This window comes from Novosphingobium sp. KA1 (assembly GCF_017309955.1).
Classification (GTDB): Bacteria; Pseudomonadota; Alphaproteobacteria; order Sphingomonadales; family Sphingomonadaceae; genus Novosphingobium.
Genome location: NZ_CP021249.1, coordinates 168,785 through 254,797, shown reverse-complemented (window position 1 = coordinate 254,797; position 86,013 = coordinate 168,785). Strand labels below are relative to the sequence as shown.

The 86,013-nt window shown below is 61.7% G+C and carries 84 protein-coding genes and 5 pseudogenes; 48 read left to right on the top strand and 41 right to left on the bottom strand.

Annotated features, from left to right (window positions below; genetic code table 11):
- The first annotated feature begins 49 nt into the window (after nt 1-49).
- Nucleotides 50-307 (top strand): GntR family transcriptional regulator, encoded by a 258-nt coding sequence (locus CA833_RS27375; RefSeq protein ID WP_011608157.1) that lies wholly within the window; start codon nt 50-52, stop codon nt 305-307.
- A 43-nt stretch (nt 308-350) separates the two neighbouring features.
- Here CA833_RS27375 and istB (CA833_RS26810) read toward each other — a convergent pair whose 3' ends face one another.
- Together istB (CA833_RS26810) and istA (CA833_RS26805) are read right to left on the bottom strand one after the other, a co-directional pair.
- Complete coding sequence (gene istB / locus CA833_RS26810; RefSeq protein ID WP_007011060.1) at nt 351-1,118, bottom strand: IS21-like element ISSsp5 family helper ATPase IstB; 768 nt, start codon at nt 1,116-1,118, stop codon at nt 351-353.
- Nucleotides 1,115-2,566 (bottom strand): IS21-like element ISSsp5 family transposase, encoded by a 1,452-nt coding sequence (gene istA, locus CA833_RS26805; RefSeq protein WP_219852818.1) that lies wholly within the window; start codon nt 2,564-2,566, stop codon nt 1,115-1,117. The genes istB (CA833_RS26810) and istA (CA833_RS26805) overlap by 4 nt, the downstream gene beginning before the upstream one ends.
- A gap of 158 nt (nt 2,567-2,724) precedes the next feature.
- On the opposite strand from istA (CA833_RS26805), the pseudogene CA833_RS26800 reads away from it, so the two are divergent.
- The 4 genes and pseudogenes from CA833_RS26800 to CA833_RS26785 all read left to right on the top strand — a co-directional run.
- Nucleotides 2,725-3,539 (top strand): annotated as a pseudogene (locus CA833_RS26800) (IS3 family transposase); the annotation flags it as partial.
- A gap of 106 nt (nt 3,540-3,645) precedes the next feature.
- The gene (gene istA / locus CA833_RS26795; protein ID WP_011608154.1) at nt 3,646-5,160 is read left to right on the top strand and encodes an IS21-like element ISSsp4 family transposase; all 1,515 of its coding nucleotides are present in this window, start codon (nt 3,646-3,648) and stop codon (nt 5,158-5,160) included.
- Nucleotides 5,147-5,875, top strand: a complete 729-nt coding sequence (gene istB / locus CA833_RS26790) for an IS21-like element ISSsp4 family helper ATPase IstB (protein ID WP_021234579.1) — start codon at nt 5,147-5,149, stop codon at nt 5,873-5,875. The genes istA (CA833_RS26795) and istB (CA833_RS26790) overlap by 14 nt, the downstream gene beginning before the upstream one ends.
- Nucleotides 5,876-6,089: 214 nt before the next feature.
- Nucleotides 6,090-6,227, top strand: a pseudogene (locus CA833_RS26785) (IS3 family transposase); the annotation flags it as partial.
- Here the strand turns inward: CA833_RS26785 and CA833_RS26780 are convergent.
- Genes CA833_RS26780 through CA833_RS26770 form a run of 3 tightly spaced genes read right to left on the bottom strand, consistent with a single transcriptional unit; the run spans nt 6,224 to nt 7,760 of the window.
- The gene (locus CA833_RS26780) at nt 6,224-6,883 is read right to left on the bottom strand and encodes a DarT ssDNA thymidine ADP-ribosyltransferase family protein (protein WP_011608152.1); all 660 of its coding nucleotides are present in this window, start codon (nt 6,881-6,883) and stop codon (nt 6,224-6,226) included. The pseudogene CA833_RS26785 and the gene CA833_RS26780 sit on opposite strands and share 4 nt — an antisense overlap.
- Before the next feature lie 2 nt (nt 6,884-6,885).
- Nucleotides 6,886-7,170: a hypothetical protein gene (locus tag CA833_RS26775; RefSeq protein ID WP_176705069.1), complete on the bottom strand. Its 285-nt coding sequence runs from the start codon at nt 7,168-7,170 to the stop codon at nt 6,886-6,888.
- Nucleotides 7,171-7,190: 20 nt separating this feature from the next.
- The gene (locus CA833_RS26770; protein WP_207081339.1) at nt 7,191-7,760 is read right to left on the bottom strand and encodes a sel1 repeat family protein; all 570 of its coding nucleotides are present in this window, start codon (nt 7,758-7,760) and stop codon (nt 7,191-7,193) included.
- A 131-nt stretch (nt 7,761-7,891) separates the two neighbouring features.
- Between CA833_RS26770 and CA833_RS27140 the strand changes: the two genes are divergently transcribed.
- From CA833_RS27140 to CA833_RS26755, 4 genes and pseudogenes are all read left to right on the top strand, one after another.
- Nucleotides 7,892-8,311 carry a transposase gene (locus CA833_RS27140; RefSeq protein ID WP_238828884.1) on the top strand — a complete coding sequence of 140 codons (420 nt, stop codon included), beginning with the start codon at nt 7,892-7,894 and terminating at the stop codon, nt 8,309-8,311.
- Nucleotides 8,308-8,661, top strand: a complete 354-nt coding sequence (gene tnpB, locus CA833_RS27135; RefSeq protein ID WP_011608149.1) for an IS66 family insertion sequence element accessory protein TnpB — start codon at nt 8,308-8,310, stop codon at nt 8,659-8,661. Before CA833_RS27140 ends, tnpB begins: the two co-directional genes overlap by 4 nt.
- A gap of 154 nt (nt 8,662-8,815) precedes the next feature.
- Nucleotides 8,816-10,342: an IS66 family transposase gene (locus CA833_RS26760; protein WP_176705075.1), complete on the top strand. Its 1,527-nt coding sequence runs from the start codon at nt 8,816-8,818 to the stop codon at nt 10,340-10,342.
- Nucleotides 10,343-10,404: 62 nt separating this feature from the next.
- Nucleotides 10,405-10,757 (top strand): annotated as a pseudogene (locus CA833_RS26755) (IS5/IS1182 family transposase); the annotation flags it as partial.
- 321 nt (nt 10,758-11,078) lie between these two features.
- Here the strand turns inward: CA833_RS26755 and CA833_RS26750 are convergent.
- Together CA833_RS26750 and CA833_RS26745 are read right to left on the bottom strand one after the other, a co-directional pair.
- A complete protein-coding gene (locus CA833_RS26750; protein ID WP_011608146.1) occupies nt 11,079-12,842 on the bottom strand; it encodes a thiamine pyrophosphate-binding protein in 1,764 nt (587 codons plus the stop codon).
- Nucleotides 12,843-12,897: 55 nt separating this feature from the next.
- The gene (locus CA833_RS26745) at nt 12,898-14,385 is read right to left on the bottom strand and encodes an aldehyde dehydrogenase family protein (RefSeq protein WP_011608145.1); all 1,488 of its coding nucleotides are present in this window, start codon (nt 14,383-14,385) and stop codon (nt 12,898-12,900) included.
- Between the two features lie 108 nt (nt 14,386-14,493).
- Here CA833_RS26745 and CA833_RS26740 point away from each other — a divergent pair, with 108 nt between their 5' ends.
- Nucleotides 14,494-15,369, top strand: a complete 876-nt coding sequence (locus CA833_RS26740; protein ID WP_011608144.1) for a LysR family transcriptional regulator — start codon at nt 14,494-14,496, stop codon at nt 15,367-15,369.
- Between the two features lie 135 nt (nt 15,370-15,504).
- On the opposite strand, the gene CA833_RS26735 is transcribed toward CA833_RS26740, so the two are convergent.
- The 8 genes from CA833_RS26735 to CA833_RS26700 form a co-directional block, all read right to left on the bottom strand.
- Complete coding sequence (locus tag CA833_RS26735; RefSeq protein WP_176705066.1) at nt 15,505-17,757, bottom strand: TonB-dependent receptor; 2,253 nt, start codon at nt 17,755-17,757, stop codon at nt 15,505-15,507.
- A 76-nt stretch (nt 17,758-17,833) separates the two neighbouring features.
- Entirely contained in the window at nt 17,834-18,232 is a 399-nt protein-coding gene (locus CA833_RS26730) for an antibiotic biosynthesis monooxygenase (RefSeq protein ID WP_242526635.1), read from the bottom strand.
- Between the two features lie 102 nt (nt 18,233-18,334).
- Complete coding sequence (locus CA833_RS26725; protein WP_011608141.1) at nt 18,335-19,393, bottom strand: SDR family NAD(P)-dependent oxidoreductase; 1,059 nt, start codon at nt 19,391-19,393, stop codon at nt 18,335-18,337.
- A 24-nt stretch (nt 19,394-19,417) separates the two neighbouring features.
- Nucleotides 19,418-20,356 (bottom strand): hypothetical protein, encoded by a 939-nt coding sequence (locus tag CA833_RS26720; protein WP_176705065.1) that lies wholly within the window; start codon nt 20,354-20,356, stop codon nt 19,418-19,420.
- 21 nt (nt 20,357-20,377) lie between these two features.
- A complete protein-coding gene (locus CA833_RS26715) occupies nt 20,378-20,707 on the bottom strand; it encodes a non-heme iron oxygenase ferredoxin subunit (RefSeq protein ID WP_011608139.1) in 330 nt (109 codons plus the stop codon).
- The gene (locus CA833_RS26710; RefSeq protein WP_242526633.1) at nt 20,708-21,568 is read right to left on the bottom strand and encodes an alpha/beta fold hydrolase; all 861 of its coding nucleotides are present in this window, start codon (nt 21,566-21,568) and stop codon (nt 20,708-20,710) included.
- A gap of 34 nt (nt 21,569-21,602) precedes the next feature.
- Nucleotides 21,603-22,088: an aromatic-ring-hydroxylating dioxygenase subunit beta gene (locus tag CA833_RS26705; RefSeq protein WP_011608137.1), complete on the bottom strand. Its 486-nt coding sequence runs from the start codon at nt 22,086-22,088 to the stop codon at nt 21,603-21,605.
- A gap of 4 nt (nt 22,089-22,092) precedes the next feature.
- The gene (locus CA833_RS26700) at nt 22,093-23,454 is read right to left on the bottom strand and encodes an aromatic ring-hydroxylating dioxygenase subunit alpha (RefSeq protein ID WP_011608136.1); all 1,362 of its coding nucleotides are present in this window, start codon (nt 23,452-23,454) and stop codon (nt 22,093-22,095) included.
- Between the two features lie 328 nt (nt 23,455-23,782).
- Here CA833_RS26700 and CA833_RS27370 point away from each other — a divergent pair, with 328 nt between their 5' ends.
- From CA833_RS27370 to CA833_RS26690, 3 genes are read left to right on the top strand one after another with little or no spacing between them, the layout of a single operon-like run.
- Nucleotides 23,783-24,208 (top strand): SDR family NAD(P)-dependent oxidoreductase, encoded by a 426-nt coding sequence (locus CA833_RS27370; protein WP_370584628.1) that lies wholly within the window; start codon nt 23,783-23,785, stop codon nt 24,206-24,208.
- Entirely contained in the window at nt 24,201-24,515 is a 315-nt protein-coding gene (locus tag CA833_RS27365; RefSeq protein WP_370584627.1) for an SDR family NAD(P)-dependent oxidoreductase, read from the top strand. The genes CA833_RS27370 and CA833_RS27365 overlap by 8 nt, the downstream gene beginning before the upstream one ends.
- Before the next feature lie 57 nt (nt 24,516-24,572).
- On the top strand, nt 24,573-26,003 hold the full coding sequence (locus tag CA833_RS26690) for an MFS transporter (RefSeq protein ID WP_207081338.1): 1,431 nt from the start codon (nt 24,573-24,575) through the stop codon (nt 26,001-26,003).
- Between the two features lie 30 nt (nt 26,004-26,033).
- Here the strand turns inward: CA833_RS26690 and CA833_RS27230 are convergent, their stop codons facing one another.
- The 3 genes and pseudogenes from CA833_RS27230 to CA833_RS26675 all read right to left on the bottom strand — a co-directional run bounded on the left by CA833_RS27230 (nt 26,034) and on the right by CA833_RS26675 (nt 29,508).
- Entirely contained in the window at nt 26,034-26,693 is a 660-nt protein-coding gene (locus tag CA833_RS27230; protein ID WP_011608132.1) for an MFS transporter, read from the bottom strand.
- A 29-nt stretch (nt 26,694-26,722) separates the two neighbouring features.
- A pseudogene (locus tag CA833_RS26680) lies at nt 26,723-27,364 on the bottom strand (MFS transporter); the annotation flags it as partial.
- 77 nt (nt 27,365-27,441) lie between these two features.
- Nucleotides 27,442-29,508, bottom strand: a complete 2,067-nt coding sequence (locus tag CA833_RS26675; protein WP_255535900.1) for a TonB-dependent receptor — start codon at nt 29,506-29,508, stop codon at nt 27,442-27,444.
- 323 nt (nt 29,509-29,831) lie between these two features.
- On the opposite strand from CA833_RS26675, the gene CA833_RS26670 reads away from it, so the two are divergent.
- Nucleotides 29,832-30,326: a MarR family winged helix-turn-helix transcriptional regulator gene (locus tag CA833_RS26670; protein ID WP_147161227.1), complete on the top strand. Its 495-nt coding sequence runs from the start codon at nt 29,832-29,834 to the stop codon at nt 30,324-30,326.
- A 194-nt stretch (nt 30,327-30,520) separates the two neighbouring features.
- On the opposite strand, the gene CA833_RS26665 is transcribed toward CA833_RS26670, so the two are convergent.
- Together CA833_RS26665 and CA833_RS26660 are read right to left on the bottom strand one after the other, a co-directional pair.
- Nucleotides 30,521-31,210: a TetR/AcrR family transcriptional regulator gene (locus CA833_RS26665; RefSeq protein ID WP_092959634.1), complete on the bottom strand. Its 690-nt coding sequence runs from the start codon at nt 31,208-31,210 to the stop codon at nt 30,521-30,523.
- A gap of 107 nt (nt 31,211-31,317) precedes the next feature.
- Nucleotides 31,318-33,228, bottom strand: a complete 1,911-nt coding sequence (locus tag CA833_RS26660; RefSeq protein WP_011608127.1) for an FAD-binding monooxygenase — start codon at nt 33,226-33,228, stop codon at nt 31,318-31,320.
- A gap of 132 nt (nt 33,229-33,360) precedes the next feature.
- Between CA833_RS26660 and CA833_RS26655 the strand changes: the two genes are divergently transcribed.
- Nucleotides 33,361-33,828 (top strand): MarR family winged helix-turn-helix transcriptional regulator, encoded by a 468-nt coding sequence (locus tag CA833_RS26655; RefSeq protein ID WP_011608126.1) that lies wholly within the window; start codon nt 33,361-33,363, stop codon nt 33,826-33,828.
- A 10-nt stretch (nt 33,829-33,838) separates the two neighbouring features.
- On the opposite strand, the gene CA833_RS26650 is transcribed toward CA833_RS26655, so the two are convergent.
- On the bottom strand, nt 33,839-34,600 hold the full coding sequence (locus tag CA833_RS26650) for an IclR family transcriptional regulator (protein ID WP_011608125.1): 762 nt from the start codon (nt 34,598-34,600) through the stop codon (nt 33,839-33,841).
- 254 nt (nt 34,601-34,854) lie between these two features.
- On the opposite strand from CA833_RS26650, the gene CA833_RS26645 reads away from it, so the two are divergent.
- Nucleotides 34,855-36,090: an MFS transporter gene (locus CA833_RS26645; protein ID WP_011608124.1), complete on the top strand. Its 1,236-nt coding sequence runs from the start codon at nt 34,855-34,857 to the stop codon at nt 36,088-36,090.
- A 105-nt stretch (nt 36,091-36,195) separates the two neighbouring features.
- Here CA833_RS26645 and CA833_RS26640 read toward each other — a convergent pair whose 3' ends face one another.
- Together CA833_RS26640 and CA833_RS26635 are read right to left on the bottom strand one after the other, a co-directional pair.
- On the bottom strand, nt 36,196-37,188 hold the full coding sequence (locus CA833_RS26640; RefSeq protein ID WP_011608123.1) for a 4,5-dihydroxyphthalate decarboxylase: 993 nt from the start codon (nt 37,186-37,188) through the stop codon (nt 36,196-36,198).
- Nucleotides 37,185-38,375, bottom strand: coding sequence for a Gfo/Idh/MocA family protein (locus tag CA833_RS26635; RefSeq protein WP_255535896.1), 1,191 nt, complete (start codon nt 38,373-38,375; stop codon nt 37,185-37,187). Before CA833_RS26635 ends, CA833_RS26640 begins: the two co-directional genes overlap by 4 nt.
- Before the next feature lie 221 nt (nt 38,376-38,596).
- Between CA833_RS26635 and nadC the strand changes: the two genes are divergently transcribed.
- The 4 genes from nadC (at nt 38,597) to CA833_RS27360 (ending at nt 41,821) form a co-directional block, all read left to right on the top strand.
- Nucleotides 38,597-39,454: a carboxylating nicotinate-nucleotide diphosphorylase gene (gene nadC, locus CA833_RS26630; RefSeq protein ID WP_011608121.1), complete on the top strand. Its 858-nt coding sequence runs from the start codon at nt 38,597-38,599 to the stop codon at nt 39,452-39,454.
- Nucleotides 39,455-39,509: 55 nt separating this feature from the next.
- The gene (locus CA833_RS26625; protein ID WP_011608120.1) at nt 39,510-40,838 is read left to right on the top strand and encodes a Rieske 2Fe-2S domain-containing protein; all 1,329 of its coding nucleotides are present in this window, start codon (nt 39,510-39,512) and stop codon (nt 40,836-40,838) included.
- Nucleotides 40,839-41,054: 216 nt separating this feature from the next.
- Entirely contained in the window at nt 41,055-41,456 is a 402-nt protein-coding gene (locus CA833_RS26620) for a MarR family winged helix-turn-helix transcriptional regulator (RefSeq protein WP_230461519.1), read from the top strand.
- Between the two features lie 98 nt (nt 41,457-41,554).
- Entirely contained in the window at nt 41,555-41,821 is a 267-nt protein-coding gene (locus tag CA833_RS27360) for a flavin reductase (protein WP_011608118.1), read from the top strand.
- Here the strand turns inward: CA833_RS27360 and CA833_RS26610 are convergent.
- The 5 genes and pseudogenes from CA833_RS26610 to CA833_RS26585 all read right to left on the bottom strand — a co-directional run.
- Nucleotides 41,793-42,574 (bottom strand): annotated as a pseudogene (locus CA833_RS26610) (IS630 family transposase); the annotation flags it as partial. The gene CA833_RS27360 and the pseudogene CA833_RS26610 overlap by 29 nt on opposite strands.
- Nucleotides 42,575-42,679: 105 nt before the next feature.
- On the bottom strand, nt 42,680-43,966 hold the full coding sequence (locus CA833_RS26600) for a hypothetical protein (RefSeq protein WP_062345282.1): 1,287 nt from the start codon (nt 43,964-43,966) through the stop codon (nt 42,680-42,682).
- 1,155 nt (nt 43,967-45,121) lie between these two features.
- Complete coding sequence (locus CA833_RS26595) at nt 45,122-46,501, bottom strand: TniQ family protein (protein ID WP_011608114.1); 1,380 nt, start codon at nt 46,499-46,501, stop codon at nt 45,122-45,124.
- 8 nt (nt 46,502-46,509) lie between these two features.
- Complete coding sequence (locus tag CA833_RS26590; protein WP_011608113.1) at nt 46,510-47,352, bottom strand: TniB family NTP-binding protein; 843 nt, start codon at nt 47,350-47,352, stop codon at nt 46,510-46,512.
- Nucleotides 47,349-48,914 (bottom strand): Mu transposase C-terminal domain-containing protein, encoded by a 1,566-nt coding sequence (locus CA833_RS26585; RefSeq protein WP_242526632.1) that lies wholly within the window; start codon nt 48,912-48,914, stop codon nt 47,349-47,351. Before CA833_RS26585 ends, CA833_RS26590 begins: the two co-directional genes overlap by 4 nt.
- A 458-nt stretch (nt 48,915-49,372) precedes the next feature.
- On the opposite strand from CA833_RS26585, the gene CA833_RS26580 reads away from it, so the two are divergent.
- Complete coding sequence (locus tag CA833_RS26580; protein ID WP_242526631.1) at nt 49,373-49,834, top strand: helix-turn-helix domain-containing protein; 462 nt, start codon at nt 49,373-49,375, stop codon at nt 49,832-49,834.
- A gap of 13 nt (nt 49,835-49,847) precedes the next feature.
- Here the strand turns inward: CA833_RS26580 and CA833_RS26575 are convergent, their stop codons facing one another.
- From CA833_RS26575 to CA833_RS26565, 3 genes are all read right to left on the bottom strand, one after another.
- Complete coding sequence (locus tag CA833_RS26575) at nt 49,848-50,036, bottom strand: WGR domain-containing protein (protein WP_011608110.1); 189 nt, start codon at nt 50,034-50,036, stop codon at nt 49,848-49,850.
- A 4-nt stretch (nt 50,037-50,040) separates the two neighbouring features.
- Nucleotides 50,041-51,021 carry a ParB/RepB/Spo0J family partition protein gene (locus tag CA833_RS26570; protein ID WP_011608109.1) on the bottom strand — a complete coding sequence of 327 codons (981 nt, stop codon included), beginning with the start codon at nt 51,019-51,021 and terminating at the stop codon, nt 50,041-50,043.
- A gap of 118 nt (nt 51,022-51,139) precedes the next feature.
- Entirely contained in the window at nt 51,140-52,345 is a 1,206-nt protein-coding gene (locus CA833_RS26565) for an AAA family ATPase (protein ID WP_147161232.1), read from the bottom strand.
- A 554-nt stretch (nt 52,346-52,899) separates the two neighbouring features.
- Here CA833_RS26565 and CA833_RS26560 point away from each other — a divergent pair.
- From CA833_RS26560 to CA833_RS26520, 9 genes are all read left to right on the top strand, one after another.
- Nucleotides 52,900-54,204 (top strand): replication protein RepA, encoded by a 1,305-nt coding sequence (locus tag CA833_RS26560; protein ID WP_011608107.1) that lies wholly within the window; start codon nt 52,900-52,902, stop codon nt 54,202-54,204.
- Between the two features lie 394 nt (nt 54,205-54,598).
- Entirely contained in the window at nt 54,599-55,123 is a 525-nt protein-coding gene (locus CA833_RS27130; protein ID WP_242526630.1) for a toprim domain-containing protein, read from the top strand.
- Between the two features lie 58 nt (nt 55,124-55,181).
- Nucleotides 55,182-57,650, top strand: coding sequence for a strawberry notch-like NTP hydrolase domain-containing protein (locus CA833_RS26550; protein WP_011608105.1), 2,469 nt, complete (start codon nt 55,182-55,184; stop codon nt 57,648-57,650).
- A 145-nt stretch (nt 57,651-57,795) separates the two neighbouring features.
- Nucleotides 57,796-59,343, top strand: coding sequence for a tyrosine-type recombinase/integrase (locus CA833_RS26545; protein ID WP_011608104.1), 1,548 nt, complete (start codon nt 57,796-57,798; stop codon nt 59,341-59,343).
- Complete coding sequence (locus CA833_RS26540; RefSeq protein WP_011608103.1) at nt 59,337-60,251, top strand: tyrosine-type recombinase/integrase; 915 nt, start codon at nt 59,337-59,339, stop codon at nt 60,249-60,251. Before CA833_RS26545 ends, CA833_RS26540 begins: the two co-directional genes overlap by 7 nt.
- On the top strand, nt 60,248-61,252 hold the full coding sequence (locus CA833_RS26535; protein ID WP_011608102.1) for a tyrosine-type recombinase/integrase: 1,005 nt from the start codon (nt 60,248-60,250) through the stop codon (nt 61,250-61,252). The genes CA833_RS26540 and CA833_RS26535 overlap by 4 nt, the downstream gene beginning before the upstream one ends.
- Nucleotides 61,253-61,300: 48 nt before the next feature.
- Nucleotides 61,301-63,187, top strand: coding sequence for a strawberry notch C-terminal domain-containing protein (locus CA833_RS26530; protein WP_011608101.1), 1,887 nt, complete (start codon nt 61,301-61,303; stop codon nt 63,185-63,187).
- A 22-nt stretch (nt 63,188-63,209) separates the two neighbouring features.
- The gene (locus CA833_RS26525) at nt 63,210-63,449 is read left to right on the top strand and encodes a type II toxin-antitoxin system Phd/YefM family antitoxin (RefSeq protein ID WP_011608100.1); all 240 of its coding nucleotides are present in this window, start codon (nt 63,210-63,212) and stop codon (nt 63,447-63,449) included.
- 3 nt (nt 63,450-63,452) lie between these two features.
- Complete coding sequence (locus CA833_RS26520) at nt 63,453-63,839, top strand: type II toxin-antitoxin system VapC family toxin (RefSeq protein ID WP_011608099.1); 387 nt, start codon at nt 63,453-63,455, stop codon at nt 63,837-63,839.
- Nucleotides 63,840-63,858: 19 nt separating this feature from the next.
- On the opposite strand, the gene CA833_RS26515 is transcribed toward CA833_RS26520, so the two are convergent.
- On the bottom strand, nt 63,859-64,317 hold the full coding sequence (locus tag CA833_RS26515) for a helix-turn-helix domain-containing protein (RefSeq protein WP_011608098.1): 459 nt from the start codon (nt 64,315-64,317) through the stop codon (nt 63,859-63,861).
- A 256-nt stretch (nt 64,318-64,573) separates the two neighbouring features.
- On the opposite strand from CA833_RS26515, the gene CA833_RS26510 reads away from it, so the two are divergent.
- The 9 genes from CA833_RS26510 (at nt 64,574) to arsH (ending at nt 72,756) form a co-directional block, all read left to right on the top strand.
- Nucleotides 64,574-66,628 (top strand): ParB/RepB/Spo0J family partition protein, encoded by a 2,055-nt coding sequence (locus tag CA833_RS26510; RefSeq protein ID WP_011608097.1) that lies wholly within the window; start codon nt 64,574-64,576, stop codon nt 66,626-66,628.
- A gap of 77 nt (nt 66,629-66,705) precedes the next feature.
- Nucleotides 66,706-68,370 carry an ATP-binding protein gene (locus CA833_RS26505; RefSeq protein WP_092960232.1) on the top strand — a complete coding sequence of 555 codons (1,665 nt, stop codon included), beginning with the start codon at nt 66,706-66,708 and terminating at the stop codon, nt 68,368-68,370.
- Entirely contained in the window at nt 68,367-69,077 is a 711-nt protein-coding gene (locus tag CA833_RS26500) for an ArdC family protein (RefSeq protein ID WP_011608095.1), read from the top strand. The genes CA833_RS26505 and CA833_RS26500 overlap by 4 nt, the downstream gene beginning before the upstream one ends.
- 2 nt (nt 69,078-69,079) lie before the next feature.
- On the top strand, nt 69,080-69,982 hold the full coding sequence (locus tag CA833_RS26495; RefSeq protein WP_011608094.1) for an ArdC family protein: 903 nt from the start codon (nt 69,080-69,082) through the stop codon (nt 69,980-69,982).
- Between the two features lie 68 nt (nt 69,983-70,050).
- On the top strand, nt 70,051-70,395 hold the full coding sequence (locus CA833_RS26490; protein ID WP_011608093.1) for a helix-turn-helix transcriptional regulator: 345 nt from the start codon (nt 70,051-70,053) through the stop codon (nt 70,393-70,395).
- Between the two features lie 25 nt (nt 70,396-70,420).
- Nucleotides 70,421-70,912 carry an arsenate reductase ArsC gene (locus CA833_RS26485; protein WP_176705061.1) on the top strand — a complete coding sequence of 164 codons (492 nt, stop codon included), beginning with the start codon at nt 70,421-70,423 and terminating at the stop codon, nt 70,910-70,912.
- The gene (locus tag CA833_RS26480; protein WP_011608091.1) at nt 70,909-71,589 is read left to right on the top strand and encodes an MIP/aquaporin family protein; all 681 of its coding nucleotides are present in this window, start codon (nt 70,909-70,911) and stop codon (nt 71,587-71,589) included. Before CA833_RS26485 ends, CA833_RS26480 begins: the two co-directional genes overlap by 4 nt.
- Nucleotides 71,579-72,007, top strand: coding sequence for an arsenate reductase (glutaredoxin) (arsC, locus tag CA833_RS26475; RefSeq protein ID WP_011608090.1), 429 nt, complete (start codon nt 71,579-71,581; stop codon nt 72,005-72,007). The genes CA833_RS26480 and arsC overlap by 11 nt, the downstream gene beginning before the upstream one ends.
- The gene (gene arsH, locus CA833_RS26470) at nt 72,004-72,756 is read left to right on the top strand and encodes an arsenical resistance protein ArsH (protein ID WP_011608089.1); all 753 of its coding nucleotides are present in this window, start codon (nt 72,004-72,006) and stop codon (nt 72,754-72,756) included. The genes arsC and arsH overlap by 4 nt, the downstream gene beginning before the upstream one ends.
- A gap of 5 nt (nt 72,757-72,761) precedes the next feature.
- On the opposite strand, the gene CA833_RS26465 is transcribed toward arsH, so the two are convergent.
- Genes CA833_RS26465 through CA833_RS26450 form a run of 4 tightly spaced genes read right to left on the bottom strand, consistent with a single transcriptional unit; the run spans nt 72,762 to nt 77,920 of the window.
- Nucleotides 72,762-73,202 carry a hypothetical protein gene (locus CA833_RS26465; protein WP_011608088.1) on the bottom strand — a complete coding sequence of 147 codons (441 nt, stop codon included), beginning with the start codon at nt 73,200-73,202 and terminating at the stop codon, nt 72,762-72,764.
- Nucleotides 73,189-75,015 (bottom strand): hypothetical protein, encoded by a 1,827-nt coding sequence (locus tag CA833_RS27125; RefSeq protein ID WP_238828876.1) that lies wholly within the window; start codon nt 75,013-75,015, stop codon nt 73,189-73,191. The genes CA833_RS26465 and CA833_RS27125 overlap by 14 nt, the downstream gene beginning before the upstream one ends.
- Nucleotides 75,012-76,787: a site-specific integrase gene (locus CA833_RS26455; protein ID WP_011608086.1), complete on the bottom strand. Its 1,776-nt coding sequence runs from the start codon at nt 76,785-76,787 to the stop codon at nt 75,012-75,014. Before CA833_RS26455 ends, CA833_RS27125 begins: the two co-directional genes overlap by 4 nt.
- Complete coding sequence (locus CA833_RS26450) at nt 76,787-77,920, bottom strand: tyrosine-type recombinase/integrase (protein WP_011608085.1); 1,134 nt, start codon at nt 77,918-77,920, stop codon at nt 76,787-76,789. The genes CA833_RS26455 and CA833_RS26450 overlap by 1 nt, the downstream gene beginning before the upstream one ends.
- A gap of 121 nt (nt 77,921-78,041) precedes the next feature.
- On the opposite strand from CA833_RS26450, the gene CA833_RS26445 reads away from it, so the two are divergent.
- From CA833_RS26445 to CA833_RS26430, 4 genes are all read left to right on the top strand, one after another.
- Nucleotides 78,042-78,374, top strand: a complete 333-nt coding sequence (locus CA833_RS26445) for a zincin-like metallopeptidase domain-containing protein (protein ID WP_011608084.1) — start codon at nt 78,042-78,044, stop codon at nt 78,372-78,374.
- Nucleotides 78,375-78,477: 103 nt separating this feature from the next.
- Complete coding sequence (locus CA833_RS26440) at nt 78,478-79,134, top strand: hypothetical protein (RefSeq protein WP_011608083.1); 657 nt, start codon at nt 78,478-78,480, stop codon at nt 79,132-79,134.
- 10 nt (nt 79,135-79,144) lie between these two features.
- The gene (locus tag CA833_RS26435; RefSeq protein ID WP_011608082.1) at nt 79,145-79,750 is read left to right on the top strand and encodes a hypothetical protein; all 606 of its coding nucleotides are present in this window, start codon (nt 79,145-79,147) and stop codon (nt 79,748-79,750) included.
- Nucleotides 79,751-79,774: 24 nt separating this feature from the next.
- Nucleotides 79,775-80,008, top strand: coding sequence for a hypothetical protein (locus CA833_RS26430; protein ID WP_011608081.1), 234 nt, complete (start codon nt 79,775-79,777; stop codon nt 80,006-80,008).
- On the opposite strand, the gene CA833_RS26425 is transcribed toward CA833_RS26430, so the two are convergent.
- Complete coding sequence (locus CA833_RS26425; RefSeq protein ID WP_011608080.1) at nt 80,002-80,490, bottom strand: hypothetical protein; 489 nt, start codon at nt 80,488-80,490, stop codon at nt 80,002-80,004. The genes CA833_RS26430 and CA833_RS26425 overlap by 7 nt on opposite strands.
- Nucleotides 80,491-80,598: 108 nt before the next feature.
- On the opposite strand from CA833_RS26425, the gene CA833_RS26420 reads away from it, so the two are divergent.
- The gene (locus tag CA833_RS26420; RefSeq protein WP_011608078.1) at nt 80,599-81,015 is read left to right on the top strand and encodes a DUF3768 domain-containing protein; all 417 of its coding nucleotides are present in this window, start codon (nt 80,599-80,601) and stop codon (nt 81,013-81,015) included.
- Between the two features lie 370 nt (nt 81,016-81,385).
- Here CA833_RS26420 and CA833_RS26415 read toward each other — a convergent pair whose 3' ends face one another.
- The 4 genes from CA833_RS26415 to CA833_RS26400 are packed head-to-tail and all read right to left on the bottom strand — an operon-like array spanning nt 81,386 to nt 83,660.
- On the bottom strand, nt 81,386-82,318 hold the full coding sequence (locus CA833_RS26415) for an ImmA/IrrE family metallo-endopeptidase (protein WP_011608076.1): 933 nt from the start codon (nt 82,316-82,318) through the stop codon (nt 81,386-81,388).
- Nucleotides 82,319-82,336: 18 nt separating this feature from the next.
- Complete coding sequence (locus CA833_RS26410; RefSeq protein ID WP_011608075.1) at nt 82,337-82,819, bottom strand: helix-turn-helix transcriptional regulator; 483 nt, start codon at nt 82,817-82,819, stop codon at nt 82,337-82,339.
- Between the two features lie 2 nt (nt 82,820-82,821).
- Nucleotides 82,822-83,451, bottom strand: a complete 630-nt coding sequence (locus tag CA833_RS26405) for a hypothetical protein (RefSeq protein ID WP_011608074.1) — start codon at nt 83,449-83,451, stop codon at nt 82,822-82,824.
- The gene (locus CA833_RS26400; protein WP_020818060.1) at nt 83,448-83,660 is read right to left on the bottom strand and encodes a transcriptional regulator; all 213 of its coding nucleotides are present in this window, start codon (nt 83,658-83,660) and stop codon (nt 83,448-83,450) included. The genes CA833_RS26405 and CA833_RS26400 overlap by 4 nt, the downstream gene beginning before the upstream one ends.
- A gap of 159 nt (nt 83,661-83,819) precedes the next feature.
- On the opposite strand from CA833_RS26400, the gene CA833_RS26395 reads away from it, so the two are divergent.
- The 4 genes from CA833_RS26395 to CA833_RS26380 all read left to right on the top strand — a co-directional run bounded on the left by CA833_RS26395 (nt 83,820) and on the right by CA833_RS26380 (nt 85,919).
- Nucleotides 83,820-84,008, top strand: coding sequence for a hypothetical protein (locus CA833_RS26395; RefSeq protein WP_092959994.1), 189 nt, complete (start codon nt 83,820-83,822; stop codon nt 84,006-84,008).
- 96 nt (nt 84,009-84,104) lie between these two features.
- Entirely contained in the window at nt 84,105-84,356 is a 252-nt protein-coding gene (locus tag CA833_RS26390; protein WP_092959996.1) for a multiubiquitin domain-containing protein, read from the top strand.
- The gene (locus tag CA833_RS26385; RefSeq protein WP_092959998.1) at nt 84,316-85,515 is read left to right on the top strand and encodes a ThiF family adenylyltransferase; all 1,200 of its coding nucleotides are present in this window, start codon (nt 84,316-84,318) and stop codon (nt 85,513-85,515) included. Before CA833_RS26390 ends, CA833_RS26385 begins: the two co-directional genes overlap by 41 nt.
- Nucleotides 85,512-85,919, top strand: a complete 408-nt coding sequence (locus CA833_RS26380; protein WP_011608070.1) for a DUF6527 family protein — start codon at nt 85,512-85,514, stop codon at nt 85,917-85,919. The genes CA833_RS26385 and CA833_RS26380 overlap by 4 nt, the downstream gene beginning before the upstream one ends.
- Nucleotides 85,920-86,013 lie beyond the last annotated feature (94 nt).

Below are 86,013 nucleotides of genomic sequence, written 5' to 3'. Positions count from 1 at the left end.
AAGCAATGTCAACCGGATCATTTCGGCCCGGAGCGAGAACATACCCGATATGGAGAGCAAGGAGCAGCCGCCCGAGGGGCGCGCGGCCGCCGAGAGGGCAGCCAGCGCGATCAGCGCGGCGATCCGCGACTCGCGGTTCGGGCCTGGCCAGAGGCTCGTCGAGCCGGAGCTGGCGCGGCTGCTGGGGCTCGGGCGCGGACCGGTCCGCGAGGCGCTGCGCCTGCTCTTGTCAACGGCGGAGCAAAAGTCGGCCATGCGGCGGCGTAAAACCAGGCCACGGTGTTACATGCCGGGGGGAGTGGCGTGAGGGCGTAGCCCGAAGGCCACTCCCCCCGGCATTGGCTTGATTTTCAGGGTCTGGTTTTGGCCTTTCGGGCCCGGCTGTGAGCGAGGCGATAGCTTTCGCCGTTCATCTCGAGGATGCTGACGTGATGGGTCAGACGATCGAGGAGCGCGCCTGTGAGGCGCTCGGATCCGAAGGTTTCGGTCCATTCGTCGAAGGGCAGGTTGCTGGTGATCAAGGTGGAGCCGCGCTCATAGCGCTGGGAGATCAGCTCGAACAACAGTTCGGCACCGGTCTTGGAGAGCGGTACGAAGCCCAGTTCGTCAATGATGAGCAGCTTGTATCCGGCCATCTGCTTCTGGAAGCGCAGGAGACGCCGCTCGTCGCGCGCCTCCATCATCTCGCTGACCAGCGCCGCCGCAGTGGTGAAGCCCACCGACAGTCCTTTCTGGCATGCTGCCAGTCCGAGCCCCAAAGCTACGTGCGTCTTCCCGGTGCCCGATGGCCCCAGAGCGATGGCGTTCTCACGCCGCTCGATCCACTCGCAGCGCGCCATCTCGAGCACCTGCATCTTGTTGAGCCTGGGGATGACGGCGAAGTCGAAGCTATCGAGGCTTTTGACGGCGGGGAAGCGCGCGGCCTTGATGCGCCGCTCGACCATACGACGCTCCCTGTCGATCATCTCCATCTCGACGAGACGGGCGAGGAAGCGGATATGATCGACGCCTTCAGCGGCACATTGCCGGGCGAGCTTGTGATGCTCTCGCAGGCACGTAGGCAGCTTGAGGGCCTTGAGATGGTGAGCGAGAAGAATCTCCGGTGCCTGATCGCTCATGCGGCCTCCTGCCTGTCGCAGAGCAGGCTCAGATAGGCTCTGGCAACGGTCTTCTCGACCGTGGTGCGAGGCAGGAAGGGATAGATGTCCAGGTCCAGTCTGGGCGGTACGCGTTCGACCCGGCACAGGACGAGGTGCTTGACGGCATCGAAGCCGATGGCGCCAAGGGCGATGGCCTGTTCCACCGCCGCCTGGAGATCGGCGAGGGTGAACGTTTCCAGCAGGCGCAGCACCTGCACATATTCGCGCCTGCCATGTTTGTGCATGCGCCCTTCCATCAACCGCTGCAGCGTCCCGAACGCTTCGGGCAAATCCCAGCCCTGCAAAGGGGCGGCCTGGTCGAATGCGTTGATCTTCTGCTCGACCAGCGGGAGATAGTGGAGCGGGGCGAAGATAACCTCCTCGCGGGCATAGCAACGAGGATGACGGGCGATAACTTCGCTGCGGCATCCGATCACCACTTCATCGACATAGGCCCTGATCCAGACCTCCTGATGGCCCCAGACTACCGGAACCGAATAATCGTTGGTCTTGTAGCGCACCAGAGATTGCGAGGAGACCCGCCCGCTCGTCTGATCGCAGGCCTCGAAGGGTGTAGCGGGCAGAGGCTGCATGGCCGCCAGATCGCGCTGCAAGCGCTCACCGATCGTCTCGCTCTCCCCGCGCACCTTGTCCTGCTGGCGCTTGCGGCATTGCTCCTCCAGCCACAGGTTGAAGGCCTCCCAGGTCGGGAACTTCGGGATCGGCACCATGAAATTGCGGCGGCAGTAACCTACCAGCCCTTCCACATTGCCTTTCTCGTTCCCCTTGCCCGGGCGGGCATAGCGGTCGCGGATCACGTAATGCGACAGGAAAGCGCTGAACAGCGTGGCACGCTTGCGCGTGCCGTCTGGCAGGATTTTCGCCACAAGGCAGCGATCGTTGTCATAGACGATCGAGCGCGGCACCGCGCCGAAGAACGCGAAGGCATGGACATGTCCGTCCACCCAGGCCTCCGCCACCGCCGCCGGATAGGCTCGCACATAGCAGGCATCACTGTGCGGCAGATCGAGCGCGAAGAAGTAGGCTTTTTGCTCCACCCCGCCGATCTCCACCAGAGCTTCCCCGAAATCGGCCTGTGCATCTCCCGCCGGGTGCGCCAGCGGCACGAACATCTCCCGGCTGCGCTGCTCGCGCTCCCGGATGTAATCCTTGATGATCGTATAGCCGCCGGTGAAACCATGCTCGGTGCGCAAACGGTCGAATACCCGCTTCGCCGTATGGCGCTGCTTGCGCGGGACACCGCGATCCCCCTCAAGCCATCCATCGATGATCCCCACAAACCCGTCCAGCTTCGGGCGCTGCGGTGCAGACTGACGCCGGTAACCCGGCGGCGATGAAAACGACAGCATCTTGCGCACCGTATCGCGCGACACATTGAAACGCTTCGCCGCCGCCCGCTGGCTCATGCCATCCGCGCAAGCCAAACGGACCTGAAGATAAAGTTCCACGCTGTAGATCCCCACACCTCCCTGACTTGGCAGAAAGGCTTCAAGGTGGACGACTTTTACGCCGCCCGCAGCAGGACTATCCCGCCGCTAGCGTGGCCGAATATTGCTCCGCCGTTCTCAACAAGCTCATCCTTCAGGAGGCGGCAAAGGGAAACTTCTGAGCCCCGCACGACGCCGGCGCTGCATCGATCAGGTCCGAGACGTGCTGGACGTATCCGAGCGGCGGGTATGCCGTGTGCTCGGCCAGCACCGGTCGACGCAGCGCAAGGTCCCGTGCGGGGCAGATGACGAAGAGGCGCTCACCGAGGATATCGTCGCTTTGGCCAAACAATATGGACGTTATGGGTACCGCCGTATGACGGCGCTGCTGCACACCGCCGGCTGGTCGGTGAACCATAAACGCGTCGAGCGGATCTGGCGGCGCGAAGGGTTGAAGGTGCCCCAGCGGCAGCCGAAGCGGGGCCGGCTCTGGCTCAACGACGGCTCGTGCATCCGGCTGCGGCCGGAGTATCCGGGGCACGTCTGGGCTTATGACTTTGTCGAGGAACGCACCCATGACGGGCGCAAGTTCCGGATCCTCACCGTTATCGACGAAGCCAGCCGGGAGTGCCTGGCACTGGTCGTCGCGCGTCAGCTTAAACACGAGCACGTGCTTGCCGCGCTCGCCGAGCTGTTCGTCGAGCGAGGTCCGCCAGCGCATATCAGGTCTGACAATGGCAGCGAGTTCATCGCGACCGCGGTTCAGGAATGGCTCGGCCAGATCGGCGTGAAGACGCTCTACATCGCGCCGGGCTCGCCATGGGAGAACGTTTACAACGAGAGCTTCAACGGCTCGCTGCGCGACGAGCTCCTCAACGGCGAGATCTTCTACAGCCTCGCCGAGGCCAAGGTGCTGATCGAGGCCTGGCGGCGCCACTACAATGTGGAGCGGCGTGCAAAATTGACCCCCTTAGCGGGGTGATCGGCGTCTAAAATTGACCCCCTTCATCTCATCATGAGAAGCGCCGCCGTTTGGGTTCCGGACGGCGGGTACAGGGATGTTGGTTGTGGAGACGATTGCGAGGATCCGTCGGGAGCACCGGGACGGGAAGCCTATCAAGGCGATAGCGCGGGATTTGCGGCTATCGCGCAACACGGTGCGCAAGGCGGTCCGGGCACCGGACGCGGACGCCAGTTACGAGCGTAAGGAACAGCACCGGCCGCGGACCGGACCTTTCAGTGCTCGTCTTGAAGAATTGCTCGAGCAGAATGAAGGGCTGCCCCGGCGTGACCGGCTTCGTATGACGAGGATCCATGATCTGCTTCAGCGCGAAGGGTTCGGCGGCTCCTATGACGCTGTGCGGCGCTATGCCGCGCGCTGGAAGCGTGAGCGTCGCGCCGACGCCGGCGATATGGGGAAGGTGTTCATCCCATTGATGTACAGGCCAGGCGAGGCTTACCAGTTCGACTGGAGCCACGAGGATGTCGAGATCGCGGGCAAGCCGATGCGGGTGAAGGTCGCTCATATGCGATTATGCTGGTCACGGGCACCATTCGTCCGTGCATATCCTCGCGAGACGCAGGAGATGGTGTTCGACGCACATTCCCGCGCCTTTGCGTTCTTCGGCGGGGTTCCGACGCGCGGCATCTACGACAATATGAAGACGGCTGTGACGACGGTGTTCACCGGCAAGGAACGCCTGTTCAACCGGCGGTTCCTGATCATGACGGACCACTATCGCGTCGAGCCGGTGGCCTGCAGTCCTGCCGCAGGGTGGGAGAAGGGGCAGGTCGAGAACCAGGTTCAGACTAGCAGGGAGCGCCTGTTCAAGCCGCGCCTGCGCTTTGCCAGCCTCGAGGAGCTGAACATCTGGCTGGAGGCCGAGTGCCGTCGCTGGGCGGAACGCAACCAGCATCCTGACCAGGCAGATATGACGATCGCGCAGGCGCTGGAGGCGGAGCTTCCCATGCTGCAACCGCTACCGGTCCCCTTCGACGGGTTCTTCGAGAGCGAACACGTAGCCAGTTCGACGTGCCTCGTGAGCTTCGATCGCAATCGGTATTCGGTGATGGCAAAGGCGGCCCATCAAGCTGTGCAGGTGCGCGCCTACGCAACGCGCATCGTGATCCGCTGCGACGGCGCTGTCGTTGCCGAACACGAACGGGTCTTCGGTCGGAACCAGACGATCTTCGATCCGTGGCATTACCTGCCCATCCTCGCCCGCAAGCCCGGTGCGTTGCGCAATGGCGCCCCCTTCCAGGACTGGGCTCTCCCACCTGCACTGGCCCAACTGCGGCGCAAGCTGGGCAAGGGCGATGATGCGGATCGCCGCTTCGTCCGCGTCCTGGCCGCCATTCCCGACGACGGCCTCGAGGTTGTTGAAGCCGCAGTCGCCGAGGCCCTCAGCGCAGGAACGGTCAGCGACGAGGTCATCCTCAACATCCTGTCCCGCCGGCGTGAGCCTCGCGATGCCCAGACCATGGACGTCGTCGTCAACCTGAAGCTCAAGCATCCGCCGATTGCAGACTGCGCCCGCTACGACACGGTGCGAGGCCTCAATGCAGCGGCATGAGATTGTGGCAGCCCTCAAGGGGCTGGGGCTCAAGGGCATGGTCACTGCCTTCGATGATGCCGTCACCAATGGCATCCGCCGCGACAGAACGATCATGGAGATGCTGGCCGACCTGCTGCGTGCCGAGACTGCACATCGGGAGGCAGCGTCGATCCGCTACCGGATGACCGCGGCGAAGCTTCCGGCAATCAAGGACCTGGATGGGTTCATGTTCGACGGAACGCCGATCAACGAAGGGCTGATCCGCTCCCTGCACGCCGGCTCCTTCCTGCCGGAACGGCGCAATATCGTGCTGGTAGGTGGAACGGGCACGGGCAAGACCCACCTGGCGCTCGCCATCACTGCCGCAGTGGTACGCGCCGGCACCAGAGGCCGATACTTCAATACGGTTGATCTGGTGAACCGGCTTGAGGAAGAAGCACGACTGGGCAAAGCCGGAAGCCTTGCCGCTCAACTCTCACGGCTTGATCTCGTTGTGCTCGATGAACTGGGCTATCTCCCGTTCGCCCGTTCCGGCGGCCAGATGCTCTTCCACCTGATCAGCAAGCTCTACGAAAAGACCTCGGTGATCATCACGACCAATCTCGCCTTTGGCGAATGGCCGAGCGTCTTCCACGACGCCAAGATGACCACCGCGCTCCTTGATCGCATCACCCACCATTGCGACATCATCGAGACAGGCAACGACAGCTGGCGGTTCAAAAACCGAAACTGAGCCCAAAACCCCTTCCCCCGGACCCCCATCCCCGGCGGTTAACCCGGTGGGTCAACAGGGACCTCCCACGGACGCCGCCGCCAGCACACCTGACGGTGCGCGTCGTCGTCCGTGGGCCCCTCCTATCGACTACCGGGATAACCGCCGCGCTGCCGAAAGGTGGGGTCAATATTGGGCGCCGATAGGGGGTCAGTTTTGCGCGCCGGTTGACACCTACAACACCGTCCGGCCGCACAGCAGCCTCGGCTACCGCCCGCCGGCGCCGGAAGCGGCGACACCGCCATTGCCGGTCTCCGGTTCCGCTCCGCTCCACCTCCGACCGGCAATGGCGGCCGAGACAACAATGCACTAACTATCAGCCCGGACCACCCGGTGGGGGCTGCTCACCTGAACGTCACGCTCAGAGCCACTTAGTCGGTTTAGACAGCTCTGCGCAATTTCGGCGAGGGGCATATTATTGGCCCATGCTCCTATCACATATTCGGGAGAAATCGGCTCGAGCACCTGAATTTCCGCATCGGAGTAAGTCGTAAGAGCATCGGCAATGCCGGTATCCACGCGATAAGAATATCCGGTGAACCCGTTTGGATGAGATGACTCCGAGAACATCCTATTGAATGCCCAGGGACCGCCCAGAAAGCCCCGGTGATCGAGCATTTCACGCCGTGCAGCATTGCGAGCGTAGAAACGGCATTCATGCGTCCAAAGGATGCTGGGGCAGAGAAACAGGACGATCCAGTCAGTTCGACCCGACGCTGCTCGCTTAGCTTCAAACATTCTATGGTTGATTGCGGAGATCGAAACAGAGATGGCTTGGTCTTCACCATCTAGGCGATGGTCAATGCTGGTGTATGCGGGCATTCCGGCCGTTGATAGGTGAGCTCGACATAGCAAACCATGCGCTATGATGTTGGGCAAATTGGGCGCTGGCGTGAAATGGCAAAGGTACTCGATGCCACGATAGGCGACGATCTCTCGAATTTTATCTCGATAGCCGATCTTTGCCAATTTCAGCGCTCCGAACGGTTTGCCTTCGCTTCCCTACGATTCCGCCAGATAGTTCTAATAATAGGCAAGACGATACCTGCGATTGCATAGTCGATGAACATTGCAGGATTAAAGGCGTAGACCTTATTCCGTTGTGAAAACCATAGAGCAAAGATTATTGCAAAAGCAGCTATGGAGCTCACCCATACCATTAATCTGTAACTCTCAAAAATTCGCTTCCATGCCGCCCATTCCGTAATTTTACCAATTACGTATATAACAATTAGCCCTCCCGCTACAGCACCCATTAAATCACCCCTTTAAGTTTTCAAAAGTCAAATACTTCTAGGTTTTTCAGAGATCTGATAGCCTCAGGCAGGCCTTGCCTTGAAGCCATTCCGTACCAATACTTCGCTTGTTTTATATTATCTATATCGTCTTGATCGAGATATTCAGCGCTGGCATCAATCTTGTCCATATACAGTTTACCCAGGTTAAACTGAGACCCCGCGTCACCGGACTTGGCCGCCATTTCGGTAAACATCACCAAGTCATGCTGGAGTTTGTCATTTCTCCGTTCCTTCGGAATAGAAAGCCCGGCTTGGGACAAGAATATCTGGCAGAACACATTTCCAGCCAGCGCCCCGGCTCTGATGATTTCGCCACCACGAGATTGGCCGAGACGTTCTATAAGCTTCTTGGCCTCACCAACGCTGTTGGGAGGTCCGTCCTTCGGTTTTTGGCCAAAAATTCCAAACATCTCACCGCCTTCTAGAGGTTCATTATTGAAGAACGTATCTACGCCGCGCAGCGGCTGCGATCGATCCCCATACGGCGACTTTGCTATGATGTGCCCCACGATAGAGCAACGGGCCATGACGGCGAGTTTATCGCTCACTCCCGATCGCCGCATCGCGACGTGCAGTTTATTTAGTCCATCGGTAATCTGATCGTAAGCGGTAAACCTCCCCCACATTTTCAGATTGTCCGAGTTTGGTAGTTTCGCCGCGATGGACGGCGAGGTGACCGGTGAGTGATGAAACTGATTTCGAAACGAGTGTCGAAACGAGCGTGCCGGGCCGTGCGGAACGGCTTGATGTGATCGAAACCGCCGGTGGCAAGCGCCGGTGGACACCGGAGGCCCGGGCGCGGATTATTGCGGAGAGCCTGGAGCCTGGAGCGAATGTGTCGGCGGTGGCGCGCCGACACGGGCTGTTTCCGCAGCAGCTGTACACATGGCGTCGAGGATTGCGGGAACGGGCGGAGGCCATGAGTTTCGTTCCGGCGATGGTCGAGAGGGAGAATGCTGGCGCATTGCCCGGCCCGCCGCCGCAATCGGTGAGCGGACAGATCGTCATCGAGACCGGCGGCTTGGTGATCCGCGTGCCCGACGACGTGAGCGCCGATCATATCGAGCGGGTGCTGCTGGCCGTGCAGGTGAGCGCGTGATCATCCCGCCTGGCCCCTTAAAGGTGCTGGTTGCGACGCAGCCCGTAGACTTCAGGAAAGGAATGGTGGGCCTCGCCTCGCTGGTCGAGCGCGAGCTCAGACTCGATCCTTTCTCTGGCATGCTGTTTATCTTCCGGGCGCGCAGGGCGGACCGGATAAAGCTCCTGGTCTGGGACGGAACCGGGCTGGTGCTGGTGACGAAGCGCCTGCACGATGGAAAGTTCCGTTGGCCACGCCCGGGAGACGGGGTGATGAAGCTGTCGGCGGCGCAAGCCTCGGCGCTGATCGAAGGGTTGGACTGGTCGCGCGTGCATGTTCCGCGAGTGCCCAAACCGTTACATGCGCAGTAGGTCGCATGCCTGAATCCGCTTGGCGCAAGGCCGTTTCTGGCGGCGCAAAATCCGTTAGGATACGGGCGTGGCGGCGCATCCTGAACCCCCTGTCGGACCTGGCGCAGAGGCCGGATACGACGAGCTTCCCGACGACGTCGAGCAGCTCAAGGCGATGCTGCTGGCCGAGCGCGCCCGCACGGCGCGGCTCGAGCATATCCTCAAGCTGATCAACCGCACGACCTTCGGCAAGCGCTCTGAAAAGCTGTCCGCCGATCAGCTCGCCCTGGCGCTGGAAGACCAGGCAGTCGCCCTTGGCGAAGCCCAGGGCCTGCAGGACAAGACGGATGAGGAAACCGAGCGTTATGGCCTCAGGCCTCGCAAGCGGCGGCCTGCCGGCGCGGAGCGGGCATCGCTGCCGGCGCATCTGCCGCGCTTCGAGGTGGTGATCGAGCCCGACAACCTGGAATGCGCCTGCGGCGGCGCGCTGCACAGAATCGGGGAGGACCGCTGCGAGCGGCTCGACATCATCCCGGCGCAACACCGCGTCATGGTGACGATCCGGCCGCGCTATGCCTGCCGCTGCTGCACCGACGGCGTACACCAGGCGTCGGCACCGGCACATGTGGTGCCCGGCGGCTTGCCCACCGAGGCACTGATCGCGAATGTGCTCATCAACAAATACTGCGATCACCTTCCGCTTTACCGTCAGTCGAAGATCTTCGCGCGGCAGGGCATCGAGATCAGCCGCGCCACGCTGGCCAACTGGGTCGGCCGGGGCATCGCGGCGCTGATGCCGATCGTCAACCGGATGCGCGTGGATGCGCTTGTCCGATCACGGCTGTTCGTCGACGAAACCACCGTCAAGGTGCTGGCGCCGGGAACCGGCAAGACCAAAACCGGCTACATGTGGGTCATCGTCTGTGACGACCGGGCCCATGGCGGTGCCGATCCGCCGCTGGCGCTCTACACCTACCTGCCGGGTCGCGGAAAGATGTGGGCCAAACAGTTGCTCGGAACCTACCAGGGCATCCTGCAGGTCGATGCCTGGCAAGCCTACGACCAGTTCGGCAAGGACGTCAGCGCCAATGCTGGCGTCGAGAAATCCTACTGCTGGGCCCATCTGCGCCGCAAGTTTATGGATGCGGGCAGCGATGCTCCGATAGCGCAGGATGCATTGCAGCGCATCGCCAGAATCTACTCCATCGAGAAGGAAGTCCGAGGGTATCCGGCCGAGGAGCGCCTCGCTGTCCGACAGGAGCGAAGCCGTCCGCTGGTCGACAAGCTCCACGCCTGGTTCGTCGCCACCAGTCCCCGCATCATGGCCGGCTCGGCGACGAGCGATGCAATGAAATATGCACTGAAGCGCTGGGGTGGCTTCACCCGCTTCCTCTACGACGGCCGGATCGAACTCGACAACAACTCCGCCGAACGGGCCATCAGGCCGGTGACTCTCCAGAGAAAAAATGCGTTGTTCGCCGGTCACCAGCTCGGCGCCGAAAACTGGGCGGCGATCGCCTCACTGGTCGAAACCTGCAAGATGCTGGACATCGAGCCCTACGCTTATCTCTCCGATGCGCTCTCCCGGATCATCACCCGATCCGACACCGATCCAATCGACGACCTGCTCCCATACAACTGGATCGATACACACGCCGGACAAACCATGTTCGAAATGAGCAACATCGCCACCGCCGCTTGATCGCCGAAATTACAGGGTCAAACCCGCCACGGCCGCTCCACCACTACGTGGGGGATTTTTACCGCTTACGCGTCAAGTACACCAAGGCCAAGTGAAGGAGGGCGCCGCTTCCAAGGCGGCGAAGCCGGTCGACCTCGCCATCCCGATGTTCGGCTACAAGAACCATATAGGCATCGACCGCACCCATGGCCATGCCAGTGCCGCCAATGCCCATGACGGTGCCCGGCTGCCTGACGTGGTCAGCAAGGACAACACCGGCTCGGGGATCTGGGCCGATACGGCCTACCGGTCGAAGAAGAACGAAGCATTCCTCGCCAAGGGCATCGCGCGAGCCCGCATCAAGATCGGAATGGCGAACCTGGCCTATAACTTCCAGCGTCTTGCCTGGCTTGAGGGGCGTCCTGCGCCCGCATGACGCAAAAGCCAGCCCCTGCAGTCGGTTCCGACACGGAAATCAGCGGATCAGCCCCCGAAACCGGGGCTCACCATCCACTCGCGCGCCTTCACGTCGCCATCATGCCGAAATCAGACGGTTCTTCGAGGTGTCCAGCTGCTTCGTCTGCCCTGAGTAGGTGTTGAAGTTGAAGGCTGAAACACCGTGTCGAAGGGCCTCGCGCCACGCCCGGGGCTTCGAGACAGGCCCTCGACCTCCACTCTCGGCCTTCCTCAGCACGAACGAGCAGAGTATGCGTGGCGTGATTTGGGCGGGTGCGCCGGGGCTTCGGAAAAGCAGGCGCTATTTCCCGTCCCGCGTGAGGGCCGATGCCATGTTCGGATTGTATCCGGGGCGCACCCGCACATCGACGACCGCCACGCGGCCGGACCTGACCTCGGCGATGGCCCTGCGGAAGACATCGTTAAGCTCCGCTCCGTCGTGAACCGGGCCGAATGCCACTGCACCTTGAGCGCTCGCCAGTTCGCCGATGTTGATTTCCGGATCGATCATTCGCTGGCCGATCCACTTGTTCTCCACCGGGCGCCCGCGGATGCGTGCGACTCTCTCCTGGTGCAGTTCATCGTTATAGAACGACTGGTTGTTGGCGACCACGACCAGCAGCGGCACGCGATAGTGCACGGCAGTCCAGATCGCGGTGGCCCCCATGATGAAATCGCCGTCGCCGCAAATGGCGATCGGCAGCATCTCGGGCAGGCAATCGCGCAGGGCCAGAGCCGAACCGACCGCAATGCCCGGCCCGCCCCCGATACCACCGCCCCCATCGGAACCGAGGAAATCGTATGGACCGCGCAGCGGCCAGATCGCCGCATTCCAGGAAAGTGGGACATGGAGAAGCGATACGGGATGTCCCTGGGATGCGTGCCGCAGGGCGATACCCAGCCCGTCCACCGAAATCGGTCCGGACAATTCCACGTCGGGGATCGGCGCGGCTTCCATAGCATGGGAGGCCGAACTCGTCTTCTTGAGCTTTTTGAGGATGGAGGCGACAGCGGAATCCGGGCTACAGGCGAACGCCACATCGACCAGTGGCAGTGCCTGATGATCCATGCTCCAACCGTTGTGCAGGACATGATCGAGCGAAGCATGGATCACGGTCGGATATTCCGCGTCGCCGATACTCATCTTCATCGTGCCGGCGAGATCCACCCAGTCCAGGCTCAGGATAACGTCCGCGTCCCTCAATGCAGCCATCGTTTCGGCATCGGCGAAGTAGGCGGGCGTGCCGACGTGCAATGGGTGCTCGGTCGGAAAGGCTGCGGCGACCTTCAGATCCGTGACGACTTTAGCGCCCAGCGCCTCGGCAAGAGCGATGCGATCTTTCCAGGCGGACGCATCGCGCGAGACCCGGCCGATCATCACCACAGGGCGCTCAGCTCCTTCGAGGGCCGCAACGGCCTTGCTGACAGCCTCCATACAAGGGCCGTTCGCAACCGAAGGCATCATTCGCGCGAGGTTCAGGGAAGGTAGAGCCTCTCCAAGCCGCGTTTCCTGTACCTCGGAATCGAAATTCACATAGACCGGCCCCTGCGGATAAGTCTGCGCCACCTGGATTGCTCGAACGACCGACTCCCGCGCAGCCGCAACGGATGCAGGCTGATCGTCCCATTTAACGTATGGGCGCACGATCGCGCCCTGGTCCCGGGCGGTGTGAATCCAGTCTATCCACGGACGCCGTTTGGCCGCGTCGACCGGACCGGTCGCACCGACGACCACCACGGGCATGCGATCGCACCAGGCGTTGAACATTGCCATCGTCGCATGAAACAGGCCTACGTTCGAATGCACGGCTGCCGCCATCGTGCGGCCCGTAACCTTTGCATAGCCATGGGCAATGGCAACCGCGTGCTCCTCATGGAGGCAAAGCAGCATGCTCGGCCGCTCGTTGCCAAGGTAATTTACCAGACTGTCATGCAGCCCGCGAAAACTGGCTCCCGGATTGAGAGCGATATAGGGGATGCCTGCATCACGCAGCGTTTCCGCAATGACGTCGGAGCCGAATTGCGCTTCACTCGAATGGAAGGGAGTGGGTTTTTCTACCGACATGAAATTATTTTCCCGAAAATGATCTATTCACAAATACGTTTGTTGCCGCGCCTGATTACGATGCAGGCGAAATGCGTATGTGAATGTTCTTTTCCTGCGTGAAGCTGATGAGTTCGTCGAGGCATTCTTCCCTGCCGATACCCGATTGTTTCACCCCGCCATACGGCGCACCGAGGTAATGCTTCGAAACCTCGTTGATCCAGACGAAGCCGGCTTCCACCGCCAAGGCGGTTCGGCAAGCGGCATCGATATCGCGACTCCAGATCGAACAGGTCAGACCGAAGTCCAGCGCGTTGACCTGCGCCAGCATTTCTTGCTCATCGGTCCATTTGAGTACCGAGAGGACCGGGCCGAATATTTCCTCCCGTGCGATCCGCATCGAGGAGGTGACGTCGCAGAAGACCGTCGGTTCGAGGTAGTAGCCGCCGGACAGGACCGGGTCCGATGGACGCCCGCCGCCGGTCAGCAGACGGGCTCCTTCCGCCTTCGCGGAAGCGATGTAGTCGAGAACGCGGTCCAGGTGATTCTCGCTGATCAGTGCCCCCATGGTCGTGCCGGGATCGGTAGGCACACCTGGCTTGTAGCGCCCGATCCGGTCTGGCAGCAGCCCCAATACGGTCTCGTAGATCGCTTCCTGGACGTAGGCTCGGCTGGTCGATCCGCACGATTGCCCGCACCAGCCAAAATTCATCCCCTGGACCATCGCATCGGCGACCGCTTCCGGATCGGCGTCCGGGAACGCGATCAACGCGTTCTTTCCACCCAGTTCCAACAGGACTGGCTTTATCGTCTCGCTTGCCGCCCGCATGACATTGCGTCCTGCGGCTACGCTGCCAATCACCGACACTTTTGCGACATGCGGGTGTTCGGCAAGAGCCGACCCCGCTTCGCTCCCCCCTGGGAGAACATTGAAAACGCCCGGTGGCAAAACGTCCTCGAGAAGTTCGGCCAGACGCAGCGCGGACAGCGGGGCCTGTTCCGGCGGCTTCACAATCACCGTGTTCCCGGCTGCCAGCGGCGCGGCAATTTTCGCCGCGCAGAACATGAAGGGATGATTGAAGGCCAGAATCCGTGCGACTACGCCCATGGGTTGACGCAGGCTAAAATTAACCGCGTTTGGACCAGACGGAATCGATTGTCCCTTCATCTCGGTAACGAGACCGGCAAAGAACTCGAGCATGGCAATCGCCGTCGCGGCATCCCCCATTAATTCGGATACCGGGTTGCCACAATTTTCCGCGTCGATTTCGACCAGTTCTCGCGAATGCCGCCGAATGACGTCCGCTATTGACCGCAGTATTCTTGCCCGTTCGAGCGGCAAAACCGCCTGCCACGCCGGAAAAGCGGATCGTGCCGCGGCAACTGCAGCGTCCACATCAGGCGCCGTCGCTTGAGCGACGTCACAGATACTCCGGCCGGAACCGGGAGACAGCGTCGGCGCATATCCGACCGCCACAGGTTTGTGCCAACCTCCACCGTAGAACAGGCCACGCAATCCCAACTGATTGAAATTTAGATCTAAACTCTTACTCATGTCGACCATCCACGCTCGTTGACCGCTTGTGAACGGTCAAACGAGATTCTGTCTATGCGGCGCCAGATAATTCGTCCATAGCATTGATTGAATGAAAACAATGCTCTCGGAATATAAATGGATCTGCAGCAACTCCGCTACTTCGTTGCCGTCGCGCAATTCGGCTCGTTCACCCGGGCGGCGTCCGAGCTTGACGTTGCCCAACCTTCGCTCTGGCGGCAAACGAAAGCGCTCGAGGAAAATCTCGGCGTTGCACTGTTCGAACGGTTCGGGCGGCGAGTGCGGCTTACCAGTTCCGGCTCCTTACTGCTCCCGCAGGCCGAGCAGCTGCTTTCGCGGGCCGAGAAATTTCTCGTGATGGGCCGCGAACTTTCGGTCGGCCGGGCTGGATTGGTCACGATCGCATGTGCCTATCCCCATATACCCAAGTTTCTGATGCCGCTGATAGGCGGATTTCGCCGCGAACACCCCCAAGTCCACGTCGCGCTCCACGAACTTTCCGAGTTGCCGCGCACGGAAGCGCTGGTGCTTGGCGAGGTCGATTTTCTCACGTCGCTCGTTCAGGCTGATCCCAACCTTGTCGGCAAGCAACTTGGCGAAGCACGAATCATCGTGGTTACTTCAGACGATCACCCCTGGCGTCACCGGAAGAAAATATTGGTGTCCGATCTCGCCAATGTTCCCGTCGTCACCGGTGGTCCGCTTAGTCTTTCGCGGCGGCTTCTGGAGCCGACGCTGCGTGAACTCGGGCTCGGATTGGATATCGTCCACGAATCCGTCAACATCTCGACAACTGTGTCGATGGCACGCGCCGGCTTGGGAGTGGGCATTGTGGGAGACGACATCATCCAGAGCAACGCCGATTCGACCTGGCCAGTACTATGCGACGAACGCGGCCCCATCATGACACCCATCTGGATGTATTGGTCGGCGCGCCGGGCACTCGCACCGCCAGCCGAGCTATTTGTACGCCATATCAGAAACGCAAGATAGGTCGCATATAGCCAATTGGCGTTGCGGAACCGAGCGGGCCACTTTGGTTTGCTCGCGTCCAAATGGCAGTGACCAGTTGACCTCTTTCACCTGGCCACTGCATTTACAATCGATGCCAGCCTGATTTTTCCTTGCTCAGAACCTGACGGTAGCGGTTACGCCATAGGTCCGGGGTGCTGCGGGGGCGAGCAAGTCGTTGAGCTGGGTGGGGCTGGAATAGACCGCGTAGTACTTGTCGGTCAGGTTCTTGCCCCACAGGCGGATCTCGAAGGAATCGCTCGGCGATTTCCAGGAGAGCGAGCCGTTGATGACATCGTAGGCCGCCTGCGAGGTGCGGTTGCTCACCTCCCAGAAGAAGCCCGAGTTGTGGTAGTAGTTGGCCCCGATCGTGAACGAACCTATCCCCGTCTCGAACGTGTAGCTGGGAGCCAGCGTCAGGGTGAACTTAGGTGTCCTGATCGTCGTCTTGCCGCTCAGATTGCCCGAGCAGACCAGGTTGCCGCCCGCGACTTGCTGCGGCGGTGGCGCAAAGCAATTGGCGGGCGTCGGCGTGGTGAGCGGAAGCAGGATCGGGCCATTGGGGAAGTCGGTGTATTCCCCATCGAGGATGCCGATGCCGCCACTGATCCGCAGCCCCTTGACCGGGTTCGCGATGAAGTCGATGTCCAGGCCCTTGATCCGGGCGGCGGCCGCGTTCTCGATGAGGTTGCCGCCGGGCTGGACGAAGCTGATCGCCATGTTCTTGTAGTCATAATAGAATGCCGCGCCATTGAGCGTAAGCGCCCCATTGAAGAACTGGGTCTTGAGGCCGACTTCGAAGGCATCCAGCACTTCGGGCTTGACCACCGCAGCCGGCGCCACCGAGGTACCGGGGAAGGCGAGCTGATAGCCGCCGCTGCGGAAACCCCGGCTGTAGGAGGCGTAGGCCATGATGTCGGGGGTGAACTTGTGATCCAGAATCGCCCGATAGGTCAGCTTCGGGAACACGTCGTGCTTTGCGAACGGCGCGCCGCGCGCGTCCGGGATCGTGAACGTGTCGTCACCGACGCGGCCATCAACCTGCAGATCGTAGACGTCGCGGGTGTAGCGCAGGCCAACCGTCAGGTTGGTATCCGAAAGGACCGGCACGGTCGCCTCGCCGAACGCCGAGTAGGAGTTCAGCTTCTGCGTGTCGAAAAGCGAGACGGAATTGGTAACGCCCACGCCGGCATAGGGACCGACGATGAACACACCGGAGGAACGGCTCGGATCGTAACCCGTCTTGGTGTGCAGGTAGTAGAGGCCGACAATCCACTTGATCGGGCTGTCGGGCTTCGAGACGATCTGCAGTTCCTGGGTGAAGGTCTTAGTCGGCGTGACCACGGTACCCACCTGGACCAGCGGCGCCATACCGAGATCCTGGTCGAGATCGAACGCAACCTTGGTGTAGCGGTACGCCGTGATGCTCACCAGATCGGCGAAGGACGCTTCGTGGTCGATCTTGAGGCTGACACCGCCTTGCTTCACGTCGGCGAAATCGAGTCCCGCCGTCTGCGTGTTGCGGCCCTGGAAAGTAGGACCGGACAAAGCAACCGAGCCAGGATAAACGGTGGCGTTCGAACCGATGTCCGAACTCTGCTTGCCGTAGTCACCGCTGAGCGTCAGCTCAGTGTTCTCGCCGGCCTGGAACAGCAGCTTGCCGCGAACGTTCCAGTCCCAGCCCTTATGGATCTCGCGGCCCGTTATCAGCGAACGGCCCCAACCATCATTCTGCTTGCTGCCCGAGGCTGCGATGTTGAACGCGACATTTTCGCCGAGGCCCGCCGTCGCATAGACAGCGCCCGAATAGGTGTCGTAATTGCCGTAGCCGGCCCTGATCTCCATGGCCGGATCGAACGAAGGCGCCTTGGTTTGCACCTGGATCACGCCGCCTGTGGCATTGCGCCCGAACAGCGTGCCCTGCGGCCCCTTGAGCACCTGGACCGAGGCAATATTGTTGAACTCAAACATGTTGCCGTTGGGCGAACCGATATAGACATCGTCGATATAGACCGCCACCGGCGACTCGCCGCCGGCCGAGGCCTGGGGAGAACCCACCCCGCGCAGGAACGGGGTCGCGCCCTGCGAAATCTCGCGGTTGAACTGCAGGTTCGGCGTCGAAAACGTCACCGCCTCGATCCCCGTCACGCCGCTGCGTGCCGCCGTCTCCTCGGTGATCGCCGATACCGCAATCGGAACATTCTGAAGCAGTTCGCTGCGCTTGCGTGCCGTGACGACGATGTCGCCGCCATCCTCGTCACCCGAAGCCTCCGCCCCCCGCTGGCCCGCAGCATCCTGCGCAAACGCCGAAGCCGAACCACAAAGCCCAGCCAGCGCGACTCCCACCATCAATGCCGAAATTCGCTTCATACTATCCTCCTCCCCATTCTCAACTTGCCGCCGCAACAAGGTATAGAACCCAATTACCGGCCCTTTCTGACAATTCCTAAACGACGCAAACCCCTTCAACCGCCAGCTTTTGCAGCAACACAGGGCTCATTACAGCGCCTTCCGGGCTCTTGGCGATTGTGGCCTGGAATTCGGGGTTCCTGAACGCCGCGCGGTAGGCATCCATGGACTCAAACACGGCATAGTTGACAATAACATTGGGAGCACCGACGCCACAATGAAGCTGCGCCGAAATAAACCCCGGCTGCCGCTTCATGATCAGGGCATCCTCGCGCCAATTTTCGAGCATTGCATCAACTTGTTCGAGTGGGACCGTGAATGTATTCAGCAGGACCACAGGACCATTCGCGTCGATCTCTTGCTGCTCCAGAAAAGACATCGAAGGTACGACATTTTCGAATTTAGCTATCGGCATGAGCTTCTTCCTTTCATCCAAGCGCCCCCGTGGCGCCGACCATGACAGAGCCGGCAATCGAAGGGTCCGGGCGCTGCGCAGCGAAGCGAAGTTCCCGGGTATGGCCCCAGTCTATTGACCGGCCTAACCATCGTGCTTTTTCAAGCCCCCCAGCCCTGCCACGAACAGCGCGCTCTGGGCATCGAAGGAAAGCTGCGATACACCCGATCTGCCGAAGGGCGGCGTCGCGGCCTCGAGGCCGCCGTACATCGCTTCCATGTCGCCGGGCAATTCCTGGTCCTGCCATGCGGCGTAATCTCCGTAACCGTAATCGTAGTTCCATTCCGGCGCGAAATAGAGTCGCCCTGTCGCGCCTTCGGCGCTTTGCGTCGAAAGAAACAGGGTGAGCGGAAGCAGGTGCTCGGACACAACGGGACGATTGAAATAGACTATCCCGCCTTCGTTGAAGGCTCTTGCCGTGGTATCAAACCATGAAGTGCGTGTATGACCAGGCATGATGGAATTCACCGCAATGCCTTCCTTCTGCAGTTCCTCTCCAAGATAGAACCCGAATACGGTGACCGCGGCCTTCGTGGCCTGGTAGGGCATTTCGGCGGTCCAAGGCCGGGCTCCGAAGTAGGCCCCGCCGTTGGCGACCGCCAAGACACCGCTGCTTACGACGTTGATGATACTGCCCTGTCGCTTTTCGCGCATCGGCACGACGAAGCGGCGGGTCACTTTGACCGTTCCGAAGACGTTCACGCGGAACATCGCCTCCCAGTCCTCATCCGTCGTATCGAGAGTGTCGCGATGCCCCGTCGGCGGAAACAGCGTCTCCGAGACCAAGGCGGCGTTGTTGATCAGGATGTCGACGGTGCCGTACTTTTCCATGACCTGCCCATAGGCCGCGTCCAGGCTTGCATCGCTTGTGATGTCAGCCTGGACGGCGAGCCCGCCGCCCGCCTCCAACGACTGACGCAACGCGTCTGCCCCGGCCCAGCTCTTGTCGATGGCGACCACCTTTGCCCCCACCCGCGACAAGGCACGGCCCATGACCTCTCCAAGACCGCGAGCGCCCCCTGTGACGACGGCCACCTTCCCATCGACCTGCCCGCCCCATTCGCGCAAGGCGCGTTCCACCATGCGGTCCTGTCGCGCCCTTGCCTGCGAGCCGGCCGGCTTCGATGCTTGATTCGTTGACATAGTGCACTCCAGAATTTGAAAGTTTCAATTGTAGGAAGGTTCATGTGGCGCCCACACAGCAAACCCGAGTCCCGTCACCGCGTGATGCAGCGGGACGTAATCAATGACTTCGGCGGGCAACGCGCCGACGGCTCCTGCCATGGCAATCCATGACCGGATTTCGCCGGTGCCTCCAACGAGGGTATCGGATTCGAATGTGTACAACGAGGTCAACGCATGACCATCGCCGCTGGCGACCCGATCGAGCACCCACCGGTCCAGACGCTGATCTATCCAGCCCGCCCGCTGACCTAGCGGATCGTGCGACAACCCGCCGGATGCGACTACCGCGATCCGCTGCGACTGGTCGTCGATGATTTCGCGCAAGGCAGCACCCATATCGTAGCAGCGCTGGCCGCTGGGAAGCGGGTCGTAATACATGTTCAGAAACAGGGGCACGACTGGGACACCCAATTCGGCCAGTCCGAGAAAATGGGCTGGGCGCGCGAATGCGTGCCCGATTTCGTATTCCTCGCCCGACAGCCCAAATTTGGCTAGGGCCAAGGGATCGAACCCGCGCTCGATCAGGCCCGAAACGATGTCCCGGCCCAACTTGGGGGAGCCGGCCAGGTTGATCTTCTGGTTGATGCCCGGTCTATTCCGGTAATTATGGAGCGTGTGTCCGCTTATTTCCTCGCCACAGAATACCGCCAATGCCGGATTCAGCCATGATGGGAACACCTCGCGCTGATCGTCACCGATAATGACTATTGCATCCGGTCTCGACCGAGTCAGCATCTGCTTCATTTTCTCGATCCCTGAATCGAGGCGCAGCCTGGTATCCTCCAAGGTCCGCTTGTCTTCGGAGCTTGCAGCGTTCGGCTGCGGAACATCACCCGCCATCGCCCGATATGTCTCCTCCCACATGTCGGTGGGAAGCAGCAGCGTTGGGGCATGTGAGCAGGCGATCCCAAGAACAAACATGGTGCATCCTAGGTGTGATGGTTAGACGTTCGGCGAGGGATCGACGAATATCTCTCCCCCCTCCACTCTGATCGGATAAGTCCTCAACGGGACATAGGCAGGGAATGTACAAGCGCCCGTGCGAAGGTCGAAACGTGCGAAATGCATGGGACACTCCACCTGGCAGTCCTCGATTTCGCCTCCGACAAGCGAGAAATCGCCATGAGTGCACATTTCAGCAACAGCGAAATATTCCCCCTGATGCTTGAAAATCGCAATCGACTCCGGAAGCCCTTCAAGATCGAATCCGATCCCACCGTCCTCGGGAACATCATTCACGGAGCAGACACGCACCTCCAGGCTACAGGACATTCAATCGCTCCCAAGAAAGTCCAGCGCAACGCGGTTGAATTCGTCCCGATGTTCTATTTGGGCCCAATGTCCACAATACTTGAAAATGTACATTCTGGATTCGGGTATCTCGCGGAACAGGAACAGACCTATTTCAAGGGGGTTTACACGGTCTTCCCTCCCCCACGTAATGAGCGTCTTGGCCTTTATCCTCGCAAACTCCTGCGACTGGTCGCGCCAGGGCGCGGTCGACCGCGCCGCGGCATCCCTGTGTGCCGCGTTCCTTGCCGCGGCGACCCGATCCTCGATCATTTCCTTCGAAACGATGCTGGGATCGTAAAGCATAACATTGATCAGGGCCTGCATGGTTTCGACGGTGGGATCGTTCACCGCCTCGGTGATTCTGCGATGTCCCTCGGTCGGTTGAGGCGCGAGCAACGTGCGCGACATCCCAGAAGCGCCGATCAACACCAGTTTGTCGACGCGATCAGGGTAATCCACGGCAAACGCCGAAGCGACCGTTCCTCCCATCGAATTTCCGACAAAGCTGGTCCGCTCAATGCCGAGTACGTCCATCAGATCGCGCAAGGCGCGCGCTCGCACGGTCGTGGCGGCCTCTTTATCGTAGACAGCCGATGCCGACTTGCCGAAACCGAGCATGTCGACCAGGAGAGTCCTGTGCGATTTCGCGAAGGCCGGGAGGTTCCCTGCGAAATTCGACCATCCGGTCGCCCCCGGCCCACCACCATGGAGCATTATGACCGGCGGCCCTTCGCCAGCTTCGTGATAGTGCACGTTATAGTCGCCGGCCTTGACGATCTTTCCGGTCGCCGCCGGATCAACACTGGTCATTGCGCGTTCTCCCAAGGAATTGTCGTTCATCGGCACAAGGATGGCTTCCCGGCTGCCGGAATATTCAGAAAAAGATATGGATACCGCGAGGCAGGATCGTGGCATCGAGCAGTACCTCGCGCCTGAAGATCTTCCATCCCCCACTTTCGAGACGCAGCGCGTCATGTCTACGACCTGTCCACCAGGCTTCGTCATGCTGCTTTCTGACCTGCCGGATCATGAAAGCGCTGCGTACCGCCGCTTCGCCTTGCGAAACCTCATCCACCACGACGTTCGCCACCATGTGGCATGTCATCGACGGCGGTGTTTCGGCATTTGTATGTCCGCTATGGAGCGCATGGACCCGCGCTCTCAGCATGTCCTTGTCGTCCTTGATGACCGGATGCCCGGCGGGCGGAACATCGCCCTGCAGATTCTCGCGTAATGGCAAGATGTAGATTGCGTCATCGGCAAAGAGATCGAGCCACTCGTGGAACCGTCGCTCATCGAGCAGGTGGGCCTCCCGGAAGAGCAGGTCCTCGATCTCTCTATATGTATTCCAATCCGTCATAAGACTACGCTGCCTCCATCATCTGAAGCCAGCAGCGGTAGAACTGCCGCTGATTCATCTCGTTGGGGTTCGGCCCCAGGCGGCCGGGAAGTCCGCTTTCACCTTCCACCTCCCGATCGAGCTGCAACCCGTAGTTCATCGGACGGCTCCAGCTCCGTTCAGGGCGGCCGGCATCCACGATGCGTTCGAAGTTCTCGATGTCGTCGGGCGCCAGAAGGCCAGCCATGTATTGCCCTTGGTACACACGCTGCACCGCAATATCCTTGACCGACTGCGGAGCATCCTTCTCCACCATCGTCCATTGCCAGGACTCATGTTCCAGAACGCCCCTGGGATGAAACAGGTGGAAGTGCCGGCCAAGCATGGGCGAATAATTGCCCATGAGGCCAAGGTTTGGGAACAGCAGGCCGTTCATAAAACCGAATGGCTTCCGCGGCCTGCCGGCGAGGACTTCGGACAACCGCCGGTGCCGGTATTCAACCCATTCGACAGCTTCCCTGCCCAGCCTTTTGGCATCGGCGAGATCCTGCTCATGCAGTACATCGTCTTCGATCGACACCAGGCCCAGCCCGAGCAAGGTCGCCCTGCCGTTTCCGCCGCAACTGAGTTCGCGAAGCGTGACACCCGCCCTCGCCACGTCGGGATAGGTTACGATGGGAATGAGTTCGCCCGCATTCTGGAATGCATTGACGGCCGAGAAATACGAATGGTGCGTTGCGGCAAAGAAATGATAGTTGTCGCCGATGAAATTCTCGGCAACAATCTTCCAGTTACCCTTGGCACTGTTGCGGTGGAATCCGTGAAGAACTTCAAGCCCCCCCAATGGCAGGGCAAGTACGAAGTTCTCGAGCCACCATCGCGTATCCTCGTCAAGCCACTGCTCGAGCGGAGGGGCATCCGGATCGAATGATGCGAAAATGAGACCATGAAAACTCGCCACGTTCTTCACGCGCTCCACGCTCCACTGCGCCTTATCGAGCTCTCTGCCGTAAAGCGCCTTTTCCATGGGCGCGCCGACCAGAGTGCCGTCTAGCGAAAAGCTCCACCCATGATACGAGCAAGTGAAGCCTTTAGTCTTTCCGCGATCGTGTACGCAAATCTGGTTGCCGCGGTGAGGGCATCGGTTGACAAGTACACGAACTTGGCTGCCGCTGTCGCGCACGACGATGACCGGCACTTCACCCATATAGCTCGACACGTAATCCCCTGGGCGGGGAATCATCTGTTCGTGGCCGACGACCAGCCACGCGCGGTCGAAGACCTTGCGGCGCTCTGTGCGGTACAACTGTTCATCAAAATTGACGCCTGCGGCGATCCGCCCGTTCCGCCAATCGACAGCCTCGTGCAAGGCTTGGTTTAAACTCATGGCGCCTCTCCTCCAGCATTCCGTGCTGCATCTCTGGATTGGACTAAACCCGCATGAATTATCTGTCTATTGAATTGTTTGGATGAATATAATGCCAAATTTGCATGGATGGCCGTTGCGACGGATGTCGGTGCGGCGGGGCTCGTCCAGGATCGCCCTCAGATTCCGCAGCCGTTCGGAGCTTGACCGCACCCGTCGCGGGCCGTACTCCACCGGCACCCAGGCACTTCGGGACCGGACAGACTGACGTCCGGCTTCGATCAGGCATTGTTGCATTGCAGTCGAAGGGAGCCCCTTGATGTCTGGACGATTAGCAGGGAAAGTCTGCGTGATTACAGGCACCGGCGGGAGTATCGGACAGGCCACGGCGTGGCTCTTCGCAAAGGAGGGCGCGCATGTGGTGGGCTGCGATATCGATCCGAGTGCTGCCGAAGCAACGCTTGCCGAAGTTCGGTCCAAAGGCGGAAGCATGGTCTCCATGCACCCTTGCGATCTGACAAATCCAGAGAGCTGCCGGGAACTCGTCGATCTGGCCATCAGGTCGCATGGGCGGATCGACGTTCTCTACAACAATGCCGCCATGGCCTATTTCGCCCCTTTTTCATCTATGCCCGATTCCGTCTGGCACAGCACGATCAATGAGGAACTGCATCTCGTCTTCAATTTGACCCGCGCTGCCTGGGAGTATCTGAGCAGGCAGGGTGGATCCGTGATCTCCACAGCGTCCACCGCCGGGTGGATTGGGCATGCGTGAATTGGATTCGACCGCCCACGCAGCCGCAAAAGGTGCAATAATCGCCATGACTCGCCAACTCGCGGCAGAAGGAGCGCCGCTAGGCATCCGGGTCAATTCCATTTCTCCCGGCGTGATTGAAACGAAACAGACGCTAGAGTTGCTCAAAGATGCGGATTGGGTCACTACCGTACTGGGCCGCCACATGCTCAAACGTGCCGGCAAGCCACACGAAATTGCTTACGCAGCTCTCTTTCTTGCTTCGGATGAAAGTTCGTTCATTACCGGCTCTGATATCAAGGCTGATGGCGGTCTAGTCGCAGGTTGATTCATGGCAGCACCTGGAGAGAAACCGCCAGGTCATAGAAAAGAATCATGAATTAGATTGGAAGACAAAATTTCATTCCCACAGCACACCCGATCAGGGTATCAGAATACCGCAAGCAGCCGATTGAAACCAGAGTCAGAACAGACGGACGGGTTACCGGCTCCCAAGCGATGGTTCGCGGCCAGCGCCATGTGGCTGATCATCGCAATCTCTACTATCGACGGCACCATCGCCAATATCGCCCTTCCAGTGATCGCGCGAGATCTCGGCGCAGAGCCTGTCTATTCGATTTGGGTCATCAATTCCTATCAGATTGCGGTCCTGTCCACGCTGCTTCCGTTGTCCGCGCTGGGTGAACGTTTCGGCTATTACCGAGTCTATCTGTCGGGGCTTGCGCTGTTTGTCGCCGCCTCGACCGCCTGCGCATTGTCCCGCGACTTGACGGTTCTCGTGGTTTCGCGGTTCTTCCTGGGTCTTGGGGCGGCAGGAATGATAGCGGTCAACGGGGCACTCGTCCGATTCATATATCCGAAAGAACTGTTAGGGCGTGGAATCGGATACAACGCCCTGGTGATCGCCATCGGGTCGGCGGCTGGGCCGGGCATCGCCGCAGTGATCCTTAGATTTCTGGATTGGCCGTGGTTATTCGCGCTCAACGTTCCGCTCGGCGTCGCCGCATTCGCGGTCGGAGCGTTCACTTTCCCAAGGCAGCGAGGCAATTCGCCAAGCTTCGACATGCGTTCTACGGCCTTGTACATTCTTGCTCTGGGACTGTCTTCACTCGGCCTTGTCCAGTTCGCGCATGGTGAGTTCGGTTGGCCCGTAGTCTTGCAAACAGGAATGGGAATCATCGCGTTGAGCGGACTTGTCGCGATCTCAAGACACCAAAGCACCCCCATCCTCCCGGTCGATCTGTTGCGTATCCGTCCGTTGAAAATCGCCTATTCTTCCTCTTTCTTCGTCTATGCCGCGCAGATGATGGCAATGGTGTCCTTGCCCTTCATCCTGCACACCCACTTCAGACTCGACACGTTCAAGATTGGTATTGTGCTCACGCCTTGGGCTATCGCGACAGCAATAGGTGCAATCGTCGCCGGCCACCGAACCGAGCATAATCCTGGTCAACTCGAGGCCTTGGGAGCAGCCGTGCTTGCCCTTGGCCTGATCGGATTCACCCTGGCCCTAGGCTCGACATCTTTGGCCGTGCTATCCATCTGTTCGCTGACGTGCGGTATCGGCTTTGGATTGTTCCAGACACCCAACAACCGTACCTCCTTGACATCCGGTCCGCCTGAAAGGAGCGGCGGAGCGGCAGGCATGCAGGCGCTTGCCCGCCTTTCCGGTCTGATCTCCGGAACGGCACTTGTCGCCATGCTTTTTCAGTTGGCGGGGGAAGAATCGCACCGGGTAATCGCTGTGGCTGCGGTACTTGCCGCGATTGCCGCAGGGATCGGGCTCTTGAGGAATTTACAATTGCGAAAGGCGTGACCCTGCATAGTACGCGCGGCACTGCCCCGCTCAATCAACATCAGGCGGTCGAAAATGCCATTTTTGGGACCGAGCCCGGCGGCGCTCGAGATAGAGCGCGCACAGGCAAGCGACGGTCATCAGCACCATCAGCGCCCCCAGCCCCGCGCCGAAGCCGTCGCTGACATCGCGCAGGACGCCGAACACCCAGTTGCCGCAGAACATGCCGATCGCGGCCGAGATCATCACGATGCCAAGGCCCTTGGCGGCAATTCTTCCGGTCATGTCTTCCGAGATCGCCGCCATGAACACGCCGCCCATGCACCGTGCCACCAGCGAAGCGATCACCAGGAGGACGAAGGCCGTCACGGTCGTGCCGAGGCTCGTCGATACCGCGATGATCGCTGCCGTCCCCACGGAGCAGCCCGCGACGATCGGGTACCGACTCTGACGTCGATCGCTGACATGGCTCACGATATAGGCCAGGCCTATGCCGACGAAGTAGAGCGGCGCGAGCAGCCGTCCAATGTCGCCGAGCGAGAAGCCGAGCGATTGCTGACCGATCTGAGGCAACCAGAACCCAAGCGTCGCGATTGCGCCGGCCGCCGAGAAATTGAGAAGGGCCGCGACCAGCAGCAGATCGAGCTGCGACGAAAGCGGCAGGGGCGCATCGTCGCCGGACTCTGACCGTCGAGCCGCGTCGCCTTGCATCTGCCTGGCCAGCCAGTGCTTTTGGCTCTGGCTGAGCCATCGCGCGGACTGGGGGCCGGCCGAAACACCAACAGCGCAACCAACCCGACCGCAATCACCGGCAGCCCCTCCAACAGGAACAGCCAGCGCCAGCCGGCCAGGTCCAGCGCCCCCTCGATCTCAATGAGCACGGCGGCCAATGGCGCGCCGACGACCATCGCGACGCCGGTGCCCGAGGTAATCCCGGTGATGACCCGCGCCCGATGCGATTCCGGCCACCACAGCGCGGCGGCGAGGATCATGGACGGCATCACGCCGGATTCTGTGACCCCGAGCAGGAATCTCAGCACATAGAATGCGACAGGGCCGGTGACGAAAGCCATCGCACTGGCGCAAGTCCCCCAACCCACCATCAACAGCGGAATCCACTTGTGCACTCCCGCCCGGCGGGCGGCCATCGTGCTGGGAACCGAGAAGAGCGCCTCGCCCAGGAAGAATATGCCCGCGCCGAAGCCGAACATGCTCGCCGTCAGGCCAAGGTGCGAGGACATCGGCAGGGCGGCGTAGCTTACGTTCGTCCGGTCGACGAAGGCGGCAAAAATCACGAAGAACAGAAACGGCAGGATACGAAGATTGATCTTGCCGATTGCCGAACTGCCATCGGAAGCATCGCTCTTGCCATTCTGCGGCATATGAGGCCATCCTCGCATTTGCAGGCAGCCGGCGGACAAGCCGCGCGAACCGCCCGCGCGCCTGTCCGACGCCCAAACTAGAAGCGGAATCCGACCTCGATGCCTGTCAGGCGCGGCGGCGCATAGGTCTCGGTGGTGCCGAACGGCGGCTGTCGCGACATGATGCTGGTGACCAGCGTATTGCCCGCGTTGCGCACGTAGGCGGCAATATAGATGTTGTCACCCGGCAGGTGATAGGTCAGCCTGGCATTGATCGTGTCGTAGGCCGGCGCGGACACCGTCGGGTCCTCGAAGGCCGTGAAGTACCGCCGCGACTGACGGAAATAGTCGGCATAGAATTGCAGCCTTCCCACCGATCCGAGCGGCACCTCGATCTCGACAAAGGCGGTTCCGGTGAAGCGCGTCGACTGGATCATCCGGTTGCCGCCGACATCGAGATACTGGACGATCGCCGGTGTCGCCGGCGGACGGCCGGGAATGGCGTTGGCAAGATCAGCGAGGACGGTGCCTTGCGAATAGCGCCCATTGAGGAAAGATAGCGTTCCGCCGATCCGCACGCCTTCGACCGCAAGGAACGAACCTTCCAGTTCCAGTCCGTCCACCTTGGCGCGACCGGCGTTCTGCAGGAAGGTCAGGACCTGGGTTCCCTGCAGGAGGCCATTGAATATCTGGAGATCGCGATAGTCGTAATGGAAGGCCGTGGCGTTCAACGTCAACCGCCGGTCGAAGAACTGGGTGCGCAGGCCAAGCTCATAGTTCCAGATCGATTCGGGATTGGCCGCACTCGCCACGTTCTGCGGATCGAATGCCCCGCTCTTGAACCCCCGCGTCGCGCTCGCATAAACAAGAATGTCATCGGCGGGTCGAAACTCGAGCGACGCCCTGGGCGACCAGTCGGTCCATTTCTTCCGATTGGTTCCGGTCGCCGTGGCGCCCGCGATCGTCCGGGCCGAAGTGCCGAAGCGCTCCTCGGAACTGTAGCGCAGCCCGCCGACGATCCTCAGCTGCCGGGAAATCCTGAAACCGAGTTCGGCATACCCGGCGTAGGATTTGACCTTCGTGCCCGAGATCGTGGAACTGAGGCCGCCGGGGGTCAGCACCGGCAGCAGTCCGCCGGTATCCTCATCCGCATAGGTAAAACCAAGCAGCCAGTCGAAACGGGAATCCCCGGGCTTCGATGTCAGGGTGATGTCCTGATAGAAGAAATCGGTCGTGCTGAGCTGGCCGCGATATTCCAGCAGCGGCACGATGGAATCGTCCAGATCGAGGACCGTCGGACCAAGCCTGTAGCGGTTGTAGGCGGTGTTCGTCTGCAGAACGCCGATGCTCGTGTCCAGGACAATGCGAAGGTTGCCGCCGTAGCTCTTCATCGGATTGCTGTCGACGACGCTGTGATACGATGCACGGGGATCAGCCGAGAAGGGGGCCCCGGGGCCTGCCGGGGTGGTCACGAATGGAAAGGCATTGGGATCGATCGCCTTGATCGTCCCCGGCGCCCCGTTCTCCTTGCTATAGTTGCCGGAGAGGGTGATGGTGAGATTGGGCGCCGGCGTGGCCCGCAGCGCGCCCCGGACAGCCCAGAAATCCTTGTCGTCGTAGCGTTGGCCGGTCCCCAGGTCCTTGGAATAGCCGGCGTGCTTGCTGCGAACCGCGCTGAAGCGGGCCGACAGCAGACCGTCGACCAGCGGCCCCGAGATCATGCCCCGGGCGCGCAGGCTGTCATGGTTTCCGACCTGGAAATCGGCGGATGCCTTCACGGTATCGGTAGGCGCCGCGGTGGAGATGAGGATGACGCCACCGGTCGCGTTCCGCCCGTAGAGCGTCGCTTGCGGACCGCGCAGCACTTCCACGCGGTCGACGTCGAACAGTTCCTGGATCGCGTAAGTGTTGCGCGGGATGTAGACCCCGTCCACGTAGGTTGCAACACTGTTATCCGTGAACGATCCGAACACGTTGCTGCCGACACCGCGCACGTAGACGAAGCTCGATCCGGCACTGGTGGCGATGTTGAGCGAAGGCACGGTGGTCTGCAACCCCGCGGTGTCGGTCACGTTGGCCGCATCGAGGCGATCCGCGCTGACCGCGTTCACGGTGAGGGCGGTATCCTGAAGGCGCTGTTCGCGCCGCGACGCGGTGACAACGATCTCGTCGCCCGACGCGCCGGGCCGCCCGGTGGCGCGGATGGCTTCCTCGTCGGCGCCGGCCAGGGCCGGTGTTCAGGGCGCTCCGCATTTGCCTGCGCCCAGGCCGGCGCGCAATATCCTGCCGCGGCAATGAGCAAGGCCACCCGGTAGTCGGCCATCGCGGTACGACGCATTTCTCCCTCCCCTATTGCCACGGCTTGTTGGCTTGTGACGAACCATACAAAGTCGATTCACACTGTCAATAGGAAGAGTATCTATTTATTTTCGTTCGTCCCTGCCAGGGGTGTTGACGATGCCGCTCTTTCGCCTAAGGATTGAAGATCATGGACGAGATCAGCCTCCCATCCGATGAAGGGCAGGAATTGCCAAGCCAGCTCGCTTTCAACCCCGTCAAGACCGATATTGGATTGTTGGCGCGCGATCTGTATCGCTTGTTCAATCAGGCGATCGACGAGCGGGTTCGTCGCTTCGGTCTGTCGACCAATGCCTGCCGCTACCTCGCAGTCATCGGCATGCATGCGGGGATTACACCCAAGGAAATGAGCGAATACTTCAGCGTTCGCTCGCCGACTACCGTATCGGCACTCAGGATACTCGAAGAAAAGCGGCTGGTTGAACGGTACAAGGATCGCGTGGATGCCCGCAAGACCCGCTACAAGCTGACGGCGCGCGGGGTCGAGGTCGAGGCGCTGGCGAGAGCGAGCGCCGTGGATGTCGAGGCGCTCGCAGTCGGGTGCCTGAGCGATCAGGAGAAAGAGGAATTCGGCCGCATGGTGGCGCGCATTCGCAGTTCGCTGGAGTCGGTACTCGCCCCTTGACGCTTGTTCGACCGGGGGGAAGCACCGGCGCCGGCGTCATGCCGCCCTGCCCGGGCCACTGGTGTCGCCAAGCTCGCCACCGGCGGGTCCGGCCTTGATCATGCACCTGCGCGCCTATTGATCGATAGAAGAGCGACATTGTTTGCTCGGGAGCCAACCCGAAGTCTGCATGCCACGCGCCCCCGCGGGCGGAATCACCCGTTCAACTCCGCCTTCAGAGCCTCGATGACGAGAGACATGACGGTTTCGTTGGCGGCCCGGTGCTCCTCAGACGATGAAATCGCCTGGCCGCGAGCAAGCGCCCAAATGGCGCGAATAATGGCCAATGCCCGGTCGCCATCCACTCCCCTCTTGACGAGATGGGGTTTCCAGACCTGTTCGACTGCAGTTCGTTCGCGTGATATCAGAGACTTGGCCGCGTCGCCAAACAGGCTATGCCGACGAACCGACAGGAATATGTCGAGGAATATCAGAAATTCCTCGGTTGCATAAAAACGGCGGGCACTTTCGGCGATTAGCCCGAACACGTCCGGATTCCCGTCGGCTTGCGATGCATCGGTCCGAGCCAGCTCAATGATCTGAATGGACAACCGCTCCAGCACGGCAAGGACCAGGTCGTCCTTGGTGGGAAAGTGGTGAAGTTGTCCGCCGAGCGACACGCCTGCTTCCTTCGCAACGGCGGCCACACGTAGCGAAGCATAACCGCTGTCTGCCAGCAAGCGGGTCGCGGCCTCGAGTATCCGCTCACGGGTAAGGTCCTTTTGCTCCTTTCTCAGGGCTCTGGCCGGAACAGACACTCTCACTTTCCCGAAGATTGGAGAAATCCCGCCCAGTTTGCCGGACGCGCCGTGCCTCATACGATGGGCTCGATCGATACTATTCATTCCAGCGGTGCTGGCAAAGGCATTATTTCTGGGGAACTGCAGCCAGCGCAGTGGAAAGGGTGCCCTGTTCCATCTGGACCACCGGAAGGAGCAGGGCGCCAAGCTTTTCACACTGGCAGGAGGAATCCGGCAAAGAACTGTGCAAGTGTGCTGTAGGCGTCGATCGGCAAGACCTGCGCCACGTACTGGTCAGGGCGTACAACGACGACGCATCCCTTCCGCCGGTCGACGCCTCGCATGTCGAAGATGTCGTCGCCACTCTTCAGGTCAGCACAGAAGACCTTTTCGTAGTCGCACAGACCATAGATGCCTTTGACAGGCCGCAACAGGGCCGGCATCGCCGAATGCTCCAGATCGCGGAATCCCTGCTGGAAAACAGCCCGGACATCGATCACCGCATCGATATCCTCTCCGGAGCGGGTATGCTTGCGTACCGGGGAGTCCGGCGCGCTTTCAAGGAAGGCGCAGAGCGAATCGATCGCGCCTCCGGCCTGGCCGCTGTCGTCTTGTGGCGCGAACGTGAATATCCGCCAGCGGTTATCCGCATCGATCGCATGGCCCAGGTGCATGGGCTTGGCGTCGGCAAGGCGGATGACCGGCGCGGAATGGAAACGCATGCCAATCGGAAAGCCTGTGGCAAGTTCCTGCCAGCTGTCGGTTCCGGTCAGGACCGATGGTTCGTAGCGAACTGTAAGGCCTGCCGTGAATTCGCCATTGTTGATGAATTCACGCTGGAATCGCGGCATCGCGTCGTTGGCATCGACTTCGGATCGCGTGCCGACGACCCGCGCCCATCGGTGGTCGAAATCAACCAAGCCCTTTGCGGCGGCCCAGCGCTCGGCCGAGTAGGTCTGCAGAAGTTCGGGGCCGGATCGTCCAGTGAGAACAGAAATCAGCTTCCAGCCCAGGTTGAAAGTATCGCCCATTGAGACGTTCATGCCCTGACCTGCTTTGGGACTGTGCGTATGACAGGCGTCCCCCGCGAGCATAACCCGGGGCGTGCGTTTGCCAACCAGCGCCTTGGGCACGTCGTCGAAAGTGTCGGTCAGTCGATGGCCGATTTCGTAAATCGACCACCACACCACTTCCTTCACATCGATTGTGTAAGGATGGAGAATGCGCTTGCACTTGGCGATTACGTCATCGATGCCCAACCCGCGGTCGGCGACCCGCTCGTCCTCATTCAGCTTGTCCAGTTCAACGTAGAGCCGGACGAGATAGCCGCCTTCGCGCGGAAGAACGAGGATCGAACCCATGCTTTCCGACTGGATGATTGCCTTCATGCGGTAGTCAGGGAAGTCGGTCGTCGCCAGTACGTCCATGACTCCCCAGGCCTGGTGCGCTGCGTCACCATGGAGTGCCCCGCCGATGGCATTGCGCACGTTCGAGCGGGCACCATCGCAACCGACGACGTAGCGGGCCCGGACCGTTTCGGTCTGTCCCAGACGTTCGGGTGAAGTGTGTTCGAGAGTTACGGTCACCGGATAGTCGGCGGCATCGTGATCGACCGAAAGGGTTGCCACCTTGAGATCGTACTCCGGCTCAAGCCGAGTCGGAGAGTTGCGCATGATGTCGAGATACATATCATGCACACGCGCCTGGTTGATCAGGATGTGCGGCATCTCGCTGAGCCCGTCTGCGACATCCTGCACCCGGCCTACGCGGCGAATCCTTGCAGGATCGGCAGGATCCGGATTCCAGAAGGTGGTTTCATTGATCCAGACCGACTCGCGCTTGATCTTCTCGGCAAACCCGAAAGCTTGAAACATCTCCATGGAACGCACATTGATACCATCGGCCTGTCCGCGCTCCATGGGCCCCGCCTTGGGCTCGACAATCAAAGTCGAAATCTCGGCGATGCGCGATAGCTGCGCGGCAAGGCAAAGCCCAGCAGGGCCACATCCGGCAATGACAACATCCACCTCCCGAGGAAGCCGGGCTCGTTCAATTGTGGTGTTTGCTGCGGCTGGGGAAATGTCGGGATCTCCGGGATGAAATCCGTTCAGATGATATTGCATTTGCCGTCCTCCGGTTCCGATGCGCTGAGTCCTCCGCCCTGTTGGCCAAATTGGCTGTTGGACATCGGGAGCAACTCAGTATACTGATCCTCAGTGTACTGACAATACCATTTGTGTTATCCGAGGGGTCCCATGGGCACGACCGACCGCGATTACCAAAACAAACCGGGCCATCTTGCCCGCCGCTTCCAGCAGATCGCCGTTGCAGTGTTCCAATCCGAGATGGATGCGATCGGATGCGACATAACGCCCGTTCAATACGCCGCGCTTGCCGCGATAAATACCTGTCCAGGTCTCGACCAGGCAAGCCTGGCAAAGGAGATCGCCCTTGATCGCACTACGATCACAGGCGTCGTCGACAGATTGCAAAGCAAAGGCCTCATTGAGCGGAGCATCAGCAAGAACGACAGGCGCGCGCGCGCCTTGGCTGTTACTGCGGAAGGACGATCGACTCTTGAGCTGGTCCGCCCGGGCGTGGAAGCAGCCCAACGGCTCATGACCCGAGGGCTGAGCGCACAAGAGGCGAACGAGCTCCTGCGCCTCCTGCGCAAAGCGGTTGACGGAGCCAATGACCTCAGCCGTGCGCCGCAACGGATCTGAGATCGACCCTTCAGTTGTCTGACATCAGGCCAAGCGAAGCGGTCACTGCCAAAGCTTCCTTGCGTACCAGAGCCACGAGCTTCTCGATGCTGCCCTCCGGCGTGGTCTCTTCCGCCACGACCAGTGACAGGCACGCGAACACGTCGCCATTGGGCGACAGGATCGGCGCGGCAATACCGATCACTCCCTTGTCGACCTCACCGTGGGTGACGCTGTAGCCGGCGCGCCGTATCAGCCGCAGATTCCGGCGGAACGACTTGAGGTCCGATCCGAGGCCAGCCTCCTCAATATCAATCCGATCGTCATGAAAGCAGCGAACAATCAGTCGTGGAGACAAGTGGGCCAGGATAATCTTGGACACCGAACCGCGGTAAAGCGGCATCGGCCGCCCCCGTTCATAGCTGATCGTTAGCGGATGGTAGCCTTTGCGTCGTTGATCGACACACATGACACGGCGGTCGAAAATTCTTGCAAGAATGACCACACTCCTGTCCGGCCCACGATTGATCAGATTGTCCATCGCATCCTGGGCTGCCAGCACAAGCGGGTCGGTCCCCCGTGCGACCCTGTCCAGATGAATGACCGCTGGACCAATCACATAACGACCGGCGGAGAAATCCGTGATCAGACCAGCTTCGTTCAAGCTGCGAAAATACCGATAGGCCGTGCTCGTCGGGATTCCAGTGCGGCTAGCCGCTGCTTCGACGGTCCATTGCGGCTCCTCTATCGAGAACAGTCCCGCTAACCCCAATGCCTTATCAACTGTACCCACACCTGCTCCTCACGATGGACAGCCCATTCTATCGAGCCGGCTGGCGATCGCAACATGAGGTCAGCCCCCTGATACGGCACCAAACGACTTCAACCCTAACCGCATGCCTGCGGGAGCAAAATTCATTCCCGCTTCTTGCCATGTGATAATTGGAATTGCAAACTGCTCGCAATCTGGCCACCGTGCCGAATACGGAATTGCAGGGCTAGGACAATCCTGCCCATATTGAAATATGCGATACCAAGGGATTAGAAATGGCCACTGAAATGACCTACATTTCAAGAGAAAAGGATTCCCGCGCAGGTTGGGTTGTTGTGTTTTCTGCGTTTATTGGAATGATGCTTAGCGTAGGCGTCCTAGTCATTTATACGTATGGCGTATTGGCTACGGCAATGGCGTCCGATTTGGGATGGGATGTCGTCGATAGAAACATGATATTTGTTTCGTATAGTCTTGGGTCTGCTCTGTTCGGCCCATTGTGGGGGGTCGCAGCCGATCGCATCGGGGCTCGGCGAATTATCATTTTTTCGACTGTCATGCTGAGCATCTGCTTCGTCGCGATTGCAGCGGTTCCGCGTGACCCGGTGGTTGCGGGCCTGGCATTTCTTGCGGTCGGCATTCTGGCCGGCGGGACCTTGCCGCCCGCCTTCGCCAGCATCGTGGTGGGCTGGTTTGACCGGTTCCGCGGCCTCGCCCTTGGCGCGACCATGCTGGGCGTCGGGGTCGGCGCGGCCGTTTTCCCCATCCTGGCAGCACAGATAACCGAACATTTCGGCTGGCGGATTACCGCACTGTCCTTTGCCGGCATGGTCTTTGCCGTCGCCCTGCCAATTGCGATAGTCTTCCTGCGACCGTTTTCAGAGCCCATGGCCGCCCCAGCGAATGGCCGGGCCGCGGGATCGAGGTTCGATTGGTCCGCCTTTCGTACCCCCCGGACTTGGCTCATGCTGGCCTTTGCGTTCTTCACCGGCGCCGTGCTGGTTTCCTGCGTCGCCAACTTCGTACCCCTTCTGATGGCCCGCAACCTGAGCCTGACCGACGCCGCCACCTATCAGTCCCTCCTTGGCGCGGCCATCCTGGTCGGCCGCTTGGCCGGCGGCGCGGCATTCGACCGGATTTTCGCGCCCAGGGTTATGGCCACCATTCTCCTGATAACCGCCGGCGGGCTCTTGACGCTCCAGTTCGGCAGTTCTTCGTTCGCGTTTGCCGTGGCCGCGCTCGGCATCGGCCTGAGCATCGGGGCCGAGGTCGATTTCCTCGGGTTCATGATCAGCAAGTACTTCGACCGGTCGGTGTTTACGACGATGTTCTCGCTGATGTTTGCATCCTATTCGCTCGGAGCCACCGGAGGGCCAATCGTCTTTGCCGCACTAGCGAGCAGGACCGGCAACTACGATCTGGCCCTAACCATGTGCTGGTCGTCGATCGCGGTGCTGATGATCGCCATCCTCTTTCTGCCTCGCTACAACTCCGCGCAACGGGCAGTGTGAGCCTACCGCGCCGGCAGGACGGATCGGCAAGGGCGCGCGCGCACCCCACATTCGCGGGGACAGGAGCCCTGCCCCCGCGAAGCGCGCAACACCCCACGGCAGTCGTCAGATTCGGAATTCGGAGAACGTTTCCGGTGCGAACATGTCCTCGACCGTCAACTGCCGGGGCGAAAGACCCTGCTCATGGTGGTAGCGCGTGAACGTCTCTATGACGTGCCGATTGCGATCGATGCCGTAGGGCCACCATTCCTTGCCCATGGTTGCGATCGTGTCCTCGACCGCAGCGATCTGCCAGGGCAGCATTGTCTTGAGTGACGCCGAGACCATCAGTTGTTCGTAGACAAGCTTCTGAGCCTCGACAAACGCCTTGTACAGGGCCTGGGCGACCCAACGGTTCTTCTCGTAGACATCGCGACGAATCGCGACGACATGCATGATCGGGAATATGCCCGTCTTCGCGAAATAGGCCTTCTCGACCGCGACGAAGTCCGGAAACAGGCGCCGGACCTTATCGGGTTCGGAATAGAAGGTCGAAGGCGCGCGGGGCGCATAGACCGCGTCAAGCTCGCCATCGGCGATCATTCGCGAAATGGTCTGCTCGGGTCCGATCGGAATGACCTTGAACTTCTCGGGGAGATTGATCTTGAGCTTTTCTTCCCGGCCCGGCTCCTCTTCCCCGCCGAAGAAATAGGTCACCGAGGACGGATCGACGCCGTATTCATCCTGCAGGATACCGCGGATCCACACCGGCGCGGTGAGCTGGTACTCCGGAACGCCGATCCGCTTGCCGACAAGATCCGCGGGCTTTTCGATCCCGCTCTTCGCCGAGACGAAGATGCCCGCATGCCGGAAGAAGCGCGAAGGAAAGACCGGGATGGCGATGAAACCCGGATCCTCGCGCCCCAGCGTGACGCAATAGGACGACATCGACATTTCGGCCACGTCAAACTCGCGGTTGCGGATCATGCGGAAGAACGTCTCCTCCACATCGAGAACCTGAAAGTTCAGATCGATCCCGTCGGGCCGGACCTGGCCGGTCTGGAGTGCTTCGGTCCGGTCATATCCCCAGCAGGCGAAAGATAGATTGAGACGGCTCATTGAATGGTGTTTCCTTTTGATTCCTGAATGATGGTCTGGGGCTTGACGTCGGTCGCGATGCGGCTGGATTCCAGCAGTGCGGCGCAGCAGGCCATGGTTTCGAGACCCCACCAGCCGTCGTGGACCGGCGGCCTCGCGCCGAGAATCGAGGCGGCGAAGTCGTCGATCACATTTGCGCGGGGAAGCGTCGGCGGGGCGACCGGAATGGTCTCGCGCCGTTCATCGCCAAAGACCTCGATCGAGGCCGGCAGCAGCTTGAGGTCGGCCCGCTCACAGCTCACGAGGACGAATCCAAAATGTTCGTGGTGAGGCGCGCCGGCAGGATCGCCCGCAGAGGCCGATCCGAACGTCCGGGCCAGCTTGGCATCGATTTCGTCCTGCTGCGAAAGCTGCTTCAGTGCTTTCCGGGCTTCCCCATAGCGCGCAGGATCCTTCGGCCGGCCCAGCTCCGAAATCCAGCCGAGCAACTCGTCGCTGTCATAGTGGGCATAGCCGCTGTAAGTGAGCGTGGCCGCGGCGCCGGATGCAAACGTCATCAGCGCCGAGTATGCCCCTTCGCTCGGCCGCGATGCATCCCAGTTGGCCGCGACCGCGCGAACCGATTCCACCGGCTGGTGCACGAGCCGCCGGACCACGTCGATCTGGTGCGCCGCCTGGCTGTAGACCACGCCGCCGCCCCGCCGGCTGTCCAGTTCCTCGGGCCGTCGCGGACGATACATGAAATCGGTGTAGTTGAAGGCGTTGACCAAGCGCACATTGCCAAAGCGCCCCGTCGCCACGAGTTCCGCCGCTACGCGGACCGGCTCGTCGAAGGCGTGGCTCGGTCCGACCATGAGCACCTTGCCCGCCTTCTCTGCCGCCCTCGCCATCGCCGCGCAATCACCAACCGAAGTCGCCATCGGCTTCTCGACCAGCACGTGTTTTCCCGCCTCGAGCGCGGCAATGGCCTGAGCGGCGTGCAGCTCGTGCGGTGTGGCGATGTAGACCGCATCCACGCCCGAATCCGCCAGCAACGCCTCATATGTGCGGTGCACCGTCGCACCAAACTGCGACTCGAACCGGACGAGGGCCTCATCGCGCAGGTCGTGGGCCGCGCTCAGCTGCACCGCAGGATGGGCACGAAGGGCAGGCAAGGTCAACATGAAACCTCGTCCGAGACCCACGATTCCGAGGCGTATGTGTTTCAACGCTAACCTTTCGCACAATTGGGGAACTGAATTGGGCGGCCCCGCTTGAATTCCCGATAGTTCTATATAGAAGCATATGCAAGCTACTCAGAGTGCGGACATGCACCGCCGGCAAGCCAAATTTGACCGTCGGCGGCGAAGCCAATCTCCATGCATGCAATGAAACAAGGGAAACACGATGCGCAGAGTATTCGAAACGAAGCAACCGGAGGATCGGGCCAATGTCCAAGCCTGAAACGGTTGCCGGACTTGGTCGCCAGGAACTCGCGAGCTTCGTGACTGCCGTGCTTGCCGAGGATCTGGGCACCGGCGGCGACGTTACCACCAATCTGACGATTGGAGATGGCCTTCGCCTCAGCGCAGTCATCGCTACCCGACAGGATATCGTGGTGGCGGGCCTGGAGCTGGGAGTCGCATTTTTCCGCCAGCTGGATCCTGGCATCAAGATCGAACTTCTGAAGAGCGACGGCGAACGCGCCGCACGGGGAGACGTGTTGATGCGCCTGGAGGGCAATGGTCGCGCCATGCTTTCGGCCGAACGATCGGCGCTCAACAGCCTGCAGCACCTGTCAGGCATAGCCACGCTCACCCGCGAATATGCGGACAAGATCGCCGGAACCGGATGCACCTTGCTCGACACCCGCAAGACGATTCCCGGCCTCAGGGTCATCGAGAAATATGCAGCCCGCATGGGCGGTGCCACCAATCACCGCATGCGGCTCGATGATGGAGTCCTGATCAAGGACAATCATATCGCGCTGTGCGGTGGTGTCGAACGGGCAGTTGGCCTCGCCAAGGCATCTGAACTCGAAATCCAGGTCGAGGTCGACCTGCTGGAGCAGATCGAACTCGCGCTGGCGGCGGGGGCGGAGCGGCTGCTGTGCGACAACATGTCTGCCGCGATGCTGCGCGAAGCCGTGAAGATCGTCGGCGGCAGGGTTCCGATCGAAGCTTCCGGCGGCGTCAGGCTCGACACCATCCGGGAGATCGCGGAGACCGGCGTGGACTTCGTCTCGGTCGGGCGGATCACGCAGAGCGCCCCCGCTGCCGACATCGGGCTGGACTACAGCCCGGCCTGATCAATCCCGGAGAGGACCGACCCACCCCATAGAAAAGTCGCTAGGGAGAAACACAATGACACCTGAACAGAATGACCTGCTTTGCCGCGTTGAAGGCAATGCCCCGATGGGCCGCCTGATGCGCCAGCATTGGCTTCCGGCCTGCATGATCGAGGAAGTCGCCGAACCCGACGGCACTCCACTGCGCGTTCGCTTGCTCGGCGAAAACATGGTGGTGTTCCGGGACAGCGAAGGCAGGATCGGCGCACTCGACGAACTTTGCCCGCATCGCCGCGCCTCGCTGGCCTTTGGCCGCAACGAAGAATGCGGATTGCGCTGTCTCTACCATGGCTGGAAGTTCGACGTGAACGGCAACGCCCTCGACATGTCCTCCGAGCCCGCCGACGCCAAGCTGCGCGAGACGATGAAGACCAAGGCCTATCCGGTTCGTGAAGCGGGGGGATTTGTCTGGGTCTGGATGGGTGATACCGACAATGTGCTGCCTTTCGATCCGCCCAACTGGACTGCCGCTCCGGCAGACAAGATCAGCATCGTGAAGATGCATGGAGCCTGCAACTGGGCTCAGATACTTGAAGGATCGATCGATTCTGCGCACAGTTCGAGCCTGCATTCCACCAACATGCCCACGGCAACCGAAGTGAGCGGATCGACCGCGACCGACAGCGCCTGGCTGCGCCCATCGGCCGACAAGGCGCCACGTATCGAGGTTCAGAAGACCCCGTTCGGCTTCCGTTATGTTGCAATCCGCAAGCCGATCGTCGAACCCGACAAGCAGGACTATGTGCGGATGACGCTGTTTGTCGCCCCTTACACGGTCCACATTCCGTCGAACGACCAATACCACCTTAGCCAGATGCTGGTGCCGGTCGATGACGAGAACACCATGTTCTACTGGATTGCCTGGCACCCCGAGAAAGGGATTTCGCAGGATGCCTGGCGGAAGTTCTGCGGTGCCGAACTCGGCCAGGATGTCGAGCCGGTCACGTTCAAGAAGATCCGTAACGCCGAAAACAACTATCTGCAGGATCGCGCCGCGATGAAGGCCGGGGACTTCACCGGCATCTACGGCATTCCGGCACAGGACATGGCCATGTGGGAATCGATGGGTCCGATCGCGGACCGCAGCGAGGATCGCCTAGGATCGAGCGACAAGGCTATCTTCACGTTCCGGACGCTGATGTATCGTGCGGCCCAAGCCGTGGAACGCGGCGAGCCCGCGATCGGGACAGGGGAGTCGCGCATTCCCCATGCCAAGCTGATGTCCTTTGAGGGCATGGTGCCCAAGGGCGACGACTGGCGCCTTCTCAATGTCTCCGATGAGGAACGCCGACTTTCGAGCGCGGCGGAGGACAAGGGAGATCTTGTCGAAGATCTGGCCGGCTGAGGCGCGGCAAAGTGGTCACGCCCCACTTCGCTTGCGCGTAGAAAATTGATAGTGCGGCCGTGTTCGACATTTTTTTCGTACACGGTCACGCACCCGGCGCGGCCGTCATCTTGAGATCTGGGAGAATCCGCGTTGCCGAACCCGAGACCGCAAACGCTCCAGCCCGAAGAGAGTCTTGGCTACCAGGTCCGGCGCTGTCACCGCAGGTTTGACAGGTTGCTCAATTCGGTCTTGGCGCGCGAGGGGCTGAAGGCAGGGTATTGGTATTATCTGCGAGCCTTGTGGTTAGAGGACGGTCTGACTCAAAAACAACTCAGCGATCGGACAAATGTCGCTGAAAACACAACCGTTGTAATGATCAACGGCATGGTTGCGGATGGTCTGGTCGAGCGCAGGCAACAGCTTGGCGACCGGCGCAAACAGAACATCGTGCTGACAGAGCCCGGTCGCGAGCTGGAAACCAGGCTGATGCATCATGCCACCAGCATCAATGGCTTGGCGTCAGCCGATATTCCGGCAGATGAAGTGGCAATCTGCCTATCGGTACTCGCAAGAGTTTCGAGAAACCTGGCTGCCGAACTCCGATTGCGGACCGAAGCAGTCGCTTGCGACGATTGATGAGATGAGCAGTCTGATGCGGTGGACAGCCAAATAGTCGGTGGAAGGCTCAGTATTCTTTGGTCGTTCGGAGTCAAGCCAGACCTTACCATGTAGGAATGACAACGAGCGCGAACCAAGCCGAATTTCGTCTGGCAATGCGGCGGCTAGCCGCAACTGTGACCGTCCTGACGCTGGAGCTTGAAGGTCAACCATTCGGAATGGTTGCAACCGCGGTTTGCTCGCTGGCGCTTGAACCGCCAAGCATTCTGGCGTGCATCAACAAGTCCGCTTTCCTGCATGATGAGTTTGCCGGATGCACAAGGTTCGGGCTGAACATATTAGAGCGGTTTCCACTCATTCCGGTTCATACCCGCACGAGCTGAAGTAGTTTGCGCATTCGGCGGGTTGGAAGATGTCGACGAGCCTGCCGATCAGCCCCCACAGCCCGCTGACGGTTCGTTCGCCCGCCTTGCGCAGCATGGCTTTCAGGCGAGAGAATGCTTTTTCTATAGGATTGAAGTCGGGGCTGTAGGGCGGGAGGAAGCGCAGGGTTGCTCCCGCCGCTTCGATCCGTTCTTTCACGGCGGCCCGCTTGTGGCTTGAAAGGTTGTCCATGATGACGACGTCGCCGGGCCGCAAATCTGGCACCAAAACCTGCGCCACATAGGCTTCGAACCAGTCGCCGTTGATCGGACCATCGAGCACCATCGGCGCGACCATGCCGGTCATTCGCAGGCCGGCCACCAGCGTGGTGGTCTTGCGATGACCATGCGGGTAGCCCATCCGCAGCCGCTCACCCTTGGCGCAACGGCCGTGGCTGCGGGTCATGTTGGTGGCGGTCCAGGTCTCGTCGATGAAAACGAGGCGTTCGGGTTCGAGGTCGATCTGTCCGTCGAACCAGCGCTGGCGTTGCCTCAGGACGTCGGGACGATCTTGCTCGATCGCGTGCCCGGTCTTTTTTTGCGCGTGATCCCGTGACGGACGAAAAAGCGATGCACGGTGCCGATCCCAACCAAGGTGCCGCGCTCGATCAGCCGCGCCTGAACCTCGACCAGGGTCATGTCGCCCTGCTCGGCGATCAGTTCCCGAATGAAGTCACCGTGCGCTTCGATCCTGCCCGAATGACGGTCGCCACCTGTGAGCGGACGGAATTGACTGCAACGAGCCGATTTTGAAGCGCCCCAAGGACCGACAAAATTACCTGCAGTGGCCACGGCTACATTTCCGTTCGGCTTCACTTGTCACCTTCTCACCTTCCCCAGCATAGCCGCTGCGGCATTCGAGGCAGGGGCGAGCTTGCGTCCATAGCGCAGCGCGGTCGATGTCGATGTCCAGCGCAGCGCCTGGGCAACAGGGCCTGCATCGGCCCCGCTGGCAAATAGATCCTGTGTCAGCCCGACCCTCAACGAATGCGTACTGAGCGCAGCTATAGCGCGATCGAGCTTCTTGCCCATCAGCGTCACCAGACCCGCATCGGCTGCGGCGCGGGCGCGGCGCTTGATAATATGCCGCACAGCAGTGGGCGTGAGCGCTGCCGACCCGATCGCATAGGTGACTCCGGGATCGCGTGCTTGCACGGCGGCCATTCGCTCCCGGTCCACCTTCGCATTAGGCGCAAGATCGGCCATGGTCAGCGCCCGGCGCGCGAGAACTACTTTGCGTCGCCGCACGGCGATCCGGCAAAACAGCGGGCCTGCGCTAATTGCGCTCACATCGCGCCATAACGCAATCCGCCGCATGGTGTCTGGCGAGACCCAGACATAGCTCCCCTCCCCCAGCTGGTCGGTTTTGGATCGCTCGATATGAAGCAGGCCCGAGCCATCGTCCTGAAGCTGGACACTTTCGCAAGTAGCCGCGACCAGCTCGGACACCCTGAGCCCGGCATCATAGCCAAGCGACAGCAACGCCGCATCGCGCAAGCCCGGCGGATCGCCGCCACAGGCATCGAGCAGCGCGGTGAGAGTCAAGCCTTTGGCTGGCTCGCGGCCGATCTCGGCGCCGAACCGCAAGGGGCCCGCCTGGCGCTGCGCCACGCCCTGTCGCTTGCGCATGCCGCGCAAGGCATCGCGCACCAGCGGTGCCGCAGTCGCCGATGGCAGATCGAGGATACGGTGCACCGCGCCCAGCGAGGCAACTTTGCGCGAAATCGTTGCAGGACTTTGCCGCCTGGCCTCGAGATGGCCGATGTACCCGGTCAAGCGCTCGGGCGAAGCCGGGAGTCCTGGCCGAGGATGATCGAGGCAAAACCCGCTGTAGCATTCAAGATCGGCAGCCAAAGCGCGCAGTGTCGCGCTGCTGCGTGCGGCGAGCGCGGTGGTGAAGTTAAGCTCGGCGACCTGGGTCCCCTCCCCCAGCAAGGATCCGAGGACCGCGACAAGGCGTTCTTTGTGCGTCGGCTTCGTTGACCGGCGGCGTTGCGGCAGAATGCCTTCGCCCGAGGCGAGCACCGTGACAATTTCGGCGCTCGCCGCTGGAACAATAGCGGTGGGGAGTGTTTTGACTTTCCTTGGCGACGCTGCGCGGCTCATTTCCCGGGAATAGCCGCGCAAATTGGCAATGTCACTACCGATAAGATACCATTATCATTAGTGCGTAAAAAGACCATGCCAAGGATGGTGCAGTTAAGTCCTGTTTGCTAGACTTCCTGAAATGGCGAATTTCGAAGCCCATTTTACCGGATTCCATCCGCTCCAGTCGGACGAAGACGCCTCGCCCGAAGCGCTCATGCTGGCCCGTTCGCGCGCCGCGCTTTCATGGGGCCGACTGCAGGGGCTGGTAGCACATCTCGAGCCCGGCGTCGCCCATCTGCTCGCCGCCAGCGTCATTCATGCACAGCTGTGTGAAGCCCTGCTCCAGGCGGGTCATGCCGGTGCCGCCGCGCAGTTCGATCTCTGGTTTTGCTGCCTAGCCGCAGCGCCAACAGAAGGCCCGCACGTGTTCGCGAGGCCGTGGGGAATCGCCGATGCGATCCTCGCCGAACTGTCGCTGGCCCGCTGGGAGCCGGTCGCGCGGGTCGCGCAGCAACTGCGGGCGGCAGCCGGCTCAGATCACGGGATCGTCGGCCCCGCTGACGCGCTCTCGCCGCGCGAGGCGATCGCGCTCGCCGGCCAGCTGGCGAGCGTTGCGGAACAGCACGGCGAAAGCACCTGGCCGCTTGCGGCCATCGACGACCTCCATACGCAGGCTGCGGCATCGGCCCACTTCGCCCCCGCCGAACCCGAGCACCGGCTGCTCGAGTTTCCGGGCGGGCCGATGGCCTTCGCGCAGCCGCGCGCCAGACCGCCGCTCTGGGCAATCGATCTTGCGGCAGGCCAGGCCCTATCCGCCGCCACCCCCGGGATGGTCCCCCTCCCCTGCCCCGGCGCGCTGCGCGCCGAGGCACTGGCGCCCTGGCTCTGGCCGCGCGAGCGCGACATTCTGGTGGCCGACGCGCTCACGGCCTGCGCCGACCGGCTCGCCAAGCTGGTCGAACAGGCCTGGACGCGCCATTCCCACATGACCCGCGCGCTCGCCGCCCTGCGCTCGAATTCGCGCGCGCCCCTGCTCTACACCCTGCTCGCCGGGTTCGGGCCCTTGCGTCCGGGCCAGATCGAACGCGCGCTGCACCTGTCCAAGAACGGCGTGCGCGAACTGGTCAAATCGCTGAAATCCGCTAGTCTTGCCGATATCGAGCGGCATCGTGGTCAGATTCTGATCCGTGCGAGCTTGGCTGACGGCAAGGCGAGCGAGTCCGGTCCTGGACCGGGCCCGTCTCCCGTGCTCTCGGCCGAAAGCCTCGCCGAATTTGATGCAGCGATGGCCGCCATCGACCGGCTGCTCGCGCGCTCGAATGCGTCGCCATCGAACGAGTGACCCGGCAGGTCGAGAACAGTGCGAAACGCGGGATGGGCGAAGCGCCGGCTCAACCGCTCGTGCAACAGTCTCGGATTTCCCAGGCAATCCTCCCAAGGATCGGGGCGCCCGGTCGCCGGGGGAACGGCATCATCCGCCATTCCGCACTGTTTCAGGAAAAACAGCGCATCCTGGAACCCGCGTAAGCAGGTCAGCGGGGATTTCGCAGCACCGACAATCTCGGCCGCATAGCGGCGGCGCACCTCGCTCGCCAGCACCGCGCGCCGTCGGCGTAGCATTTGCGCCGCATGCACCGCAGGGTAGTTCCGCCAGGCCTGCTCAAGCTTCTGTCCGGCTACTTCCAGCACGTGGCGCTTGCGGCCAAGCTGACGCAGGCCCACCCCTGTGATCGCAGCCGCGAGATCCGCTAGCCCGGGCACGGAGCCGCTGGAGCCACGCCTCGCCGGACTATACACCGGCTGCGCATCGAAGCGGAATAGTCGCTCCACCCGTTCGGCTTGTTCCACATTGCTGCTGTGCAGCGCCGCCAGCAAGAGGTGGCGCGACGGCGCAAAATGAAACCGGTTGCCGACCAACGCCGCCATGTATCGCCTTGAAAACGCGTAGGAGTTGGGCTCACTGCCGCGCAGGTGGGCACGGGAAATGACGCGATTCCAGGCGAGGCGCGTGGCGACCAGGGTAAACCGCGCCATCTGCTCGCCTGTCCGGTCCACCGTCTCCTCCAGCAGCCGCTTCGCCGCCATCGTGCGCCCCAGCACCACGATGCTGCGAAGGTCGGTCAGCAGCAGATCGTGGTGCTCGCAGCGCAGGGCAACCCGCAGGATCCAGTTGCGTTCGATCCGCCACGGCGCGCCGCTTTCCAGCCAGTCGAGCCAACATTGCGGGCACCCGATCGAGCGCAGCGCCGGCGGCAGCAGGTCACCGCGTGTGCAGCCCACCAAAGTCCTCGAAATCGCCTTCTCGGGCAGGGCCGTCGCCCAGGCCAACCGCTCGACCATGACCCGGTGCCGCTGCGCGGTGCCATAGGCTGACGAGGCCAGATCGCAGGCGGCCAGCACTGTCTCGATGCCGAGATGCGCGAACAGCGCCTTGCGCGTCGTTTCGTGCCGCGCGGCGAGGCGCTGCAGCCAGGATTCGAAGCATTCCCCGGCCATCGGCCTGACCCGGTAGGCCAGCGGCTCTATCTCGCTCCTTCCCGCTCCAGCGCTCATCCCGGCACTCAATCCGGGCTATAGGGGGTAAAGAGCTGCAAGGCCTGGCTGATATCGTCATGCGTCACCAGCGCCCGATCGTGCCGTTTCGCAACCTTGGCCGACCAGTGCAGGATCCGCTTGAAATTGCCGGTTACCCCGCCGCTTTCGCGCCAAATCCGCTCGGCAAATGCGGGCGCGGCGAGATGCTCGGGCACCGCCATCCCCATTCCGCGCGCCAGTGCCCTGATCAGCCGCTGCGAGGGCTCGCCCGGCTCCCACAGGGGCAATTTGAGCATGATCGAACGATAGGCCAGCTCGACATCGTCGGCGAATATCTGACGGGCGACATCCAGCCCGGCCACGACCAGCGGCACATTGCCTGCGCTCATCAGGAAGCGCAAGGCATCGAGCGTGTCGCGCCGCGCGACCCCGCTCGCGGTCAGGATCACATGGACATTGTCGATCGCGACCAGCCTCGTCCCCTGCGCGGCCAACAGATCGACAACCTTGAAATCGGCGGTTTTGTGCGTGTTGGCCCGGATCGGCCAGCCCTGCTGCCAGAGCAGGGCCAGGTTGATCTTGAGCGAGGTCGGGCTCGAGGGAATGACCGTGCGCAGGACCGGTTGGTAGCGGGCTTCGCCCCAATCGGCAGGTTCGGGGAAAGCCTCGGTCAGACGCCGCTGCGCTTCGCGCAGGATCGAGGTCTTGCCCATGCCGGACTGGCCTGTGAGCACGATGCAGGTCGGTCGCTCTTCCGGATCGTCATGCGCGACCTCGACGATGGTTTCGACGGCGTTGCGCGCTTCCTTGAAATCGATCCAGAATGAGGCTGCCTGGACCGGTAATCGCGTCAGCGCCGCGGTGCTCACGATTGCACCTTCAACCAGGAATCCTCGCCAAGTTCCGCGACCGGTCTCCACTGAACGGGCGGCTTTTCAGGCCTTTCGGGTGACCGCAGATCCGCGAGCGTCGTCCCCTCCCCTTCCCGCCGTTTCGCCCGGCGCCGGGCCTCCTTGGTGCGCAGGCGAGCCTGATGGATTTCCTGGTTGGCGGCAGCAATCGCGCGGGCCGTCGCCGTCCGCCCGCCATCGGCCTGGTAAGCCCGGCCCATGGCCCTCACCCTGGCTCTGGCAGCTTCCCAGTCCGCCTCCCAGACATCGGGATATTGACCGATAACCGCCAGTTGCACGAAACTGCCATCGAGCTCGGCATAGACATGCTGGATCGTCCGCTCGTCCCAGCTGACCTCGATCTTCTGGCCGATTCGCTGGCCAAGCGCCGGGTGCCAGTAATGGCGGTGTTTGATCTGGATCCCCCGGGAATGGACCGTCAGCGATTTCGACGGCAGAAATTGGCGGAAAAGCTCATCAGTATTGCACGAAACCGGAAGCAAGGGGCCATGTCGCGCCGCCTCGCGTTCCCACACCTGCACCGGGCACAGGCCGCCAAGCGCGGAATGCGGCGCGTGATGATAAACCGCGATCTGGCACAGCAGCCAGCGCTCGAATTCTGCCAGGGTCATCGCCGCGTCGGCTTCGGCATCGTAGCCATCGCGTGCCGACACGTTCGATCCCGTCGCACCCGGTAAAAGCCGCAGTTTTCCGACCATTGTTCCGATCAGCCGCTCGATATGGCCGCCCAGATGGGCCGGGCCGGGTTTGCGGACATCCGGGTCGATGCCATTGCGCACGCAGGCCCGCCGGAACGACTCCGAGCGATGCGGCTTGGCCTGATCGGCATGCAGGCGCCGGAACAGGCCGAACATCGGGTAGCTGACATCGACGCCCAGATGCGCGAGAACAGGCTGCTTGGGCAGCAGCGCGCTCGCAACGGCCCTGCCACACCGGAAAATCGAGGGATCGCCGAAGCTGACATAGTAGCCGAGAATCGAACGGGTCCAGATTTCAATCAGGAACGTGATCCACAGCCGTCCGAGCTCTTCCCGCCTCAGGCTATCGACCAGGATGACGTCACCCCTGGTATGGTCCATCTGGACAAGATCGAGGAAACCATCGCTGTGGTATTCCCCAGGATGCGCTTCCTGCGCGCTGCGGGTCTTGGAGCCCATGCTGGCCTTGGCCCACACACTGCTCGCAATCTCGGCCAGCAGCCGCTCGATGGTCTTCTCGCTCGGGATCAGATCGGCGGAAAACCGATGTTCTCCGTTGTCGGCATGGAGCAGTCCCCAAATCTGCCGCGCCGCTTCCGCACGCGAGGGAGGCACCATCTTGAGCGCGATCTCATCGATCAGTGCGTCAATAGCACCTCTGACTTCGGGATCTATCCGGTGTGAGCCAACAACCGGCCCTCGCGGCTTCGGCGCAAGCGATTCGGCCACGGGATGGTCCCGGTAGCGCGCGGCCAGCGTCCGAATCTGCCGTTCCTTGAGACCGGTAGCCTCGGAAATTGCTGCGACCTGAGCGCTCGTCACCGGCCCAGACTGTGAAATGTGTTCCCGGAAATGCGGGAAAAGGGCCAATCCCGCCTCCAGAGATTTGAGGCTGCGTCTGGGCGCAGGAGAAGGCTTTCGCTCAATCATAGGATTGGCTCCACGACAACTTCCCCTGCGCGCGGGAATGTAGCTCAATCTGGCTGCTACCGCGATGGTGGAATCGGGCTCGGACAGAGTGTCCTGCAGAAACTATGATCTATGTATCTGATTTATCGCCGTTTAGACGAACTGCGGTCTATTATGTCGGCTGACACAAGGACGCGCGCGAGAGCTTCTCATCGACATTTGCGGCCGCCGACCGGGCGCTGGACCGGCTCGATGCCCTACTCCCGGCGCGCGAGCCCCTGGCAGCCCTGACCGAATGGCTCCACCAGCTGCGTGAGCACGAAGTCGACTTCCTCGAGGGCGGCAGCGAAGAAGTGCTGATCGAGGGCCGCGTGTTCCAGCGGTTCGCGCAGCGCGGGAGTGCCTGGGCCGCCTCGCTCGCGGCCGCGATGCGCCCGCAGCTGTTCGCGCTGGGCGCGGCGCCGCTGGCGCTTGCCGGGCTCGCCCCGCGCAACCTCTTCCGCGCCGAGCCCGAACGCCCCCTCCCCGCCCTGCTGGCGGGTTCAATCGGCGCTGCAGCGAGCGACGTCGCCACGGACCTAGCCGCCGTCACGGCCATGGTTGCGCGCGGGGAAGAATGCCTCGCGGGCCTCTACGCCTCGTCGCAGGCGCCGGCGATGTGGCAGCTGATTGGCGGGCTGGGTCCCCTCACCCGCGCCGAACTGGCGCGAGCGCTCGGCGTGACCCGCCGCACCGCCTCACAAGCCGCCCAGGCGCTCGAGAAGGCTGATCTGGCCGCCTTGCGCCCCGGAGACCATGCGCTGGCCCCCAAACGCCCCAGAATGGCCTCCTGAGGGCTTCCCGCGGCTAGAACGAGACTTCGCGGTGCGCCACCCCGATCCGCTTGGGCGCGGACGCCCGGCGGCGCAGCAACTGGAGCGCAAAGCGCGACGCCTCGTCCTCGCTCGCAAACGAGACCGCCCTCCCCTGGCAGTGCGAACCGATCCGCCCCAGGCGATTTGTGACGCGACTAACGGACCCGATGACGCCCCCCAAAAGGTCAGGACGTCAGGATAGCCTCGATGGCCTTCAAGACTTCAGTTGCCGAAGCGCCGCTACGCGCAGGCACCTTGAAGGTATATCCGCTTCTTGCAGAATGGGCATAGCGCAAGATCACTTTGCCAGCGGCACCCTTCACTTCGACCTCGCCGCCAGCAGGCTTTGCAGGAACGACAGTTGCCCGAATAAGGCGCTTTGCGACTTCCGGAGCGGGCAAAGCCGTTCCCAGATCGTCGCGCTCAGCAACAATTGCCCTGCTTTCTGCGACCATCAAGTCCAGAGTGCGCTTCTCTGAAGTGAGTGGCTTAATGTCTCTTGCGATGCGGACGGTGATGCCATGCGTGTCGGGAAAGGCATTCACTATCTCGGCTGGCAACCGCGCCACATCGAGCAGGCGGCTGAGCCATGAGCGCGAAATCTTCAGATGCTCTGCCATTTCACTCTGGTTGGAATCGTAGAACTCCTCCAGCGCCCGTGAATACTCCTTCGCCCGCTCCCAGTCTGAGATATCTTTGCGCGACCGGTTCTCGATGTCCGAAACCCTGAACGCTTCCTCGTCGGAAACGTTTTGGATCGTGACGAGGTATTCATATTCCGGATGATGATGCTCACGGAGCCATTGAACGGTCCACCATCGCCTTACGCCCGCGATAATTTCGAAATCGTAGTCTGGGTCATCCTTGAGTCGGCGCACGATCGCAGGAATGCGCTGCTTCTTAGCGGAGAGGAATGCATCAATGAGATCGCGGCAACTCTCTTCGTTCAAGTGGTCCAGATCGCGGTTGTGCAGACGCCAGGGACGACAACGAGCCGGGTTGACCCACTCGGTGCGATCCGTGACGACTTTACCGGCAGCAATTCTTGCAAGGCTCTGGCTACGGCTCGCCATAATGCTTTCCGATGGCGCGGGGCTGCCGACGTCGATTTCGTCGTCGAGCCCCTCTGTCAAACTGCTGCCGAAGCCTCGGTTACCCTTTGCCATCGCCTACTCCAAACCTTTCAAATCACTTTTGTCGGCTGCTTGTTGCCACGTGGCAACAAGCCCTATCCGTGCCTCGATTTCACCCTGCTTCTTGGTACGTTGCCACGTGGCAACGGCCCTAGACCGCCTCCCCTGCCCTGCTCGCCCAGGACCGAATGACATCCGCCTCGATTTCTCTGCAAACGTCGCTCAAATACTTCATGCACCGGTTGTGAACCTCGTGGGACGTCACCGGTCGATCAAGTTCAAAGACTGTCTTCATGCGCGAGCTGGCATTGTCGATTTCTGCGCTGGTCTTGAGGACAGAAGTCGCCATCGAACCCCCGAAGACCTGCCGCATCATCGAGAGAATTTCGCGGTGCATGGACTTGCTTTCATCCACCCTGCTGCCAACGAGGCGGATAAAGTTGTAGGCAGGCTTCACCCGCTTCGCGAGCTGCTCGAGCTGCTTCATCGTTGTACGCGCCATGTCGATAAACGACACGGTCGATGCGAAGTCGATGACGCTCGGCGGCACAGGAATTACCATCGCATTAGCCGCCTGCAGCACTGCCATCGAAACCATGCCAAGTGCCGGAGGCGGATCCATGATGACGATGTCGTAGTCATCGACGACCGTATCGATGGCTTCGGCAATCAGGTCGATGATGTCGAAGTTCTGATTTTGTGCCAAGTAGCCCGCGATCTCGTATTCTAGATTATAGAGCTTGAGATTGGCGGGGATCAGGTCGAGCCCGAAAAAGTGCGTCTTCCGGATGATCGAGCGAACGCCCAACAGTTCAGGATTATGGAAGTGTCCGTAGAGGGTATCATCCTCGGTCAAATCGACATCCGGCCGATAGCCAAACATCATTGTCGAACTGGCCTGGCTGTCGCAGTCGATAAACAAAACCCTGTAGCCGTGAATCGCAAAGTGCTGTGCGAGATGCAGGGCCACGGTCGACTTACCGACGCCCCCTTTGAAGTTCGAGACGGAGATGACCGCCGGGGTGTCCGTCGGAGCGCGCCACGGGCGAGTGCCAAATACGGCACGCATATGATCCAATTCTTCCAATGAGTACTGGACCCGGTGGCCAGAAGCGGTTCGGTCGCGCTGGGGGAGGCGACCATCACGCTCCGCTTCGCGAATTGCAGACGCTGTTCGCCCCACAAGGGAGGCTGCTTTCGAAATGGAATACGATGGGCCAACCTTTTGCCCGGTCTCCGGATCGAGCGCACCGTCACGAATGCGCTTCAGGATGGTGAGGGCCTTGCGGTGCAGATTGCCAAGGCCGTCTTCCAAGAGTTCATCGGGTTGTGCGTCGAGCGCTGCGTCGGTAGCCATGATCACCGCTTTGTGAGATTGAGGGCGCCAATTAGCACTCTTGGCAGTTTCGAGCAAACTTCGGCCACCAACCTTACAGATTGACCGATGATCTCCGTGCCCTTTTGCGAATCAGGAGTCGGCCATATGCAGCACGTAGTGGTTCAGACCGATGATGTCGGGTCCAGGGAAGGGGGCCAGCAGGCGACATTCCAACAGTCAGTTGGGCGCCCAGACGGCCGAATTGATCGGGCTGTGGACAATCACCGATGATCTCGGTGCAAGCCGATGAATTCAGTGCGTTTCCCAGATGATCTCGGTTCCCTTTGGACCGATGATCTCGGAGCCCATACCTACTAAAGGAATCTCCTAGAAAAACCGATTCGCGAATCGCTTTTTTCAAAATTGAGATTGGATTTGGTTTCACCCCGCCAAACCGCTCCGAGATCATCGGCCAACTTGGAGGTTTTAGGCCCGGAAACCCGTCAAAACTGCCAATGGCCTTGCTTTCGAAGCTCAAACCTGTTGTTTAGCGACCAACCCGAGGCTCCAATGAGTCGGGAAGGGACGGTTCAATGAGCGGAGACACACTGCGTCCAATCGGACATCAATACGCCCTAGCAATGCTAGGCGGCGGTGAAGAGCGAGTCCGCTCTCTAGCGCAGTCTGCGGGCACTCAGCTTACGATGGATGCCTTCCTTCGCGTCCAGGACGAAGAACCCGTTCCGGCATTTCTGCATTCCGCATTGTGCGCCATGTCGCTTCCGACCAAGCGTCCGAAAGACGATACTCTACCGATTCTTCGCGAAGACGGAAAATATGCATTAGCCATCAATCCACGGCCGGTTCTCCAGACGGTGGACGGTAAGCCCGTGCTACGAAGCGTTGGTGTGCCCTATGGAGCTTATCCCCGCGTCGCGCTGATCTATCTGCTTTCTCAGGCCGTCACTAAGCGATCGCGAGACGTTTATTTGGGGCGTAATTTCACGGAATGGATGCGCCGACTTGGCTACCAGACCGTCTCTTATGGCCCACGGGGAACGGCCAATCTGATGCGCGAGCAAGTCGACCGACTGCTTGCGTGTGAATGGCAAATTCGTTGGGAAGGCAACGACGCCGGCGACAACGCATTCGCCGTGCGAGACGTAAAGATTTCAAACGAATACGCCGGATCGCTGGAAAAGAATGGCGCGTTTGCTCGCGAAATCCGGATGTCTGAGGCGTTCTATAGTCACCTTATCGACCACGCCGTTCCGTTGAACGAGATTGCAATCCGTGAGCTCAAGGGCACGCCCACAGCGCTCGATCTCTATACGTACCTCGCGTATAGGCTCCCGCGCATCAGCAGCGATCGAGGCCAGGTAATCTCGTGGGACCAGTTGGCCAAGCACTTGGGGAACGACGCAGACAGCAAACGCTTCCGCCAGACTGTACGCGAAACAATGCAATTGGTCTCCGCTGTCTACCCAAACGCTGACGTCGATTTCAGCGGCAGGAAAGTAGTGCTGCGGCCTTCGCCGGCACCTTTAGAGCGGAAGCTCGTTGGCCCGCACTTGCGGTTGCTGGGCGCTCCGGCCACGGAAACCGCACCGAGATCATCGGTCACCAAAGCTCCTCGGTCGACTGTCCGGGACATCAAGGTCTCCGAGCCCGTATTCCCTTTCCCAGCAGGCAGCCTGACCTATGGCGAAAGGGAAACTAAGTTCCGAGCAATCGGGCTTGAGAAGGGTAAGCCCTGGTGCGTCGACACCATGGCGAACGCATTCCGCAGCGGCTTTCCCGGTATCAAACAAGAGCGGACCGATGCGGAGTGGCTGAGAGTCTGGGAAGCATTTGTCATTCGTTATGCCGAGCGACGCGCAAATTCGGATGCTGGCTGACCGATGATTTCCGAGCACTTCGGTTAAGCTGAAGCGCAGGACGAGGGGGAGGGGAGTAGGGTCGAACTGGGCAGTCATGCCCATCGTCAACAACAATCCCAGTCCGGACCTACGCAGCCTTGTTCGGCGCCTCGGTGGCACGTGGTCCGGTAATACCGCAATGTGTCGGTGCCCTTGCCATGCCGACAGAACCCCATCTCTGTCCATCCGCCAAGGTGATCGAGCCATTCTCGTAACTTGCCACGCAGGTTGCGACAGCCGGGACGTAATCAGAGCTCTTCGACGCATAGCAGACCTGCCGACGGTCGATGCCTCTGGCATGACCCCCAGCTTTCAGCGCAACACGGGAATTCACCTCGCAATCTGGCAAGCCGGTCGACCAATCGAAGGGACTTTGGCGGAGCGATATGTGCGCGGGGTTCGCCAGATCTGGGCACCACTCGAAGACCTGCGCTTTCACCCCCGTTGTGCGCGAGGGCAGGGGAAGCTGGCCAGCTTCGAGCCGGCACTCCTCGTCGCGATGCGCAAGGAGGGCGCTATTGCCGCGATCCAGCGGATTTTCCTCGATCCGGCGACATCGACCTACACCGACAAGCTGGTCCTGGGACAGGCTATTGGCGCGGCATGGACCAATGGCCCGCCAGCCAAGACCATCGGCATCTGCGAGGGCTTCGAGACTGCGGCTGCCTATACGTCGCTCACGGGTATCCAGGCCTGGGCGACGATGGGTGCCAAACGCTTCCACCAGGTCGACATCCCGGCGTCAGTCGAAACCCTCATCCTGCTGGCCGACAACGACGCCGAGGGCAGGCGGGCCCGCGATCGCGCTGCCGAAACCTACCGCCGCCCCGGCCTCGCAATCGAGACCGAATGGCCGCCGGGCCGCATGAACGACTGGGCGCAGCTCCTGAAGCGGTGAGGGGAGGGGGGCTGGAGCGGGCGTGCCGCTGATCGGCACAAGCTCAGGAGATCTCCGCATGACCACAACAATTCCGCGCGCGAGCGCCATTCTCGGCGCTGCGCGCACACTTGCCGCCAAGCTACTCCTCGCTGTTCCGATCGACCGCGCCGCTCTAAGCGAAGCCATGACCGAGAGTGCAGGCGGCAATGACGCCGCAGGTGCCTGGCAGCAGCGCGACAGTTTCGAAGCGCTGGAAGTCGCGCTCTCCCTCGCCATTCCCGAGCTTGTCAGCCGCATGGACGTCGGCGCGGCGATCAGCACGCTGGAGGCGCTGGCGCGCGAACTGCCGACCCACACGGTACGCAGCGAGGACCAGATCCATTTCCAGCAGTTCTCGACGCCGCCGGTGCTGGCCAGGCTCGTTGTTCATCTGGCGGGGCTTTCCGGCGACGACGTGTTGCTGGAGCCGAGCGCGGGCACCGGTATCATCGCTTCGCTTGCCAAGGGCGCGGTCAAGGGCCTCATTCTCAACGAACTCGAACCATCCCGTGCCGACCTGCTCGAGGCCGTGTTTCCGGGCACGAAGGTCTATCGCCACGATGGCGCGAAACTCAGCGCGGTTCTCTCCGGGACTGAACGTCCAAGCGTCGCTGTTATGAACCCGCCGTTCTCGGTGTCGCAATCACGCGGTGAGGATCAAAACACCGCCGCCAGGCACCTGCGGGCCGCCCTCGACCATCTGCTGCCCGGTGGCCGGATCGTTGCGATCATGCCGGACTGGTTCTCACCCTCAGCAAGGTATGAGGAAACCTTCCGGTGCACCCTTGAAGGCGCGCGGGTCGTGCTGTCGCTCCGTCTGGACAAGGGAGGCTACGTCAAGCACGGCACCGGGATCGCCGTTCGCGTGCTGGTGATCGACAAGGTGCCAGGCGAGATCGGCGTATCGACCATCAATCGCGGTTCGGTCGGCGAACTCTTCGCCGCGCTGCCTACGGTGCCGCTTCGGGCGCCGTTGCGTGACCCGACGCAGGCGGTAGCGCCCCGACCAAAGCTCAGCCTGTTCCGCTCGGTGAAGACCGGTCCAGCCCGGCCCGTGGTCGTGCGCGCCCCCCAGACCAACGACGTCCGCCCGGTCGCCTATGACGTGCTGGCCGAACCCGCCGCGATGGGCGAGCAGCGCGGGGTCTATGCCGACTACCGGCCCTCGCGTGTCGTGATCGCGGAAGCTGGCGAACATCCGACCCACCTCGTCGAATCCGCCGCCATGGCCTCGATCGCGGCGCCCAAACCCGGCTACGTGCCCTCCCTGCCCGAACGCACAGTGACCGCGCGGTTGCTATCCGCCGCCCAGCTCGAAACCGTGATCTATGCGGGCGAAGCTTGGTCGCGCGATCTTCACGGCCGGTTCAGCCATCCCGCCGGCGAAGTGGCGCTCAAGGAGAATCCTGACGGCAAGCTCTACCGCACCGGGTTCTTCCTCGGCGACGGCACCGGGGCTGGGAAGGGGAGGCAGGCGGCGGCCTGCATTCTCGACCAGTGGCTGAAGGGCAATCGCCGACACATCTGGATCTCGAAGAATGCGCCGCTGCTCGAAGACGCGCAGCGAGACTGGACCGCGATCGGCGGCTTGCCGTCAGATATTCTCGACCTTGCCCGCTGGAAGATCGGTGAGGAGATCACCGCGCCCGAAGGCATCCTGTTTGTTCCCTATGGCACGCTGCGCAGCTCACGCGTCGAGGACACCAGGCTCGACCAGATCGTCCGCTGGGCCGGTGAGGAGTTCGAAGGCGTGATCGTCTTCGACGAGGCCCACGAAATGGGCGGCGTTGCGGGCGGGGAAGGGGGATTTGGTCAGAAGTCAGGGGGCCAGAAGCAGGGCTCGCTCCAGGGCATCGCCGGCGTGCTGCTCCAGAACACGCTGCCCCGCGCCCGGGTGCTCTATGCATCGGCCACCGGTGCTTCGGACGTCAACAACCTCGCCTATGCTGTCCGGCTTGGCCTGTGGGGGCCGGGCACGGCGTTTGCAAACCGCGAGCAGTTCATCAGCGAGATCCGCGACGGCGGCATTGCCGCGATGGAATTGGTGGCCCGCGACCTCAAGGCTTCAGGGCTCTACCTCGCCCGGGCGCTCAGCTTTGCTGGCATCGAATACGACATCCTGCGCCATGACCTGACGGTTGAGCAGATCACGGTCTACGACACCTATTGCGAGGCCTGGACGATCATTCACCAGAACCTCGAAGCCGCGCTTGAACTCACCGGCATCGTCGACGGGCTTGAGAACCGGACGCTCAACAGCGGCGCCAAGGCGGCGGCCCGCAGTCGGTTCGAGGGAACCAAGCAGCGCTTCTTTGCGCAAGTCCTGCTCTCGCTGAAACTGCCCTCGATCTACCCCGCGATCGACGAGCATTTGGGCGAAGGGGATAGCGTGGTCGTCCAACTGGTGAGCACGGCGGAATCCATCCTCAACCGGCGGCTCGATGAACTGGAGCCGGCTGAGCGTGAGGCCCTCGACATAGCCTATGACTGTAAGGAGTATGTATAATGTTGAGATCCAGATTAGACGTATTCTTTGCAGTCCGCGATTATGTCGAGTCCGGCAGCCGGAGGCTCGGATTTGCGTCGGTTCGTCATGATTTCACTCCAGATAATTACGGGTTCTTCGACCTCAACACGTCGAAGGAACCACCATGCCAACAAGATCATTTGCGTCGTTTCGGCCCGCGCCGCGCAGGATTGAAGATCCGCCCAGTCCCGACGCCCTATTCACCGCATTCCTCTCCTCTCTGTCGGTTGACGAAGGGGCGGCTTGTGCGGTCCTGTACAGCGCAGCGGTCCGCCACTTTCTCAGTTGGCTGGGACTACGTGGGATTGCGCTCGAGACGCTCGACGACCACGTCGCGCACCGGTTTGAGAAGCATCGATGCCGGTGCCCGGGATATTCAGCGCAAGAGCCGGCCTACAAGGCCGATCTTGCGGCGCGTGTCAGGCGCTTTATTCGGTTTCTCGAAGATCAGGGCTACATCGTGGTCGCCGATGGGATCGATGATCTCGGTGGGCATCTGGCAGCCTACTCGCACCAGATCGATGCTCTCCAGCTCGTTGAGGCGCTATCGGGAGCATATCGATCAGAGGCCGAGCACTTCGCCATCTGGCTTCGCGTGTCGCGACGACCTTGGACCGAAGTCGATGAGGGGGTGATCGAGCAATACGCGGGTCACGACTGTCGCTGCCCGGCGTTTCGCAAACGCGGCAAGTTGGCCTCTTCAGGTATGAAGAGGCGTCGTCGTTTCATTCGGCACTTCGTCGCGTTTCTTCGTGATCGCGGTGCTATCGCGCCAGTCGAAGCGAAGCTGGAAGTACATCCGGATGTCGCGGCCTATCTCGGTTGGCTCAAGCAGCATCGCGGCGCAACCGACGCGACTATCCGTCGGTATCGGCCGGAGGTCGACCGGTTGATAGCCATGCTTGGCGCACCCGTGCTGTGGGATGCCGCCGGTCTACGAAGCGCATTCGCGCGAAGAAGCAAGGAGACGCCGGGATCGGTATCGCTGCTCGTTACGATCATGCGGAGCTTTCTTCGCTTTCTCATTGGTCAAGGCCAATGCCGTCCCGCACTGCTGCACGCGATACCCTCTGTGCAGCGATACCGCCTTTCAACATTGCCGCGCTATGTTGACCCGGCAACGATCGAGAGGATCATTTCGGCCTGTCCGACTGACCGGCCAGTGCAGATCCGGGATAAGGCCATCATTCTCTTGCTTGCCAGGCTCGGCCTGCGGGCAAGTGATATTCGGGATATGCGCCTCGACGACATCGATTGGCGTTCCGGCCATTTGATAGTCAAGGGCAAGTCACGACGATCGGAGCGGTTGCCACTGCCCCAGGATGTCGGCGACGCGATCTTGGCCTACCTGTCGACGGCTCGTCCAAAGGCGATCGACAGACACCTGTTCCTGCGCGCGCATGCCCCGTTTCGGTCGTTGAGCTCGTCGGCTGAGATTGCCGGCATCGTTGCACGCACATTGGAGCGAAGCGGGATCGAAGGTCTGCCGACCGGATCACACATATTCCGGCATTCGCTTGCCACCAACATGCTGCGCGCGGGCGCAGGCCTGGAGTCCGTCGGGACCATCCTGCGTCACAGCTCGCCCGAGACCACTGCCATCTACGCCAAGGTCGATTTGCCGATGCTCATGAAGATCGCACAGCCCTGGCCAGGAGATCTGTCATGCTGAACACGCATATTTCCAGATACGTCGCGCTGCATCGCAGCCTGGGCCGGAAGTTCCGCGAACAGGACCGGATGCTCAGACTCTACGCAGCATACGCCGAAGGATTCGGTGACCGACGGACCAAGGTCCAACGGATATACGACTGGTGCCACACATCGAGCTCGCAGAACGTGGCCCAAAGGCGGTTCGACACGGTTCGCAACTTCAGCCTATTCGCCCACACCGAAGATTCAGGACACCAGGTCCCACCTGCAGGCGTTTTCGGTCGGGGCAAGCGTCCGCGCCCCACGCCGACCATCATCGAACCGGAACAGGTTCGGGCGATCATGGCAGCAGCACTGGACCTGCCGCCCATGGGCATGATCAGCCCTCATACCTACCATTGCCTGTTTGGACTGCTGGCTGCGACGGGCCTCAGGATTTCCGAAGCCTTGGCGCTACAATGCGACGATCTGGGCGGAGACGGCCTGATCATTCGCAACGGCAAGTTCGGCAAGCAGCGCCTGATAGCGTTGCAGCCATCGACCCGTCAGGCGCTCGAAGCCTATCTCGCTACCCGGGCAAGGCTCGGCGCCACTGGCAGCGACCTGTTCGTGACGATCCGGGGAAGAGCACCCCACAAGGTGCGTGCTCATATCGTGTTCGTCAGACTGGCGCGACAGCTCGGCTATCGTGGACCAACCGGTACGACCGGAATGCGGCTACACGATTTGCGGCACACTTTCGCCGTGCGCTCGCTGGAGTCGTGTTCGCCGGACAGGGAGGCCGTTGCGCATCACATGGCCGGACTCAGCGCCTATCTGGGGCACGCCTCGATCGCCAACACCTATTGGTATCTCGAAGCCACCCCGGTGCTGCTGCGCGACATCGCTACCGCGAGCGAACACCTCTTTCTGGGAGAAGTGGCATGACGGCGCTCGCTCCCCATCTCACGGCATACCTCCGCGAACATCTGCCGCGGGAACGCGCCGTCAGCCCGCACACGGTGAAGACCTATGCCAACTGCTTCGTATTGCTAGTCCGGTTTGCTGCCGATCGGCTGAAGCGCCGACCGACCGATCTGGAGGTCGAGGATCTCGGCATCGATCTAATCCTGGCATTTCTCGACCATATCGAAGCCCAGCGCGGCAGCTCCGTGCGCACCCGCAATGGCAGGTTGGCGGCGATCAGGTCCTTCTTCCGGTACATCGAGTATCGAGTTCCGGTTTGTCTTGACCAGGCGCTTCGGGTTCGATCGATCCCAAGCAAGAAGACTGACAAGGCGCTCATCGATTATCTCGACCGGGCAGAGATCAAGGCATTGCTGGATGCCCCCGATCCCAGGACACGCCTTGGCACCCGCGATCGCGCAATGCTGCATCTGGCCTATGCTGGCGGGCTCCGAGTGTCGGAACTCGTAACGCTGCAGCTGCGCGATTTTCCCGACCGCTCCCTGTCCACCGTGCACATCATGGGCAAGGGTCGGCGTGAACGGGTCCTACCGCTCTGGAAGGAGACCCAGTTCGCGTTGCGCGCATGGCTTGCGATCCGCCCCGACGCCGAGGTCGCCGAGATATTCCTCAATGCCAACGGGCAGCCGATGACCCGCGACGGGTTTGCGTTCCGTTTGGCCGAGCACGTCAAGACCGCGGCAGAGAAGCAGCCGTCGATCCTTGGCAAGCGCGTCACGCCGCACGTGTTGCGCCATTCCTGTGCGATGCACACGCTCGCAGCGACCGGGGACATCCGCAAGGTCGCGTTATGGCTCGGCCACGCCAGCATCCAGAGCACCGAGGCCTATTTACGCGCCGATCCCGACGAGAAGTTGCAAATCCTCGCGGCTCACGGCGCGCCCGCCATCAAACCCGGGCGCTTCAAGCCGCCATCCGATGCCCTGATCACCATGCTTACCGACGTTCGGAGGCGGGCCTAGCCCGTCCCCGGACATTCCCCCAACGCTCATATTATCTGGAGCAAAATCATGACGAACCGACGCAAATCCGAGCCTCCGGCTGCCGGACTCGACATAATCGCGGACTGCAAAGAATACGTCGTCGACTATCTGACCCGCGCCTTCCCGACCCGGCAAATGGAGGAATACACGGACGAACTTGGCGACGTGCGCTCGCGGCCGATGTGGGACGAGGCGGGCAATCCGGTCCACAACCCGCAGGCCGAGGCCGCGCGCGCCGACCTGATCGAGCATATCTGCGCCATGCCGCCGATCCCGACCGCGCTCGATGCGCTGCTCGAGCACTACGGGGTAACGGCCGTCGCCGAGGTGACCGGTCGCAGCAAACGCCTGGTCCGTGACGGCTCAGGGCAGCAGCGCCTCGAAAGCCGCTCACCCCGGACCAACCTTGCCGAGACCACCGCGTTCATGACCGGGGCCAAGCGCATCCTCGTGTTCTCCGATGCAGGCGGTACGGGCCGAAGCTATCACGCGAGCCTCGATGCGAAAAACCAGCAGCGCCGGGTCCACTTCCTGCTCGAGCCCGGATGGCGTGCTGATCGGGCGATCCAGGGACTTGGGCGCACCCACCGCACCCATCAGGCTTGCCCGCCGCTGTTCCGCCCGGTCACCACCGACTGCAAGGGCGAGGCCCGTTTCACCAGCACGATCGCGCGGCGCCTCGACGCCTTGGGCGCGCTCACCCGCGGCCAGCGCCAGACCGGCGGGCAGGGGATGTTCGATGCCAGCGACAACCTCGAGAGCATCTACGCCAAGCACGCGCTCCACGACTGGTATGGCCTCCTCGCTATGGCCAAGCTCAAGAGCACGACCTTGTCGGAGTTCCAGCGGATGAGCGGGCTCGAACTCACCGACCAGGACGGGGTGCTGCGCGAGGATCTGCCGCCGATCCAGCGCTGGCTCAACCGCATCCTTGCCATGAAGATCGCCGTCCAGAACGCGATCTTCGACGAGTTCCTCACCCTTGTCGAAACCCGCGTCTCGGCGGCGAAGGAAGCGGGCACCTTCGATATCGGGGTCGAGACCGTGGCGGTCGAGGCCTGCGAGGTGCTGTCCGACACTGTGATCCGGACCGACTCTGTGACGGGCGCGACCTCGCACCTGCTTGAGCTGTCACTGACGCAGCGGCGCAAGGTTCTCTCGCTCGAACGCGTGCTCAAGCTGGCATCCTATGAGGAACAGCCGCTGTTCCTGCGCAATGACAAGTCGGGCAAGGTCGCGCTTGGCATCGCGGCGCCCTCGCACATGGACGAGGAGGGCCACATGATCCGCCGCTACGAGCTCGTGCGGCCGCTGCGCAGCGAGTACCTGCGCGCTGACCGGCTCGATGAGTCCGCCTGGGAGCCCGTGACCAAGGCCAGGTTCAGCGCGCTGTGGGAAGAGGAATACGCCGCCGACGAAAGCCAGCTCGTCACTGAGACGGTCTGTCTCGCGACCGGGCTGCTCCTGCCGATCTGGGGCGCGCTTCCCAAGGAAGACCTCACGGTCAACCGCATCGTCGACAAGTCAGGTGCTTCCTGGCTCGGCCGCCATGTCCACGACCTCTACGTCGATGCGACCCTCGAAAAGCTCGGGGTGGCCCGCAAGGCGCAGACTGATCCTGCCAAGATTGCGGCTGCCATCCTTGGCGGGGGCACCTGGAAGGCGCCTCATCCGCTCAATTTCACGATCCGCACATCACGCGTGAACGGTTCCCGAAGGATCGAGATCGTCGATGCCGAAGCCGCGCGCATCCCCGAGCTCAAGGCCAAGGGCTGCTTCACGGAAATCATTGCCTACAAGACGCGGGTGTTCGTGCCGACGGACAAGGCCGACCAAATCCTTGCAAGCCTGATTGGACAGGCACCTTGCGAGGAGCTTGCAGACGCGAACGGATGTGGTAGACTTAGTTTATAGAACTTAGCTAAGGTAACTGGAAATGGACACGGTCAACATTCATGAAGCAAAGACGCATTTGTCGCGCTTGCTCGAGCGCGTGCTGCGCGGGAATGCGGTCGTGATCGCCCGGTCGGGCAAGCCGATTGCGAAAATGGTGCCAATCGACACTGCTGCACCGTCCAAGATCAAGCGCCTGGGTTTCCTCAAAGGGGAAATGCGCGTGCCGGAAGATTTCGACCGTATGGGCGAGGGTGAAATTGAAGCGCTGTTCGAAGCCTGAGCGATGAAATTTCTCCTTGATACACATGTCCTCCTCTGGGCAGCGGGCTTTCCGGAACGATTGACGCCTGCCGCCCGGAAACTGATCAACGATGAGGGCAACGAACTGGTCTTCAGCGCTGCCAGCCTTTGGGAAATCGCGATCAAGAACGGGCTCGGGCGGGAAGACTTCGCAGTCGACGCACGCGTATTGCGCCGGGCGTTGATCGACAACGGATACGTCGAGCTCGCCATTTCAAGCGAACACGCCGTTGCAATTTCCCAGTTGCCTCCGATTCACAAGGACCCATTCGATAGAATGCTGATCGCTCAGTCGATCGTCGAGGGCATCACCTTGCTCACATCAGACGAAACAGTCTGCCGGTACTCCGGACCCATCCGACAGGTCTGATTGTTCCGCTCGCGTCAGATCAATACCGACCCGCGCCATCCGCAATCAGGTCGTCCATCGCTTTCGAACGAATCTTGTCGCGCTCCGCCTTGTACGCGAACACGTCTTCAGCCTTGAGGCGACGGTGCCGGCCCACCATGCTGTGCGCGACATCGCCCTTCTCGATAAGCCTGATGAGATAGGGACGGGACATGTTGAGCAGATCTGCTGCCTGCTGCGTCGTCAACATCTGCTGGATCGGCACGAGCGTGACGGCATCTCCGCTCCCGATGTGACGCAGCAACTTGAGGAACAGGTCCGACATCGCCGGTGTCAGCGAGATTTCTACCGGCTTCCTGGTCTTGGGATCGGTCAAGTGCAGTTTGGCTTCGCCGGGCTTCTGCGAGGCAAGGATACGCCGTAGCTGGTTGGCGATCTGCCGATCATCGGCAGAGGGCGGCCTGTTGCCGAAGGGCAAGGCATTGGCTGGCAGTGTCATCGTTTCTCTCCGCTGATGGCGATATCCCGAAGCGCATATTCGAAATAAACGCAACCAAGTTGTGCGCCTCAGGTTCCGATGCAGGTCCGATCCATGAGGCATAAATCGATCATTTATGCCTCATGGCACCAAGCGGCCCGCCCTGGGACGCGCGGTTGCGCCCGGGAATTCGGGCAATCCTGAAACCGTGAGGGGAGGGGGGCTGGAAGGGGTGAGCCGAAGGGCTCGGCCAAATCCGGCCTTCAGGAGCACTCCCATGAACGACATCGAGTTGATCCCGCTCGGCAAGCTACGCCTGTCCGAAGCCAACGTCCGCAAGAACGACAGCAACCTCTTCATCGAGGAACTGGCCGCCAATATCGAGGCCAAGGGCCTCCTCCAGAACCTGATCGTCGTGCCCGCCAAGAAGCGCGGCATGTTCGATGTGACCGCGGGCGGCCGGCGCCTGCGCGCCCTCAACTTTCTTCTGACGGCGGGCAAGCTTCCCAAGGACCACCCCGTCGCCTGCCGCGTCCTCGACATCGATGCCGCTGAGCAGTCCGAACTCTCGCTGATCGAGAACGTCATCCGGCTCGACATGACGCCGACCGACGAGATCCGGGCCTACAAGCACTTCGTCAATGAGGGCAGCGACCTCGACGCGATCGCCAAGCGGTTCGGCCGCACCCGCCGGTTCATCGAAGGCCGCCTGCGGCTTGCCGACCTCGCCGATCCGATCTTCGCCGCGCTCGAAGAGGGCAAGATCACCCTCGACGTCGCCAAGGCTTATGCGACGACGCCCAACCACGACCGCCAGATGATGGTCTGGAACGAGCTGTCGAACTCCTGGCAGGGCAACAATCCGGACTCGATCCGCCGCATGGTGACGCACAGCGCGATCCGTTCGTCCTCGCCGATGGCCAAGCTTGCCAGCGAGGCCGACTACCTCGCCGCCGGCGGCAAGATTGAGCGCGACCTTTTCACCGAGGACGGCGGCGAGACGTGGATCGATGCGGAGATCGCCCAGCGCATCGCCGGCGAGAAGCTCCAGGCTTTCGCGGCCGAAATTGCCGAAACCTCCGGCTATGCCTGGGTGCGCCCGATCCTCGAGACCCGCGTCACCTACAACGCAACCGAAGACCTCCACCAGATCCATCTCGAACCCCCGCCGCTCACCGAGGAGGAGCAGGTCGAGGCCGACAAGCTGCTCGAGACGATCTCGGTGCTCGAAGCCGAAAGCGAGACCCTGGACGAGGACGACGAGGCTGCCGCCGCGGACTTCCAGGCACGATGGGATGCCGCAAGCAGCGCCTACGATGCGCTCCACGACAAACCCCCGGTGATCCCCGAGGAGATGAAGGCCAATGTTGGCTGCTTCGTGATCATTGGCGCTGACGGCCAGCCTGTGGTTGCGAGCGGCCTCTACAGCGACAAGCCGCTCGAACGCCGTAAGGCGCGTGGGTCCGAAGCGGGAGACGGCGCCAGCGGGGCAGCAGGGGAGGGCGGTAGTGCTTCTGCCGCACCCAAGCCTCTGTCGCAAAAGCTGGTCGAGGAACTCGCCGTCCAGCGCCGCGACATTCTCGCGATCAACCTCGCTTCGAACCCGGCGATCGCGCTCGATTACCTGATCTTCGCCATTGCCGACTCTCGCGCGCTCTACAGTGCGCAGGCCTTGGGCACGACGCTCCGCGCCCCGTCGCCCTCGCTCTACCTAGCCAACTACCCTGAAAGCCCGGCGCACACGCTGATGGCCGATATCCGCGAGACGCTCGACCTGTCGTGGACCGAGCACCGCCGCACGGTCGACCGGTTCTCCGCGTTCAGCGCGCTCGACGACGATGCCAAGGCGAACTGGCTCGCCTGGTGCATGGCAAAGACGCTCGAGGCCAGCATGGGGATCGACAGGAAGGCAGGGCAGTCCGGCCCTGAGCCGATCGACCTCCACGACCATCTCGCCGCGCTGATGGGGATCAACGTCGCCAGCCACTGGCGGCCGACCTCGGCCAACTACTTCGACCGGGTCAGCAAGCAGGCGCTGCTCGCCCACGTCAGCGAAGTCGGCGGACCGACCATGGCGGCGAGCTTCATGGGCTCGAAGAAGGGCGATCTCTCGGCCTCCTGCGAAAAGCTGTTCGCCGGCGAGACCATCGTCGCACCCGAGGTCAAGCAGGCTGCACTCGCCTGGGTGCCCGAGGCCATGCGCTTCCGGGTGCTGGCTGCGAGTGAGCCTGATGAAGAAGGCCCGGTAGAGCACGATCCCGAGAGCGATGCCGGCGAAGTCGAACCTGCCGACGAGCAGGACGCCGAAGCCGGCGAGACCGTCGACGCCTGATACAGCCCTGCCGGCACGCTGCCCGTACCTCTCTAGCGACCTGCGGCAGCGTGCCGGTCCATCCAGGACATGAACCCATGACCATGATCACCAAGCTGCGCGCCCGGGTCTCACCGCACGCGATCTCGAAGGTCACCCGCATTTTCAACGGGACCCTCGACGACATCTTCAACGAACTCTTCCAGAATGCCCGCCGCGCGGGCGCGACCTGCATCACCGTCACCGCCGAGCACATGGCAGATGCCTGCCTCATCACGGTGAGCGATGACGGCGCCGGGATCGCCGACCCGGTCGACCTCCTCTCACTCGGCCAGTCCGACTGGTCCGAGGAGTGTCGAACCCGCGAGGACCCGGCGGGCATGGGCTTCTTCAGCCTTGCTGGCCTCGACACCGTGGTCAGTTCGCAAAGCGCGGGTGGTGCGTTCTCGCTGGCAATCACAGGCGATGCCTGGACCGGCGAGGCCGACATCGATGTGCTGCCCTTCGACGGGCCGCGCGGCACGGCAATCGCCTTCCGGTTCGATCCGCAGCCTGACGGTAAGCTCGAACGCTGCGTCGAGGCGGCGGCCCGGTTTCTGCCGCTTGCCGTCAGTTACAACGGCAAGGACCTCGCCAGCGCCGATTTCCTCGCCGACGCGCACAAGGTCATCGAGCGGGAGGGGTTCCGGATCGGCGTGTTCCGCGACCGGCACTCGCCGCACGTGGCGACGCTCAATTTCCACGGGGTCACCCTCAAACACGCTTTCCCGGTCGTGAAGGAAGTCCATCACACCCAGTGGTCCGTGCAGGTCGACGTGATCGACGCGCCCGATCTCGTCCTGGTCCTGCCCGCCCGCAAGGAAATCTACCGCAACGCCGCGCTCGACCGGCTCGTGGCACTCTGCCGCGAGGCGATCTTTTCGGTCATCCGCGAGGAACCGTTCCACCGCCTGAGCTTCGAGGACTGGCTCGAGGCGAGCCTGTATTACGACAATTTCCCGCAGGCGGCGCGGCAGTTGCCGCTGTGGTACCCGACGCTCGCCCGCGACAGCTACCGCGAGGTGCCGCGCTTTGCCGACCTCGAGCCGGGCGCGGCGATCTATGACGACACGGACTCCTTCGATGCCGTCACCTTCGGCCGTGCCCTGCGGCGCTCGAACGGGGGCGAGATGCACCGCCTCGGCGGCCCCGACCCGCGCGCCTTCCACGAGCCGATCACCAACTTCATCGGCTATCCCTGGTACGATGCCCTCCCGGCTTTCGTCCGTACCGGCGAGCGCTTCACCTTCGATGGCGGCAAGCCGACCGATGAAGAGGGTGCCGTTACCGTCCGCCCCGACGCGATCACGATCGAACTCACCGATCAGCACGACCGGCGGCTCGATCTCGAGACCGACTTTGCGATTCTGGAAGATGCCGATTCCTGGGGTGATCCCGACTGCGCGCACATTGCGCTGACCCGGACCACCGCGCTGGGGCCCGACGATCTCACCGACCTCATCATCGATGCGGTGTTCAGCCCTTCCGACGATTCAGATGCCGACAGCTACGACACCCAGGAGACCCGCTTCCGACACGATGCGGCGGTGCGCGCCCATGCCATCCTCGAAGGCGAGGACGCCGCGATCCTTGCCGGCATCCGCATGGCCTTCGCCGACCGGGTCGCCTGGCGCATCCCGCACGGGCGCACGCTGCGCCTCTCCTGGTCGAACGCCGCCTCCGACCTCTCGCTCGATCCTGCCCAGGAGGGCCCCGTCCAGTGACCCGTCACCCCAAGCCCGACGTCGCGCAGGTCATCACCGACCTGATCCTCGAGAAGATCGCCGCCGGCACGGCCCCGTGGCTCAAGCCCTGGACCGCGACCAGCACGCGGCCGCTGCGCCACAACGGGGTCCCCTATTCGGGGATCAACACCTTCTTCCTCTGGGCGGTCGCCGAGAGCCGGGGCTACGCCAGCCCCTACTGGATGACCTTCCGTCAGGCGCTCGAACTCGGCGCCCATGTCCGCAAGGGCGAGAGCGGCTCGTTCAGCGTGTTCTACAGCTCGGCGCGCAAGACCGACACCGATCGCGAGACCGGTGAAAAGAGCGAAAAGACGATCCGGTTCATGAAGTGGAACCACGTCTTTAACGCCTCGCAGATCGAGGGGCTGCCGGCGCACTACTACCCCGAGCCGCTGGACCCCAAGTCGATCGGCGAACTCTCTGCCGAGGTTCAGGCCTTCCTCGATGCGATCCCGATCCGCGTCGTCCACGGCGGCGACAGTGCGCATTACACGCCGAGCACCGACACAGTCACCTTGCCGTCGCCAAACGCGTTCCATTCGATCGAGGCGTATTTCTCGACCCGGTGCCACGAGGTATGTAACATTGCAAGTGTCCTCGTTGCCAAGGCGGTTGAGGGCTTCGCGGCGCTGCTTTTGCCGCACCATCGCAGGGTTTGCCTTGCGATTTCAGGACAGGAGTCCTGATCATGCGCAGCACCGAACGCACCGATATCTACACCCGCGTCACCAATGAGATCGTGGCAGCGATCGAGGCAGGAGCGGGCTCGTGGACCATGCCCTGGCATCACGATGGATCGGCCACCTCACGGCCCGTCAACGCTGGCACCGGCAAGGCCTATCGAGGATCCAACATCCTGAGCCTATGGATCGCGGCGCAGGCGGCAGGCTACGCCTCCGGGCGGTGGGCGAGCTATCGCCAGTGGCAGGCGCTTGGTGCCCAGGTTCGCAAAGGTGAACAGTCCACGACCATTGTCTTCTGGAAGATCAACCAGCGTGGCGAGGATGCGGATGGCGACGACGAAGCAGAGGAAGGCCGCGGCCGCACCCGCATGTTTGCACGCGGCTACAGCGTATTCAATGAGGCTCAGGTCGACGGTTACGTCGCACCCATGATCGACCTCCTCTCGGACGATGCGCGTGTGCACAACGCCGATGCCTTCTGGTGCAACCTTGGCATTGAGACCCGGCACGGTGGCAACGAGGCTTACTACGTGCCTTCGGAAGATCGGGTGCAGATGCCCGAGTTCGCCCATTTCAAGGACCCGGCCGGATATTACGGTACGCTCTACCATGAAGGTCTGCACGCCACGGGAGCTTCGCATCGTTGCGACCGCGATCTTTCGGGCCGTTTCGGTTCGGACCGTTATGCGGCGGAGGAGGCCATCGCGGACCTTGGCGCCGCACTCATCATGGCTGACCTTGGTATCGCGCACCATCCCCGACCGGATCACGCCGCCTATATTGCCTCGTGGCTGAAGGTGTTGAAGGCCGATGCCCGCGCGATTTTCACGCTCGCGAGCAAGGCGCAAGCTGCAGCGGACTGGATGCATGCCCAGCAGCCAGATAGCGCGCTCTGCCAAGCAGCATGATCGAACAGGCTTGACTGCGCAACGGCATCTCCATATTTCGATAGGTATCGAACAATGGAGATGCCGGCGTGGAGTCATCGGCCGTTATACGAGCGCTCGGCGCGCTTGCGCAGGAGCACCGCCTGGGCGCTTTCCGGCTGCTGGTTCAGGCGGGCGAACAGGGACTCCCCGCTGGGGAGATCGCCGAGCGGCTCGGGGTGGTATCGTCGTCGATGAGCTTTCACCTGGCGGCACTGGCCAACGCGGGCCTCGTCACTCAACGCCGCCAGAGTCGCTCGATAATCTACTGTGCGGACTTTGCCGCGATGAACGGTTTGATGGGCTACCTGACCGATAATTGCTGCGGCGGCGTGCCCTGCATGCCTGACCTGTCGTGCGGAGTTGATCAACAGGCAGCGCGCGGCGCGGCTTGAGCCGACGCAAGCCATCGGGGGGATCATGAACATTCTGGCACTTTGCACGGGCAACTCAGCCCGCTCGATTCTGGGCGAGGCAATCTTCAATCAGTTGGGCGCAGGTCGGGTCAAGGCGTACAGCGCTGGCAGTAGGCCCAAGGGCGTGCCGCATCCTGGCGCGCTGCGCCTGCTCGGACGGCGCGGGATCGATACGAACTCCTTCCGCTCAAAGAGCTGGCACGAGTTCACCGGTCCCGACGCGCCGCCGATCGATATTGCGATCACCGTCTGCGGCAATGCCGCAGGCGAGGCCTGCCCGGTTTTTCCAGGAACGCCGATCAGAGCGCACTGGGGGCTTCCCGACCCTGCCGACGCCGAAGGCAGCGAAGCCGAGGTCGACGCCGCGTTCGAGGCAACATGGCTGGCACTGACCGCAAGGGTCGCGGCGTTTCTGGCGCTTCCGTTCGAGAAGCTCGATCCCCGCGAGCTCGCCGATCACCTTGCCGAGTTTGGTCGCATGGAGGGCGCGGCTTGAAGCGCGCGATCGCGGCCGAGGCCGTTGGCAGTTTCATGCTCTTCGCGACCGTCGTCGGCTCTGGGATCATGGCTGAGAACCTCGCTGGCGGTAACGTCGCGCTTGCCCTCGTTGGCAACACAGCCGCGACCGGCGCCATGCTCTATGTGCTTATCACCATGCTCGGCCCGATTTCTGGCGCGCACTTCAACCCGGCGGTGACGCTGGTTTTCCGACTGCTACGCGTGCTCGATACGCGTCAGTCGCTAGGGCATGTCGCGGCGCAGCTCGCGGGCGGGATCCTCGGAGTCTGGGCGGCGCACATCATGTTCGGGATCGATCTGATCCAGATCTCAACGAAGGCCCGCACCGGAGTGGGGCAATGGGTCGGCGAGCTGGTTGCAACCTTCGGACTGGCCCTGACCATTCTCGGTACCCTGCGTCACCGCCCGCAGGCGGTGCCCGCATCGGTCGCACTCTACATAACTGCGGCCTACTGGTTCACGTCATCGACGAGCTTCGCCAACCCCGCGATAACGCTCGCCCGGGCGTTGACCAATACCTTTGCCGGGATCGCCCTTTCGGACACACCTGCTTTTATCGCCTGCCAGCTGGTCGGCGCGCTCGTCGCGCTCGGCGTGGCCCACTTGCTCTTCCCCGAAGCCGATCTGCGTGAGGATGCCCTGCGTGACGTCTGATATTGTCATCTACCACAACCCCGAGTGCGGAACCTCCCGCAACGCCTTGGCCATGATCCGCAATGCCGGTCTCGAACCGCATGTCATCGAGTATCTGAAGACCCCGCCATCACGCGCACTGCTCGAGAGCCTGATCCACCGTGCGGGCATGACGCCGCGTGCACTTCTGCGCGAGAAGGGAACGCCCTATGGCGATCTTGGCCTCGCCGACGAGACGCTGAGCGATGCCACCCTGATCGACGCGATGATGGCTCATCCAATCCTGATCAACCGCCCGCTCGTGGTTTCGCCTCTCGGCGTGAAGCTTTGCCGCCCGTCCGAAGAGGTGCTCGATCTCCTGCCGCAGCGCCAGCAGGCCGCATTTGCCAAGGAAGACGGCGAACCGGTTGTCGATGGCGAAGGGAACCGCGTCGCATGACCGGCGCGCCATACGCGCGGCTGCGGACACTCGCCGAGCCTGACCGGTTGCCGGCCCTCAAGCCCACCTATGCGCACCTCCGGCCGGCACTGGGCCTTGGTGAGCTCGATCCGCCGCCGCGTATCCTGCTGCTCTATGGCTCCTTGCGCGAGCGGTCCTATTCTCGTCTGGTAGTCGAGGAAGCGGCGCGGTTGCTCCAGTTTTTCGGGTGCGAGACCCGCATCTTCGATCCGTCGGACCTTCCGCTCCCCGACCAGGTCTCAGGTGACGACCATCCCGCGGTGCAAGAGCTTCGCGAACACTCGCTCTGGTCGGAAGGCCAGGTCTGGTGCAGCCCGGAACGCCACGGCCAGATTACCGGTATCATGAAGACGCAGATCGACCACCTGCCGCTTGCCTACAAGGGCTTGCGCCCGACACAGGGCCGAACGCTTGCAGTTATGCAGGTCAGCGCCGGTTCGCAATCGTTCAACTCCGTCAATACTCTGCGCGTGCTCGGCCGCTGGATGCGGATGTTCACCATCCCCAACCAGTCGAGCGTCGCCAAGGCCTACGAGGAGTTCGACGAGGCAGGCCGGATGAAGCCGTCGAGCTACTATGACCGGATTGTCGATGTCGTGGAGGAGCTCGTGCGCTTCACGGTCCTCCTGCGCCCCCATGCTGAACAGCTGGTAGATCGCTACTCGGAGCGGGTCGATCGCGACTGCCCGGTCGATACACCGGTGGAGACAGCAGCCCTCGCAGGCTAAGCGACCTATCCGGTTTGCGCCGCTGCCTGCGCGGGGACGCCTCCAGTCCGCCGCAGGTGTGTCTCCAGTCTTTGCTCCGCACTGCGCGCCCGGTAAAGCAAGGTCAGGTTCTCACTGGCAAGCTCGCGGCGCTCCTCGCCGTGAAGTCGGGACTCGGCCCTCAGCCGGACCAGTTCGCCTTCGAGTTCGACAAGCCTGGCAGCGAGATCGCGGACTGGCACGTCAGCATGCGCCGCAGCTTCGATTTCATCGAGGATGTCGCGGTGGGTCGCGTAGAGTGGGTTGCGGCTGCGCCCGGCCTCGCGCGCAACCGACGCCGGCGTGATCCGTACAACTCGTCCGGCGTGGTCGGGATGCCGTCCTTCGCCGCGCGCCAGTCGTGCCAGCGCCGCCCGATAACTCCTTGCTGCGGAGTGCCTGCGTGGATCCGCATCAATCTTGCCCATCGTCATCTCCGATTTGCGCGAGCACCCGCTCGCATTGTCCGATCGTTTCGTTCAGCACCGCAGCCGTCATGGGATTGGCGTCGGGCAGCAGCGCAGCATTACCTCTCCGGCGATCTCGCCAGTATCCTGCGTGCTTCGCCTCGATCACCATATTCGCACATGTCAGGCAGACCGCCGGCGCGCGTCCAGCCTCGTCCGGTTGCAGCTCGCCACCACATCGGGATGTCTCCTGCTGGAACACGCACCAGCCATAATCGCAGGCATGGATGCGAAGGTCCGTTTCTTCCAAGATGAACGCTACATAGTCTCGGCGTACCTGTTCGCCCGCGCGGCCCCGGAAGCGGGCGTTGCCGGCAACGATTCGTTCGCCCATCTTGCCGCCAAGCCGTTTGGCAGCGAGCAACCGGTCGAGGGCGGCTGCGGTTTCGGCGCGGGCTTCGTGGTCAATGAGGCTATGGAGGTCGAAGTCGCTGCCGACGTATCCCCGCGCAGTCATGGCGACGGAGGCGTGCTTGAAGTGCTCGGCAAGGCCCAGCAGCTGTGTGCGGTCGCGACGCGCCACGAACCGCGCAAAGGTCTTGCGGAACTGGTGGGTGCTGAACGGCCATGGTTTGCCGTCATGATCGGGCACATGAACGTGGCGTGCGAAGTTGTTGATGCGTAAGGACATGTGCATATGCGTTACCGGCACGATCTCGCCGAACTGCGTGTTCTTCACCAGGAACAGCTCCTCGCGGCCCGAGGTCTCGCGAAGCGGCGCGCTCAGCCGTTCGAGCAGATCGACTGCGCGCACGACTGGCGCCGGTGCCACCCAGCGCTCAACGCGGCCATCGGGATCGTCGACCGTCTTGAACAGCCTTGCCACCACATAGGCCTGATTGACCCCGCTCTCGCCGATCGGGCGATATTCGATTGCCCCGGCTTTCATCGACAGGATTTCACTGACCCGCATGCCGACGAAGCCCGCGATCACGATGTAGCAGGCTTCGACGAGGTGGGTGGCGGCGTGGCGAACCGCATAGGCGCCGCCAAGCGCTTCGCCCGACGGGCCGACCAGCGAAGCGAGCCTCAGCGCAGCCCGGACGTAATCCGATGCCTGGCGTTTTCCGCGTAGCAACCCTTGCGCTCGCGCATCGCGGCGAATCGTTTCGGCCATCACGATCGTATCGCCATGATCCTCGATCCACCGTAGGGCCTCGGCCAGGATAGCGATCGCTTGCGGCTCGGGGATGAACGGTATCGCGCCCTTTGTTGCGCGGGTGTGGCCGGCAGCCTCATAGGTCGTTTCCAGCGGTAAGGGATTGACCTGCGGCGCATCGTCGAGCTTTCCCCGTTGCCGGTAGAGATCCTTGATCGCGAGCAGATAGTTGGTGATCGTGGCCGTCGCGATATTACCCTTGCCCGCACGCGACGGACGACAGCGAAGCCATATGGAGAGCCGTTCGATCGCGTCAGGGTCGATCTCGGCGAAGCGCGCGAGGCCTTCTTTCGCCATCCATTCCACGATCGAACGCAGCACCATCGCTTTCTGATGGATCGACGCCGGTGACGACCGCTTGCGTCCAGATGGAGGATCGTAGTGCATAGACCAGAGGAAGTGCTTCGTCGCGCGGATCAGGCGACCATGATCACCTGCGCTGATCTTTGAGCTTTCCGGTGGCGGCACAGCCCAGTTGAACCGGTTCTGATCCGCCCGGCGACCTGCGGTGCGGATATCGAGCAGCCATTCATCGTCTCCGAACCGGCCCCAAGGTGAGAGTGGTGCTTCTTCCCATGTGGACGACTGTGCGATCGGGCGGGGGCGCGGGGTCATTCGACCGGCGGCAGTGGTGGCAGAGGTTTCCGTGCGGCAGCTTCAAGCATCGCATAGGGGAACCGGGGTAGAATCTCGCGCTCAAGGATTTCGAGCTTGGGTGCATAGAGCAGCCGCCAGCGTTCGGGCACCATGGCAGAACGCCCATCTGCAAGCGCGGCCTGCGTCGCCAGCAGGCGAACCAGCACTTCCTCATCAAGAGGTATCACGGCATTGGGACAGGTGAAGCAACCAAGCCAAGCCGTGCAGAGCTCGCCTTTACGCTGGCCTTGGGCAATGCCCGCAAGGGGATCCCGGCACATGAAGCCGGCTGCGGTTGCATTGCGCAGGTCGGGGACGGGCTCGGACTTTTGCGGACTGTCGGCATTGCCGCGGACGACTTCGACGAACCGAGCCTGTAACCGTCCGATCGCCAACGCCTGCGCCTTCCGGACCCGGGGCCGGTCCACGTAGCGCTGGGTCGTATCGGGATTGGCATGATTGGCGAGTGCCTGGGTTTTCAGGATATCGTGCCCGAGCCGCTCATGTGCGAGTGTCAGGCCCGACGCGCGCAGCGCCGCCAAAGTGAGCTTCAGCGGCTTGCCATCGTCGCCGACAAGGCCGTGCCGCTCGACGAACCGCCGGGTCAGCTTGGAAGCCATATAGCAGGGGATCACTCCGTTTGCGCGCGAGGCTGCGATCATGCCGGTGAGGAACAGCGCTCCCTGGTCCCGCTGCGGCGCATGCGGCACCAGCCTTTCGGTCATCGCCAGCACCTGCTCGATCAGCACCGGCACCGAGAAGCTCTTGTCTCGCATGAAGCTGCGCCGCTGTTCGCGCCCCGCGCGCCCCTTGTGCCAGCTGACCATGACCCGACCCTCGAGCAGCAGATGCTCGCTCAGGCAGTCGCGCTGCATCAGCCGGAGCGCCTCGGCATTGGCGTAGGTCTGGGCACCGATCGCGATCATGTAGGCGACAATCGTGTCGGGCAGCGCGAACAGCCGTCCGGCGATCCCGCCCACACCACCATGGTGTATCGTCGCGAAGTGAAGCCGCCAGAGGCCAGCTCCCTTGCGCAGCATGTCGTTGACCTTGGGCGGTATGCCGCCGAACCGGTCGTCGATCACCGCGAGCATCACGCCGATATCGTCGAGATCGAGCTTGGCGAGGTCGGGCTCGGCGGCAATGGCCGCCCGGTTGACCCGGGCGAGCATAGCGCGCCCCTCCTCGAACTGGGCCCAGGCTGCCTCGATGTCCTTGCGCGCGGCGGCGAGCACCCGTTCCATTTCATCGCGGCTCAGTACGTCGCGCTGGCACGCTTCGGCATTCTTGCGGGGGAACGGGTTGAACGGGATGTCGAGATCGGGATGGACCAGATCGGGCCGGTTGCGCTTGAGCCAGGCCAGGTGCTGTTTGATGATCGACCACACGGAGTAGCGCGTACCCTTGCTCCAGTGCCTGGTGCCGAGCCAGACGATGAAGGCATTGAGTACGCCGGTATCGATGTCGCGCGTTGCCACAACAACGGCATGATGTTCACCCAGGAAGGCGAACCATAGCTTCAGGTGGCGATAGGCGTTTGCCCTGTTGGCGGGTTGCCTGACGGCGTAGTGATGCCGGAACGCGAGCGCCCATTCCGCTGCCATAGCGGGCCGAGCGGCGAAGACTGCGAAGTCGAACGCGCATTCGAGCTGGCCGTCGACATCGACGACATTGACGATGAGCGCGCCCGGATTGCCGATCAGCGGCTCAGGCGATGGCGCTACCCGGTAGTCCTTCTGCGGGCGCGGCATTACAGCAGCGCCGCGTAGAGGTCGTCGACCGAGGCCTCGATCACCGACAGGTCGGTCTCGACAACGCGCAGGTAGACCGCCGTCGTCGCCAGATCGGCATGGCCAAGCAGCACCTGCAGCGTGAGCAGCGGATTGAGTTCGGGGTTGTTCTGGGCTTCGCGTTGCAGGAACCGCAGCATAGCTGCAGCGAAGGTGTGTCGTAGCGCGTGGAACGTCGCGTTCACCCCGGCAGCTTCGGCAGCGGCCGCGAACATCGCTCCAACCCGGCGCGGCTTTACTGGTTGCCCCCGGCAGGTCAGGAACATGGCATCTGGATCGCAGCCAGCTCGATTTACCGCAGTGCGACGGATCAGGACGGCTCGCTCTTCCCGGACATAGGCACGGGTACGATCGACCAGCGGGGCTGGGGGATAGATCATCCGCGAACGCCCACCCTTGGTTTCGTCGATCTGCACCGGGATCATCGGTTCGCTGCCCGATCGCTTCAGGTGACGAACGGTCAGGCCCGCCACTTCCATTCGGCGGATCCCGGTGGTCACCGCCCATTCGACGATCAGCCGGTCGCGCACCGACATCGCGGCCATGATACGCCGGATCGCTTCCGGCGCGAGCGGGCGCGGCAACATCGGCACATGCCGCATGGTCAGCTCGTTCGCCTTGGTCCGGCCGCCAGTTGCATCGATATGCGCTAGGTATCCCTGCGGACGACTTCGAGATAGCTCGATTTCCTGGCTCACGAATGGGACCTGCTTCATCAGTCCGGTCGCCACGCTCCAGCGGTAGAATCGCCCTATGGTCCTGAGCCGCCCGTTGATGGTGCTGCGCGCCAGCGGCCTCCCGGTGCCGCCGCGTGGCCGGAGCATCTGGTCACGATAGGCAGAGAGTTCGCCCGGTCCGACCTCGTTCCACATCCAGCCATTGGCTTCGAGCGTCTGCCACCAGTCGTATAGGGCCTCACCATAGGTCCGCCAAGTCTGCGGACTTCTCGTCCTGCCGCGCACCAAAGCAACGTGCATCAGCCATGCGCAGGCCGGTTCGACGAGCCGCATCCGGGCGTCGAGCAGCATTGGGACATTCTCCACCGATGATCCGTCGGGCCGGAATGCAGGCGTCGAGAACAACAGCTGCGCCATACCAACTCCAAGATTGCGACCGGACAGGGAGGGCCCTCGGGCCCTCCCTGTCCGGCAGAGAAGAGGGGGCTCGGATCATGTGTCCTGCTTGATTGGCAGAAGAGGACAGAAAGGACACGTTATGGATGGGACCTACCACGAGCTTGGCCACGCCACAGGGTCGGCCAAGCGGCTCAATCGCCAGTTCGGCAAGCGTTTCGGGGACGATGCCTATGCCTTCGAAGAAATCGTCGCGTCGCTCTGCCAGGCCACCCTCTGCGCCGAATACGGCCCTCCCAACGAACTCCACGACAGCCACGCCTCCTACATCCACCACTGGATGAAGATCCTGCGCGGCGACAAGACCGCGATCCTCCACGCGGCGGCCAAGGCCGAGCAGGCGGTCAAGTGGCTTCGCCAGTTCGATCCGGCGCTCGGTTCGACCCTGCCGGACGAACTCAAGGAGGCAGCCTGACGGTGTCCGGGAAGCCGAGGCACTTGGCCCGCTCGCAGCGCGAGCGGGAAGGGGAGGGGGTGGGAGCCCGATGCGCCAGGGGGCGCAAAGGGAGATTTCACCGATGAACTACGATCTCGACTTCCGCTATCGCCGTGCCCTGCAGCCCGACGCGCTCGCAACCATTGCCACCGCCACCCAGGCCGTGGTCGATGCAATGCAGGACGCGCGCAACGCCGGGATCGACCCAGCGCGCGATCCCGCGACGATCCTGCTCGCGCGTCACGTCGGGCGCATCGCATTGGGCCACGCGCCCGACGAAACCTTTGCCGAAGACCTGCCGCTGCGCCGGCAGTGCCTGGCCAAGATCGACGAGCTGAAATTGAAGCCCGCGCTGGTCGCGCTCGCCCGCCGCGGCATCGGTTACGATCCCGAAGCCAAGCGCGCCTTCCACCGCGAAGCCCGCTCGGCATTGCGGGTGGCGGCGCGCCATCTCGGTCTCGAGCCAGATCAGTACGATCTGCGCAGCAACTTCGCCGGCCCTGCGGTCTCGGGCGAGATCACGCTCCACGGCGACGAGATCTACATCCAGGTCTCGATCCCCTGCATCCATCCGGGCCGCGAGGTCATGTTCCGCCGGTGCAAAGGCCGCCAGGACTACCTCGGCGATCGAAATCACTTTTGCGACATCGCGGTCCTTGCCGCGCCGCACAGCTTCCGCGCGCTCGTCGTCCGCGAGACCGGCCTTTCCATCAATCCGCGCCAACAGGCGCTCGTCTAGGAGAACCGCCATGGGTTGGCTGTTCATGTCTCGCGGCGGCATGGCTCCGTTCGCCACGCCGAAGGCCTATCTCGACAACCAGTGCACCTATCCGCCCGACCCTGACAAGGGCCGGGCGACCGGCCTGCGTGTCCTCAAATCCACCGTCCGTTCGGGCGCCTACTATGCCGCCTGCCAGAGCTACGATCTTGAAGCCCCGCACGAAACTTTCGCGATCATCTGCCTCGTCAAATGGAACCCCGGCGCGAAGAGCGGCGAGGAGTTTGGCTACAAGGATATGACCGAAACGATGGGCCCCTACAGTTACGACTGCCCGGCCTCGATCCTCGACCTCTTGGGACCGCCCGGCAACGAATATGCCGCGCAGTGGCGCGAGCATTGCCGCCAGCGCCTCGCCCTGACCACGCGCCGCAAGCCCGCACCGGGCGATATGCTGGTGCTGGCCGAGCCGCTGACCTTCACCGACGGGCAGAGCGAGCGCAGCTTCCGCGTGGTCCAGTCGGGCCGCAAGACGATCCTGCGCCGGGTCAGCGACGGGGTTGGGGTGAAGATCAGCAAGCTGATGAGCCGGGCGTGGACGATCGTGCCGCCACCCGGTGCCCCGTCAACTTCGTGACCCGGCACCCAAGCGAGTAGCGCCATGACCGATCCCGCCCCACCGCAGCGCTCGTCCAAGCGAGCGCGCCTTTGCAGCATCGAGAACGCCAACCGGATCGCCACCCGGGTCGCCGAGCACGTCCAGGGCGACACCGCCGTGGTAAAGACCGGCAATCCGCTGCAGCCCTTCCGCGTGGTTCTGGCAAGCAAGGCAGCGCCGGGGCGCACCGTCTCGCGGGTCGTCACCTGCAACGATGACGAGCCCGAGGATCAGTAGGGCTCGGGTCCGCGCTCGACGAACCACGATTGCCCGAGCTCGAAATCGGGACTTGGCGACACGAGCGGCCCGTCAGGTGCTTCAGCCACGTAGGGCGAAACGAGGTCCTTGCGCCGCACCCGCATCCGGCTGAGCCAGGCCGCGGTGCGGCCGCGCGCTTTGAGGACCGTCAGCAGCCAATCCATCGCCTCGGCCATCTCGACCACGCCGCGCCCGGCGAGGCAGTAATAGATCGCCCGCTGGAAGTCGTCGCACTGGGTGCTGAGGATGCCCGCGAGCTTTGCCCGCCCGCCGGGGGCGTTCTCATGCACCAGCGACACTGCCTCGCGCAGTTCCCGGACTGACAGGTAGGCATCGTCCACGCCGACCCCGATGCAAAGCGCGGCGATCGCCCGGCGCACTGGCGGCAGGTTCTCGTCGCACGACGCATCGCGCAGGCCAATGTCGAGATCGAAATGGTCGAGGTGGCTGGGAGCGGGCATGGCGAGATCCTTTCCAAAAGAACGTAGCGTGAACGTTCAGGCCCCGTCAACCGGACAGCGGAGGGGAGGGGGAACTCAGCGGGGGATCAATCATGAAAGGTAGAACCCATGACCGCACTTGCTTCATCCACACCTGCCGGCGTCGACCACACTGCTGAGATCGCCCGGCTCAACGACGCGGCCCGCGCGGGTTCACTGCCCACTTCGCGCACTGTGTTCACGCGGGCGCTGGCCGACATTCGTGCTGGCGACGCCGAAGACCCCGGCGCACGCCAGGCCAGCCTGATGCTGGGTCAGGCAGCGCTGCGCCGTCTTATCAACGAAACGCCGATCGAGCCGGGGAACGATCCTCATGGCGAGCGCGACTTCGGCGCGGTCGAGTTCCAGGGGTACAAGATCTTCTGGAAGATCGATGTCTATGCCAACGACGGGACGTTCGCCTGGGGGGTCGGAGACACTGTGGGACGCGCAGCAGAGCTTCCGCGTCGTCACGATTATGTTGGCAAGCGACTGGTGAGGCGATGAGCCGGTATTCGCTAAGACCGCTGCCGGAGCGCTCGGACATTTTCGAGGTCGCGGTCGGGTGGGACCTGGGGCTGGGGACGTTTTTTGTGATGGTATTCGGCGTCGCCGAGGTTGGCCGCGATCCTGATGTGAGGCACTGGCGTGGTGGCCAGCCCAGACAGATTGTTACGGTCGAGGAGCTTCAGACTGAGGTATCGCCATACGCTGAACTTCCGATGGAACTGGTCAGTCGGCTTCGAGGCGACCAAAGCAACGGCTGCGCGAGCCCTCCACAGCGGTTGAGTCGATTGATTTCAGGGCTGCTCGGGAATGGCTGCGTCTGATCATCCTTCTCCCCGCCTGCCAAACGACTGGATAGTTGATATTCCAGCTATGCAGCAGCAACCATTTGAATTTCAGGCTTAACGTACACCCCTAACGTCAGTGCGTCCCAATAGGCGAAGAATGTCTCGAAATAGAAGCGATGTTGATCGCCATTGTCGTCGATTAGCACCAGTTCGCAACTGCCGAGTGGCCCGCCGCTCTGTGCTCCGCAATATCCAGCGACAGCCTTGAAAAGCTCTAACTCGTCTACTTTTCCGAAGTGTTTGGGAAAGGCCGATGACCGGATGAAATGCCGACAGGGATTCGCTGGATCGAAGTCCGGCTTGCGGCGAGAAACGTGTGGATGGCCGGACATTATCCCGACCAGTGGAGTTTGAACGCCCGCAGTCTCGACGAATCGGTATAGCGTCGTCGACAGCGTGTTGCCGAAAACGCCGTGGAGGCTCTTCACGGTTTCGATGGTCGGCGACATCGATAGGGCTTCTTGCGTAAATCGATCGCGCAGGAACAGCAGGCGGCCTGCGGCAAAATTGGCTTCGGCTTCGACCTGCTCATGGCATTCGGGCGAGAGGGTGTGGCTGTTATCGCCAAGCATCGCATCCTCGTGCCACGGCAATAGGCTGTGACCGATTTCATGCGCTTCGTTCCACCGATGCTTTTTGATCGGCAGGTCGCCATCAAGCAGGATACGCTTGCGATCGGGCAGATACAGCGCCTTCAAGGACCACTTGTGGATGGCGTCCAGGATGAGTGCCGGACGATTGAAAACCTGAAGCGTGGCGACTCTGATCCGGCTGATCGCCTCCTGCGCGACGCTCGGATCCTTCGCCGTGTAGAATTTGAGATCGAGCTTGAGCAAATGCCGCACGTCTTCGAGCCGGAGCGGGGGCTCGGGATTCCCGAGCCCCTTCAACACCCGTTCGACGCGGGCGTCGATATCATGGGCGGTTCTCTCAGATAAAAGTCGATTTCTGCTCAACCGCCTGCTCCTTGACGTTCAGTCCCGTTCGCTCAAAACTGTGACGAACGCCTCCAATGCAGCACGTTCAGCCTGGCTAAGCGCTGCCACAGGCTCAGATCGCGCAGCAAAGCGAACGGCTTCATGAATGAGGTTGTCATTCTTGGGTGTCGTCAGACCGGCCACCTGCATCAGGTTCCCACGCGGAACCTGAAAATAATTGGCCAGCTGATAAACGGACCGCAATTCAGCCTTGTGACGAACGTCGTCCTCAATCTCTACGAGTTCGGCGACGTCAATGTCGGCTTGCTCGGCAAGTTCCTCGAGCGTCAATCCTTTGTTGCGCCGCATGAGACGGACAAAGCGACCAAAAGCAATGCTCGGCTCATCTTCGCCAACATTCTGCGTTTCTGCCTCACCATCAAAAAGCGGATCGGCGGCGGTGACGCCGGCACCAATTTCGGTGTAACCTTCTAACGATGCCATCTTGAGACACCAATCCTTGGAGATCTCGATCTTCATGGCTAATTTCCTTTGGCGATGAAGGATTCGGCTTGCTCCGGCGTCATCTCAAAATAGCGCAAACCATGATAGCTTGCGTCGATGCCAAGATCGGTCATGCCGCAGGTGTTGGCATAGAAGCCATTCGACTGCGGTAAAGCGTGTAAGCCAATCCTTCCCTTAAACTCCTCCTCGATACTGAGTGCGATAGCAGCCCTGATCAAAATACTGCCGATACCGCGATAGAGCGGCGGATCGGCGAGCTCGGGGCGGTTCCACGGCGCGTTTTCAACATATTCGACATAAACCAGGTCCTTTCCTTTTTGGCTCTCAACCCGGCAACGATGCGTTGTGATGTCCACGATCATCATGCCCTGGGTGGTTCCGTTGCACACGATGCTGAAGCCGGGATGCGCCAACATGCCCTGCAAAGCCCGGGTCTTCTGACGCCAGTTCCAATGCCGACTTTGCGGCCAATGCACCCGCTCGACACCGGCGCGGTGCAGTTTCTGGATCGCCTTGAAGAGCTCCGGGATCCATTCGGCTTCCCAGTCACCCAGCTGCTTTTCGGTTATCGCATCCCAGAGCTCGGCTTCTTCAAGCTTGCCGTTCGTCGCGTTCAAGAGTGCGATCGGACTGATCACGGCGGTCATAGCATCATGACTTCCGCTTTTTCTTTGCTCTTTTCGTCTTCGAAAAACAGCTTGTCGCCCTTTTCAACACGAGCTTCAACAAGCTGATAGAGCCGTAATGCCTGACGCAGCACAGCCGTCTTGCTCAAATCCTTCTTGTCGCAAAGGCCTTCGAGTGCGTGCATTTCCGCATCCGTAAGGTTGAGCGTCATCGTCTTCTTGGCAGCCATTACGCCTCCTTCAGCGGGAGTAGGGCTACACAACATCTGCGCAAATGTCAATCAAAAAATAGCCCTTGACTAGCTAAAAACTAGCTATCATATCCACGCCATCCGGCGATCAATCTCAAGCCGGGTTAAATCGCAGGCTTGAACAAGGGAATCGTTCTCATGGCCAAGAACACAGGAAATGACTTCCGTCGCGGCGCTGTTACCGCTCGCACCCAATTTCAGCGGACCGACGGCAACTATCAGAAACGGAACGAGCGCACCGGACACTTCATGGAGGTGAAGCAGGACGGCAAGCCGTTCAAAGGCGTCGCCCGTGAACCCGACGGGCGCGATAGCCCGAATTCCTGATGAACCGACGATTCATCCCCATTCCGGCCAAAGTGCTTTGGAGCCTTGGTCCGATTCCGAAGCCGCAACACCCAACCCTTGCATTGGATTCAAAACATGTCTGAAAAGTCGGAAAAGACCGTCACCATCATCGTCAACCAAGACGACCACGAAGTGGTCAAGACGAAAATCTCATATGACGAGGTCGTCGCCTACTACCTTCAGGACGGCGGCGCCTCTTCAACCGAGTATCTCATCAAATATTCACGCGGCCACTCCGCTAACATCAGCGGCACCCTCGCGCCAGGTCAGGAGGTAATGGTTAAAGATGGAATGCGCTTCAGAGTTTCAGGAACTGGCGAGTCATAATCCTTTCATCCGGGACTTGGAGGAACAGGGCTATCACCTCGACTTCGTCAACGCCTATTTCGTCATCTACGGGTTACCGTGCCTCAACAGCGCCGGTGAGCTCGAATATGGCGATTGGGCAAGTCCAGTCGATCTGAATAACTGGGTCATCGATGCCCCAAGCGACCATCAGGCCTGGTTCAAGGGATGCCGTCCGCACGACCAGAACGGGCGGGCGCTGCGATTGGGCGGTGGCGCGGCTACCGTCCTGGTGGCTGACGGCTTTGTTTGCAACCATTCCTTTTCGTTCAAATTGCTCGAGTCTGGCGCAATGCGCCCATATCGGTCGTTTGAAGAAAAGGTGCGCACTTATCTCGATGTGATCGTTGCACCCGCGATGGCAGCTTTCCCCGATGCTAGTCCGCTGCGGGGCATAGAAATCAAAGCCGCGGCGCAGAACAGTCCGTTGCGCATTCCAGACTCAATGTCGTCACGCTACCACCTCAACGACGTGGCTTCGCGGTTGAGGGGCATAAAGGTAGCAATCATTGGCCTCGGCGGCACAGGAGCTTACATCCTCGATTTCATCGCCCGCACGCATCTCGAAAAGATCGGGCTTTTCGACGACGATAAGGTTCATATTCACACGCTCTTTAGGATCCCCGGCTTCATCCATCGGGCGGTCGGGATGAAGAAGGTTGACGCGCTGGCGCAACATTATGCCAATTGGCATTGTGGCATCGTCCCGATCCCGGAGCGCATCACCTCCGAGAATATCGAGAGCCTGCGTGAGTTCGATTTTGTCTTTGTGTCGATTGACGACGGGCCGTCGCGGCTCGCCATCGTCGACTGGTTGAGTGCAAATGCCATTCCCTTCGTTGATTGTGGCATGGGCCTCAATCGCTCACTCATTGGGTTGAATGGCGTCGTTCGGATCACCGGAGCGGATCGCGCTGCATTTGAGCAATCGGTAAATACACCCTATCTGCCAACGACGAATCCAGAAAATGGAGAGTATCGGAAGCAGGCGCAAGTCGCCGAACTCAATGCGCTCAACGCGATATTCGCCGTGATCCGGTTCAAGCAGCATTTTGAGTTTTATGACCGATTAAGCGATGCCATCGCCTACACTTTTGAGACGGCATCTTTTGATCTTGATCGCTTTGGGGGGTTAGAATGAAGTTTGCCTATCAAGCGGTAGATCGGATCCCTAAGCAGCTGGAGCCTGAAACTGTCTATCACAGCGAGGAATTCGAGCTCGCCGGACTTCTCTGTGCTTGCGGCTGCGGCCATCGGATCACGCTTCTCGTTCCCGATAGCCACCAAGTCTATTGCGACGACGGGTTTGCCACGATCCGCCCTTCCATCGCAGTGTGCGATGGTCCCTGCAAATCTCATTATGTCATCTCAGCCGGACAGGTCGAATGGCTGGATGCATTTAGCACCGAAGCGGCGAAATCGCTCATGCAGAAACAGATTTTGCGCCATGTCGCCAACGACGCCAAGCCAAAATCCTGGATTGCCCGTCTGTGGAAGGCAGCACTGGCATTGGCTGATCAGATTAAATCGATCTTTGGAAGGTAGAATCCGTATTACACTCATCGTTGTCATTGAACGTCCTCGTCTCTGGTTCTTCGGTCATAGCGTTGTCTGAAAACACCGCTTGAGCGGTCCTGGA

What these genes read in the sequence shown, in the direction of transcription:
- CA833_RS27375 (WP_011608157.1), top strand. Translation starts at nt 50, where the DNA reads ATGGAGAGCAAGGAGCAGCCGCCCGAGGGGCGCGCGGCCGCCGAGAGG.
- istB (WP_007011060.1), bottom strand. Translation starts at nt 1,118, where the DNA reads ATGAGCGATCAGGCACCGGAGATTCTTCTCGCTCACCATCTCAAGGCC.
- istA (WP_219852818.1), bottom strand. Translation starts at nt 2,566, where the DNA reads ATGAGCCAGCGGGCGGCGGCGAAGCGTTTCAATGTGTCGCGCGATACG.
- istA (WP_011608154.1), top strand. Translation starts at nt 3,646, where the DNA reads ATGTTGGTTGTGGAGACGATTGCGAGGATCCGTCGGGAGCACCGGGAC.
- istB (WP_021234579.1), top strand. Translation starts at nt 5,147, where the DNA reads ATGCAGCGGCATGAGATTGTGGCAGCCCTCAAGGGGCTGGGGCTCAAG.
- CA833_RS26775 (WP_176705069.1), bottom strand. Translation starts at nt 7,170, where the DNA reads ATGGGTGCTGTAGCGGGAGGGCTAATTGTTATATACGTAATTGGTAAA.
- CA833_RS26760 (WP_176705075.1), top strand. Translation starts at nt 8,816, where the DNA reads ATGCTGCTGGCCGAGCGCGCCCGCACGGCGCGGCTCGAGCATATCCTC.
- CA833_RS26750 (WP_011608146.1), bottom strand. Translation starts at nt 12,842, where the DNA reads ATGTCGGTAGAAAAACCCACTCCCTTCCATTCGAGTGAAGCGCAATTC.
- CA833_RS26745 (WP_011608145.1), bottom strand. Translation starts at nt 14,385, where the DNA reads ATGGTCGACATGAGTAAGAGTTTAGATCTAAATTTCAATCAGTTGGGA.
- CA833_RS26740 (WP_011608144.1), top strand. Translation starts at nt 14,494, where the DNA reads ATGGATCTGCAGCAACTCCGCTACTTCGTTGCCGTCGCGCAATTCGGC.
- CA833_RS26735 (WP_176705066.1), bottom strand. Translation starts at nt 17,757, where the DNA reads ATGAAGCGAATTTCGGCATTGATGGTGGGAGTCGCGCTGGCTGGGCTT.
- CA833_RS26725 (WP_011608141.1), bottom strand. Translation starts at nt 19,393, where the DNA reads ATGTCAACGAATCAAGCATCGAAGCCGGCCGGCTCGCAGGCAAGGGCG.
- CA833_RS26720 (WP_176705065.1), bottom strand. Translation starts at nt 20,356, where the DNA reads ATGTTTGTTCTTGGGATCGCCTGCTCACATGCCCCAACGCTGCTGCTT.
- CA833_RS26715 (WP_011608139.1), bottom strand. Translation starts at nt 20,707, where the DNA reads ATGTCCTGTAGCCTGGAGGTGCGTGTCTGCTCCGTGAATGATGTTCCC.
- CA833_RS26710 (WP_242526633.1), bottom strand. Translation starts at nt 21,568, where the DNA reads ATGAACGACAATTCCTTGGGAGAACGCGCAATGACCAGTGTTGATCCG.
- CA833_RS26705 (WP_011608137.1), bottom strand. Translation starts at nt 22,088, where the DNA reads ATGACGGATTGGAATACATATAGAGAGATCGAGGACCTGCTCTTCCGG.
- CA833_RS26700 (WP_011608136.1), bottom strand. Translation starts at nt 23,454, where the DNA reads ATGAGTTTAAACCAAGCCTTGCACGAGGCTGTCGATTGGCGGAACGGG.
- CA833_RS27365 (WP_370584627.1), top strand. Translation starts at nt 24,201, where the DNA reads ATGCGTGAATTGGATTCGACCGCCCACGCAGCCGCAAAAGGTGCAATA.
- CA833_RS27230 (WP_011608132.1), bottom strand. Translation starts at nt 26,693, where the DNA reads ATGCAAGGCGACGCGGCTCGACGGTCAGAGTCCGGCGACGATGCGCCC.
- CA833_RS26670 (WP_147161227.1), top strand. Translation starts at nt 29,832, where the DNA reads ATGGACGAGATCAGCCTCCCATCCGATGAAGGGCAGGAATTGCCAAGC.
- CA833_RS26665 (WP_092959634.1), bottom strand. Translation starts at nt 31,210, where the DNA reads ATGAATAGTATCGATCGAGCCCATCGTATGAGGCACGGCGCGTCCGGC.
- CA833_RS26660 (WP_011608127.1), bottom strand. Translation starts at nt 33,228, where the DNA reads ATGCAATATCATCTGAACGGATTTCATCCCGGAGATCCCGACATTTCC.
- CA833_RS26655 (WP_011608126.1), top strand. Translation starts at nt 33,361, where the DNA reads ATGGGCACGACCGACCGCGATTACCAAAACAAACCGGGCCATCTTGCC.
- CA833_RS26645 (WP_011608124.1), top strand. Translation starts at nt 34,855, where the DNA reads ATGGCCACTGAAATGACCTACATTTCAAGAGAAAAGGATTCCCGCGCA.
- CA833_RS26640 (WP_011608123.1), bottom strand. Translation starts at nt 37,188, where the DNA reads ATGAGCCGTCTCAATCTATCTTTCGCCTGCTGGGGATATGACCGGACC.
- nadC (WP_011608121.1), top strand. Translation starts at nt 38,597, where the DNA reads ATGTCCAAGCCTGAAACGGTTGCCGGACTTGGTCGCCAGGAACTCGCG.
- CA833_RS26625 (WP_011608120.1), top strand. Translation starts at nt 39,510, where the DNA reads ATGACACCTGAACAGAATGACCTGCTTTGCCGCGTTGAAGGCAATGCC.
- CA833_RS27360 (WP_011608118.1), top strand. Translation starts at nt 41,555, where the DNA reads ATGACAACGAGCGCGAACCAAGCCGAATTTCGTCTGGCAATGCGGCGG.
- CA833_RS26600 (WP_062345282.1), bottom strand. Translation starts at nt 43,966, where the DNA reads ATGAGCCGCGCAGCGTCGCCAAGGAAAGTCAAAACACTCCCCACCGCT.
- CA833_RS26595 (WP_011608114.1), bottom strand. Translation starts at nt 46,501, where the DNA reads ATGAGCGCTGGAGCGGGAAGGAGCGAGATAGAGCCGCTGGCCTACCGG.
- CA833_RS26570 (WP_011608109.1), bottom strand. Translation starts at nt 51,021, where the DNA reads ATGGCAAAGGGTAACCGAGGCTTCGGCAGCAGTTTGACAGAGGGGCTC.
- CA833_RS26565 (WP_147161232.1), bottom strand. Translation starts at nt 52,345, where the DNA reads ATGGCTACCGACGCAGCGCTCGACGCACAACCCGATGAACTCTTGGAA.
- CA833_RS26560 (WP_011608107.1), top strand. Translation starts at nt 52,900, where the DNA reads ATGAGCGGAGACACACTGCGTCCAATCGGACATCAATACGCCCTAGCA.
- CA833_RS26550 (WP_011608105.1), top strand. Translation starts at nt 55,182, where the DNA reads ATGACCACAACAATTCCGCGCGCGAGCGCCATTCTCGGCGCTGCGCGC.
- CA833_RS26545 (WP_011608104.1), top strand. Translation starts at nt 57,796, where the DNA reads ATGCCAACAAGATCATTTGCGTCGTTTCGGCCCGCGCCGCGCAGGATT.
- CA833_RS26540 (WP_011608103.1), top strand. Translation starts at nt 59,337, where the DNA reads ATGCTGAACACGCATATTTCCAGATACGTCGCGCTGCATCGCAGCCTG.
- CA833_RS26535 (WP_011608102.1), top strand. Translation starts at nt 60,248, where the DNA reads ATGACGGCGCTCGCTCCCCATCTCACGGCATACCTCCGCGAACATCTG.
- CA833_RS26530 (WP_011608101.1), top strand. Translation starts at nt 61,301, where the DNA reads ATGACGAACCGACGCAAATCCGAGCCTCCGGCTGCCGGACTCGACATA.
- CA833_RS26525 (WP_011608100.1), top strand. Translation starts at nt 63,210, where the DNA reads ATGGACACGGTCAACATTCATGAAGCAAAGACGCATTTGTCGCGCTTG.
- CA833_RS26520 (WP_011608099.1), top strand. Translation starts at nt 63,453, where the DNA reads ATGAAATTTCTCCTTGATACACATGTCCTCCTCTGGGCAGCGGGCTTT.
- CA833_RS26515 (WP_011608098.1), bottom strand. Translation starts at nt 64,317, where the DNA reads ATGACACTGCCAGCCAATGCCTTGCCCTTCGGCAACAGGCCGCCCTCT.
- CA833_RS26510 (WP_011608097.1), top strand. Translation starts at nt 64,574, where the DNA reads ATGAACGACATCGAGTTGATCCCGCTCGGCAAGCTACGCCTGTCCGAA.
- CA833_RS26505 (WP_092960232.1), top strand. Translation starts at nt 66,706, where the DNA reads ATGACCATGATCACCAAGCTGCGCGCCCGGGTCTCACCGCACGCGATC.
- CA833_RS26495 (WP_011608094.1), top strand. Translation starts at nt 69,080, where the DNA reads ATGCGCAGCACCGAACGCACCGATATCTACACCCGCGTCACCAATGAG.
- CA833_RS26485 (WP_176705061.1), top strand. Translation starts at nt 70,421, where the DNA reads ATGAACATTCTGGCACTTTGCACGGGCAACTCAGCCCGCTCGATTCTG.
- arsH (WP_011608089.1), top strand. Translation starts at nt 72,004, where the DNA reads ATGACCGGCGCGCCATACGCGCGGCTGCGGACACTCGCCGAGCCTGAC.
- CA833_RS26465 (WP_011608088.1), bottom strand. Translation starts at nt 73,202, where the DNA reads ATGGGCAAGATTGATGCGGATCCACGCAGGCACTCCGCAGCAAGGAGT.
- CA833_RS27125 (WP_238828876.1), bottom strand. Translation starts at nt 75,015, where the DNA reads ATGACCCCGCGCCCCCGCCCGATCGCACAGTCGTCCACATGGGAAGAA.
- CA833_RS26455 (WP_011608086.1), bottom strand. Translation starts at nt 76,787, where the DNA reads ATGCCGCGCCCGCAGAAGGACTACCGGGTAGCGCCATCGCCTGAGCCG.
- CA833_RS26450 (WP_011608085.1), bottom strand. Translation starts at nt 77,920, where the DNA reads ATGGCGCAGCTGTTGTTCTCGACGCCTGCATTCCGGCCCGACGGATCA.
- CA833_RS26445 (WP_011608084.1), top strand. Translation starts at nt 78,042, where the DNA reads ATGGATGGGACCTACCACGAGCTTGGCCACGCCACAGGGTCGGCCAAG.
- CA833_RS26440 (WP_011608083.1), top strand. Translation starts at nt 78,478, where the DNA reads ATGAACTACGATCTCGACTTCCGCTATCGCCGTGCCCTGCAGCCCGAC.
- CA833_RS26435 (WP_011608082.1), top strand. Translation starts at nt 79,145, where the DNA reads ATGGGTTGGCTGTTCATGTCTCGCGGCGGCATGGCTCCGTTCGCCACG.
- CA833_RS26430 (WP_011608081.1), top strand. Translation starts at nt 79,775, where the DNA reads ATGACCGATCCCGCCCCACCGCAGCGCTCGTCCAAGCGAGCGCGCCTT.
- CA833_RS26425 (WP_011608080.1), bottom strand. Translation starts at nt 80,490, where the DNA reads ATGCCCGCTCCCAGCCACCTCGACCATTTCGATCTCGACATTGGCCTG.
- CA833_RS26420 (WP_011608078.1), top strand. Translation starts at nt 80,599, where the DNA reads ATGACCGCACTTGCTTCATCCACACCTGCCGGCGTCGACCACACTGCT.
- CA833_RS26410 (WP_011608075.1), bottom strand. Translation starts at nt 82,819, where the DNA reads ATGAAGATCGAGATCTCCAAGGATTGGTGTCTCAAGATGGCATCGTTA.
- CA833_RS26405 (WP_011608074.1), bottom strand. Translation starts at nt 83,451, where the DNA reads ATGACCGCCGTGATCAGTCCGATCGCACTCTTGAACGCGACGAACGGC.
- CA833_RS26400 (WP_020818060.1), bottom strand. Translation starts at nt 83,660, where the DNA reads ATGGCTGCCAAGAAGACGATGACGCTCAACCTTACGGATGCGGAAATG.
- CA833_RS26395 (WP_092959994.1), top strand. Translation starts at nt 83,820, where the DNA reads ATGGCCAAGAACACAGGAAATGACTTCCGTCGCGGCGCTGTTACCGCT.
- CA833_RS26390 (WP_092959996.1), top strand. Translation starts at nt 84,105, where the DNA reads ATGTCTGAAAAGTCGGAAAAGACCGTCACCATCATCGTCAACCAAGAC.
- CA833_RS26385 (WP_092959998.1), top strand. Translation starts at nt 84,316, where the DNA reads ATGGAATGCGCTTCAGAGTTTCAGGAACTGGCGAGTCATAATCCTTTC.
- CA833_RS26380 (WP_011608070.1), top strand. Translation starts at nt 85,512, where the DNA reads ATGAAGTTTGCCTATCAAGCGGTAGATCGGATCCCTAAGCAGCTGGAG.